We start from the raw sequence: 106,902 nt of genomic DNA, 5'->3' as shown, positions 1-106,902 counted from the left end.
ACCAAATACACACTAAAAATAGCAATGCAATGGTCTTCTGAAGTCTCCAGCGAGCGCCCACACAAATTATCTGATTATCTATTTTAAAGAGCGTTTGACTTACATGTCGACTCACTTAGAGAACCAAGTTGCAAAATCAAATTTGCTTCAGCGACTGTGTCAGTGGGTGGGTATAATACATTCTGTTTTTTTTAGCGCAAGCACTTTTTGAAAGTTTTTCAATATTTTTATCTGTGTATAAAAAAAGGCGCTTATGCGCCTTTTCACTAGATAGACAAACCACTCACTTAAAGAACAAATAAATGGTGTTTTTTCTTACCCAGCTTCACTAAGAAATACTTATTGTAGTAACCATTTTCTGCAGCAAAAATTGCAGCAGCGTCCATGTTGTTATCAATTCCTTGAGCAAGACCATTTACAACAACGGAATTACGTTGCAATGCATCTTTTACTTGTTTACCACTCGCTGCCAATCCCGCTTCTGCCAATAAAGTAGTTAAAGGTGTAGTAGATAAATCCCCCTCTTCTAAAGAGCTACTTGGCAAACCATCCAATTGAATCTGCTCTAAGTCTTGCTCACTCAAGTCATCCGCCTGACCGCTAAACAAGGCTTTCGTAATACGTTCCGCCGCTTGCAACCCTGCCTCACCATGCACTAATTTAGTTGCTTCGCGAGCAAGAATAGATTGCGCTTCTGGTTTGCCTGCACTTTCTTGATCAGCCTTTTCAATAGCATCAATTTTTTCAAGGCTTAAGAAGGTAAAAAATTTCAGGAATTTATACACATCAGCATCTGCTGTATTCATCCAGAACTGATAAAAAGCATACTGACTTGTTTTAGCTGAATCCAACCACACAGCACCAGATTCTGTTTTACCGAATTTTGTACCATCTGACTTCGTCACTAATGGAACTGTCAGACCAAATGTTTGAGCTTGATTCTGACGGCGAGACAAGTCGATACCACCAACAATATTCCCCCATTGATCACTTCCACCAACTTGGATAGTACAATCATAAGTACGATTCAATTCTGCGAAATCCATCCCCTGCAACAAAGCATAAGAAAATTCTGTAAAAGAAATACCTGCACCTTCTCTATTAAGACGCTGTTGTACAGACTCTTTATTAATCATCGCATTAACAGAGAAGTGCTTACCGACTTCCCGCAAGAAATCCAGCATACTCATTTCACCAGCCCAATCTAAGTTATTAACAACTTTTGCTGGATTTGATACATCATCAAATTTCACAAACTGGCTTACTTGACCCCGAATTTTTTCAGCCCAACTAGCCACGACATCTGATGTATTCAATTGACGCTCTGTCGCTTTAAAACTTGGATCACCAATCAATCCTGTTGCACCACCAACTAATGCAATTGGCTTATGCCCAGCATCCTGAAATCGCTTTAATACAAGTAAAGGAACAAGGTGACCAAGGTGCAAACTGTCTGCTGTTGGATCAAAACCGCAATAAAGTGTACGACTTTCATCCTCAAGATGTTTTTTTAGCTCTTCTTCTGCCGTCATTTGGGCAATCAGTCCACGAGCTTGCAAGTCATTTATAAGGTCTTTACTGCTTACCGTCATTATTTTGATCCATTTCCTAGTGAGTTTACATGAGTTAAGCATTCAATTATAAAAGCAATCTTGATAGGATGATAAGGCTTTCTTAAAGAATTTTTGGATACCTATTTTGATCAAGTTAATACCTACAAAACATTTACTCCTTATTGCCGTTGTCAGCACTCTTCTCGCTATACTTTTGATCGCCATTCCAGAAGAGCAACCTTCTCAGAACAAAGTAATTTCTATTGAGACCAATCTCGAACAAGTCCACCAATCCGATCTCGTCTTCAACAACTTACAACAACCAACTTATATAAACATTCAAAAATCAGATCAAAACAACAACACACAATTTTCAATACAAGACAACATCAACACAACATACAGCGCACCAACACCTGAAGCATTAATAAAAAAGAACAGCCCACCAACCTATAAAAAACAAACTGTTACGGTTTCTTCAGGTGATTCTTTGTCGAAGCTTTTATCACGCGAAGGCATTTCAGCTCAGGACATCCACAAAGTTTCTCTTGCAGATAAGAAGCAGAAAACTTTATTGAAAATGCTACCTGGACAAGAGCTCAGCTTTATTACCAACGAAAAGACAGGAGAGCTAACTGAAATTACTCTTGTATTAAACCGTTTGGATAAAGTGACTTTTGAGCGTAGCGAAGACGCTTTTGATAGAACAGAGATTTCTCGAGAGCCAGACATCATAAAGACTTACAAAGAAGCTGAAATTAACAACTCCCTTTTTGTTGATGGTCTAGCATCAGGAATAAAGCAATCTCTACTCATTGAACTTGCCAACATCTTTGGTTGGGATATCGACTTTGCCCTTGACATTCGCAAGGGCGATAGTCTTAGCGTCTTATATGAAGAAAAATTTCTAGATGGTGAAAAAATTGGCCACGGAAATATCATAGCGGCCCAATTCATTAATAATGGACGTACTTTTCAAGCCATTCGTTACACAACATCCAGAGGCTCGAGCTATTACACACCAGACGGTTTAGCTATGCGCAAGGCCTTCATTCGAACCCCTGTGGATTTCACACGCATTTCGTCTAAATTTAACCCAAACCGACTACACCCGATTTTCAAGACAAGCCGACCTCATCGTGGCGTTGATTATGCAGCAGCAAGCGGAACGCCAGTAAAAGCAGCAGGTGACGGAAAAATATCTTTTGCAGGAACACAAAATGGCTACGGCAACGTGGTTATTATTGATCATGGCAAAGGCTATCAAACACTTTATGCACATCTGAGAGGATTCGCAAAAGGAACAAGACGAGGTGCTAGAGTATCTCAAGGAAAAACAATCGCCTATGTAGGGCAAACAGGCTGGGCAACTGGCCCTCACCTACACTATGAATTTCGCATCAATGGCGTTCACAAAAACCCAGTAACAGTAAAGCTACCTAACGATGAACCAATGCCAAAAAGAGATCTACAAGCTTTCTTGCCTTACGCAAAACAGGTTGTAGCAACATTAGAAAGTTCTCACTCACCAGCTTTCGCCCAAAAACTCGCATCAATCAAAAATAGATAAAACAAAAAAAGGCAGCTAATTAGCTGCCTTTTTTGAAAGTTTTTAACACTTCTTAGATAGCGCCATTTACGAAGTCAACCAACTGAGACTTAGATACGGCGCCAACTTTAGTTGCAACAACTTCACCACCCTTAACAACAAGCAATGTAGGAATACCACGAACATTATATTTCGGTGCTGTTTCTTGGTTTTCATCAACGTTAAGTTTAACTACTTTAACTTTACCAGCGTACTCTGCTGCAACGTCTTCCAGAACTGGAGCAATCATTTTACAAGGACCACACCAAGGAGCCCAAAAATCAACAACTACTGGAAGGTCTGAATTCAATACTTCTTCCGCAAATTGTGCGTCGGTGATTTGAATCGTGTTTTCACTCATAATTAAGTTTCCCTTAAAATCTGTTTGTACTAATTAATGGGGTTAGTGTACCACTAAATACTTAGGGTAAGAATCTATATCTTTCAATTGAAATGATAGACAAAGCCTATAGCGTCAAAGAGGAAATAGCCGAAGGCAACTCTAATAACGAGTGTACTTCAGCATTGGATCTGGCTCCCCATTCATCCGCCCATCGTCTTGCACCGTGACGATTAAACCAAATGCTTTTTGCTCCAATATTTGTCGCTCCTAAAACATCATCTATTGGGTGATCTCCAACGTGGATAATTTGAGAGAAGTCTAATCCTGCTTTCTTAGCTGCCATAGAGAAAACATCGGCACTAGGCTTTGCTGCTCCAACTTGATCTGCACGAATAGCAAAGTCAAAATATTGCCCCAACCCGACATAAGGATGAAAAACATCGGCATTTCCATTTGTGATAACTGCCAGATCATAATCCAGATTTAACTCCTCCAGAACATCCACAACATGAGGAAAAAGATCCACCCTTTGGCGCCACTCACAAAAATGCGTCAATGCCGCTTTCGCCATTAAATCTGCCTCTTCTGTTGGCAAGCCAAATTTTCCTAACGAAGTTTTATACACTCTCAAGCGTAATTCAGTCAGGTTGAAAGCAATTTCTGGATTTTTATCAATAATTTGTTGTTTGATGCTTTCCTGAACAGAAAATGGAAATTGCTGACTATACCCTGGAAAGCGCTCTTCAAACCAAAACTCCATTGCATATTCAGCTCTTGTGATAACTGGCGCCACATCCCACAAGGTATTATCTAAATCAAATGTAATCAAAACACTCATTTCAACAACCTTAGTAGAATGGCACTCAATAAATCAGCAAGATATTGAAGGAACAGACTCCCTTTATCTTTGCTAAAAGTCGTAGGCGTTTTATCGCCCAAAACGAGAACACCACATTTTTTCACTTCACCGCCTGAGCGAGAAAGAAGAGGCAATACAGCCACAGAGTGAATTTTGACTGCATCGTCTGAAAATAAATAGTTCATTTCATTCGCAGGCAAGATACCACAGAAGCATTCAGTAAACCCTGAAGTATGAGACAAGTCAGCATCTTCATTAACAAGGCTATGAGTTCTAACGGAACTGTCTATAACATCGTCAAATAAAATAAGGGAATAATAAGGCACCTGAAAATCATCTCTAACCATGTCCCCCACTACCATAGAAAAGTCGTCTAACGATTCGCAGTTCAAGCCAGCCAGTATAAGCCGGCGACTCTTCTGCATGGTCGATTCATTTTCTCGTGCGACATCAACAAGTCGTTCAAATTGACTTCGATAGCCAGCTGTCGACTTCTGTAACACACTCACTTGATACTCAAGCAAAGAAACGACATTACCACTAACAGGATGAGGGAGCGTTAAGCTTTCTAATACATCAGAATTTCGAACAAAGAAATCTGGCGTACTCAACAGATACTGAATTACTTCCTCTTCGCTCATACAACCTCTATAGATAAATTTGGCCTTCAAATACTTTCACAGCAGGTCCTGTCATAAAAATTGACTGCCCTTCGCCCTGCCACTCGATATGTAAATCTCCACCCAAGGCATGAACAGTAACCTTAGGAGACAACCAGCCTTGCTTAATACCTGCAACTACAGCAGCACATGCGCCCGTTCCACAAGCTTGAGTTTCACCAACGCCGCGTTCGTAGACACGTAAATTAATTTCAGTCGGGCTGACAACCTGCATAAAACCAACATTAACGTTTTGAGGAAAACGTTCATGACTTTCAAGCAAAGGCCCCGTTGTCGCGACCTCTTCGTCCATCAGAGCATCTACTTTAATAACAGCATGAGGATTACCAACCGAAACAGGCGTAATTAGGTAATCTTTCTCTCCGGCGTTTATTTCGTACAGTAAATTAGAAGCGTCTGCCGTAAAAGGTAAGTCTTTTGGCTTAAAACTTGGGCTACCCATATCAACCGTAACCAAGTCATCATCTATAACTCGTAGCTGAATCGCACCGCGTTTTGTCTCAACATCAATGACACGCTTGTTTGTTAGTCCTCTATCAAGAACGAACTTAACAAAGCAGCGAGCACCATTGCCACAATGCTCTACTTCACTGCCATCAGAGTTATAAATACGGTAACGAAAGTCCATGTCAGGATTCGATGGTGGCTCAACAACCAAAAGCTGATCAAAACCAATTCCTAGGTTACGATCACTTAAACGTTCGATTTGCTGCTTATTAAAAAAGACTTTTCGCGACACCGCATCGACAACAACAAAGTCATTTCCAAGCCCATGCATTTTTGTAAACTTCAATAACACAAAAAGCTCCTCAGTCTGGTAGAACTTGTTCACCAGCTAACTGGTGTTCGATTGTTTCACGGGCACGAATCAAGTGAGTAGCATCACCATCGACCATCACTTCTGCCGCACGATTGCGGCTGTTGTAGTTTGAAGACATGGTAAAGCCATAAGCACCAGCAGAACGCACAACCAACAAATCGCCGGCCTGAATATCTAATTCGCGATCTTTGCCTAAGAAGTCGCCTGTTTCACAAATAGGGCCAACCAAATCATAACTGCGCTTACCTTCTGGCGTTGCTGCCAAAGACACAGGCACAACATCCATCCAAGCACTGTATAAAGAAGGACGAATCAAATCGTTCATCGCACCGTCTATAATCGCGAAGTTTTTATGAGGCGTGCACTTCAAAAATTCAACTTGAGTCAATAAAACGCCAGCATTAGCGGCAATCGAACGACCAGGCTCAAACGCCAAGGTCACATCTAGACCTTTTACCTTTTCTAGCAACAATTTCGCGTAATCGGCTGGCGATGGCGGCACTTCATCACGATAGCGAACACCTAACCCACCACCTAGATCAAGATGCTTAATCTTAATACCTTCATCAGCCAGCTGATTAACCAAGCCGATCAAACGGTCAAATGTGTCCAAGAAAGGTTTCAACTCAGTGAGCTGCGATCCAATATGGCAATCCACTCCCATCACATTTAAATTTGGTAATTCATTGGCGATTTTATAGATTCGTACGGCATCCTGAATATCAATACCGAACTTATTCTCTTTCAAACCTGTTGATATATAAGGGTGAGTTTTAGCGTCTACGTCAGGATTCACACGTAACGATACAGGTGCTTTTTTACCCATTTCGCCAGCCACTTGGTCAAGACGATATAACTCCGCTTCAGATTCCACATTGAAGCAATGGATGCCAACCTCTAAAGCACGGCGCATTTCACCAGCTTGCTTACCTAAACCTGAAAACATTACTTTGGCTGGATCTCCACCTGCTTTTAGAACACGTTCTAGCTCACCAACAGAAACAATATCAAAACCTGCACCTTGTTTTGCCAGTATATTAAGTATCGCAATATTGGAACAAGCTTTTACCGCATAACAAATTAATGTTGGGTGCGAAGAAAAGGCATCAGCATAAGCATTGTAATGGCTTTCAAAAGCAGCACGTGAATAAACATAACAAGGCGTACCGTATTGGTTCGCAATGTCAGATAAAGAAACATTCTCTGCTTGCAGAGTATGATTAGAATAATTAAAAAAATCCAAAGGGGAATCCTCAGCTATAAAGAAGATGTTTGCTGTTCATTGATAGTGTCACTCGGCAAATAAAGAGCGCCTTTGTTACCGCACGCTACAAGAAAAAAAGCCAATATACATACAGAAAACAACTTAAACATCATCTTTTCTCTCTATTTTTGATTCACAGAGTATACCTTGCGGCCAGTTCGTTTCCCAACCCTAGCCAATCAATTACATCGATAATCTTTACGAAAAATATAAATAAAGAGGCACTTGGATTTGTTAACCTCAATACAAGGCGCACAGCTCCACTTAAGCGCTTACAATGAACCCCGTTAACCGTTTTCTTTTTCCAAAGCGTAAAAGGTCTATAAAATTTAATGAAAAGAAAAATCCTTCCATGGTCGGTGGCTATTTTCTGCGCGATTTTTGTACACATATTATTCTTTCTAATATCACCTCAATTTAATTGGTTCAAATCTCTAGACGTCACATCGAACGACTCTCGCTTTGAGCTACAACTACTACCTGATACAACGGAAGAGCCTCTTTTGAAAAATGAAGAAACTGCGGCAGATACTCCAAGCACAAGTGAAGAATTTAGCGATGAGACGTCACCTCAGATAATAGAAACCACATCAAATGACATAAAAAATTTTAACGGTACAGAATTATTCAACAAAACCTTCTTTGACCTTTCAACAGAAAACAACTTTTTAAGCAGTGAAGGGAGAAGCGGTGAAATAGAAAATGATGATGTGATAATCACGAAACCTAGCTTGCTGGATTTATCTTCAATCAACTTACATTCAAGCAATAGCCACAATGTTGTAGATACAGTCTTTTCGCCAGAATTAAGGAAAAAAATAGCCGCGTCTGAAGTGGCTCAACAAGAGTATTTAAAAGGACAAATCAAAAAAATAGATTACCCAGTCATCACTGGGCCAGATGGCGCACGTTACGTCAATATAGATGGTGTATGCTGGCGCATTCCCGCTGTAGGCAGTGATGAACCGTGGGCAGTGGTTTTTTCAGGGTGCACAGGGAAGAGTAAAACATTTCTATTTGAGCTAAACATTGCACCTAGCATCTTTTTAGGTGCGGACTCGCCTTTTTCGATTGAGCAACTGAAAAGCGGTGACTAAAACTCTTTTCTACTAAGTTGAAACACCTAAGTAGAAAAAGCGTCATCCACCGCTTTTTATGAGCAAAATGCTTATATTTTAAGCAAAACGCCCAGCCAATTCTGCCTTCGCTCGTTCAACTGCTTTCAAGACTTGTGCTGGCGCCGTTCCACCCACATGATCACGCGCGGCAACAGAACCTTCTAAGGTCAATACGTCAAACACATCCGCTTTGATCATATCGCCAAAAGACTGCAATTCTTCCAATGTCATTTCTGACAGATCCTTACCTTCTTTAACGCCATAACCTACAGCCTTACCAACCACTTCATGAGCATCACGGAAAGCGACACCTTGACGAACCAAGTAATCGGCCAAATCTGTTGCCGTAGAAAAACCTCGACGAGCCGCTTCATACATGTGCTCTTTGCGAGATTCAATAGCAGGAATCATATCGGCAAACGCACGTAATGACCCTTTTAAGGTGTCTACCGTATCAAATAAAGGCTCTTTGTCTTCTTGGTTGTCTTTGTTGTAAGCCAAGCACTGAGACTTCATCAGTGTTAATAAGCCTATCAAATGTCCATAAACTCGACCTGTTTTGCCACGCACTAACTCAGGCACATCTGGGTTTTTCTTCTGCGGCATAATAGAAGAACCAGTACAAAAACGATCTGGCAAATAAATAAAGTTAAATTGAGCGGAGGCCCACATCACCATTTCTTCTGCCCAGCGAGACATGTGCATCATGATAATCGATGCTGTTGAGGTAAATTCAATGGCAAAATCACGATCACTAACAGAATCCAGAGAGTTGTAAGTTGGGCGCTCGAAACCAAGTAACTCGGCCGTCATATTACGATCAATTGGGTAAGTTGTCCCCGCAAGCGCAGCGGCGCCAAGAGGAAGAATATTAATACGTTTACGACAATCAACAAGACGCTCATAATCACGCTGCATCATTTCGTACCAAGCCATTAAATGATGACCAAAGGTTACAGGTTGTGCTGTTTGCAAGTGAGTAAACCCCGGCATAATGGTATCCGCTTCTTTTTCTGCCAAGCTCAGGATACCTTGTTGCAAACGAGTTACTTCTTCAAGAAGAAAATCTACTTCATCACGCATGTATAAACGAATATCTGTCGCCACTTGGTCATTACGAGAGCGGCCAGTGTGAAGTTTTTTGCCTGTAATACCAATTTTTTGGGTTAGACGCGCTTCGATGTTCATATGCACGTCTTCTAATTCAATCGACCATTCAAATTCCCCATTGGCAATTTCTTGTTCGATTTCTGTCAAACCTTGAATAATCTGATCGCGCTCTTCTTCTGTTAACACACCTACGCTTGCTAGCATTTTGCCGTGGGCAATAGAGCCTTGGATATCCTGTTTAGCCATACGTTGATCAAACTCAACAGAGGCCGTAAAACGTGCAACAAAAGCATCAACAGGCTCAGAAAAACGACCACCCCATTGCTGGTTTGTGGTTTTATTTGTATCAGTCATTCAATTGGTTCCTACACAATATTCAATCAGCTGCCAAGATTACCTTAAGCGCCTTGACTTATAAAGCACGAAGGATGACGACTTTGTGCTTAACGAGTATCATTGAGAACAAAACACACCAGAAGGATGTCCTGCATTCTTTTGACCATCCGCATTTTGGGAGATACCGTGAAAGACACAATCGTTATTGCCACTCGTGAAAGCCAACTTGCCTTATGGCAAGCAAACAATGTAAAGGCACAACTCGAATCACTGTACCCAGAGCTAAACGTTGAATTACTTGGTATGACCACAAAAGGCGACCAGATTTTAGATTCGCCATTATCAAAAATCGGCGGCAAAGGTTTGTTCGTCAAAGAACTTGAAACAGCATTACTTGACGGTCGAGCTGACATTGCTGTCCATTCAATGAAAGATGTACCTATGGCGTTTCCTGAAGGCTTAGATTTAGCTGTTATTTGTGAACGAGAAGACCCAACAGATGCGTTTGTATCAAACAACTTTTCTTCGATTGATGAATTGCCTGCAGGCAGTGTGGTTGGCACTTCAAGCTTACGCCGCTCTTGTCAGTTACGAATGCATCGTCCAGATCTTGTCATCAAAGACCTCAGAGGCAATGTGAACACTCGCTTACGTAAGCTAGATAATGGCGAATACGACGCTATTATTCTTGCCACAGCCGGTCTTCTTCGTTTGGAAATGCAAGACAGAATTCGTCAACGAATGTCGGCGGAACAAAGCCTACCCGCTGGCGGACAAGGCGCCATGGGCATTGAGTGTCGTAGCGATGATGCGGAAACATTCCAATTGCTCGCCCCATTACAACATGAAGAAACCGCCATTCGAGTCATGGCAGAACGAGCAGTCAACGAACGCTTAAATGGCGGTTGCCAAGCGCCTATCGCGTGTTTCGCCCTGTTGAAAAACGACAACATTTGGCTCCGCGGCTTGGTCGGCAGCCCTGACGGTAAAGTCATGATTCAAGGCGAAATCCGTGGTCACAAAAATTCAGCAAAAGAATTAGGCATTAAGTTGGCTGAAGATTTGCTCGTCCGCGGCGCAGATCAAATTCTCGACGCCCTTTATCAATAAACTGGACAACAATTAAGTGCAAAACTGTCATATCCTCATCACACGACCAGAGCCAGAAAACACATTGAGTTGCGAGCGTCTTACGGCATTAGGTGCCCAACCAATTACTTTACCAATGCTCGAAATCAAAGCGCTAGACAGTCCAGCAGATAAAGCAAAAATACAATCACAAATATTCAACATTGATGAATTTCATTATGTTATTTTCGTCAGCAAAAACGCCGCGAGACTCGCCGCGGATTGGCTAGACACATGCTGGCCAATGCTACCTGAAAAAGTTCATTGGATTGGCATTGGTCAAGGCACCACGCAAACATTGATTAACGAAGGCATTCCTGCGTTATCAAATCCAGGAAACACAAGTGAAGCACTATTAGAATGGATGAAACCTGTCAAAATGACAGATCAGAAAGTTCTCATTGTTCGGGGAATCGGCGGCAGAACCACACTCGGCGACAAACTTGAAGAAAAAGGCGCAAAAGTTAGTTACCTTTCACTGTATGAGCGAAAAAAACCTGAATATAAAGCTCAAACTTTTTTCATGTTGCCCGATATAGATTTAATATGGGTAACCAGTGGCGACAATCTCATAAATTTATCAGAATACACAGAACAGTATAAACCAGACTGGAAAACACTTCCGATACTCACCCCCAGTCTTAGAGTGAATCAGCAAGCAATAAATATGGGTTGGATTAATGCTTTATGCGCCGATGGCGCCGACGACAACAGCTTACTCAAAGCGACGGAATTTTATATAGGAAAATAGAATGACAGAGAACAACAAACAAGAAACTTCGGTCGCTGAAGACAACCACTCCACACAAATAAAAGACACATCTGACAAAGCTGAAACACAGTCAGTAAAAAAAGATGATGCGCAGCAAGAAACGCCTTCTCAAGGGAAAGTAAAATCTTTGGTTGCGACATCGCTTTGCTTATCTGTTGTTGCTTTGGCAGCGAACGGATGGCTTTATTACCAGAGCACGCAAAGCTCACTTTCTCAAGACATTACACTACTGCAAAATCAGCAGAATAATTTAGATAAAAAAATCAGCACAAACACTCTGAATCAAGCTCAACTCAAGACATTCATTGAGCAAATACGAAACACAGACGAAACAACTCAAGCCGAAAAACAACAACTGGCCGACAAACAGAACCGACAAGACGAGCAGATACTTTCTCTTGAAGCCAAACTCAGCCGATTGGATAACACCACAAAGGAAGACTGGAAGTTAGCAGAAGCTGAATATCTTATTCGTTTAGCAAATCAACGTCTGTTATTAGAGTCCGACAGCAATGGCGCAATTACATTATTGAATAATGCTGATGGCATTTTAAACGAACTGGAAGACCCAATCGTTTTTGCAACACGTAAAGCATTAGCGAAAGATATCCAAGCATTAAGCTCTGTCAGCCAATTTGACTTAGAAGGTGCTTATTTAAAATTAAGTGCATTATACGATAATGTGCCAACTCTTCCACAAAGAGAACCTTCTAAAAAGTGGCAATCTTCAACAAATGAAACCAGCTCAATAGATGACAATAATACTGAAGTGAACTCAATTGAAGTCGCATTGGCTAGCTTCTGGCAATCTCTACGCTCTTTAGTAGTGATCAATTACGACCACAAACCTATCAAAACATTATTGCCACCAGCAGAATATCAAGAGCTTATTACTGGCTTACAACTACAATTGGATGTCGCTCAAGTAGCGCTTCTAAAAGGCGAATCTGTCATTTATCAGCAATCACTCAAACGTGCTGGCGATGCAGTTACAGAACATTTTGATACACAATCAAAAGCTGTCATGTCATTTTTATCAAACTTAACATCCATGCAGCAGCTCAATCCTACTCCTAGCTTCCCATTACCTAGAGATTCATTAACAGCAATGAAGTCTTTAATGCAAAATTGGACAAGTAAAATAGACAGTACGCCATCCTCTACAAATTCACCTATTGCAACTACACCAAAAGCAGTGACACCCAAAACAACAACTGAAACACAATCAGGAGATGAGATATGAAAAAACTCCTCTTCTTATTAGTCATTATGATGGCAGTCGGCGGCCTTTTAGGGCTTCTGATGCGTCAAGACAGCGGCTATGTTTTAGTGGCCTATAATGGCGTAACAATTGAAACCAGCTTGTGGGTGTTGCTGGCAGGGATAATTGTCGCCTTATTTGTTATGAGCTGGATAAAACGCATCCTGTTTATTGCATTAAAGCCAAGCAGCTCACTGGCAAAAGTAACAGGCAATTTAGCTCAGAAGAGAGCGTCTCGAAATACAATAAGAGGCATGCTAGAGCTTGTTGGAGGAAACTGGCATAAAGCGGAAAAGCTCTTAACGAACAGTGCTGAAAAGGTACCTTACCCTCTTATAAACTACATCAGTGCAGCATACGCAGCGAGTGAGCAAGACGAGCATGAGCGCTCCAAAGCTTTACTCAGATCCGCCCACAAATCCACTCCAGAAGCCGAGTTTGCCATTGGCTTTGCCCAAAGCCAAATACAAATAAAGCAAGGTCATTACGAAAGCGCCCTCGCTTCCTTACTTCGGCTACAGAAACTCAAACCAAAGCATAAACAAGTTTTGAAAATGCTCGTCACGGTTTACACCAAGCTAAAAGACTGGGACGCACTACTGACTCTGACCCCAACATTAAAAAAAGACGGTATATTTGATGATGACAACATGCTTGAGCTTGAGCGCAATGCTTTTTTAGCCTTGTTGGATAAAATCAAATTTCGCAATAAACTAGGACAAAGCAGCCAAGAGCTAGTGGCTGAACTAGAAACACTCTGGAATAAATTAGACACACTGTCTCAAGATACGGAAATGAGTGTCTTATATGCTCGAACGTTAATTCAATTTGGTGACCACGCCAAAGCGGAAAACTTCATTCGTCATAAGCTGAATCAAAAATGGTCTGAAGAGCTTATTTTCGAGTATGGAAATATTGATCAAGGCACTTATAAAAAGCTGCTCGCAAACTGTGAAAACTGGCTAAAGAAAAAACCAGCCAGCGCAAATTTATATCTAGCTTGCGGACGCTTGAGTCAATCCATGATGTTATGGGGCAAGGCAAAAGATTACTATGAACAAGCTTTAGCCTTAGACAGTCAAAATGAAGCATTAGCTGAGTTGAGTAGACTGCTCAAAGCGATGGGCGAAACAAAAGCCAGCCAAGATTTAATGATGATTAATCTCAATCAGGTAAGTAAGCACTTAAAATCTCTTCCTTTACCTTAAACAAACCCTTCAATTTACAGGTAATAAAAAAACGCTGCTATTTTCATAGCAGCGTTTTTCATTTCAGAAGTCTGTTGTGCCTTTCAAAATACTCTTTACTTAAATCGAACAATTAACTCATGCATACCATAAGACACTTGCTCTAAAGATTTAATGCTATCACTTGATCGGTTAGATTTTTCTAAACTCTCTGTTGCAAGATCAGAAATACGCACCACTTGTCGATTAATATCTTCGGATACGTGAGCCTGCTCTTCTATTGCTGTCGACATCTGCATCGTCATATTAGTGATATTGGAAACAGCCTCAACAATATTGTCAAAAGTCTTTTCCATTTCAACAATTTTTTCCAATCCTTCCCTTGCATCTCGTTTGCCTTTCTCAGCGATGGCAACCGAGCTTGTTACCCCCTCTCTCAAGGTACTGATAATCTTGTGAATATTTTGTGTTGATCCTTGAGTTCTTTGAGCAAGTTGACGCACTTCATCTGCAACAACAGCAAAACCTCGACCATATTCACCTGCTCGCGCTGCTTCAATAGCCGCATTGAGCGCTAATAGATTTGTTTGCTCTGCTATCTGCTCAATCATTTGAGCGACTTGGGCGATTTCTTCAGAATGATTCGCTAGATTCTGAACGGTAAAACCAATCTCATCAACCGTGGTGCTAAGTTGCTGAATTGAGCCTCGCGTATCTTGAACCATTTTTTGGCCAGACTCTGCCGATTCAGAAGAAGATTTTGCGCTATCTTCGGCAGTCTGTACTTGCTGGGCCACATCATCAATCGTAGCCGTCATCTCTTGCATGGCTGTCGCAACACTTTGTGTTTCATGCTGCTGGTTATCCATGGTTTTAGCCATTTCAACCGTCAATGCCAAGCCAAGTTTAGATTGGCTCGATACCTTTAGAGATTCATCTTCAAAGCGCGTCAAAATAGCATCTATCCTAGATTCCATGCTTTTCGCACCTGCATCTAGAATAGCGCTATCTAATGAATTATCAGAGTAAGTAATACCGGCTAATGGATGCAAAAAAGACTTAGACAAACGAGCCGTCAGTATTCTTTGTAGGCGTGAATGGTTTACAATAAAAAGAGCGTTCATCAGCAAACTCGTCAGCAACCAGACAACTAAACCATAAGAAAGCTCAACAAAACCAGCGAACACACCAAGCATACCACCAACAAGAGGCACCAAGAACTTCCAAGACAAAAACTTCAATGGCAATACACGCTGACCGCTGACGACTTTTTTGTATATTCTTTCTGCTCTAGCAACGTCTTTTTTATCTGGTAATGTCCTTACTGATTCATAACCAACAACTTTTCCAGATTCCATAACAGGCGTCACATAAGCATCAACCCAATAAAAATCGCCGTTCTTACAACGATTTTTCACCAACCCCATCCAAGCCTTACCTTGCTTAAGTGTCTCCCACATCACTTTAAAGGCTTCTTGCGGCATATCAGGGTGACGAACAATATTGTGCGGACTACCAATTAACTCTTCTTTCGTAAAACCACTAATATCAATAAAGGCATCATTACAATGAACAATATCGCCATTCAAATCTGTTGTCGTGACCAACTTAACACTTTTATCAAACGTTTTTTCTTGACCTGTCACTGGTGTATTTTTTCTCATAAAACCAACATCCTTTAAGTTCTCAGGAAATGTAAGGAACTGTTATCAGTATAAGCCTTTTTTATAAAAAGGCTAACATAAGATTTAAGTAAGCATCTGATTTTTTAAGCTTTATTTGGTTAATACTTTATTAAGCCAGCGAGTCAAAACAGGCAACAAAGATGTCGGAATTTGCAGAGCACCAACCATTGGTAAAAAAGCCGGCCCCAACAATCCACCAGCAATGGTATAGGTCAATAAAACATTTCGATTTCCAGAGGTGATAGCAGCGGTTAACGCAGTCGTCTTACCCTTTTTTCTGTATACAACAAACGCTAATGCAAAAAACAAAAAGCACAGCCCGGTTGCTATCAAAAAGTATTGGAGCGCCGCCATAGGATCTTGGTCATAAAGCTGCCTAAAACTTCCAACCAGACCAAAGGGAAAAGCAAATACCAACAGAATAGTATAAGGCGAGATTTTTACTAAAAAGCGATTTAATGACTCTTCAGGAACAAAGCGATGCACTAAAAAAGAAAAAAACATAGGACCAAAAATAAAAATAATTAAACGAAGTGAGTAATTCGTCCAATTTAAATCAAGCTCTTCAGTTTGGTAAAACAGCAATGCAATGCAAATCGCAATAGGCAAACACAGTGTCGTCGCAATGGTCATTGCCATGGCTTGAACACTATCAAACCCTAAAGCGCGAACAATCGCTGGCGTTGCAAACAAAGATCCTGTTCCAGCCACAGCGACAACTGCTAATAGAAGATCTCCACCGAAAGATAAGATTCGCCCCAAAACACCAACAAATGCCATAAAGACAATGGAGTGCAACAAGGTGTAACGCCAAACAACAAAACTTGCCAAACGCTTAATCAATTCATTTTGCTTCATTCCCAATAGAGTCAATGTCATTAAGCCAAAAAGCACAATGGATAAGAAAGGAAACAGCGTGAGTGAAAGTGAAGGAAGTAAGAAGCCAAGTATGGCACAAAGAAACATGAAAAGAAGAGAGTGGCGAACAAGGAACAACATAGGACTAACACCTTAAAGAAGCAGCCCGAGATAGAAATAAAAAGTTATTCCATTATTTTTTAGAGCCGCAGTACATTTTATTATTTTCAGGCAATTCAGCCGCTTCCAATTCCCAGCTATTACGAGCCTGATCAAACGCCGCACGAAGTGCCTTTAATTTATCGCTCGAATAACGTATTGCTGCTTTGTGCTCAACACGCTGACGAGACGTCGGAAATGGTATCAGATTATTCTTCATAAATTATCTCTATTAAAGCATTGTCTGGATATCTATCGGCACTCCATGGATAATCTTTAATAAGCAAAATCATTATGCAAATGGAAAAATTATGAAACTTTTAATCTCCCCCGCAAAAACATTAGACTTGACCTCTGAACTTCCCAACAATCATTTCAGTCAACCAGAAATGCTTGATAGTTCTCAAGAACTCATTGACACAATCAAGCCATATACTCCTGCAGAAATAGCCACATTAATGAAGCTAAGTGACAACTTAGCAACCTTAAATGTTTCACGCTACCAAGAATGGCAAAAAGAGCACACAGCATCCAATAGCCGCCCAGCAGTTTATACCTTCATGGGTGATGTTTACACAGGCTTGGGGGCATATTCTCTAAGCGATGAGAATATGGATTATGCACAAAAATCGCTTCGTATCTTAAGTGGATTATACGGTCTTTTAAAGCCTTTGGATTTAATGCAAGCCTATCGATTGGAAATGGGAACAAAACTTACCAATAATCGCGGCAGCAACTTGTATCAATTCTGGGGAGATATCATAGTCGATAAAATAAACGATACGCTTGAAGAGAGTGAGTTGCTCGTCAATCTGGCATCAAACGAATACTTCAAAGCGGTGAATAAGAAGAAGCTTAAATCTACTTTGATTACGCCAAACTTCCTTGACGAGAAAAACGGTCAATTCAAAGTCATCAGCTTTTATGCAAAAAAAGCTCGTGGTTTAATGGCTCGTTACCTCATTGAAAATCGCTGTGAATCGCTTGAAGAATTGAAGGCATTTGATTTGGCGGGGTATCGTTACGACCCAGAACAATCAACAGAAAATACGCCTGTATTTATTCGCCCAGAAGATGCGCAATCTAAGAAGTAAGTAAAGCGCAGTCGCTAAATAAAATCAGGAATATAACCACCGCTTGGTGTTTTATATTCCTGATTTTCCAATGGACGAAATACACTTAATGCCAGCGACCTATGGTCACTCTGTCATTACCACCCAGATCCTGAAAGCTCTCTACAGAATCAAAACCTGCCTGCATGAAAAGGCACCTAACAGCTTCCGCTTGGTCGTAGCCATGCTCAAACACCAAATAAGCATCTCGCGTCATGAATCGAGGAGATTCCTTGATAATGTGCTCTATATCAGCCAAACCATGATGGTCAGCCACTAAAGCGCTTTTAGGCTCAAACCTCACATCACCTTGAGACAGATGTTCGTCATCAGGGTCAATATAAGGAGGATTAGAAACAATCAGATCAAACTGCTCATGATCTTTGAGCGCATCAAACCAACTGCTTTTTTTAAACACCACATTATTCACTTGGTTTTTCTTAGCATTACCTTGAGCAAGCAATACGGCATCCTGTACAAGATCAACACCAAGAACTTGCGACTCAGGTAACTCTAACGCTAACGCCAAGGCAATTGCACCTGTTCCTGTACCAAGATCTAAAATATGCTTGGCCTTTAAACCACCATCAACAAGAGACAAGATAACTTCGACCAACCGCTCTGTATCTGCACGAGGAATCAAAGTGCAAGGCGCTACATCTAAATCTAAACTCCAGAATGCTTGATGCCCAAGTAAATAAGCAACAGGCTCTCCTTTCTCTCGACGAGCCAATAACTGATGAAATGCCGTAATTTGTTTTTCATCCACCTGCTTTTCTGGCCATGTATAAAAATAAGATGTAGAAACAGACAGCACATGAGCCAATAACAGCTGCGCATCTAATTTTGCTGTATCTGAAACAAAAGTAAGGCGCTCTAAAGCGCCTTTTAGTAACTCATCAATTTGCATGCAAGATGACTACCTTGTAGAAAGAAAAGCGCATTATTGATTAATTGTCGCCACTCAAAGTAGCAAGCTGTTCTGCTTGGAACTCATTAACCAACGGATTAATCAAAACATCTAAGTCACCTGTAACGATCTCGTCCAATTTGTACAAGGTTAAATTGATACGGTGATCTGTCACACGGCCTTGTGGGTAATTGTAAGTACGGATACGCTCAGAACGGTCGCCGCTTCCCACCAAGGATTTACGTGTTTCGGATTGTTCACTCGCTGCTTTCTCTTGTTCCGCCGCCTGCAATCGAGAAGCCAGTAAAGACATAGCTTTAGCACGGTTTTTATGTTGAGAACGCTCTTCCTGACATTCAACAACCACTCCAGTCGGAATGTGAGTCAAACGAATCGCGGAATCGGTTTTGTTTACATGCTGACCACCCGCACCAGAGGCACGGAAAGTATCTATTCGTAAATCAGCCTTGTTAATGACAATATCATCCAGCTCATCCATTTCAGGCATCACGGCAACAGTACAAGCAGATGTATGAATACGACCTTGCGACTCAGTTGCTGGCACTCGCTGAACACGATGAGCACCAGACTCAAACTTCAGTTTTGAATAAGCACCATCACCAACAATTCGAGCAATTACTTCTTTATAACCTCCGTGTTCCCCTTCGTTCGCACTGACAATTTCAACCTTCCAACGCTGAGTCTCAGCATATCGAGAATACATACGGAATAAATCGCCTGAGAAAATAGAGGCTTCATCACCACCTGTACCGGCTCGCACTTCTAAGAAAACGTTTTTAGAGTCATTTGGGTCTTTTGGTAAAAGCAATTTCTGTAGAACCAATTGAAGTTCTTCTTTTTGAGCCTGACCTGCTTTGTATTCCTCCACACCCATTTCTTTAATATCTGGGTCTGAGTCTGTCATCATAAGTTCTGCTTCAGCAATGTTTTCATCAATTTGCTGGAACTCATTGAAACACTTTACAACAGGTTCAAGTTCGGCATATTCTTTGGAATAAGCACGAAACAAATCCTGATCCATAATAACTTCAGCCACACCTAGTAACGCAGCCAACTCATCATAACGGTCAGACAAACTTTCTAACTTTAATTTAATCGATTCTTTCATTTTAATTATCTTTTTCTTCGTGAATGCCCAATACATTCGAGGCAATAGTTAATGCGTCTTGATCTGCTTCTGCACCAGCGGCACGCAAATAGCGAGTCGGTGCATGAATGAGCTTATTCATTAAACCATGGGCAAGTTTGTTCATCACTTGCTCTGGCGCCTGGCCCATTTCAAGACCTTTCAGTGCTTTTTCTAATTCTGTATTTTTAATTTCTTCAGCAGATTGTCTAAAAGTCACAATCAAATTCGAAACTTTTCGTGATTCAAGGGTTCGACGATAAGCATCTACGCCTTCATCAATCATCTGCTCAGCTGCTTTCGCAGCATCTTGCCTTGCTCTTACATTTTCTTCAATGACAGAATGTAAATCATCAACTGTATAAAGATAAGCGTCTTTGACATTTTCGACTTCTGGCTCGATGTCTCGCGGAACGGCAATATCAATCAACAACATAGGAGAATGTCGGCGTTTTGCTGCTGCGCGCTCAACCATTCCTTTACCTATGATGGGCAACTGACTCGCCGTAGATGAAATCACGATATCAGCCTGTGACAAATAATCTCCAATGTCACCCAACATAATGGCTTCTGCGTTGAGCTCAGTCGCTAGGTTTTCTGCTCGAGCTAGCGTTCTATTTGCAACTATGATGCGTTTGACGCCACTCTCTTTCAAATGACGTGCGACCAACTCAATCGTTTGGCCAGCACCAATTAATAGCGCCGTGCTGTTTCTAATATCAGCGAAGATACGTTGTGCCAAACTCACCGCAGCAAAGGCAATCGAAACTGGGTTCTCACCAATGGCTGTATCGGTTCGAACACGTTTTGCGACGGAAAAAGTACGCTGAAATAAAGATTCTAACTCAGGACCCAGGCATTCACCTTCTTGCGAAACCGCATAAGCCGATTTAACTTGCCCTAGTATTTGCGGCTCACCTAAAACCAAAGAATCCAAACCGGAAGCAACTCGCATCACATGGCGTACACTGTCATCTTCACAGTAGGTATAACAATACTGCTTGAGGTCAACCGCATCGATATCATGATATTGCCCAAGCCAATTAATCACCTCATCCGCTTTTTGGACATCTTCTACCGAACAATAAAGTTCGGTTCTATTGCAAGTAGAGACAATGACAGCTTCATTGGCTGTTTTCTCATACAATAGAGAAGACAACGCATCGACCATCTTTTCAGGCGCAAAAGCCACACGCTCACGTATCGAAACGGGCGCTGTTTTGTGATTTACACCTACAGTAATTAGCGGCATTCGGGACTCTTCTCAAAAATCGAGATCTTAAGGCATGACAGGAGGAAGCGCAGCTTCAACATGACTCTTTACACAAAGAAGGCACATTATACGAGAAATTCACTTTTTTGCGCACCCTATCTTACCAATAAAAGTAATAGGATTAATTTATAGTTGTAACTGACATACGTCGCCGCTAGCGATAATATAAAAGCTATATGAATTCAGCATCGAGAATAAACATGCCATCTTGTTTCGGTACACTACACAGTTTCCTGAAAGAAAAACACGACAGCAAAACGTGGCTGACGCTGTTTTTGGTCACAAGCCTACCTATTCTTACTGCTTGCCAACAAATGGCTAAAACAACCGACTCGAGCAAACAGAGCACATCCGTAACGCAAAACAAAACATCTACCGCTCAAAAAATAGAAACCTTACTAGAAGCTGAATTTCTTTTGCAGCGAGAAGGTCCAGAAAAAGCTTTTGACGCTTTTTATGATCTCGCTAGCAAAACCGTAGACGATAAATTACTCGAAAGATTAATTCAGGTCGCTATTGCATCCCAGAACGATAATTATGTAGAACGAAGCGCGAACCTATGGCTCGCAGCCGATCCTTTTGCCGAGCAAGCATATTCATTAAAAGCTCAAGTTCTGATTAAAAATCAACGTCCAGAAGAAACGACCACTCTCTTAATCAATGCAATAAGACACAGCGTTTCTCTACAATTCTTGCCTCTGTATTTAGAAGACCATGTACGTGACAACGAAAAAGTCGCTGTGATTAGCGAAGCCATTTCCGAACTACCCGCTAAGTACCAAAAAGACCAATACATTCAACTTAGCCAAGCACATATTTTCTTATTAGCTGGCCAATATGAAGAAGCCATCACTGAATCTCAACAATTACTTGAGCGTCCAGACTTAGAGAAGAATGAAATATTGTTTTTGATTCTAGCCTTTAGCCAAAAGAATATTGGCCAACTTGATGAATCAATCGAGACTTTATTAGAAGCGACAAATCATCACCCAGAAAACACTCGAATTATGGCCTCTCTGATTGACTTCCTAGTCGAGCGAGGTGATGTCTCTCACGCCATGTCGATTTATAACGAGAAAACATTAGACGATTCGGAGCGACTTCAAGTTGGCATTGGCTTTATGCGTACTCTATTGGCAAATAACCAGCCAAAACATGTTTTAGAAGTGTCTGCCAGTCTGCCGGAAGAAAGCTTCGGCTTTAGTGATCAAATCCAATTCCTTGAAGCCATCGCATTAGCAGAATTGAACGAAACGACCAAAGCCATTGAAATAATGCGCAACGTGGGAGGCAACCTACGAACAAAAGCCACACAACAAATTGCGTTATGGTTTTATGAAGAAAACAAAGAGCAAGACATTAATGAGATGGCCTTAACAAGAACCTTGCGAAAAAACATTCCTGAGCAAATCACACGGATCAGTCAATTACACCTACAAAACGACAACGAGCATTTAGCCTACGACATAGTGAGTCGAGCCTCTGACACTTACCCTGAATCCAATGCGCTACGTTACCGAAAAGCATTATTGGCAGAATCATTAGGCGATTGGCAAACTACGGAAACTGAAATTCACATTTTATTATTGAAAGACCCTGAAAATCCTCAGTACCTTAACGCTTTAGGTTACACCTTGCTCACCAGAACCTCTCGCATTGATGAGGCCATGAAATACATAGAATCAGCCTATAAAAAAGCAGAGGATGATCCTGCGGTTATCGACAGTTTAGGCTGGGGGCATTTTTTAAAAGGCGAGCTCGAACAAGCATCTTATTATCTCAAGAAAGCATGGAGTCTTTTTCCTGACGCTGAAATAGCTGCGCATTATGGCGAAATTTTATGGAAACAGCGACATTACAAAGAGGCAATAGAGATATGGGAAACTGCCCTAGACAGCGAACCAAACTCACCATTTTTATTAGAAACGATTAGGCGACTGTCACCGTCTTTAATAGAAGAAAGACCACAGGATATTACGCCATGAATTATCGAGCACTTTGTATTATTTCACTAACAGCTTTTTTAGGTGCCTGCAGCACACAACCTTTTAGCCCTGTAACGCCACCGCCTTCTAGCGTCGATGCCATATCAAAATGGGAAACCTCAGGCCGAGTCGGCATTCGCACTCAAGATGATGCGATTTCAGGAAATTTCAGTTGGCAAAAAGCCACAAACACCTTTTCTTTGTCTATCGTTGGCCCTTTTGGTCAAGGTGCAACTAAACTCAATCAAAACGAAAACGGCTTAGTCACATTAGCCTATGAAGACAAAGTCATTACGGGTGATAACCCTGCAACACTTTTGCGCGACGAGCTAGGTTGGGCCTTTCCGGTTGAACAAGTTACTTATTGGATTCGCGGCTTGGCCTCACCAAATTCGCCAGCCCAAATAACTAAAGAAGCAGACTCCAACGTTGTGGACAGAATAGAACAAGATGGCTGGGTTGTTACCTATAGTAATTTCACTAAAATAGACGACTTATCCTTGCCACAAAAAATGCAAGTTTCAAACTCTCCGTTTCGAGTAAATTTGATCATCAACGAATGGGCCGTTCAGTAACTACAATGCGATTACCTTCTCCAGCAAAGCTAAATCTCTTTTTACACATTACAGGTCGCCGAGAAGACGGTTATCATGAGTTGCAAACCATCTTTCAATTCATTGATTTATGCGACACTTTAGAGTTTTCACTTACCCAAAATAACCGCATCACTATTTCCCCAGAAATAAAAGACCTACTGACTGAAGATAACCTTGTCTATAAAGCCGCTGAGTTGCTCACACCTTTCAAAAAAGACAAAACACTTGGCGTCGATATTCTGCTTGAGAAACAACTACCTATGGGGGGCGGTATCGGTGGCGGAAGTTCAAATGCTGCGACGACTTTGTTGGCGCTCAATACTCTGTGGGAATGTCACTTAACCCTCAAAAAATTAGCCGAAATTGGTGTCACGCTTGGAGCAGATATTCCAGTATTTATCATGGGATTTTCAGCCTTTGCCGAAGGTGTTGGAGAAAGGCTCCAGAAAGTCGAGCCAGACACCCCTTATTTTTTACTCTTAAAGCCCAATTGTCACGTCTCAACAGCTCAAATATTTACCGATAAATATTTGACAAGAGACACCCCTCCCATCAAAATACCGCACGCCTTGAAGCTGGGTGGTCATAATGATTGCCTTGATGTCGTAAAAAAGCACAATCCTGAAGTAAACGAAGCGTATTTATGGCTTAAAAATCATGGAGATGCAAAGTTAACCGGAACAGGGGCTTGCCTATTTCTAGCATTTAATAATTTACTCGACGCTGAGCGAGTAAAACAGCTAACACCAAAGAAATGGCAGAGTTGGGTATGTCGCAGCACAAATACGTCACCAACTCATGATGCATTAAGCCAGTGGATTGAGCAAAATAAAAGTTAGCAAGGCAAGGCTCACTTATACTAAGCCAATCTATTTTCATCGCAGATAATATACAAAGGGTATACACAGTGTCCAAGTTGATGGTTTTTACCGGTAATGCAAACCCGGAACTCGCTCGTAGAGTCGTACGTCGCCTAGGTTTACCTATCGGTAACGCAACAGTCGGTAAGTTCAGCGATGGTGAAATTACCGTTGAGATTAATGAAAACGTTCGCGGTAAAGACGTTTTTATCATCCAGTCAACTTGTGCACCAAGCAATGACAACCTAATGGAACTCATTGTTATGGCAGACGCTTTACGTCGTGCATCCGCCACTCGCGTCACCGCCGTTATCCCTTATTTTGGTTATGCTCGTCAGGATCGTCGCGTACGATCTGCACGCGTACCTATTACGGCAAAAGTGATTGCCGATATGATCTCTGCAGTGGGAATCAACCGTGTATTAACGGTTGACCTTCATGCTGATCAAATTCAAGGGTTCTTCGACATCCCTGTTGATAACGTTTATGCAACACCTTTGCTACTTGACGATCTACAACGCCAAGGCCACAAGAACATTGCTGTTGTTTCTCCTGACGTAGGTGGTGTTGTTCGCGCAAGAGCCTTCGCAAAAATGTTAGATGACGCAGACTTAGCAATCATCGACAAACGTCGCCCTCGTGCAAACGAAGCTCAAATTATGCACTTGATCGGTGATGTAGAAGGCAAAACATGTGTCCTAGTTGATGACATGTGTGACACTGGCGGTACTTTATGTGCTGCTGCTAAAGCATTGAAAGAGCATGGTGCTTCAAAAGTACTTGCTTACTGCACTCACCCTGTTCTTTCTGGCAAAGCAATTGAAAACATTAAAAATTCCGTGCTCGATGAATTGGTTGTGACTGATACCATTCCATTGAGACAAGAGGCGCTTAATTGCCCTCAGATACGTCAATTGTCGATGTCTGACATTATGGCGGAGGCTGTTCGTCGCGTATGCAACGAAGAGTCTATTAGTGCCATGTTTGGGGCTTAAGCCAAACACTCACGCTCGGAACGGGTCGCAGTTTTGGGCACAAACTTTATTATTATTAGGAAAATATCATGTCATTATCTATTAATGCCGTAGCACGTACTGAAGAAGGTAAAGGTGCGAGCCGCCGCCTTCGTAACGCAGGCCTAGTGCCAGCTGTTATTTATGGTGGTAAATCTGCTCCAAAATCCATTTCATTCAAAGATAACGAATTGCTAAAAGCTGTTGCTACTCCAGGCTTCCTAACAAGCCTAGTAGAAGTATCTGTTGACGGTAAAAAAGCTGAGAAACTTCTTGTTAAAGCACTACAACGTCACCCAGCAACAGGTGATGTAATGCACATGGACCTTCAACGTGTTCAAAAAGATCAACCAATTACGACTCGCGTTCCTTTAAGCTTCATCAATGCAGCTCAAAGTGAAGGTGTTAGTAAGCAAGGTGGTCGTTTGACTATCGAATCTAAATTGGCTGAAGTACGTTGCCTACCGGCCAACTTACCTGAAGCATTGATCGTTGATACTATCGATGGCCAACTAGATCAAATTTTCCATCTATCTGACGTAACTCTTCCTGAAGGCGTTGAGTTGGTTTCTTTGTTGAAAGGCGAAGATCACAACCAACCTATCGGTCGTATCAGTAAGTCAAAACGTTAAGATAACTCATTGAAGGCAGCATTGTGGCAAGTTTCAAATTATTAGTCGGCCTAGGTAACCCTGGCAGCGAATACGAGAACACGCGTCACAATGCAGGCGCTCAATGGATTGAAGCATTGGCTCAACAGAGCCAATGCTCTTTACGCATTGAGAAAAAATTTTTTGGTCAATTCGGTAAAGTTTCTATAGCTGGTGAAGAATGCTATTTACTCATCCCCACCACCTATATGAATTTAAGCGGAAAAGCGGTACAAGCCGTTTGTCAGTTTTATAAAATCCTTCCTGAAGAAATTCTTGTTGTTCATGACGAATTAGACATTCCACCCGGCACGGTTAAATTAAAGAGAGGCGGTGGACATGGTGGTCATAACGGTTTAAAAGACATTATTGCTAAATTAGCGAACAACAGAGAATTTGCTCGTCTTAGAATAGGTATTGGCCACCCAGGTCATGCAAGCCAAGTTGCAAATTACGTTTTGAAAAAAGCGGCTCCTGACGAGTACGCAAAAACTGAAACAACAATTAACGAATCATTGCGCTATGTAGATGACATTGTACGGGGCGATTTAAACCCTGTAATGAACCAACTACACAGCTTCAAAGCATAATCATTAAATTATATTTAGGAATTTCATTATGGGTTTTAATTGCGGCATCGTTGGTTTACCTAACGTTGGTAAGTCGACTCTTTTCAATGCATTAACAAAAGCAGGTATTGGAGCAGAAAACTTCCCATTCTGTACGATTGAGCCAAATGCCGGTGTCGTCGCTATGCCAGACCCAAGACTCGACGCGCTCGCAGAAATTGTTAAGCCTGAAAAGGTGCTAGCAACTACTATGGAATTTGTCGACATTGCAGGCCTCGTAGAAGGCGCATCGAAAGGTGAAGGCCTTGGAAATAAATTCTTAGCAAACATTCGTGAAACTGACGCTATTGCCCATGTTGTTCGTTGCTTTGAAGATGAAAACGTCATTCACGTCGCTAACCATGTGAACCCTAAGGCAGACATTGAAGTCATTAACCTCGAGCTAATTTTTGCAGACATCGAATCCATTGATAAGCAAATCTTCCGTACAGCTAAAAATGCGAAAAGTGGTAATAAAGAAGCCATTGCTCACAAAGCCTTTTTAGAAAGCATTAAAGAGCATTTAGAAAATGGCCTACCTGTACGCTCTATGGAAATGTCTGACGACCAGAAAAAAGAAGTCCGAGCACTTCACTTATTAACGACCAAACCAACTATGTACATTGCCAATGTGTCTGAGGATGGTTTTGAAAATAACCCTTATCTAGACCAAGTTAAAGAAATTGCAGATGCTGAAGGTGCAATGGTTGTGCCTATCTGCAACCAGCTTGAAGCTGAAATCTCAGAACTGGATGCTGATGAGATGAAAGAGTTCCTAGATGAAATGGGTATGGAAGAACCAGGACTGGATCGCGTGATTCGTGCAGGATACGAACTCCTAGGCCTTCAGACCTACTTTACAGCAGGTGTAAAGGAAGTTCGTGCATGGACGGTTAAACAAGGCGCAACAGGCCCACAAGCCGCTGGAGTTATCCATACGGACTTTGAAAAAGGCTTTATTCGTGCAGAAGTTGTTAGCTATGATGATTTCATTCAATACCGTGGCGAAAGCGGTGCTAAAGAAGCGGGAAAGTGGCGCTTAGAAGGAAAAGAATACATCGTAAAAGATGGCGATGTGATGCATTTTCGCTTTAATGTTTAATCAATCACAAACATTTTTAGAAAAACACTTGACCCATTAACAGGTTATATGAATAATATCGCGCCACAGAGGCAGTGGTTCAAATTGAATTAGCTACTTTGTGTTGTCTGTTGGGGTATAGCCAAGCGGTAAGGCAACGGGTTTTGATCCCGTCATGCGTTGGTTCGAATCCAGCTACCCCAGCCACAGACAAAGGCTATGTAGCTCAGTTGGTTAGAGCACATCACTCATAATGATGGGGTCACTAGTTCGAATCTAGTCATAGCCACCAATAATTATCGATAGTATTGGGGTATAGCCAAGCGGTAAGGCAACGGGTTTTGATCCCGTCATGCGTTGGTTCGAATCCAGCTACCCCAGCCATCGATATCTGCACTAGGCTATGTAGCTCAGTTGGTTAGAGCACATCACTCATAATGATGGGGTCACTAGTTCGAATCTAGTCATAGCCACCAGCAAGCACAAAATTATTGGGGTATAGCCAAGCGGTAAGGCAACGGGTTTTGATCCCGTCATGCGTTGGTTCGAATCCAGCTACCCCAGCCAATTCTAATTCTTTATATTCAACACTTTTCTATAATTCTTTATTTCTCTGGTTTTTACTCACTGATCATCTATAATTGCCAAATAATTTACGTTAATTAACGATTGTGAGTGCCAATTATGAAATCAATAAAATCCACTTTTGCTTTGTCAACAGTATTGCTAGCAAGTGCTGCTCATGCCGATTTTATCGGTGCTAACGCAGAGGCTGGGCTATTCGTCGGTGATGATGTATCAGGAAGCTATGCTAGCCTCGATATCCAACACCCTATACCTCTTATCCCTAACGTCCGCTTAGATATATTAGACCTTGAAACTGACGATAACTCTTCAATGGAAATTAATCACTTTGACGTAACAGGCTATTATGGTGTGGGTCTATTATGGTTTGGTGTTGAGGGCGGTGTTACTTTGCGTGAACTAGAAATAGGCACTACCGATAAATCTGTCCCTATGCTTTATTTGGCAGCCAATCTTTCCATTCCAGGAACAGGTATCTCTTTAGCAGCTGAATCTAAATCTATATCTTCCTATGATGATACGACTATCTCTGATCAAATATTCAAAATACAGTATCAACCTTTACCAATCGTAGGATTAGAAGTCGGTTATCGTACGCTTGACCAAGAAATTGATAATTCAAACATAGATTACGATGGTTACTTCGTCGGCTTAACCATCGACATCTAATCATTCAAGAGAATTTACTGATAAAAAAACTCTAGCTCTTTTAAGAGACTAGAGTTTTTTTATGCTCTGAATAATCAACTAGCCTTTGTTGAAGACTAATTGTTCATCCACTACTTCTACTTTGATTAGGTCACCTGCCACAAAGTTGCCAGCCAACAACTCATTCGCCAATGGATTCTCGATCCATTTTTGAATTGCTCGTTTCAAAGGACGCGCACCATAAATCGGGTCATAACCCACTTCAACTAATTGCTCAGATGCTTCATCAGTCAATTCTAAAGACATTTCCATCTCAGCCAACCTCTCATTCAAATGTGCTAATTGAATACTCGCTATGCCTTTGATCTGATTCTTCATCAGAGGATGGAAAACCACCGTTTCATCAATACGATTAATAAACTCTGGACGGAAATGCATCGAGACTACATCCATCACTTTTGATTTAATTTCCTCGTACTGATCATCAGACTGATATTCTTGTATAAGATCCGACCCTAAGTTTGACGTCATCACAATCACAGTATTACTGAAGTCTACGGTGCGCCCTTGACCATCAGTCAAACGACCGTCATCCAGCACTTGTAGAAGTATATTAAATACGTCTGAATGTGCTTTTTCGATCTCATCAAGCAACAAGACAGAATAAGGTCGCCTTCTTACGGCTTCCGTCAAATAACCGCCCTCTTCATAACCAACATAACCTGGAGGAGCACCAATCAAACGAGCGACAGAATGCTTCTCCATAAATTCAGACATATCGACTCGAACCATGGCTTGCTCTGTGTCAAACAAGAACTTGGCTAACGACTTACATAACTCTGTCTTACCAACGCCTGTAGGGCCCAAGAAGAGAAAAGAGCCGTTTGGTCGATTAGGGTCAGCCAAACCAGAACGGGAACGCCTAACCGCATTAGAGACTGCTGAGACCGCTTCATTCTGTCCCATAACAGACTCATGCAACACATCTTCCATACGCAGGAGTTTATCGCGCTCTCCTTCTAGCATTTTATCTACTGGAATACCGGTCCAGCGCGAAACAACCGTCGCAACCTCTTCTTCCGTCACTCGCCTTTTGAGTAACTTGGTTTCTGTTTGTTCTTCTTCCTGACCTACCTTTTCAATTTCTGCTTCCAGCATAGGAATTACGCCATATTGAAGCTCAGACATTTTCGCTAAATCGCCATTACGACGAGCTTCTTCCATTTCATGTCGAACCGAATCTAAATCTTCTTTAAGCTTCTGAGCACCTTGAACTGCCGCCTTTTCAGCACTCCATATTTCTTCCAAATCAGAGAACTGCTTTTGCAAGTTATTGATTTCTGAATCAAGGTCGTCGAGACGTAACTTAGACGCTTTGTCTTTTTCTTTTTTCAGAGCTTCTTTTTCAATTTTCAATTGAATTAAGCGACGCTCTAACCGATCCATATCTTCTGGCTTAGAATCCATTTCCATACGAATACGACTAGCGGCTTCGTCAATCAAGTCAATCGCCTTATCCGGCAGTTGCCGATCTGTAATATAACGCTGAGACAACTTAGCCGCTGAAATAATCGCAGAATCGGTAATGTCTACACCGTGGTGAATTTCATAACGTTCTTTTAAACCACGTAAAATAGCGATCGAATCCAACACACTTGGCTCTTCTACTAAGACTTTCTGGAAGCGTCTTTCTAGCGCAGTATCTTTCTCAATAAACTGACGATATTCGTCTAGTGTTGTAGCGCCAACACAATGAAGCTCACCACGGGCAAGCGCAGGCTTCAGCATATTCCCCGCATCCATAGAGCCTTCTGATTTACCAGCACCAACCATGGTATGGATTTCATCAATAAACAGGATAATTTGCCCTTCCTGTTTCGATAATTCATTCAACAAAGCTTTTAAGCGCTCTTCAAACTCGCCACGGTATTTAGCTCCAGCAATCAAAGCGCCCATATCAAGAGACAGGACACGTTTGTTCTTCAGCCCTTCCGGCACTTCACCATTAATAATCCGCTGCGCCAGCCCTTCCACAATCGCTGTTTTACCAACACCTGGCTCACCAATTAACACTGGGTTATTTTTGCGTCGACGCTGTAATACTTGAATTGTGCGACGGATTTCATCATCTCGCCCAATAACTGGATCCAGTTTGCCGTCCGCCGCTCTCGCTGTTAGATCAATAGTGTATTTATCTAAAGCTTGGCGATTTTCTTCTGAATCTGGGTCATTAATTGATTCGCCACCACGAATACTGTCTATCACAGCAGCGATGTCATTCTTTGTAACACCACTAGCCTTAAGGCTTTTAGCCAATTCATCTTTGCCATCAAACATGGCCATCACAACCAGTTCAGATGAAATAAATTGATCTTTGCGCTTTTGAGCTTCTTTATCCGCCAAGTTTAATAAACGCCCCAATTCAGGAGACATTTGAACATTGCCGTCATGGTCTTTCACTTTAGGCAAGTAATTCAATAAACCATTTAAACTTTCACGAAACTTGGCAACTGAGATTCCAGCTTGCTGTAAAATTGGACGAGTGCTGCCACCTTGTTGATCAAGCAGCGCAATCATTAAATGAAGAGATTCTATGTAGGAGTGGTCCTGACCAAGAGCAACAGATTGAGCATCTGAAAGGGCCAACTGCAATTTACTAGTAAGGCGATCTATACGCATAACGAACATCCTGGGTAAAATAAAAGGAATAAGTAATTACAGACTTAATAGTTCCCAAAAATAGCTTTTCAAGATTTGAATGTCATTTTTTTGACACCCGTCAATAAGTACTTAACAATTCGCCCCATCAGTCCATATAACAGACGCCATTCGGCCAGTTTTTCCTTCACGTCGATAAGAATAAAAAAGAGCTTCATCAGTAAAAGTACAAAAGCCGCCACCATACACTTTCGTTACACCAGCGACAGTCAACCTTTGCCTTGCTAACAGATAAAGATCGCCTAACCATTTACCTTCGTTCGGAGCCGCTTTAAATGCCGCCTCAGCTTCGGGAAGCTGTTTCATAAAGGCTTCTTTCACTTCACCGCCCACTTCAAAGGCCGCAGGTCCAATGGCAGGGCCAAGCCACGCCATAATTTTGTCCTGCTCATCAAAGCATGCCAAAGTTGACTCTAAAATACCGTCACAAAGCCCTCGCCAGCCAGCATGTGCTACAGCTACTTTGGATCCAGACTCATTACAAAAAAAGACAGGCAAACAATCTGCCGTCAGAACCGCACAAACTTGATCTTTCGTATCTGTGAACGCGGCATCAGCACTTTCTGAGAATTTGTCACAAGGTAAAGAAACAGCACGCGTGCCGTGAACTTGATTTAACCAAGTCACTGTCTCTGGCATATCAATATAAGACGCAAAGATCTCACGATTTTTTTGCACTGTGCTGGCTTCATCTTGAACATGAGCACCAAGATTTAAACTATCAAAAGGTGAAGAACTCACCCCGCCTAATCGCGTAGAAACATAAGCCTGAACCGACGTTGGCGCAGGCCAATCAGGACAAATAACTGATTTATTATGAGAAGACATATGCCCTCCTATAAATGAAATTTAAGACAAATAAAAAGGCAGCTAAAAGCTGCCTTCCGTTTATCAAAAGTATTCCGAGTCGTTACTTCCAGACTCTACCATATCTTTTTTCAGCGCCCCTAATAAGTACTGCATATCTTCCGGCAAATCTACTTCCCATTCCATCCATTCGCCCGTAATAGGATGAGCAAGCTCTAACCTTTTCGCATGTAAGGCTTGGCGACGGAAGTTGCGTAGCCCTTCCTGTAACTCTACAGAACAAGCTTTTGGCATTTTCAGGCGGCCACCATACTGCGGATCACCAACCAGTGGATATTGAATAAATGCCATGTGTACGCGAATTTGGTGAGTACGGCCAGTTTCCAGTTTCAGGCGAATATGCGTATGGTTTTTGAAACGCTCAACCAGACGATAATGCGTCACCGCATCTTTACCATGCACTGGCTCAACAGCTTGTTTCTGACGATTATGAGGGTGACGTCCAATTGGTTCATCTACCACGCCACCACCAGTCATCACGCCGATAGTAATCGCTTCGTATTCACGCCCCATGCTTCGCTCTTGTAATTGAGATACCAAATCAGTTTGTGCCGCCAATGTCTTCGCAACAACCATCAAACCAGTTGTTTCTTTATCAAGGCGGTGCACAATACCAGCGCGTGGAATATGCGCTGTTTCTGGAGCATGATGCAAAATGGCATTCATCAAGGTGCCATCACGATTACCAACCGCAGGGTGCACAACTAAGCCTGCTGGTTTGTTTACTATGATGATGTGGTCATCTTCATAAACGATATCCAGCGGCATCTCTTGCGCCTCATGGGCTTCTTGATCTTCGATCAGGATATCAAGAGTAATGGTCTCTCCACCGAAAAGCTTTTCCTTCGGTTTGGTTTCTTTCCCATCTACTTTTAAGACGCCTTCTTTGATCCAACTCTGAATTCGCGCGCGAGAATAATCACTAAACAATTCTGTCGCGACTTGATCAAATCGGTTACCACCCAAATCAAACGGAACTTGGGCTTCTTTTACTATTCGCTCTGCCATACAATGTACTTATGTCTGTTGTTTTCAGCTCATTAATTTTATCATTGAGTCTGAAAGTGAAAAAAACGTGTAGCGCTTGCACTTCATCATCTTTCGCAATATAACGCTACAAAATGCCGATTTAGGCTTATCTACCACCATATCAAGGTTTTGATTATACATGGGATTTCATCACTCGTTGCTCAGATTCTCTGGAATAGTAAGTTTTTCTTTATTGATTGTGGCTTGTTCAAGCAAACAGGTACAAGAACCCGACCTACCTGAACGAGTTTATTATGAAAAAGCACAGCAAGCTTTAGAAGACAATTTACCTTCAACCGCTATAAAACACCTCAAAGATTTAGATTCACGCTATCCATTTGGTGAGTTCAGTGTACGCGCTGAATTGGACCTGATATACGCGCAAATAGAAGCGAATGAAAATATCGCAGCTCATGCAACAGCGGATCGTTTCATAAAAAACCACCCTGATCATGACTCTATTGACTACGCCTACTACATGCGTGCGTTATCGACTTACAATGGAGCAGAAAGTTTACTGTCTCGTTTTCTGGATTTAGACCCAAGTGAAAGGGATTCAAAAGAGCTTTCTAAAGCCTTCAGTGAATTAGCTGATTTGACTGCGCGTTTCCCTAACAGCAGCTATGCGCCAGACGCCAAAGCTCGTATGTATCACTTACGAGAAATGGTTTCTCGTCATGAGTTAACCGTTGCACATTATTATCTCAAAAGAAAAGCGCCTCTTTCAGCGCTTCGCCGCAGCCAAGAGGTGGTACAAAACTACCCAAGCACTCGCTCTGTTGAAGGCGCATTGGCAGTGAACGTGCAAGCGTATAATGATTTAGGGAAAACTGAACTGGCTGAAACAAATTTAGCGGTATTAAAACAAAGTTTCCCAGCATCTTCTTATATTGATGAAGAAGGAAACTTTATATCATTAGAATTACCTAGCGATGCTGATCCGAGCTTCTTGTACTGGATCAGCTTTGGGTTATTCGATTAATCACCCTAAAAAATGAAGTATCCATAAAGCCAAGTATTTTAGATGAAAGTACTTGGCTTTTTTTATGATAATTACAATTTCATTGGAAATAGTGAGCTTTCCTCACCTTCCTCCCATTTGGGAAACTTCGTCATAACCATTTGAAACAAATAAGAATCCAAAAAGCCTGTTAGCCACTCTCGTACCTTTCTATATTCGGAAGCCTCAAACCACGCAAAATTTACTCCAGCAAACTGGCGAATAAATGGGAAAATGGCAATATCTGCCAACGTCATCGTTTCCCCAAATAGATAGGTATTCTTAGCTAAACGCTTTTCCAGTCGCTTTAGAAAAACTTCGCCTCTTTGTCGGTAATATTCTTCCGTGTGCTCAAGGTGTCGGTCAGCATATTTGTAACGATCTAACCAATGTTTAAAAAAGCGATCATTGTAAACAATCCAAGCTCGCATTTTATTTTGCTGAATAAGAGAAGAAGGCCAAAGAGAATCCACTCGAGATTGGTCACTGGATTGAGACAACGCCCAATAAATAATATCCAAACTTTCTGGGTATCGAGTTCCATTTTTGTCGATTAACTGAGGCACACTTGATCGCCCACCCAATGCCAACAAAGACTCTGGTTTGGCTTTTAAGACAACCTCTCGCAGAGAAACAGGAACACCCAAAGTGGCAATCGTGTATCGCGCTCTTATTGCATAAGGACATCGTCTGAATGAATAAAGAATAGGTAACAAAAGAGCTCCTCAGTAAAAAACGCAGAGACCGATTAAACCGCCATTATAAAGAATCATCGATTTCCCTTAAACAAGGAAAGCCATTAACATGGCTCGTCACAGTAATGCACGTAAGGTAAAAATCACATGAGGTTCTGGCTATTAACGCACACAGAAGAGCTGAAGAAAACCACAGGGACAGGAAAGCTAATCAAAGAAACATTAGGTGAATATTGTGAGATTATCCCTTGGTCAAGAGTCACACCAAATGATTCGATTTTAACGCTGTCACCAAAAAATACTGTACTCATTTACCCTAATGAAAATGATCAAGCAACAGGCTTTAATAGTGACACATCACAAATAGAAAACATCATTATCATTGATGGAACTTGGCAACAGGCAAAGAAAATCTACAACAGATCCCCCTATTTACACGCCTTTCCACATAAAGAAATACAAGACATGAAATCTATCTACACTAAGCGGCGTAACCAAAAAAGCATCGGCTTATGCACGGCAGAAGTTGCTATCTACTTATTAGACGAGCGAGATCACCCTTCTGCAAAATCATTGCGAGATAGATTTCTTGATTTTAATCAGTAACGCCCACTTTGATTTCGCCAAGGTGCTCCACCCAAGCAAGCATTTCGTCACCGGAAACAACAGCACCAACGTTTTCTGGGGTTCCAGTCATGATTAAGTCACCAGCTCGTAGCTCAAATACTTCAGACAACTTGCAAATAACTTCTTCAATCGACCAAGTTAAGTTAGAAACATGGCTAATTTGCTTCAGTTCGCCATTCACCTTCAAGCCGATTTCGGCTCGTTCAATTTGAGCGATCAAAGAATCACTTTTTAACACAATCGGACTGATAGGTGCTGATTCATCGAAAGACTTGCCGACTTCCCATGGTCGGCCTTTTTTCTTCGCTTGCCCTTGAAGGTCACGACGGGTCATATCCAAGCCTACCGCATAACCTAAAATGGACTTACGAGCTTCTTCTATGGATAAATAGCGTCCGCCCTTTCCGATGGCCACAACAAGCTCAACTTCATAATCAAATTGTGATGTCGCCATAGGATAAGAAATCGAAGCTGTTTCTGAGAAACCAACAGGCACAACACAAGAAGTGTCTTTCGCAAAAAAGAATGGCGGGTCTCTATCTGGATCATCTCCCATTTCTCTAGAATGCTCCGCATAATTACGGCCAACACAATACACTCTTCCTACTGGAAAAATGTCCTGAGAGCCTTCTACAGGTAAAGAAACGCCTTCCTGCTTCGGCACAATAAATCCCATGCAATACTCCAAAACACAAATCAAACAGTTACTATCGAACTACCGAGTAGTTTTTACCTTCAGAGCGAGCCAAATCAATCGTCACAGTTTGGCCACCAAAGCCATGCAGATTGCACTTTGCTCTAACGGTAACCAAGTTATTATCACTTGGAATGTTTACACCACATACACTGCGAGTAAATGGTTGCTCGTTATCATGAGGGTGAAACAATACTCTCTCAGCTAACACATCGCCTTTTGAACTAACAACTTGCCAAGCGTCCGCATAATGCTCCCAGCCTTCATCATTATGGCGGACTTGGGTATTAAAGCACCAAGTGCCGTTCGCACTTTGCGTTGCTTTAACATATTGAACTTGTGCGTAATCTAATGAGTTATGCACAGTGTCAGAAGCAAAGGCAAGCGTCGTCATGAAAAACAACAAACAAGATACGCCAAATATTTTCATTTTAAGCACTTTCTATTTAGAGACAGAAGAGGAAGATAACGCCGATAGAACACCCGATACTTTCTCAATTACTTTACCGCAGCCTTCCATGTTGTGGACACTTTTAAGGTATATAGGATCATAATAAGACAACCACACTTGTTGCCTATCATCTTCCGTCACTAAGACTTTTAAAGGCAAATCCAAGCCCATAGATTGCTCGCACTGCATCAACAATGTGCCAACTTTCGGGTTACCAAAAATGATTAATTGAGTAGGTCTAAGATCCAAATCAACAGCTTCTGCATTTTTCTGGTGATCAATACGGGCAAAAATATTCAGACCTTTAGATTCAGCAATCGCAGTAAATCGATCGGCTGTTTCTTGAACGGAGTGAGTGCTTTGCATTTTCACCATATTTTCAGCGGCATTTAAAGAGAAAGACACCGACAAAACCAAAGCACCGAGTGATGTTAACTTGATCATAAAATATATCCTTTTAAAACAGTTCATATTATTTTTTTAGTTTTCCTGTTACCAGATAACATTAGAGCCTCTTACTTTAAAAGCATCACTGTTATGCATGCACATTAATTCCTTTTTCAAAGAAATTTCTGACGCTTTCACATAGACAACCAATCTTATATTTTTTCAATTAAGTCCTACATCGATAAAACTACAAAACGATTACATATCAATTCTTGTACAAACGAAAGAATATAAACGATAATCATTACTATATAAATAATGGTTTATCTTATGCAAACATCACACGAGCCTACTGACTCGATAAAAACAGTCACAACTAGCAAAACGCTTTTCAACAAACGCATGTTTATTCCTCTTGCGTTAGTCGCTCTTTGGCTTATCCCTGAGTTTCAGGATATTATTTACACTTTATTAGCGGAAGCATTCTTACAAGTATCCGCTTTTGTCGCACTGACATTAGCCTTGTATTACGGTGTGAGTCATAACCTAAATACATCCAAGCTACAAAACTGGATGCAGGAAAAGAGTCATCGTGAAATCATTTTTGCAGGTTTGATGGGCGTTTTACCCGGTTGTGGTGGCGCGATCGTCGTGATCACTCAATACACTCAAGGAAAAATTCGCTTTGGCGCTGTTGTTGCCGTGCTCACCAGCACAATGGGTGACGCCGCATTTCTGTTAATTAGTCAGCGGCCTGAAGACGCTATTATTGTGCTTTCGATTAGCATAGTGATCGGCATTATATCTGGACTTATTGTCGATGCTTTTCTGCCTTCACCTAAGCCAGAGTCCATAAAGAAGGCAACTCAAACGCCAGTCTGCTTACTACAAAATCCAAGTCTTTTTGAAATTTGGATAAGCCGTATGAGTGTGGCGTTCTGGTGTTTACTTATCATACCAGCCGGCATTATTGCTTTATTAGTTGCAGCACAATATGACGTAAATACTTTATTAGCGTTACCAGAAGAATCAATCGAGTCTTTTGGTGCTCTCGCTGGCTTTATCTGCCTTTTGCTTTGGGCCTTATCTGCTAAAAATGACAGTTACTCAGAACTGGCAAAAGAAAACGATAACCTATTACCAAAACACTGGATCCGCAAAGTGGCGCAAGACACCCAATTTGTCACAAGCTGGGTTGTAGTGGCGTTTGTTTTCTTTGAGTTGATTCTGTATTTCGCTGGGGACGATTTATTTAGCTCGCTAGAATATTGGGGGAGCGCAACCATACTCTTCGCGACCGTCATTGGATTACTGCCTGGATGCGGTCCACAAATCATGGTGACCGGTTTATATTTACAGAATGCGATTCCCTTATCCGCACAAATTGCCAATGCAATAAGCAATGATGGCGATGCGCTGTTTCCTGCTATTGCGTTAGCTCCAAAAGCAGCTTTACTTGCCACCGTTTATTCAACCATTCCTGCATTAATCGCAGGTTATGGGTATTACTGGTTAGTAGAACAAGGACTATAAAAAAAGCGTATCTAAGTTTTCATTAGATACGCTTTCATTTTTTGTTGCTACTTTGCTTTAGACTGTTACTTCACAACGAAATAATTAATGTCTCGCTTCAACTTATCAGACAACTGTTCAAGCGACACAGCCTCTTCCGAATTACTCTTCAATGAAAGGCTGCTTTCTTTCGCCATATTGGCAACTTCTTCAACACCTTTTGTAATTTCCTCAACAGTCGCAACCTGCTCTGAAGTGGCTTGTACAACTTCTAACACTTTTTCTAACGAGTCATTTGCCTGAGTTTGAATATCACTCAATAACTGGTTAGCGTCACTCATTAATTGTAAACCGTGTTCAACTTGTGGCACCGTTGCTTCCATAGAGACAACGGAAGCTTGAGTATCTTCTTGAACCTGCTGGATCATCTTCTCAATATCGCCTGTTGCTTCACCTGTGCGTTTAGCAAGCTGTCTAACTTCATCTGCAACAACAGCAAAACCACGACCATATTCTCCCGCTCGCGCCGCCTCAATAGCAGCGTTCAAAGCTAGCAAGTTTGTTTGATCTGAAATACTATAAATAACATTAACAATGTCACCTATTTCACTCGTACGCTCTTGCAAAATATTCACTTGGTTCACAGTTGCTTTTACGGTTGTAGAGATTTTCTCGATCTCTCTGGCAACATCTTGCACTGCCGCTCGCCCTTTCAAAGAAAGCTCTGCTGTTAACTTAGAGTTACTTTCTGTTTGCAGTACGGTGTCTGCAACCGAATTAATACTATTGCTCATTGCAGCCAAACTGTTAACCGCTGAACTGGTATAAGAAACTTGATTTTCCGCTGCAATCAAAGCTTGCTGAGAACCAGAAGCAACAATAGAAGAACGATGAGACAACTCATCTGAAGAACTCATAATGCTATTCACAGTTTTCTCTAGCTGGGTTTGCATGATTTGCACAGAAGACATCATGCTGTCATCACAACAAGAATCAATTTTTCCTGTTAAATCACCTTTCGCTATTTTTGCAATGACGCCAGCAGCTTCTTGTGGCTCACCACCAACAGAGTTGCGAATTCTTACACTAATAAAGTAAGCAAGAGAAGAACCGATGCAAAAAGCAACGGCCGTTAAAGCAATCATCCAGCCAGAAAAGCTACTCGTTACTTCGCGAACTTCCACCGTCGTGGCTTGGTTACTTGCTTCTTCTAAATCGATAAACTGGTTAATCGTCGCAAGCCATTCAATGAAAGCAGGCTTGGCCTCAGTTAATAATAAATGCGCAGCTGCTTCTGTATTATTATCCGCTTGATATTTAATAATCTGCTCAATCAAAGGCACTGTTTTTTGTTCAATGCTCTTAATTTTGTTGTAGATAGCAACTTCTTCAGAAGACATGGTTATTTTGGCAGGCGTAAGTAATTGAGCAGACATTTGATAGAACTTATCAAGTTCCTTAATCTCGCTTACCGTTTCATTTAGCTCTTTTTGATTACGGGAGAAAACCACATCTCGAATGGCGATAGCTCGATCATGCACACTACCACGGAAGTTAATGGCATAGCGTTGTTTAACCGAATTGATGTCGTTTATTTGTGTAATTGATTCATTAATGAAATTAACTCGATGAATCCCAATACTCGTCAAAATCAACATCATTAGTAATACACTAGCAAAGCCTATTGTTAACCTTTGATTAATTGTCAAAATTTATAACCTGTAAATACTTTTAGTTTGAAAAATCATTTTGAACGCTACTTACCGAAATAGCGAATTCCAAAGCGCTTTTAAGTAGTCTTATGTTATCCGTTATTCAAAAACCCGCAGAGCAAATTGTAGTAGCTTTTCAAGCTTTTTTAATATTAGTTGAAAAGAACCTAAGTACCTAATTTATCGAAACTATGTTCTCCATTAAAAAGCAAAGTTCCATCACCTATATAAAATCAAACAGGTCAATTAAGCAGCTTTATATCGAACCTAACAATAGCGTATTAGATTACAAACTTTTCAAAGCGGCCATCAGCGCATCCATTTCTTCATCGGTGCCAATCGTGATTCGAAGGTGATTACCAATTCTTGGTTTTTTACCAAAGTAACGAACCAATATACCCTGCTCTTTTAGTGCCAAATAAATGGCTTCTGCGTCTTTTTCTGGATGAGTCGCAAAGACAAAATTTGTCGCTGACGGAACGATGTCAAAACCCAGCGCTTCAAGCTCTTTTATTGAACGTTCACGTGTTGCAATGGTTTTCTGGCAAATATCCTGTAAGTAAATTTCGTCTTCCACTGCCGCCGTCGCACCAGCCAAGGCGATACGGTCAATCGGATAAGAGTTGAACGAGTTCTTCAAACGCTCTAACCCTTCAATCAGCTCAGGATGTCCTAATGCGTAACCCACTCGAATACCCGCCAAAGCACGGGATTTAGATAAGGTTTGTACCACCAATAAATTTGGATATTGGTTAACTAAAGCCGCTGCACTTTGGGCGCCAAAGTCCACATAAGCTTCGTCCACCAGAACAACAACATCTGGGTTGGCTTTCAAAATGTATTCGATGTCTGCTAATGGTAAAGCTTTACCCGTCGGTGCATTTGGGTTGGTCACAACAACACCCGACACATCCAGATTTTGATAATCCGCAGGCACAATATCAAAGCTCTCATTAAGAGGAATCAACTGAGGCTCAATACCATACAAACCTGCATACACTTTATAAAAGCTGTAAGTAATATCCGCAAACGCCAATGGCTTGCCACCAGCAAAATAGCCCATAAACGCCAAGGCAAGCACTTCGTCCGAGCCATTACCTACAAATACTTGATTAGCCTCTAGCGAGTAACTCTTCGCCAGCGCATTTTTTAATGTTACGCAATTTGGATCAGGATAAAGGCGAAGACTTTCACTCACTTGTACCACCATAGCAGACAAAGCTTTTGGTGATGGCGAGTAAGGACTCTCGTTGGTATTTAATTTTATGTATTTTTTATCTTGTGGTTGCTCACCTGGCACATAAGGGTCAAGAGAAGCAATTTTATCTGTCCAAAAACGGCTCATGGCTACGTCCTATATCGAATAATATTTTCTTATATAAGGCCTAAAACAAGGCTATAAAATAGAAAGTAAAAGCAAAAAAATAAGGCCTCAATAGAGGCCTTAGTAATTCATTAACACACTATGAACTGGCCTAAGATTAATCCTGAGGCTTCATATGTGGGAACAACAACACATCACGAATAGATGGCGCATCCGTGAATAACATTACTAAGCGATCAATACCAATACCTTCACCTGCTGTTGGCGGCAAACCGTATTCTAAGGCATTGATGTAATCTGCATCATAATGCATGGCTTCATCGTCGCCAGCGTCTTTTTCTGCTACTTGGCGCTTAAAGCGTTCCGCTTGGTCTTCTGGATCATTTAACTCCGAGAAACCATTAGCAATTTCACGTCCACCGACGAAGAACTCAAAACGATCGGTAATGAATTCATTATCGTCATTACGACGAGCCAAAGGCGACACTTCTGCTGGGTATTCTGTGATGAAAGTCGGCTGATCCAATTTGTGCTCAGCGGTTTCTTCAAAGATTTCTGTCCAAAGTTTGCCTAAGCCCCAAATCGGTTTCACGTCGATTTTTAATTTTTTCGCGACGGCCGTCGCACTTTCAACGGTTTCCAAATCTTTCGCAGTTAATTCTGGGTTGTAATGCAAAATAGACTCAAGCATGGTCATACGAACAAATGGCGCACCAAAATCGTATTCAGAGCCTTGGTAAGTAACCGTCGTTTTACCTAGTACTTTCTCAGCGACAGTGCGTAGCATGTCTTCTGTTAAGTCCATCAAGTCTTTGTAATCTGCGTACGCTTGGTAGAACTCGATCATGGTGAATTCTGGGTTATGACGCGTTGACGTTCCTTCGTTACGGAAGTTACGGTTAATCTCAAATACACGCTCAAAACCACCCACAACCAAACGCTTCAAGTAAAGCTCTGGTGCGATACGCAAGTACATGCTCATATCCATTGCGTTGTGATGCGTAATAAATGGACGCGCTGTCGCACCACCTGGAATAGTTTGTAGCATAGGCGTTTCTACTTCCATGAAACGACGATCTTCTAAGAAACGACGAATAGTAGAAATGATTTTAGAACGCATTTGGAAAGTATCACGAGACTCTTCATTCACAATCAGATCGACATAACGCTGACGATAACGCATTTCCATATCAGACAAACCATGATGCTTATCTGGCAACGGACGCAAAGACTTAGTAAGTAATTGCGCTTCTTGCATATCAATATACAAATCACCTTTACCAGATTTATGCACAGGACCTGAAACACCAATGATATCGCCTAAATCCCATGTCTTTTGATCAGCAAGCAACTCAGGAGACAAGGCTTTGCGGTTCACATACGCTTGAATTTGACCAGTCATGTCTTGTAGCAACATAAAAGCACCACGATTACGAACGATACGACCCGCAATACTAACAACATGGTTTTTTTCTTCTAAATCTGGCTTTTCAATCTCGCCAAATTCCGCTTGTAAATCCGCTGCGTAAGCGTTTGGGCGAAAGTCATTCGGGTAGGCATTACGCTCTTCTCGAATAGAAGCCAATTTAGCGCGACGTTCCGCCACTAAACGGTTGTCATCAGATTGTGTGGATTCTGTGCTGTTTTCGTTAGCCATGATTTGCTATTACTCTTTAATATTCAATATATGTTAAAAATGGGGTCGGCGTTTTATAAGCCCTGCTTTAAACTTGCAACAATAAACTGATCTAAGTTGCCATCCAGCACAGAACCAGTATTGGAGCTTTCAACTCCTGTACGTAAATCTTTAATGCGTGATGCATCCAATACGTAAGAACGAATCTGACTCCCCCAACCAATATCCGACTTACTGTCTTCTACTGCTTGAGCCGCTTCCGTACGCTTCATCATTTCAAATTCATATAACTTTGCGCGTAATTGTTTCATCGCAAAATCACGGTTAGCGTGCTGAGAACGCTGGTTCTGACATTGCACAACGATGTTCGTTGGTATGTGGGTAATACGCACGGCAGAATCTGTCGTGTTTACGTGCTGACCACCAGCGCCAGACGAACGATACGTATCAGTACGAATGTCCGCTGGATTGATTTCAATCTCAACATTATCGTCAATCTCAGGCGAAACAAACACAGACGCAAAAGATGTGTGTCGACGGTTGCCAGAATCAAAAGGCGATTTACGCACCAAGCGATGCACACCAGTTTCGGTTCTTAACCAACCAAATGCGTATTCGCCTTCAAAGCGAATTGTCGCAGATTTTATACCCGCAACATCACCTTCAGAGACTTCCATCAGCTCAACTTTAAAGCCTTTGTCTTCGCCCCAGCGCAAATACATACGTAATAAGATATTGGCCCAATCTTGGGCTTCTGTACCACCAGAGCCAGATTGAATATCTAAAAAGGCGCAGCTCTCATCCATTTCTTTTGAGAACATACGACGGAATTCTAATTTAGCCAAAGACGCTTCAAGCTCTTCTAATTCGGCTTGAACGGCTTCAACAGAATCTTCGTCATTGTCTTCAACAGCAATGTCTAATAATTCTTTGGCGTCGTTCACACCCGCGTCCATATTGTCTAATGTTTCAACAATGGCTTCTAATGAAGAGCGCTCTTTACCAAGTTTTTGAGCGTAATCTGGATCGTTCCAAACATCTGAATCTTCCAGCTCACGGTTAACTTCTTCTAGTCGTTCTTTCTTTGTATCGTAGTCAAAGATACCCCCGAAGCGTTAAAGCACGTTCAGAAAGGTCTTTTATCTTTGAAAGTATCGGATTTATTTCCATATTGGCGTCAATTTGCTATAAACAGTGTGAATAAAAGTAATTACGAATTGTAACGAATTTACTCCCAGCATAAAATGCTATTCGCTACCCAATAGTGGAAAAACAGACCATTTTTTTGGGCTTTGCAGTCAAATGGAGTCAATATGGATAAGCCAACGGTTTCAGTTACCATACTGGGGCAAAGTTATAAGATAAATTGCCCCAAAGGGCACGAAGAAGATTTGAAAGAAGCGGCTGATTATTTAAATGACCAAATGATTGATATGCAATCAGGCGGGAAAAATATCCCTCTTGAAAAGCTTGCCGTACTCGCTGCGTTGAATATTACTCACGATATGCTTTCAAGCAAAAAATACGCTCGAGCGAATGAACAACTATTACGAGAACTGACATCACAACTTGATAACGCTTTGACGCATCAACAAAATTGATCAATGAGTAATCATCAATCGTTTACTCCTTAATCTACTTTTTTGATTACAAGTTAAATAACACGAATTTTCTTCATACACCCTAGACACCAAACAGGAGCACTAAGTGATTTCCAGTACAAATTGCTCTATACTCCAATCTGTTTCCTGGGTTGTTCGAAGCGGCTTAACGCCCTTGAGCCTATGAGTAATACCTCGGAAAGAACCTGTTGGTTTGGTGTGCATGTCCGTGCGTCGGAAAGCCTAAAGAGTCACAGTTCTTTCCACCTTGAACCACTGGGTTCAAGGCCAATAGCCGAAACGGCAACTTGGGAAACTCCTTTATGCCTTCACATCTAAACCACAGACAAACACTTCGTCGTCAATTGCGCCAAGCTAGAAGAAACCTCTCTTCAGTTGAGCAGTGTCTCGCCGCAGAACACTTACTCGAAAGCTTTAAACAATATTTATCGAATACCGATGCTCCAGAAAGTAAAGTCATCAAAAACGTGGCCTTATACTTAGCAAACGACGGAGAAATTTCCCCTCATGTGTTGTGCCAATACTTCTGGCAACAAGGTATTAACACCTATCTTCCTGTTATTCAAAAGAAGCAGTTAGCATTCGCATCGTATTCTAAAGCAAGTATTTGGCAAGAGAATATCTACGGTATAAAAGAGCCCATGACAAAAGATTATCTAGCCAAAGAAAACTTAGATATTATCCTTTTGCCCTTGGTCGGATTTGATGCTGACGGTGGTCGTTTAGGAATGGGGGGCGGTTTTTACGATAGAACCTTTGAAGGTAAAAAGTCTACAGAAAGACCTTTGCTGATTGGTTTGGCCCACGATTGTCAACAAGTAAAATCTCTACCAATAGAGAGCTGGGACGTTCCACTACAAGCCTTTATCACACCAACGCAGGTCATCAAGATATAAATTTAAAAAACGAAGCTGTAACCCATAGAGAAAAAGGCACCTGAACTCCCAGAGTCATTCTCTGGAGCATAAGCAAAGTCCACATCCAAACGTCTCGACAAAGTCATTCCTGCTGTGTAATAGGTTAGTTCATTTCCTACTAAATTCTGCCTGACTCCTGCTCGAATACCTGGGATCAACAGGTAGTCACTAAAAAATGACAGCGATACGACACTCCACTGATACTCATCTCCCAGTGGATCTTTAATCGGGTTTACGTCGTAAGAGCCACCTAAAGAAAGATGCTGATCTTTACTTTTTATCGCCGCATCAATGGTCATTTGTGCTTCCATCTTATAGGTTTCATTAAGATCAATATCACCTCTCGAAGCAAAATTTACCGCAGCATTGCAATTCGTTAAGTCTACGCCGGTTAAGCCAGAGCAATTCCCTATTTTCTCGTACTTAAACGTTGGCTCATTAACATTAGAAAGTGTCATCCCTAGTTGGAAATTACGCCTTACTAACAAAGCCCCTAAATCCAAAGAAACACCGGTAGAAACTTTATCGCGACTAACGAAAAAATCACCATAAGACACAGAAGGATCGTCCTCTTCAGCCAACACAGTGAGTTTCTGCCCTAATGCCAAACGATGAAAGTTTAAACGCCCGCCTAAAATTACAGTATCAGTAGAACTTCTCGAAAACATAGTGCTATAACCCAAACTTAAACGATAATCTGACGCCCTTTTTATATAAGCAGCAGTGTTAGTTTCAGCAGAAGCACCACTCACATCAGCCATAGATAAAGAAGCCAAATCCGTTACAGCGACAACGCTATCCAAACCAGTTACGGTTAATCCATCAGCTAAAATACTAGCTCGGCCAACAATAGATGCACTAGCATCTAATGAAAATACGTTTCGGCTTCTGGTTTTATATACAATCGGGGTAAATGGGGCTTGAAGTGTAATGGCTGTTTTAGCATAAACAGTATCACTTATATCCGCTATCACTGCATTCACATTAGCGACAGTTACATCTATACCATCTAGTAAATCCTCAGCAATCTCAACCGCTTTTGCATCGGCCTCTGCTTGAGTGAACACACTACTGCCAAGATTATTTTGGATATCTTGTTCAAGCGTGGCGAGGTCATTAGCAAAATCATCTAAAAATTCAAAGTCTAATGCATCAGAAAGATCATCAATCTTATTGTTCAATGTACTAACACCACCGCCTTCTACCGCGATACCAAGCGGACCAAGAAAACCAACTCGAAAGCCTTCGAGGTTGGCCATCAAATAACTTGATGCAGGATTCCCAGAAGCAGTAGATAAAGCATGGCGATTACCGTAGCCACCTAAGGTTATGCTGGACCCAATCGGTTGATATAAATACATAGATGCGAAGCTTGTTGTACAAAAGAAGCCCAAAAAACCAAAGAGCAAGTATTTATTCATACAACCACAACATCCATAGATTTTATTTCTCATATAGGTAAGAAAAAGTATTTTTCTCAACATATTTAATCCAAAAATAGAAACTAACAAACCTAATAATTAGATTTTAACCATAATTAAAAAGAAGCATTGTAACCAAGTGCAATATAGTAACTGCGTGGTGTTTCATCACCGTTGTCATCATCAACTTTATCTAGAGCAACAGCAACATCTAAGTTTAAATGTTGTGAAAAGGTCAAACCTACCGAGGAGTAACTTAATTCAGAACCCGCTAAGTTTTTTCTAAAACCGATACGAATACCTGGAAAAACTTCCGAGCTCCCATAGTAAGACAATGACGCAGTGGCCCATTGATAACGATCCTCAACAGCATCTTCAATTGAATTAAGATCATATGAGCCCCCTAGCATCCACCTCTTACTTAGCGTTGAAATTGCAGCATCAATTGTTGCTTGCATTTCCATTGTATAAGAGGAAGTTTCAGTTATACCATAAGTGTATGATGAGCTATTTTGAATAATAGAGGGCTTTTCGAACACAGGTTCATTCAAGTTAGCAAGAGTCAAACCTGCCTGAAAATGGTGTGACATCCAAATAATCCCAAGGTCAACACCAACGCCTGTACTGCTGATAGAGTCATCTGAAACGGCATTAGAAATGGCATCCGCAGCATCATTATCCTTATCATCTAACTCTACCAGAGCACGCCCTAAAGACATTTGATGTAAATTAGCCTTTATGCCCCCTACCCACATACCGCGAGAACTTTCCGATATAGATTGGCTATACCCTACTCCTACGCTAAAATCAGTCGCTGTTTGAGCATAAAAAGAAGTATCAGTAATTAGCTCACTTCCTATCCGTAAAAAAGTTCCCGATAATAAGCTACCCTTACTAATTACGGACAGGTTTGCATCTAACATGAAAGCGCCACTGTTCCGAGTTTTATAAATAATTGGCATAAAAGGAAGCTGCATACTAAGTGACGTTTTCACATATGCGTTATCACCTATTTCGGCAAGTAATGTATTCGCTTCATCTACTCCATTTTTAGCATCTTCAAGATCCACATAATTTGCATCTACGATTTCTTCCAAATTTTCGACCTGATCCTCTAAGTCACTCACAGCTCCTATTTCAATACCAATACTTAAAGGACCAAGAGTACCCGAGCGAAAACTGCTATCACTAACCATAAAATAAGGAGAGGCAGGATTAGAAAGTGATGTTACAAGTGCCCGTTGATTTGGCATGCTACCTAATGTAAAACTCGCCCCTATTGGCTGATTCACTGACATTGCCGAAATTGTGGCTGAACTTAGCAAGCCAATAGGAATCAATAAAAGCTTTTTCATGATCTAATTCTTCCTTAAGAAATATAAATAAATAAGCTAGCGGCTTCATTCCATATAAATATTTGGCCGCTAAGCAATAAAATTTAGCGAATCTAAGACATACCTTATACAGTTACTCGACCATTGACCTAGCACCTATAAGCTTTATTTTCCAACACCATCGGCTCACACTTTTTAAAAATTCTGTTAAAGGTACCGCGAATTTCTAAAAAATTATCGATCACTTTACAGAGCTTTTGCTTTAATTAGAATGCAGCATTATAACCTAGAGCGATGTAGAAACTACGTGGAACTGTCTCTCCATCTTCACTTTCAACTGTATCCAAGGCAACAGCAAGGTCTAAATTAAAACGCTTAAGTAAAGTCAGACCTGCAGACGCATAGCTTAATTCAGAGCCTGCCGTATTTTGGCGGAAGCCAACTCGAAGACCAGGTAAGAAATGAGAATCGCCATAATAAGACAAAGAAGCAGCTACCCACTGATATTCATCACCAAATGCATCCTCTACAGGGTTCACATCATATGAAAATCCTAAAGTGACTTGCTTCCCTGAGGTCGTAATGGCAGCATCAATCGTCGTTTGCATCTCCATAATGTAAGTCTCATTTGAACTTATACTATACTCATCCGCAACATCATTAGTTGTAATCAATACACCATCAAATTCAGGTTCATTAATATTGGCAAACGTCACACCAGCTTGATAATAGTCAGATAACCAAATAAGCCCAAAATCCAATCCAATCCCCGTACTACTTACAGAGTCATCTGAAAGTCCATCGGAAATTTCATCTCCTGCATCATAATCGTCGTCTCCATTATCATCTAATGATGCCAAAGCACGACCCAAGGAGATTTGATGCAAGCTGGCTTTTACACCACCAACCAACATTCCGTGAGAGTTTTGCCACATTGACTGGCTATAGCCTAGTCCAATATTTAAATCCGTTACTGTTTGAGCATATAGAGACGTATCAGTATTGAAATCTTCTTCTGTACTATCGTATTCAACTTCACTAGCTAACAAACTTGCTTTAAGTGAGCCAGAGATACTCACATCCAGTATAAATGCACCATTATTTTTTGTTTTATAAATAACTGGCATTAGAGGCACTTGCATACTAACTGAAGTTTTTACATAAGCAGAATCACCAATTTCAGCTAGAATTTCGTTAGCGCCATCCGCAGCACCAGCGCCAGCTGTAGTGTCACTACCATAATCTGTATCAAGAATATCCTCTAAACTTTCAACTTGATCTTCAAGGTCACTTACATCGCCAAACTCTACACCTACGCCAAGTGGTCCTAGAATACCAAAACGGAAACTGTCATTATCTTGCTCATTAACCATCAAGAAAGGTGCGGCAGGGTTACCTAAAGCAGTGGAAAGCGCACGCTGGTTTGGTGAGCTACTTAATGTAAAACTTGAGCCTACAGGGTGATTAACTGGCATAGCCGCCATAACAGCTGAACTCAATAAAGTAGTGGACATTAATATAAGCTTTTTCATGATTTGATCCTTCCTATACCTTAGCTACTCAAAAAGTTGGATGATAAAAAAATCATTACATCTTAGTGATTATAGACTTACTCTTTACATAATCTCTACACAAAGAGCGCTTTTATGCATTATTGAGATAGAGGTACATATAAAAAGAGTACTCATCCGTGATAGATACATAAAAAAACCGCAACCTATATTGAATAAGTTGCGGTTTTCATTAAATTTTTAATTCTTATATTAAATGCTTTATCAATCTACTTAACTGTCTAATAAGCTTAACTGATGCCTTAATTTTTCCAAGTCTTCTGGCGTATCTACGCCATGCATAGGTAGCGTATCAGCCAAAGCAACTTGCACTTTAATGCCTTGGTGAAGAAAACGTAGCTGCTCTAATTTCTCCCAGCGCTCCAAAGGTGACATCGGCAAATCGGCATATTTTGCCAGTAAACTCGCTCGATACACATATAGGCCAATATGTCGAAGTGCTGGAAATTCACTAGCAAGTGCTTTTTCTTCCGCGAATCCGTCTCTATCCCACGGCATAGGAGCTCGGCTAAAGTAAAGTGCCCTTTGTTGTGCATCACACACAACTTTAACCACATTAGGGTTAAACAGATCTTCCGCTTTATCGATTTTACAGGCCATGGTGGCCATCTCAGCTACATCATCACTATTTAGCGCTAACACACTTTTATGAATTAACTCAATAGGTAAAAACGGCTCATCACCTTGCACATTGACAATAATCTCATCCCCATGCCACGCCATTTTCTCGGCCACTTCTGCAAGGCGTTCAGTGCCATTTTCATGGTCATCACGAGTCATCACCACGTTCGCTCCGAAAGCTATCGAGGCATCATAAATAACTTGATGATCAGCCGCGACAGTCACTGTTTTGGCTCCGGCTTTTAAAGATAATTCATAAACCCATTGCAGCACAGGTTTACCGCCTAAATCGGCCAGCAGCTTTTTAGGAAAACGTTGAGAGGCATAACGAGCAGGAATGACAATATGAAAATCTGGTAAAAGTTTTGTGCTCTCAAGTGTTGTCATTATTTTTCAAACTCCGGTTTCTGCGCTAATTCATAGGCTTCTTCTAAAGACATGCGTGTAGATAAAATAAGATCCGCAACTTCTCTTGCTACGCCTTCTCCCGCTGATTTGTGTAAAACGATTGGACAATGGCGTTGTAATAAAACGTGAGCATCGCCAGGACACAAAGCAACACCAACTTTAGACATCACTTGCAAATCTATTACATCATCACCAATATAAGCCGCTTCGGTAGGATCAAGATGCAAACGAGCGATTAAATCGTCAAACGCTTCTGCTTTATTATGGCAACCTGGATAAAAATGATCGACTTTTAGGTCCTTCATTCGACGTCTTAACGGTGCGGAATCTTTAGCTGTAATGACAGCCACTTGAATCCCCCATTTAGGCAGCAATTTCATTGCAACGCCATCTTTCACATTAAAGCATTTAATGCTTTCGCCCTGATCGCCATACAACAGACGACCATCGGTCAGCACACCATCCACATCAAACACAACCAGCTTAAGCGACTTAAGCTGGTTCACCAATGAATCATCATTTTGCAATGCGGGGTAGAAGGAAAGAAAAGTCGAATCCATTATTTATGCGCTCGTGTCTAATTCTTCAAACGTTTTCACTAGCTCATCAAGCTGCTTCATCTGCTTCAAGAAAGGCGCCAATTTGCCTAATGGTAAAGCGCAAGGACCATCACATTTCGCACTGTCTGGCGTCGGGTGTGTTTCTAGGAACAAACTTGATAGCCCCAATGACATACCAGCACGAGCAAGCTCTGTTACTTGAGCGCGACGACCATCTGCGGAATCTTCTCGACCGCCAGGACGTTGCAATGAGTGCGTCACGTCAAACATGACTGGGTAGCCCATTTTTTTCATTTCACCAAAACCAAGCATATCAACCACTAAATTGTTGTAGCCCATCATGGTACCGCGCTCACACAACATTAACTGATCATTACCCGCTTCTTGGCATTTTGTCAGTATGTGCTTCATTTCATGAGGCGCTAAGAATTGTGCTTTCTTTATGTTGATTACGGCTCCCGTTTTCGCCATCTCAACCACTAAATCTGTTTGACGAGATAGAAAAGCTGGTAATTGAATCACATCAGCCACTTCAGCCACTGGCGCACATTGATAACCTTCGTGAACATCCGTAATGACAGGCACATCAAAGGTATCTTTGATTTCTTGGAGAATTTTCAAACCTTCTTCCATGCCAGGTCCACGAAAAGAATTAATAGAAGAACGATTGGCCTTATCAAACGAGCCTTTAAATACATAAGGAATATCTAAAGCTTGCGTCACTTTGACATGCTCTTCCGCTACTCGCATCGCTAAGTCACGAGACTCTAGAACATTAACACCGCTGAATAAAACAAACGGTAGATGATTGGCAACTTCAACTTTGTTGCCGATTTTAATAATTTTTGATTCTTGAGACGTTAATTTTTGAGACATAGTCGCTCCATTAAAATTGCAATTTGCACACCCTAAGCAAAACAGAGCAGCAAGATAGATATCATTATTTATCGATCATAAATTTCTAAAATACCAGACACTTTATGAGCATCATCCACAACAATTAACAACGTAATTTTATCCCGTAACATTTGCTCTTCTGCTTGTACTATCATGACATTTTCATTGATGGTTTTCGGGTTTGGTGTCATTAAGCTTGTCATGGTTTTCTGTATCATGCCTTCACTTTCTTTCAACATAGCACGACGCAAATCACCATCGGTAAAAATCCCTAATAACTTTTCTTTCTCTTGAATTAAAACCACACCCATGCGCCCATGTGTCATAACTGAAATTGCTTCTTTCAATGTCGCTGTTGGGGAGCATACAGGTAAGTTTTCCTTATGCATTAGGTCTTTTACTTTGGTTAACAACTTACGACCTAAGCTCCCGCCAGGATGAAAACGTGCAAAATCTTGTGGCTGGAAATCTCGACACTCCATCAAAGCAACGGCCAAAGCATCACCCATTGCCGTTGTCATGGTTGTCGATGTAGTGGGCGCTAGATTATTCGGACAGGTTTCTCTGTCTACCGAAATATCCAACACGCAATCGCAATGCTTGGCTAAAGTGGAATTCATATTGCCGACCAAAGCAATACTTGGATTACCAAAGCTTTTCAATGAAGGTAACAGTCTCATCAGCTCTTCTGTTTCACCTGAGTAACTGATTAATACCAACACATCTTCTGGTTGAATCATGCCTAAATCGCCATGAAACGCTTCTCCAGGATGAAGAAAAAAACTAGGCGTTCCAGTAGAAGCAAAAGTCGCTGCGATTTTTTTACCAATTAAGCCTGATTTTCCCATTCCACAGATAATGGTTCTGCCTTTACTGGCAAGAATCATACGAACAGCTTTGGCAAATTCATCTGTGACTTGATTCGATAGATTAGTAAGAGCTTGAGCTTGAATAGATAATGTGCGCTGAGCACTTTGGATAAGGGCGTCTGAGTGGGTATTATTCGTCGTTAAGTCGCTCATAAAGCCTCTCTGCTCTCCATAATGAACGTAAAGTTCCGTCATTATACAGAGTAGAAAGTAAATCGCCTACCAAAGAGCAAGCTTTCTCAGCTTACTCTAGCGATAGGCGAAACACATTAGCCTAAGCAGCTAAGAAATTGACCGTTCAAGGTACTTAAAAATGTGAAGTAAGCATCTTTGCTAAGAGGAATTTCACTGCCTAGAGGATCTAAAACAGCCGTTTTCACGCTAGTGCCATCTAACAAGGATTTGACAATGCCTGGGCTAAATTGCGGTTCGCTAAATACACATTGAACTTTGTTTTCTTCAATTTGATGGCGAAGCTCTGCAACTTTCTTTGCTCCAGGTTTACGCTCTGGGCTAACTGTTACTTCGCCTGCATTATTCAAACCATAATGCTCTTCGAAGTAAGTATATGCGTCATGAAAAACGATATAAGGTACTTTAGAAACCTTATCGAAAGAGTGACGTATCTCGTCATCTTTTGCAGACAAGTCTTTATCGAATGCTGCTAGGTTAGCTTTGTAATATTCCGCGTTTGCTGAATCTAAGTACACCATACGCATTGTCACAGCTTCCGCCAAGACTCTAGCATTATCAGGCGACAACCAAACATGTGGATCAACACCTTCATGACTGTGTCCTTCATGACCACCATGATCGTGCTCATCATGATCGTGGTCGTCGTGCTCATCATGATCGTGGTCGTCGTGCTCATCATGATCGTGGTCGTCGTGCTTATCATGATCGTGATCGTCGTGCTCATCATGATCGTGGTCGTCGTGCTTATCATGATCATGATCGTCGTGCTCATCATGATCGTGATCGTCATGCTCATCGTGGTCGTGGTCGTGGTCGTGGTCGTGGTCGTGGTCGTCATGACCATCTTCACCAAAGTTATGAAGCTCCACTCCTTTCAGAGTAAGCCACTCAATAGAGGACTCTTCTTTTCCTGCGTTTTTAAGTGGTTTCTCTAGGAAATTTTCTAGTGATTCGCCCACCCAAACAACAGTATCTGCATTCGAAATTTTTCGAAGATCGGATGGTCGCAACGCGAAGTCATGAGGTGATGCTGTGCTTGAGACAATTTGTTGTATTTCCGCTTTATCGCCAGCAATGGCTGCCACAATCATAGAAACAGGGCTAATACTTGTCACAATTGTTGGTTTTGCTAAAGCAAGAGGAGATAAGGCAGAAACGCCTAATGCAAAAAAGAGTTTATTCATTATTGGGTACCGACTAAGATGTTATAACATAACAGTACGATATAAAAAAAAGAGATTCAAGTCATTTAACTAAAATCTCTCATAAATAAACCATGTTTAAAGCATTAAAAAATACAACAATCAAACAAGTTGCGATGCTTCCAGTTTAATTGGTCGAACCATTAAGCCAGCTCTTTGCCCGACAGGTAAATTTGTATTAGGAAAAACAATCGCATCGCCTGTTTTCTCAACCTGATACTGACTCCTTTCTGAACGAGCTAAAACATAATCTTCCTCAAATTGAGTAAAGTTTTTCACATCATCAGCAATGCTTAATTCATAGCTTTCATCATCTTTTATTAAAGCCTCAAGTACTGAAAAAACTTGTAAAGTAGTCAAAGGTTTTTGTGCCAAAACACCTTCTTGTAGTAATAAAACCAAACTGCACTCTAGATCATGAAATCGTGACAAATCATTTTGGCCAAACGGATGAACCTTCCCAAGCTCTACAGTAAAAGCATGAGCGCCATGAGCAGCATGACTATAATAAGAAAAAGTCGTAGTTGGTTGATGAGACAGCAACACTGCCTCTATCCCGCTAGACGCTAAAAAGGCCAATTGCTCTTTGTTATAAACGGCCGTTTCAACAAATGGATGCACAACAAATTTTTCATGCATAGATCCTCGAATAGCAGTGTGTAAATCATAATGCAACCGAACTTGCTCTCCTTGCTGACTTTCTTTTTGATAAAATTCGCTGACGGCCGACTCAAGTTGTTGCGCCCTATCGGCTTCAAAACCTTCGTGGTTTTGCCAAGCTCCACTAAACAATCGGTTTAGGTTCACTTCACAAAAGCGTTTTGAGCTGTTGGCAGCGATAGGATTCCCAATCAACACAAGAAGTCGAATATTTAATGTTAACTGACCTTCAAGAATCAACTTAACAAGATTATTGAGTAACTCTATCGGACCCGTTTCATTACCATGGATTCCGGCAGATAAAACAAGATTTATAGAAGACGCTTCTGTTGGCTCAAGCCTTAAGATTCCAGTATTTTCAACAAAGGCTGTACCACTTGAAAAGGTAAAATGAAAAGGGGGAATTTCTTTTGGATTGGCCAAGGTTAATGCCAAAAAGTCATTATTCAAAATAGTCATTTTTTCCTTAAAGCCACTCTTTTAAAATAAAAAATAGAAGGCTTATCATACTATTTTTTGCAATTTCACACGAAGCATTCAAGACTTTCATGCATAAAACACAATAATAGGTCGCTTTATTTATACTTCACAAAGCCAGAAACGAATAACAAGAAAGCAGAAATCTTTTCTTTCAAGTAAAATGCCGATACCCTCTTTATTTACAGCAATGTTTTCAACAAATCGAGTACTTTATGCCAGTGAATGACGAAGTCATTATATTAGTCGATCAACGCAACAACATCATTGGTGATGTACCACGACGCAAAATGGATTTTAGCACCGACTTTCATCGCGTAACCTACATTTTTGTGTTCAATAAAGCCGGCAACCTACTTGTTCAAAAAAGAGCCGCTAACAAAGCCTTTTGCCCCAACTTTTATGGCATAACAACCGGAGGCGTTGTGGAAAAAGACGAATCCTACATAGACTCAGCGCACCGAGAATTACAAGAAGAGCTTGGCTTTGATGCGCCGTTAGAAAGCCGAGGCATTTTTCTCACCCAAGGAGAAGGTTTTAACATTTGGGGAAAAATCTTCGTCTGCTACTATGATCAAGAAGAACATGGAGAGCTCATACTCCAACAAAAAGAAGTCGCTTCAATCCATGAAATGAGTGTTGATGATATTTTAACCAACTCAAGGAGTTTGCCTTTCACGCCTGACTCTTTAGATGCTCTACGACATTTTACAGGCCAACTAACACAAACCAAATCAGATGACCCGCTTTAACTTTTTATTTTTATTCCTTTTGTTCGCTCTCCCATCCCTTGCTCAAGAGCGTTGGCAAAGCGATCAATATATCCAAGACAGTTTCATTAAAATTGCACTGGAGCGTGAATACAAAGAAACAAAACACCCAAAACTCATACGCTGGAATCGCCCCATAAAACTGTTCTTTGAGAGTGAAAGCGGAGACAGTGAACTGCAAAAAGAGTTACTAAGTGTCCACGCCAAGCACCTTTCGTCCATCACAGGTTTATCGATTGAATTTACAGATAACCTAAAAAAAGCAAACATGTTTGCCATCTTCACTCATTACGAAAACATGGAAAACAAGGTTCAGCAGTATATTGGCGATCCTGAAAAAATTCGTGCAGCTCTGAATGAAGCGATATGTCTCGGAACATTTAGGCGAAACTCACGTTACGAAATAACAAAAGGCACCATTATTATTCCCGTGGATTATGCACGGGAAAAAGCTCGCTTTTTGGATTGTATCGTTGAAGAAATTACTCAGTTACTCGGACTACCCAATGATTCTGGCGATGTTTTTCCCTCGATCTTTAATGACGTTAGCATTGATACTTACTTAAGCCCTCTCGACTATATTTTGCTCAAAGCCCTGTATTCCTCTGAGCTAAAACAAGGAATGGATGAAAAACAAACCAAAGCGGCGTTCCCATCCGTTTTAAAGAATTTACATGCCAATAAAAACATTGAGAATGCAGCACAGCAAGTGCAATTCCACAGTCTAAAAAGGTACCTAGGTGATTGATTATTCTTATAAATAGCCATTAACAAACCCTGCTATAGATCAATATTATTGGCCTTTTCAACGGGCTTCTCATAAATTGTATTTATTCCCTCTGCTTTTCCCTTATAAGTTAGGTAAAATGCGCTCAATAAAATTTACATCGGAGAGTATTAATGTTTCCTGAACTCAAAAATGACCGTTTCTTGCGTGCATTGCTCAAACAGCCAGTCGACACAACTCCTGTATGGATGATGAGACAAGCTGGACGCTATTTACCAGAATATCGAGCAAGTCGAGCAACTGCTGGAGACTTTTTGAGTCTATGTAAAAACGACGAATTTGCCTGTGAAGTGACGCTACAGCCACTTAGACGATATGAATTAGATGCTGCTATTTTATTTTCAGACATTTTAACCATCCCCGATGCAATGGGCTTAGGCTTATATTTCGAAACAGGTGAAGGCCCAAAATTCAAATATAAAATTCGAACCAAAGCCGATGTTGAAGCCTTACCTATAACAACAGCAAACGACCTAGATTATGTGATGAAAGCCGTCAGCACTATTCGTCATGCGCTAAACGGAGATGTACCACTAATAGGTTTTTCTGGCAGTCCATGGACTTTAGCGACTTATATGGTTGAAGGCGGATCAAGCAAAGACTTCCGTCACATTAAAGCCATGATGTACCAATCTCCGGAAACTCTTCATGCCCTATTAAATAAATTGGCTGAATCTGTAACAGCCTACCTAAATGGACAGATTTTAGCTGGCGCACAAGCTCTACAAATATTTGATACTTGGGGCGGTGTTTTGAGTGGCCCAATGTATCAGCAGTTCTCATTACTCTACATGAAACAAATCCTAGATGGCCTTATCCGTGAGCATAACGGACAAAAGATTCCGGTTATCCTGTTCACTAAAAATGGCGGTCAATGGTTAGAAAACATGGCAGCCACTGGTCCAGATGCATTAGGTTTAGATTGGACAACAGACATTTCTGAAGCCCGCGCTCGCGTTGGTGATAAAGTGGCATTACAAGGAAATATCGACCCTAGCGTGCTTTATGCAGATCAGACTGTCATCGAGCGTGAAGTGGAAAACGTACTATCAGGATTTGGTCATGGTACTGGCCATGTATTCAACCTTGGTCATGGCATACATCAATTCGTAAACCCTGATCACCCAAAATATCTAATTGATGCTGTGCATAAATTAGGTGAAAAGTACCATCAGCCTGAGTTTGATGATCTAGACGCGATGAATGGGCTTTAGTAAATAACACTAGAAAGAAGCCTCATAAACATCAAGGGTGTAGCGACTTTAATAAGAGAGTGCTATTTTAAATCCAAAGAATACTTTTTATTCCTATGGAGAACAGAAATGAAATTAGTTACAGCCATTATTAAACCCTTCAAACTAGATGAAGTACGTGAGGCATTATCCGAAATAGGAATTAATGGCATCACAGTAACAGAAGTGAAAGGTTTTGGTCGTCAACGAGGACACACTGAACTTTATCGTGGGGCTGAGTATGTGGTTGATTTTTTACCAAAGGTTAAACTAGAACTTGCTATAGAAAGCGACCAAGTTGAGCACGCGATCGAAGCAATACAAAACAATGCAAATACAGGAAAAATTGGCGACGGTAAAATTTTCGTTACCACTCTTGAGCAAGTTATTCGAATCCGTACAGGCGAAACTGGAAACGAAGCGATTTAATACTTTCGTTCCTGAGCTAAAAGCACGACTAGAATCACAATAAAAAAGAGGCTTATGCCTCTTTTTTATTGATGCGAACCCACTCTCAAAAAAAACAGTCTCACATTAACCCTTATCAGGAACCTTAATAGATAAAGTCCCTAGGTAACGGTTTTGGCGTAACTCGATTTGACGGAAAATCGCAATAACGACAATACTAATCAACAAATATATGCCACCAGCCGCTAGGAAAATTTCCATCGGCGTATAAGTTCTTGCGATGATGGTTCTTGCCATTCCAGTCAAATCTAAAATGGTAATGGTACTTGCCAACGCACTGCCCTTCAGCATCAAGATAATCTCGTTACCGTAAGCTGGTAAGACAATGCCAAATGCACGAGGCAAAAGAATACGACGGTACATTTGTACTTTCGTCATACCGACTACTTTACAAGCCTCAACTTCACCTTGAGGAATGGCTTGAATCGCGCCTCTGAAAATCTCTGCCGTATAAGCAGACGTATTCAAAGTAAAAGCAATAATGGCGCACCAAAAAGGTTCTCTTAGAATAGGCCAAAAGATACTCTCTCGTACTACATCAAATTGCGACGCACCGTAATAAACCAAGAAAATCTGCACCAGCAAAGGTGTACCACGGAAGAAGAAGATATAAGCAAAAGGAAATACTCTTATCCAAGCAACAGGGGAGATTCTCGCTAAAGCAATTGGCAAAGCCAATATTCCACCTAATACAACAGATAAAACCACCAACTGTAAACTAACCCAAGCGCCACTTAACAAACGGGGAAAGTATTCAACAACAACTGAAAAGTCCATTCACTATCCCCTTGTTAAGCCGCGACTGGCTCGTTTTTCCAAGTAAGAAACCAAAACCATAGAAACAATGGTTAAAGCCAAGTACATGAAAGCGGCAACCAAATAAAATAAAAACGCTTCTTTCGTACTGCTAACAGCAATATTGGCTTTACGCATGATGTCATCAAGACCAACTACAGAAACAAGCGCGGTGTCCTTCAGCAAGACTAGAAATAAATTACCGATACCAGGTAAAGCAATACGCCAAACCTGCGGTAAAATAATGCGATAAAACTTACGAACAGGCCCCATGCCTAAAGCAATTGCCGCTTCGTGCTGACCTTTAGGGATTGACTGTAAAGCGCCTCGAAAAACTTCTGTCGCATAAGCACCAAAAGTTAAACCAAGTGCTGTAACACCCGCGGCAAACGCGCCTACCTCAATGTATTCGTCATAGCCAAATACGCTGGCAATAGCCATCAAAACACTGGTGGCGCCAAAATAAATGATAAGAACCGTTAATAGTTCAGGAATACCACGAATAATGGTCGTGTAGCCATGAGCAATCCATCGGAAGAGTTTAATTGAGGACAATTTGGCGGAAGCACCCAACAACCCAAGAATTAAACCGACAAACAGAGAAGATAATGCTAGCTCTAAGGTAACGACAGCACCTTGCAGCAACTGGTCACCGAATCCATGAAGATCAATCATAGTTTTCTCTCAGAGTAAGCGAAAAGAGGTTCCTCGACTTTTAAACATCGAGGAACTTTCTATGGAGATTTAAATTAACAAGTTACCCTTAGTAGATAGAGAATGGGAAGTAACGAGCATTAATTTTCTCGTAAGTGCCATCAGCAATTAGCTCATCAAGCGCTTTGTTCAATTTCTCTTTTAGCTTAGTGTCGCCTTTACGAACAGCAATACCAATTTCGTCATTTTTCATGAAAGAGTTGCCTTTGAACTCAAACTGAGACGCGCCTTCTGCTGTTTTCAACCAGTTGTAAGTTGGTAGTTCATCAGACAAAACGATGTCTAAACGACCAGAAAGAAGATCTAGATAAACGTTATCTTGGTTATCATAGAATTTCAGGTCCGCTTTACCGGTGAAGTTGTCTTCTAGATATTGAGCACCCAAAGTTGCACGCTGTGCACCAATTGTTTTGCCAGATAGATCGCTTAAATCAAATGCCTCACCAACACGCCCCATGAAACGCAACCCTCCAGAGTAGTATTTGTTAGTAAAATCAACGACTTTCAAGCGATCTTCAGTGATAGACATAGATGCAATAATGGCATCAAATTTACGTACTTTTAAACCAGGAATTAGACCATCCCAGTCTTGAGTAAGAATTTCACAATCCGCTTCCATTCTTGAACATAAGGCACGCGCAATATCAACATCAAAACCTTGTGGCATGCCAGCAGAATCAATAAAGTTGAACGGCGCCCAAGCACCTTCGGTCACAAAGCGTACTTTATCTGCTGCTTGAGCAGAAATAGTAGACATTGCTGCAGTTACTAATAAAGCAGAACCTAAGACAATTTTTTTAAGTTTCATAACACTACCTTTTTGATTATTAAATTATTCACGATAACAAGAGTTAAGTTTGTCCTTCTAACCCTGCTACTTCTTAAAATGCACTAGACAAAAATGCTTTGCAACGCTCTGATTTAGGCGAGCCAAACACTTCGTCAGGAGTTCCTTTTTCTTCAACAACGCCTTTATGTAAAAAGACAACATCACTTGACACTTCACGTGCGAAATTCATTTCATGGGTAACAATAAGCATTGTGCGCCCCTCTTCAGCTAGATTACGCATAACACCTAACACTTCCCCAACCAATTCAGGATCAAGTGCAGAAGTTGGCTCATCAAATAAAATAAGCTGAGGGTCCATAGCTAATGTTCTGGCAATCGCAACACGCTGTTGTTGCCCACCAGATAATTGATTCGGGTACATATTTTTCTTTTCTGCTATTCCTACTTTGCGTAACAAATGCTCAGCATATTCAGCAACTTCTTGCTTCGGTCGCTTTAGAACATTCAAAGGGCCTTCCATTACATTCTGCAAAATAGTCATATGAGGCCAAAGATTAAAGCTCTGGAAAACAAACCCGATTTGCTGGCGCATCTTGGTAAGCTGCCTCATATTATTGGCAACAAGGTCTGTCTCACCTTGTACCAAGTCCAATTTACCGCCATTGAAGATTATTTCACCTTGCGTTGGGTTCTCAAGTAAGTTGATACAACGTAAAAACGTGCTTTTACCAGAACCACTAGAGCCAAGAATTGAGATAACATCACCATCATAAGCCTTCAAAGAAATACCTTTAAGTACTTCAACATCGCCAAATGTCTTATGAATATCAATGAGTTCTAACGCTGGGGCTTTCGACATGGTTTTTTACCTTATTTTATTAGCAGCTAACTGTCTCTAACGAGACGTAAAAACACATACGCCTCTTTGTAACTCCATTTATACTGTCGCGAAGAGCATAAAAATCATGCCAAAAACAGTCTTGACCAGTAGTTTAAATTATTTTTTCCAAAGTTGCCTTTTTTTCCGGTCACTCTGTAACGGAATTGAAACATTGTTATGGTTTTTCTTACGCTCTTCTCTTGGCGTCACGCCAAAAAAGCTTTTATACGTCGTACTAAAATGGGACGCTGTAGAAAACCCACACTCATTACCAATATCATTAATAGCTTTATCTGTTTGACTTAACAACTTTTTAGCATGCTGCAAGCGCAATTCTAAATAGTAGCGAGAAGGCACAATGTCTAAATTACTTTTAAACAATCTTTCCAAGTGCCGCCTAGAAACGCCAACGTGGTAAGCAATATCATCAGAAGAAAGCGGCTCTTGGATATTGGCTTCCATTAATTGAACAGCCTCAACCAGTTTTGGTTGTCCGGTGCCTATACGCGCTTGCAAAGGAATCCTTTGCGGGTCATCGTGGGTACGGATTCGTTCACATACAAACTGCTCAGAAATACTGCTAGCCAAACTCATACCATGCTGTTTCCCTATTAAAAACAACATCATATCCATGGCTGCTGTGCCGCCACTACAGGTGTAGCGATCTCTATCCACTTCAAACAAATGATTAGACACAATCGTCTGCGGAAACTCATCACGGAGATTAGCAATACTCCACCAATGAATCGTCGCTCGATAGCCATCTAACAGCCCAGCCTTGGCTAATAAATGACTTCCAGTGCAAACACCACCAAGTCCAATATTTCTTTTTGCTTGTTTTTTTAACCAATTTTCTAAAGTTTGATTTTCGTTTTTTGACACAGGCGAAGACCCGCACACAAAAATAGCATCTAAATCATTCGGTGCATCACAAGTTAAGTAGTCTGAGACCGCTACCCCCCCCGTATTTGAAGACATTTCCCTTTCACCGTAACTAATAGTACAAAAAGAATAGAGCTCTTTTCCTGTTACCCAATTCGCCATATGCAAGGTTTCGATTGCAGAAGAAAAACCCAGCATAGAATAATTTGGCAACAGCAAAAAACCGTATTTCAAGGGCTTTTTGCTTGCCTGCATGATTTCTCTTGATGCGAATTCACTCTTGTACAAAATATTATCCTGCGAACTATAGGCAAAAAAGAAGTTTATTTCGTTTAAAATGGATAACAAAGGTTTTTTACTTCTTTCACAAGATGTAAAAGGCCTTGAAAACCACACTTGGAAACAATATGTCGCTATTAAGAAAGTTACTAACTATTAAAGGTTTGGTTTTTTCATAATAATCTTATGCAGAGTCTAAGCCAAATACTTTCGCAAAATCGCATTTACAACTAGTTTTATTATGAACACCACTCAAAAGGGATGAGTTCTAATGACTGACCACAAAAAAAATGAATTAATCGAACGCGTTGAAGTAGAAATAAACGAAAACTTTAGTGATGCTGAAGCAAGCAACATCATTCAGCTCGCGCACCTTTATTTCCAAGACTCTCTAATAGAAGATTTGGCAGCCGAATCCATTGAAAACCTATATGGCACAATTATTTGCCTATGGGATTTCTTGAAAAATCGCACTCCAGACCAACCTAAAATCCGCGTTTACAACCCGAATTATGAAGAACATAGCTGGCAATCAACACACACTGTCGTTGAAATCTTAACGCAGGATATGCCTTTCTTAGTCTCATCATTCAGCATGACGCTTGTTCGCTTGGGCTACACAATACACATGACAGTACATCCGCTTGTGCCTATCGAGCGAGACAAGAAAGGCGAACTTATCAAAATAGGATCGTCGGCCAACACAAACGACTCATTAATGCGTTTTGAAATTAGTCGCTTATCCGATACCAATGTTTTAGATCAAATCAAAGACGAGCTCACTAAAACATTCAGCGACATCACCAAAGCCGTGAATGATTGGCCTACTATGCAAACCAAGCTTAATGACATCATCACTGAGTCAGAAGGCATTGCGCATCTAAAAGACAACACAGAACACCAAGAAAACTTAGATTTTCTTCGCTGGATTGCCAACAACCATTTCACTTTTGTCGGCTTCCGCTCATACGACTTAGTTGTAGAAAACGCTGAAACGCATCTGAAGCTTGTTGATGGTTCAGGACTAGGCACATTCCGCGACCTGAGTGACAAGAAAGTAAAACGTGACATTGTTTTGCACGATCATCTTGCCAAGCTGGCAGTCGATAATACAAATATGTTGATTTTGACTAAATCAACGGCGATCTCGACCATCCATCGCCCTGTCCATTTGGACTATTTAGGCATCAAACGCTTTGATAAGAAAGGCAACGTGATTGGCGAATGGCGTTTCTTCGGTTTGTATTCATCTACCGCTTACATCGCTCGCCTACAAGATATTCCATTGCTGCGTAAAAAGCTGGAATTGATCATTGAAAAATCGAATGTGGATCCAAACAGCCACAAAGGCAAAAATCTCAAACACATTCTAAATAGCTATCCTCGTGATGAAATGTTGCAAGCACCAGCGGAATATCTTTTCAACGCGATTGAAAGCATTTTGGCAATCCAAGAACGCCGCCAATTACGTGTTTTCTTACGTAAAGACATCTATGGCCGCTTCCTAAATGCATTAGTCTATGTACCAAGAGACCGCTACAACACTGAATTTCGTATTAAAATGCAAGAGATTTTGATGAATGCATGCAACGGAACCAGTTCAGAATTCAATGTACAATTTTCTCAATTAATCTTGGCTCGCGTCAATTTCACAATCCAAATTGCAGATCCGAAGCAAAGCCCAAAAATTGATGCAGAAGAAATCCAAAGCCGTATGCAAGATGCAATGACATCTTGGGAAGATAAGCTTCTCAATGCATTGTACAAAAATCACGGTGAAGAAAGTGGCAACAAGCTATACAACACTTACACGCCTTATTTACCTGTGGCTTACCGAGAAGACTTCTCCCCTAATGCTGCAGTATTAGATATTGAACGTTTAAGCCTACTTGGAGGTGAAGGCGATATATCCACGCACCTTTACCGTCAAGTTGGCCAAGCGCAAAACAATCACTTCTTTAAAGTCTATGGCGCAGGTACAACACTGGTTCTATCTGATGTATTGCCAATTTTAGAATGCATGGGATTGCGCGTTTTGGAAGCTCGCCCTTACGAGCTAGACCAAAACGGCGATGGCAAAGCCGACACATGGGTTGTTGAATTCGCCATCTGTGTTGATGCTGATGTAAACCTTGAGAAGCCAGCACAGCGCGAGGCCTTCCAAGATGCTTTCAACCAAGTATTTAGCCGTCGAGTTGAAAACGATCGCTTCAATGCTTTAGTACTTAACGCTTCTTTAACGTGGCGCCAAATTACTATGCTACGCGCCTTAACCAAATACTTGATGCAACTTCAGGTGCCTTTCTCTGGGCAATACATGCAACAAACGCTAGAGAAAAACACAAGCATTACACGTCTGCTTGTGCAGCTTTTCGAACAACGCTTTGACCCTAATCAAACAACCAAGCGCGCTGAAAAAGTACAAAAGCTACTTGAGAAAATTGATCTTGAATTAGACCAAGTTGCAAATCTCGATGAAGACAGAATCCTGAAACATTACTTGTCCGTTCTTCAAGCAATGCTACGAACTAACTTCTATCAAGCCGATGCAGAAGGCGGAATCAAAGATTATGTATCTTTCAAGTTAGATCCTTCTCTGATTCCAGCAGTTCCTTTACCACGCCCTAAATTTGAAATTTTCGTCTATGCTCCTTGGGTAGAAGGCGTGCACATGCGCGGCGGAAAAGTGGCTCGTGGTGGACTCCGTTGGTCTGACCGCATGGAAGACTTTAGAACCGAGGTTCTTGGTCTTGTTAAAGCACAAATGGTTAAGAATGCCGTCATTGTTCCTGCTGGCGCAAAAGGTGGTTTCGTTGCGAAGCAATTGAAAAAGAACGCTTCCCGCGAAGAAGTTCAAGCGGAAGTGGTTCATTGTTACACCACCTTTATTAGTGGCTTGTTAGACATCACTGACAACCTAGTACAGAACGAAGTCGTTGCTCCACTTTCTGTTGAGCGTTATGACGAAGATGATCCGTACTTAGTCGTCGCAGCAGACAAAGGTACAGCAACTTTCTCTGATTTAGCCAACAGCATTTCAGAAAAATATGGTTTCTGGCTAGGAGATGCATTCGCGTCTGGCGGCTCAAATGGTTACGACCATAAGAAAATGGGCATCACGGCTCGTGGCGCATGGGAATCTGTGAAACGCCAATTTAAAGAAATTGGTATTGATTGCCAAACAACCGATTTTACCGCCGTGGGCGTAGGTGATATGGCCGGTGACGTTTTTGGTAACGGCATGCTGTTATCAAAACATACTCGCTTAGTGGCTGCCTTTAATCACATGCACATTTTTATTGATCCGACGCCAGATGCAGCGTCATCCTTCTCTGAACGTGAACGCATGTTTGAATTGCCTCGTTCATCTTGGGAAGATTACAACAAAGAACTCATTTCAAAAGGCGGCGGCATCTTTAACCGCTCGGCGAAGTCGATTCCGATTAATGCGGACATTCGTAAAGCATTAGGTATCGAAGGTAATGTTAAATCCATGGCGCCGATTGATTTAATCAACGCAATTCTTAAAGCGCCAGTTGATCTACTTTGGAACGGCGGCATCGGTACTTACGTTAAATCTGAAGATGAGTCTCACGCCGATGCTGGCGACAGTGCAAACAATGGGTTGCGTGTAAACGGTAAAGAGTTACGCTGCAAAATTGTTGGCGAAGGCGGCAACTTAGGTCTTACTCAATTAGGTCGTATTGAGTTCGCTCAAAACAACGGCTTGATTAGCACAGATGCTATAGATAACTCAGCCGGTGTGGACAGCTCAGATCACGAAGTAAACATTAAGATCTTGCTGAACCGTGTTGTTGAAAACGGTGATATGACCGAAAAACAACGCAATAGTTTGTTAGCGGAAATGACCGACGAAGTCGGTAATCTGGTTTTACGACATAACCTTGGTCAAAGCCATGTGTTATCGCTTGCTAATACGCAAGCACCAGAACGTTTAGCTGATCATTGGCGTTTGATTCAGTCTCTTGTTCGTGAAGGTCGATTGAACCGTGAGATCGAGTTCTTGCCAAGTGATGCTCAAATTAAACAACGCTTAAACAAAGGCTTAGGACTTACTCGTCCTGAAATATCCGTCTTATTGGCTTACTCGAAAATTAAACTCTCTGAGCAGTTAGTCATCGATGGTATTGGCAAAGATTCGGATTTAACGACTCAAATCAATGAGTACTTCCCGACTCAATTGACGAAGCGTTTTGGTAACCAAATGTCTTCACACCCATTGATTCAGGAAATCATTGCTGGACATGTAACAAACAATCTTGGCAACCGTATGGGGCCGACCTTTACAACATACATGCAGGAAGAAACAGGTGCATCATCGCTGAATGTTGTTCGAGCTTACATGGCGGCAGAAGATATCTTCGGTATTGCAGCACTGTGGGATGCAATCAATGATTTGGACTTTGTTGCTTCCAATGCAGTGTTGAATGATTTATTGATCCAAATTCAAGGACTCATCGAACGCGCAACATTGTGGTTGCTACGCAACACCCGCGAAAGCTTGTCTATCCAGCGTTTAAAAGACACTTACAAGCCTGGTATCGATATTATTCGAGCCAACATGCAAGCGATTTTAACGGAATCAAGCAAAGCGCACTTAGCGGATATTTCTACCGACCTCGTTAGCAAGAATATTCCAGTGGAACTGGCAGATACACTGTCTTCTCTTCAAGCGCTATTCTACGGCTTAGACATCATTCGTGTTGCTGCTAATACAGACACAGAAGTACTTGATGTTGCTCAAACCTATTTCGCTTTAGAAATGGACTTAGAGCTGCATTGGTTACGCCATAAAGCAAGCGAACTGCCTGCTGACGATATGTGGCAACAACGGGCGAAAGCAGGATTGGGCGATGAAGTTGACAGCAGTCTAAGAACATTAACTCAAGCCGTGATTCAATCCAGCATTGATATCAAGAAATTGGAGGAACGCTTAACTCATTGGCGTGAGTCAAATAGCGAAAATATAAACCATTACCGCGCGACTTTCGGTGAGATCAAAGCTGAAAGCGAATTAACGCTTCCAATGGTAACCGTCGCTATTCGAGAGTTAAGAAATCTGATATAAACTTAACGGTGGCCGTTACCTCGGCCACCTATTTTTTAAGAGGAATAAACAAGTGACATTACAAGTAACGAGAGCAACCTTTGATGAAGTAATGGTTCCTAACTACGCACCTTCGGCAATTATTCCAGTGCGCGGCGAAGGCTCTCACGTGTGGGACAAAGAAGGCAAAGAATACATCGATTTTGCAGGCGGTATTGCTGTTACTGCATTAGGTCATTCCCACCCAACTCTAGTCAATGTCATGCGCGAACAAGCTGGACAACTTTGGCACCTAGCCAATGTTATGACCAACGAGCCAGCATTACGATTAGCTAAAAAACTGACTGACAAAACTTTTGCAGATCGCGTCTTTTTTGCAAACAGTGGCGCAGAAGCAAATGAAGCTGCATTTAAGCTAGCACGTCGTTACGCATTTGATCATTTCGGTCCTGAAAAGCACGAAATCATTGCTTTCAACAAGTCTTTCCATGGCCGTACTTTGTTTACTGTTTCTGTTGGTGGGCAAGCAAAATACAAAGAAGGTTTTGAGCCGACTCCTGGTGGCATCAAACATTGTGACTACAATGACATTGAGCAACTAAAGGCCATCATCAGTGACAAAACTTGCGCAGTTGTAATCGAGCCAATCCAAGGTGAAGGCGGTGTGATTCCTGCTGATAAAGAATTCGCTAAACAAGTTCGTGAGCTATGTAACCAACACAACGCTTTGCTTGTCTTTGATGAAGTTCAATCAGGTGTTGGTCGTACTGGCACTTTATATGCCTACGAGCAACTAGGTGTGAAACCAGATGTACTAACGACGGCAAAAGCACTAGGCAATGGCTTCCCTGTTGGCGCTATGCTGGCAACAGAAGAAACAGCGAAGAGCTTAGCCTTCGGTACTCATGGTAGTACTTATGGTGGCAACCCAATGGCCTGCTCCATTGCTGAAGCTGTAATTGATATCGTTGATACTCCTGAAGTTTTAAGTGGCATTCAAGAACGCCATGATATTTTTGTTGCAGGTCTAAAAGCCATCAATGAAAAACTTAATGTGTTTAAAGACATTCGTGGCATGGGTCTTTTGATTGGCGCTGAAGTGGTTGATTCTCTTGCTGGGAAAGCAGGAACTTTCGTAACAGCGGCCGCCGCAGAAGGCCTATTTGTTTTAGTGGCTGGACCAAATGTTTTGCGTTTAGCGCCTTCTTTGGTTATCCCAAAAGAAGATATTGCAGAAGGCCTTTCTCGCTTAGAAAAAGCCATTGAAAAAGCGATCGCTAACGCATAAGACACTTAATAAAAGTGACTTAGACATAAAAAAATCGAGCCTAGGCTCGATTTTTTTATGTCTAAGTCTGAATAAGGCTAAAAACAGGGAAATTTGTTCCTATTGTCGTCTTTTTTGCAGATTCCTTAAAAGCCGGCTGATTGTGCTTATTCATGGACTGGTTTAAGCTCCTATAAAGCGCCATTATACATTTTCGAGTAAATCAATGGCTTACGCATTATTCACCAATATAGAGAAGCTAAACTGTGTTTCAATCTTTCTTTCCCAAACCTAAGCTCTTTTTTATAAGTTTCGCCCTTTGGGCAATTGCATGTGTTCTAGGCTGGTATCTTATTGCTCAAAATCTTGGAGCCAGTTTAAGTTTAGGCTCACTGTTCGGCATTAATTTCCCCGAAGCACTAGCAGAAGGCGCTAATGCCGAAACTCAAGCCGCTTTTGCAAGCACACAAAGAACCGCGCTAGATATCTGGCTATATCAATACATGATTCTTTGTTATGGATTATTTGTCGGTGCTTGGACTATCTACGGCGGGCAAAAGTGGGCGAAATGGTCTGTTTCTGGATCCGCGTTAATTGTTTTCATCACTTGGTTTCAAGTACAAGTGAGCGTCATGCTTAACGAATGGTACGGCAGCTTTTATGACCTTATTCAAAAGGCATTAGGCGAGCCAAATAGCATTCCTTTGGCTGATTATTATGCCGAGCTATCCACTGTAGCAGTAATCATTTTAGTTGCTATCACAGTGTCTGTATTAAGTAACTTCTTCATTAGTCATTACGTTTTCCGCTGGCGTACTGCGATGACAAGCTATTATTCGTCAAAATGGGATAAAGTCCGTCACATCGAAGGTGCATCTCAGCGTATACAAGAAGACACCATGCGCTTTGCCTCTATTGTTGAAGGCTTAGGTGTTAGTTTACTCAGATCCGTTATGACCTTGATTGCCTTTTTGCCTATTTTGTGGGGATTATCTGGCTACGTTAAAGAGTTACCATTGATTGGTGAAGTCCCTCAAGCGTTGGTCTTCACCGCAATTATGTGGTCTGTTTTCGGTACACTTTTACTTGCTCTTGCTGGTATCAAACTGCCAGGACTGGAGTTCAAAAACCAGCGAGTTGAAGCCGCTTACCGAAAAGAGCTAGTTTATGGGGAAGATCATGCTGACCGAGCAGATCCGATCACTTTAAACGAGCTATTCGACAACGTGCGTAAAAACTACTTCCGCCTGTATGCCAATTACCTCTATTTTAATATCGTGCGGTACGGCTACTTAAACGTAGGTCAGTTTGTACCATTAATTGTGCTTGCACCTTCCATCATCGCTGGCGCTTTCACCCTCGGCGTGATGCAGCGAGTCATGAATGCTTTTAACCAGGTAGAAAACTCTTTCCAATATTTGATTAACTCTTGGACAACAATCGTTGAACTACTGTCTATTTATAAACGTTTAAAAGCGTTTGAAATGGCCATAAATGAAAACGAAGCCAAGATAGATTTGGACTCTTCAAGCACACATTAATCATCAAGATTAAAGATACAAAAAATCCCTGCTATGTTTAACCATGGCAGGGATTTTTTAATACATTTTGCATTCTTTACACTTAACTCTTTAGGTGAATAATCAAACGTTGATATTGATATTCTGCCCTAAGTTATCTGTGGTTGTATGTGATCCGCTACTTGCTGCTGGCGTTATCGACTCAACAGCTCGTTCCAACAATTCAAGGTTTTGGCTGCCTTCCTGTTGTTGAGCTCGTTTCGCTAAGCTCGCGCTGTATACTTCGCTCGCATAATCCATTCCTGGGCCACCGCTTACACCGTTTACTTCCATTTTCATCTCCTATTCTCTCGAAGCCATCAGCTTACTTATGTTAGAGAAAAGATTTATATCCGAATTTAACTGTCCAATAAATCACCAATTTAAAACAGTATAGCTTTGTAGCGTATGATTTACGACCATTTTTTGTAACTAAACCGTTTTATTGTCAAGATAGTCAACCGCTCTTTTTAGACTGAATCATCTGTTACAAAGGCCTCCCAATATTGACTCATCAGAGTTTGCCTTTGCACTAAGGTATCATCTTGGATAACTCGCCCTTGTTGTTGGAGGTTTAATCGATGCGCTCTCGCCCTGTAAAGAGTGTAAGTCTCTATCATCTTTTCTACTTTGTCTGAATTCAACAAGCCCACTTGTAAAGCCGCTTCCAATTGACGAACATTATCCGAGAAGCGCATAAGCTCTGGATATTTGTGAGACCAAGCCAACACCAGATACTGAACCATAAATTCAATATCAATAATGCCACCAGCACCTTGTTTCAGATCGAAGCCTTTGTCTTTACCACCAGTGTCTAAATGAGTACGCATTTTTTCGCGCATTTTAATCACTTCAACTTTGAGCTCCTGCCTATCTCTTACCGTAGAAATAACCTCTTTACGACAAGCTTCAAACTGAGCCAGCAAACTAGATTCTCCTGCTAGTCCTCTCGCTCGGGTCACAGCTTGATGCTCCCAAACCCAAGCTTCTTTTTGCTGGTATTCACGAAAAGCGTCCAAAGTTGAAACTAACAAACCAGAATTACCAGAAGGTCGTAAGCGCATATCCACCTCGTATAAGCGACCTGCCGCAGTAAAACTGGTGATCATGTGGATTAATCTCTGCCCTAGTCGTGTATAAAAGGTTAAATTATCCACACTTCGGTCACCATTACTGCTACCCGTTGATTCAGCTCCGTGGATAAATACCAAATCCAAGTCAGAATCATAACCTAGCTCCCACCCGCCAGATTTACCATAACCAATAATTGCCAATTGAGGAGTATGAGACACTTCCCCACGGCTGACAGGATAGCCATATTTTTTTGTCATGCTATACCATGATTGCTGCAATACTTGTTCTAGTAGCACTTCAGCCAACCAAGTTAAGTGATCGCTCACTTTCATAATGGGCAATATATCCGTGATATCGCAAGCGGCAATACGCAAGATAATGGAACGTCTAAACCGACGCATAGCATCCATTTGAGCTTCTTCATCATCTTCCGGTAAACGCAATAAGATCTGCTGTAATTCTTCCACTAGCATTGCTTTATCAGGCGGTGAAAAAAGAGTGTTTGCATCCAGCAATTCATCCAGCAAAGCAGGTGTTGTTGAAATGGCTTCGGTAAACCAAACACTTTCTCGACATAAACGAATCAAGTGCGTCATGGCCGTCTGGCTTTCGCACAACAAAACCAAATAAGCAGTACGACGAAGTACAGCTTCTAAAATTGGAAAAACACGCTCCAGCACCAAATCAGGCTTATCCTCATTTGCCAGCTGAGACATAAAAGACGCCAAAAATACCGCTAACCTTTCATGTCCAATTGGCTGCATAAAAACAACCGTTCGCGACACTAAGAGCTGAGCAATACGTTTAACAGCAACGTTTTTATCTTGCCAAACAATGTGTTCTATCGCGTCTATAATGGCTTCTGAATCTTCAGGGTGTTTTATAAGTAGGCGCCACGTTTCTTGGTGTTTAACTTCTTCTGTGCTGTCCTCACCGTCATCGATGAGATCCACAAAGCAAGCATGAACTTTTTTACGTACTTCCCATAAACGTTCATCTAATGCTTGCCAAGATGAATAACCTACCATCAACGCAATACGCAAACGGGCTTTATCACTGTCTGGTAGTAGCTGAGTTTGTTCGTCATTGACTGCTTGTAAAGCATGTTCTGTTCGCCTTAGTAATAAATACGCCTCTTGGAGCATACTCACTTCTTCAGCAGACAAATAATCTTGCTGAGCAAGATAAGGCAGCACTTTTAACAAAGAAGGGGTTTGTAAACCTTGGTCGCGACCGCCATGCAGAATTTGTAATGCTTGAGCAACAAACTCCACCTCGCGAATGCCCCCCTCACCAAGCTTGATATTGTGCTCAATGCCTTTACGACGAACTTCTTTGGCAATCATTTGCTTTAAGTCTCGCAATGCTCCTATCGCACCAAAATCAAGGTATTTACGGTAAACAAATGGTTTTCGTAAGGCTTCGAACTCGCGCATATCCAATTCATTGCCAGACATCACTCTGGCCTTAATCATGGCGTATCTTTCCCAATCTCGACCTTGATCTTGGTAATAGTTTTCAAGGGAATCCATATTCAACACAAGCGCCCCTGATTGCCCGAACGGACGCAGACGCATATCGACACGGAAGACAAAACCGTCAGCCGTAACTTGATCCAAATGCTGAATCAATTTCTGCCCTAGCTTTGTAAAGTACTCTTGATGAGAAAGGCTTTTCTTACCACCTTGTGTATCACCATGTTCTCGGAAGGCAAAAATGAGGTCGATATCCGAAGACAAGTTCAGCTCATGACCACCTAATTTTCCCATACCAATAACGATTAAAGATTGCGGTAAACCATTGCTGTCTAACGCTCTACCATACAAGGAAAGATAGTTTTGCTCTGCCCATGCCAAGCTGGCGTTCACACAAGCATCTGCCAAACCACTAAGGCGGCGAGTCAATTCTGCTAATGGCAAGCGTTGCTGCATATCCAAGACAATAAGGCGCACCATCCACCAATGTCGATATAGGCGCAAACGCTTTAAGAGCGAGGCTTCATCAAAATGCTCAAATTCACCTTCGGGACATACTTCTGGTTCGAGTGCAAAAGACGCTTCCCCTGCCATTAATGCCGCTTGAGAAGGCAACTCAGGCAAGGTTTTAAGAACCAATAAATCATCAAGCCAATGGGGAAAACGGACGCATTGTTGATGTACATAATTACTCAACAGCCAAAGCGGCTCCAAAACCTTAATTTGCTCTTGGTCTAACGGTGCTAAACGCACTCTTTCTCGCGCATCCTGAATATGTTCCAGCAAGAGCTGGGAATCGCTTTGTTCGTGAAAAAATGCGTAACTTGAATTCAAATCAGGTGATATCAAAAGGCCGCCCTCAGAAAATAGATCTTTCTCAAGTGAATAGTTATTGTTTTATTGATCGACGTTTAGTCTGTATGAACTTGTTTATTTAGCCATTGCCCAACTTCCAACATAGCAACACCAACCGATGTCATGCTCATCAATTTTTTAATCGTAAGCAGTTCTTCTTCCATAAAGCATTCGTCCATTTGTCCATCTAAGCTTATTAATTGCTTTTGAAACTCGACAGGTAGATATTTGCCAAGCTCTTCGATCGAGTGACGTACTGGTTGAAGTAACGCTTCATCTTGCATAAAGTGTATGGCCTCCCAATATACGAGCCAGACTTCATACCAGTAGGAAGCCAACTCCAATGTAGACGCCATATTCAGAGGCTTTTCTGGAAATTCAATCTGTCCATATTTTAAACGTACACCTTTTTGGGCCTTTGAAACTGTACTCACTTGCACAGGGACTTGTTGCGCAAGCTCAAGAGCAAAGTGGTATAAGCCTGCTTCACTTCCATCTTTCAGTTCTAGCTCCAACTCACAAATAGAATCCTCACCATAAGGCGATATCACTAAGCCATGATCGCAAACTACTTCCATTGTTGAGCCTTGGGCTCCTATGTTCCAAACCTGTCGCTCAAAGTCTGTCCGATAAACCTCTACAAGCTTATTCGTCCAAGACATGTCTTTTAGTTCATCAGAAAGCGGCACTTCTGCCAATAATGAAAAATCCAGCTTGTCAGAAGGAACCAGCCATTCCCATTCACCACGAGCATGCATACCAACACGGCTGCTACCGCGTGTTTTTACCGTTTGAATGAATTTGTTATTCACAGCACGAATTCGCATTGCGACCCCTGCTTTCATTAAATCTGCCTCTTCTGTATCAAAATAAGCATTCATTAACGACAAGGTAGGTTGACGACTTTGCTTTTCATTCTCAGAAAATGTACAAATTTCATCAAGAAAATCGCTGGCAGACTTGAGATACTCAGACTGAACCATTAACTTAAGTTCTAGCTCGGTAGCCATAATAGATAAACCTCTAAGCACTTCATTGTTTATTAAACAACAAAGAAAAATATTGTTGTTGTAAGTGTACCAGATGCCTAGCTTCCAGTAGTAATATTAGGGAATCTCTCGGATTCAAGGAAATCCTTATGCCAGCACTTCCATCGCTTATCAGTATGATGTCACAATTGATTGCGTCGCCTTCTATCAGCTGTAGTCAAGCAAGTTGGGATCAGTCGAATAAAGGTGTGATTCAGTTGCTCGAAAGTTGGCTTACTTCGCTGGGGTTTGCATGCGAAATTATGCCTTTGCCAGACCAGCCAAATAAATTTAACTTAATTGCGACGCTTGGCAGTGGTGATGGTGGTTTGGTGCTATCAGGCCACACAGACACAGTACCTTACGATGAAGGTCGCTGGAAATCCGACCCTTTTGCCTTAGAAGAAAGAAACCAAAAATTATACGGTCTGGGTTCTTGCGACATGAAAGGCTTTTTCGCCATTGTGTTGGACACAGTTCAGCAAATGCAGCTTAGCGACTTGAAGCAACCGCTCATCATTCTAGCGACCGCAGACGAAGAAAGCTCCATGTCTGGCGCACGAGTTCTAGCAGAGCAAGGCTCCGTTAAAGCTCGCTACGCCTTGATTGGCGAGCCGACTTCCTTAACGCCAATTCATGCCCACAAAGGCATCATGATGGAACGCATTCAAGTAACAGGGCAAGCTGGCCATTCATCTAATCCAGCATTAGGTAATAATGCGATGGATGCCATGCATTCCGTAATGTCTGAGCTGATGACATTTCGTAAACAGCTTAAAAAACAATACCGTGACGCTAACTTCGTGATTGACTATCCGACCATGAACTTTGGCTGCATTCATGGTGGCGACAATCCAAACCGAATCTGTGGTCGTTGCGAATTAGAATTTGACCTAAGAGCTTTACCTGGCATGAGCAATCAGTCTCTCATGGCAGAAATCGCACAAATATTGCCAAGCATTGAAGAGCAAACAGGTACTACAATTCAGCTAAATAGCCTATTCCCAGATGTGCCCTCTTTTTATACTCCAATTGAATCGGATATCATAAAAGCATGTGAAGCACTCACTAAACGCCAAGCCAGCACCGTTGCCTTTGCAACAGAAGGGCCTTTCTTAAATCAAATGGGAATGGAAACTCTAATACTTGGGCCTGGCTCTATTGACCAAGCCCACCAACCAAACGAATTCATGGCGTTGGATCAAATTCAACCTATGCAACAGGTAATACGTGGTCTAATCGAACGTTTTTGCCTTCAATCACACGAGCAGAAAAAATGAGGAACAGCGTGCCTGACGAACTCAACTATGTAGATTGGTTCCGCCATTCATCCCCCTATATCAACGCCCATAGAGGGAAAACTTTTGTCATCTTGATTCCTGGTGAAGCGGTTGAATGCGCTCACTTCTCAAGCATTATCCATGACCTAGCCTTGCTAGATTCGCTTGGTATTCGCTTGGTTCTAGTACAAGGCGCACGCCCACAAATCAGTCGAGTACTTACTAACCGTCACTTAACAAGCAAAGTAGAAGAAGACTATCGCGTCACACCACAAGATCAGCTCCTTGATGTCATCCAAGCTTCGGCTGCTGTTCGAGTGCAACTTGAAGCTCAACTATCAATGGGACTTTCCAATACACCTATGGACGGCGCTCGCCTCAAAGTGTGCAGTGGTAATTATGTGATTGCGAGGCCTTTGGGCGTGGTTGATGGCATTGATTACGGCCACACAGGAGAAGTTCGTCGAATTGATACCGAAGCGATCTTTCGCCTTCTGGAAGATGACAACATGGTGCTACTGCCACACCTTGGTTTTTCACCAACAGGTGAAGTATTTAACCTAAAAAGTGAAGACGTTGCACTTCAAGCTGCAGTTCAGTTAAAAGCCGATAAATTGGTAATTTTCTCAGAAGAAGAAGGCATATTTAAAGAAGGTGGCGAACTTTACTCAGAGTTACTCACCAAAGATGCTGATCTAATTCTCAAAGAAAGAAAGCTAAACGATGTGACTCACGCTTCTTTAGAAGCTTGTGTTCAAGCCGTTCGCCAAGGCCTGCCAAGAGCACATTTGATTTCATACAATGAAAACGGTGGGTTACTAAGAGAACTTTTCACTCGCGAAGGCTCTGGCACCATGATAGATGAAGACAGTTACGAGCAATTACGTCCCGCCCAAATTAATGATGTTGGCGGCATGATGGCATTACTTGCACCACTCGAAGAAAAAGGTGTATTGGTTAGACGCTCCAGAGAATTGCTTGAAAATGAAGTCGATCGCTTCATTGTCATTGAGCGAGATGGAGCTATTGTCGCTTGCGCAGCGCTTTATCCTTTTGAGCAAGAGTACGCTGGAGAATTGGCATGCTTAGCGGTTTCACCAGATTATAGAGGCTCCAACCGAGGTGAACGCTTACTTAAAGGCATTGAGAAAGCAGCTAAAGCATTGAACTTGTCGACGCTATTCTTATTAACCACAAGAACCGCTCATTGGTTTATCGAACGTGGATTCAGTGAGACGACATTGGCGACTTTGCCGACCAAAAAACAAGCGCTATACAATTATCAGCGTAACTCAAAGATTTTCTCCAAAGCGCTTTAGTTTTTGAGCTTTAATTAAAAAGGAGATCCAATTGGATCTCCTTTTTATTCGCTGGTTTATTGCTTTGTTACTCGATTATTTTAAACGGAATAAACATTGGGTAACCCTGCCTAATAACTCGCATTGGAACAGAGCGACTATTCGGAATGTCTTTCGCTGTAGCAGTAAAGTCAGATACTCCTTCAACGCGTTTACCATTTAACATAGTAATCACATCTCCTTGTTGAAGACCATTTCGAGCCGCTGTTCCACCTATAATCTGTTCGATCACAACACCACCTTCGATATCAAACTCTTTGGCCATATCAGCAGGCACTTCGCCCACTATCATGCCAAGTCGATTTTGATCCTGTTGTGATTGCGCCAATACTTTAGGGTCACTTGGGCGCTCATCTAATGACACGCTAATAGTTTGCTCTTTACCGTCTCGGTAAACTTTCGCATCAACTTTATCGCCAGCTTTTAGCTGCCCAACCACATAAGGCAGTTCACCAGAATGCTCAATGTTTTCTCCATTAAACATCATAATGATATCGCCAGGTTTCAGCCCTGCTTTTTCCGCAGGAGAATCAGGCAATACACGACTAATCAAGGCACCGTTTGATCGATCCAAACCGAAAGATTCTGCTAAGTCATTACTGACGTCTTGAATCAACACACCCAACCAAGCTCTAGACACTTTGCCTTCATTTTTAAGCTGGTCAGCCACGGACATAGCGACTTTAGATGGAATAGCAAAAGACACCCCCATAAAACCGCCAGAGCGAGTGTAGATTTGCGAGTTAATTCCGATCACTTCACCATCTAAGTTGAATAAAGGACCACCAGAGTTACCTGGGTTAATAGCAACGTCTGTTTGGATAAATGGCACGTAGCTATCGGAAGGTAAATTACGACCAGTCGCACTGACAATACCCGCCGTCACTGTGTAATCAAAACCAAATGGCGAACCAATAGCCAAAACCCATTGCCCCGGTTTCAACTTGTCAGAATCACCCATTTTTACAATAGGAAGATCTTCTGCATCTATCTTCAACAAAGCCAAATCGGTTCTAGGGTCAGTACCAACCAACTCAGCCAAGTATTCACGGCGGTCACTTAAACGAACATGAATCACGTCTGCGCCATCGATAACATGGTTATTCGTTAGAACATAACCGTCATGAGAAATAATAAAACCAGAGCCTAAAGAGCTTCTTTGCCCTTGTTGAGGTGCTTGCTGACCAAACGGCTGTTGACCAAAAAAGTGCTTAAAGAACTCGTTGAGTTCTTCACTGTTTGGACCAAACTGCTGACCTTTTTGATTGGCTGTTTTAGTCGTGACTGTTTGCTCTGTGCTGATATTCACAACAGCCGGGGAAGCCTCGTCCACCAACTCTGTGAAGTCAGGTAGTGAAGCCGCGTGGGAAAGCATAGAAACCATCATAAAAGTACTGATGACAACCATACCAAGGTGTTTAAGCAATCTGTTCATTGATTGGTCTCCTTAAGACATACCAAGTTCATTACAGTGCCAGGTGAAGATGATTCATCACTTATGACGTTATAACCAAAGGGATTTGGTGATTTTCTTGTGATGCAATTCTGAGGATCTTTGGGTAGTAATCAAGGTTACTTTCTTCCTGTTTGGACTTACGCCTTGCTAATAACAAACCACCCGCAAAACCAATAACCGATAAAATAACTGCGACACCAGATCCTCCTCCCCATATCGAGGGCAGCACAGCGCCACTAACTAAGCCAAGCAATGGGATCAAATACATCCAGACAGATGCTTGTAATAAGGTGTCTTCAGGAATGCCGACAACAACTTCCTGACCGACTTCTACCATGAACGGATCAACCGCTCGCATTCTCATACGGTTAGCCGACGACACTTGTGCAATTGCATGATGGCCACACCCGTGACGAGCGCGACAAGAAGTACAGCTGCTGGTACGTATGGTTTCTACGTCAGCAAATCCATTCTCTATTGATAGGACTTTCCCAGTTTCTTCAATCATGACCTTGCCTTGGCATAAATACAGACATTAACTTTTCTATGGTTGCTTGTGGAACTTCACCAACCATAGTTAATAGATACAACTGATCTTTTATTGTAAAGCTACGTTCCCCTGCAATAGTTGCACCAGTGCGGAAAATCGACATTTCTTTCTCTTTCGTTGCTGGTTCCACGAAAACAGATACGGTTGCCATTCCATCCGATAAAAGCAGCATACTTGTACCATGATTCAGCGCTCTTGCTTCAGGCCAAACCAAAGAAAATCCTGCTGGCAACCAATCAAAACGCCATAAGTTTTTTACTCGTCTAGGCGCAGCTTTTACAACAGGTTCAGAATAACTCCCTTGTTTTGGGGCAAAGTCTTCCCGTTTCAAGTCAGGAGAAAAGTTCACTGAGGTAAACTGAATTCTTTCCAGCAATTTTCCATCTTCTTTCATCATGTCGTGTTTCAGTAGAAAATGGTTTTCCTCATCTAACCAAAGCTCATGACCATAACGGTATTCATCTTTAGGTATCAATTTCACAACAACAGCGTCACGCCCTGCAATCCGGCTGACATCTTGCCCAACATGCATTTCATAGCCCTTTATTAAACGACCACTTTCCACGTCTTTAAAACGCTTAAAAGGTGGCATTAATGGCTGGTTCATATTCGCTACAAGCGCATTGGGATAAACACAAATGATTGTGTCATCAACTCGAAGAACTTCAACCTTATCGCCATCTAAATCCACTAAACTTTCATATTCGACGCCATCCATAACACCATGACGAACTCGCATACTGTTCATATTCATGGCTTCTAAATGGATAAAGACACCGTCGTATTTCAACCCTGAAAACGACTGAATCATATTGCTTAATAGTTCCAGCGCAGAGGAAGATGAAAGCCCTAGAGCATGGCTGTCTTTCGGCTCGTTATGATTATTTGAAGAAAGATCATTCAAAGGCAAACTGCTAGCGGATACAACGCCAGAAATCAGTATGCATGCCAGAAATAGGATAAAGCTTCGTAATTGCAACACCACCATAGTCACCTATTCTTCCACTGGATAGCTAACAACGCGCGCCATAGGAATCATCCCTTGCCCAACCGCCATCGCCGCTTGCTCTGCATGCTGGCGCAAGTAATGCTGCAGCCTAATATTATCTGCTGGTAAGGCTTCGTTTTTAAGCTCCTCCAAAGATGCTATGGCTGTGCCTGCCACAATCGAAGGCTCCTGAACGTCAGAAACCACCGTGGTTGTACTCGCTTCGGGAGTAAGTAGTAAATTACCACCCAAAATCACCACAAAAGTCACACTCGCCGCGACCGCCACATTAGAAAACATTGTTTTCCACGTAAATGGCATGACTTTCTGAGCAGATTCTTCATTGTCCAATAATTGGTCATTCGCAACGTCTAGGTCTTTCGTGATGCTTTCTGGCACTTTTTCCAAAGAAGTAAAGTGATGGCTGCTTGCATCAGACATATCTTCTTGCAATACCTCTTCAGCATCAATTTCTGCTCGAATGCGAGAAACTAAACTATCTTGCAATCCGATCGATACTTTGGACTCTTTATGCAAGGCCTGCTGGATCAAATGAAAACTCTCTAACTGTCGACTGATCTCAACGTGGCTTTCACTAAGCAAAGACTCAATATCTTGCTCTGTTGCTTCGCCATCAAACATTGCAGACAAACTAGAAGGTGAGGCTAGGGAATGATCGTTTGTCGTTGCCATGATTACTCTCCTGACCCCATCAAGGGGCGTATGTGTTTTTCAACGGCTTCTCGCGCGCGAAAAATACGTGATCGAACCGTCCCAACAGGACAGTCCATAATTAATGAAATATCTTCGTAACTTAGTCCATCAAACTCTCGCAGAGTTAGTGCACTACGCAATTCCTCTGGCAAATTTTTGATGGCTTGATGCACCGCCTTTTCAAGACGGTCAGTGTTTAAATTTGCTTCAGGTGTGTCGATATCCGCCAAGGCTTCATAGGTACAAAAAACTTCTTCATTATCAAGTTCAACATCAGATTCTGGAGGTCGACGGGAACGACTAACCAAATAGTTTTTTGCCGTGTTAACCGCTATTCGATATAACCAAGTATAAAATGCGCTTTCACCACGAAAGTTCCCAATGGCACGATAGGCCTTAATAAAACTTTCCTGAGCGACATCCAATGCTTCACTTCTATCTTGTACATAACGCCCAATCAGGCTTACAACTTTGTACTGATACTTAGCAACTAAAAGGTCAAATGCTCTATTGTCGCCCTGCTGTACTTTCTCAACTAACGCCTGATCGGAAGACGTTTCGTGCTGCATAGGCACCTCATATTAAACTCTTACTTTTCATGTGTGCCTCTTTGTTGAATATACAGACAACAAGGAGGCTTACGAGTTCCCAATGGGAACCGTCAATTCGGTCATTTATAACCAAATGCTTCATTTTTACAAAAACTATTTAGAATAATGAAAATGGAATAGACAGAAAGTATTCACTATTACTTATCAACAATAGTAACATTCATTCCTTAATCACAATATTAGATCAATACCATGAGTCGACATTATCAACACGACATCGTCATTATTGGCGCCGGCGCGGCTGGATTAACACTCGCTTTAGAACTTGCAGATAAACACAGCGTCGCCATTTTAACAAAAACTGACATACGTGAAGGTTCAACTTTATACGCTCAAGGTGGCGTGGCTGCGGTATTATCAGATACAGATACAATTGATTCACACATTAATGACACAATTGATGCCGGTGTTGAATTGGGCGACCCAGAAGCAATTCGCTTTACTGTTGAGCATTCTAAAGAAAGTATCGACTGGTTGGTTGATCAAGGGGTTCCTTTCACTCGCTATGGCGAGGGAGAGGAATACCATCTAACAAAGGAAGGTGGCCACAGCCACAGACGCATTATCCATAGTGCCGATGCGACAGGTCTAGCCATTTCAAAGACCTTAATTAAAAATGCGACGGATCACCCTAATATTGATTTTTATCCTGACCGTGTAGCCGTCGATATCGTCACCACAAAAAAACTAGGGCTTTCAGGTAAAAATCGTGCGGTTGGTGTTTATGCACTCAATCAAGAAGACGATGTCATTGAAGCCTTTCATGGCCAGTTCATATCCTTAGCTTGTGGCGGCAGCAGTAAAGTCTACTTATATACAAGCAACCCAGACACAGCATCTGGCGATGGTATTGCAATGGCTTGGCGAGCAGGCTGTCGGGTGGGCAATATGGAATTCAACCAATTCCACCCTACTTGTTTATATGACGCTAAAGCGAAAACCTTTTTAATCTCTGAAGCGGTTCGAGGAGAAGGCGGCAAGCTCTTACTCCCAGACGGCACCCGTTTTATGTCGAAATTCGACCCACGAGCGGAACTGGCTCCTCGCGACATCGTTGCTAGAGCAATCGACCATGAAATGAAGCGATTAGGCATCAATCACGTTTTATTGGACATTTCCCACAAAGACGAAGACTTCATTAAAGAGCATTTCCCAACCATCTATAAACGCTGCCTGGAATATGGCCACGATATGACAAAAGGCCCGATTCCTGTCGTCCCCGCGGCTCACTACACTTGTGGTGGCGTTGTCGTAGACAAACACAGCGCAACAGATATAGACAACCTCTACGCTATTGGTGAAACTGCTTACACTGGACTGCATGGAGCAAATCGACTAGCCAGTAATTCATTGTTAGAATGTATTGTGTTCGCTCGATCTGCAGCAAACCACATAGCCAAACATGACAACAAACACGAGACAGTAACCATTCCAGATTGGGATGAAAGCAAGGTCACTAACTCAGACGAAGATGTGGTGATCACACACAACTGGCAAGAACTAAGACGTTTCATGTGGGATTATGTGGGCATAGTAAGAACAGACAAGCGCTTATTGAGAGCCAAGCATAGAGTCGATCTATTACTTTCTGAGATTCAAGAATTTTACGCGAATTACAAGGTATCGAACGATTTGCTGGAACTGAGAAATCTTGCGATGGTAGCAGATCTGATTATTCGCTCAGCCATGTCTAGAAAGGAAAGTAGAGGGTTACACTTCACATTGGACTACCCTAACAAGCAAGAGCCTAGTTCTCCAACAATATTGTCACCTAACAAAGCAAGCTAATCCTTCGAGAAGTTTTTCTTTGCTTCTTCACTGCGGCTCAACAAAATTTGTTGCGCCGCAAAGGATTGCAGCATTCTGTACTTTTCTGCGCTCACACTATCACAATAAACCACATAAAATTGTGGCCAAAACCATCCCAATAACTTTGATTTTTGCTCTCGTTTAGCAATGAGCTGGAAACTATTTACTCTGACAAACAGTAACCTTACAACACGCCCCCGCTTACATAAAAAAGCGCCATCAGCATCAATGCCAATTTTCGCTTTGTTTTGTTTGTGTTGATAAAGCAAGAAAACAAAGCCTAACAAAAAAGCACCGAGCAGTAGACATGCCCGCAAGAAAGCAGGCATCCAGAAGAGTTGAAAAAGTGCCGCGTAGGAAAAGAACATGACGCCCCACAAACAGCAGCTGATTTTAGAAAGGTTTAGCTCAGTGGCTTTCAGGCTGTACACGGGTCACAATAATATCAACAATACGGGCCAAATCTGGATCCTGTGGCACGTCAGTTTGCATAAACCATAAGAATAAATCTTGGTCTTCACACTCAATCAGCTTATAAAAGCGCGCCTTATCTTCTTCATCTAGGGTTAAAAAAACCTCATCTAGAAAAGGCTCTAATAAAAGATCCAATTCCAACATGCCACGACGGCAATGCCATTTTAGGCGCTTAAAGCTTAATGAATCTGCAGTTTCCATCATAAAATCACCTTTCGAATACAAACTTTTGCATTATAGTCATTTCTCACACAAAAAAACGCAAACCCTTACTCTAATTAACTGAGACAAATCAGAAAAAACTCTACTATGACAAAAGATAAAATGGTCAAAGCCTCGAAAAACGCATATTAAATTGACTATATTTTGTCAGTAACAATTGAAATGAAACAAAATAATACATATATTGGCAATTTATGTATTAACGCGTCAATTGTGAGATGACCTATATTAGGCTCCACTTGGTGAGTACTCACTAAGAAATTAGGTCAAATTATATAAAAACAAAGAAACTCCAAACTGGGAGAAACCTATGAAAAGCCTTACTAAAAATACCTTAGCTTACGCAGTATCCATCTCTGCAGCCATGACGGCTGCCGGCACTACCTTCGCAGAAACTCAAATCACAGTGGCCACTGTAAACAACGGCCACATGATTGAAATGCAAAAACTTACTCCAGAATTCGAAAAAGCCAACCCAGATATCAAAGTGAAATGGGTGACTTTGGAAGAAAATGTATTGCGCCAAAACGTTACCCAAGACATCGCTAACAAAAGTGGTCTTTACGATGTAATGACAATCGGTATGTATGAAGCGCCTATTTGGGGTGATCGTGGTTGGTTAACTCCTATCGATGTTAGCGGCTCTTATGACGCACAAGATATCCTACCTTCTATCCGTCAAGGTTTATCTCACGAAGGCACTTTATACGGCGCACCATTCTATGGTGAAAGCTCTATGGTTATGTACCGTAAAGACCTAGTGAAGAATGCAGGCATGACAGTAAGTGATCGTGATAGCTGGGAACATATCCGTGATGTTGCAGCCGCTGTACACAACCCAAGCGAAGGCGTTTACGGTATTTGTTTACGTGGTAAAGCTGGTTGGGGTGACAATATGGCACTTATGACAACGATTGCTAACTCGTTTGGTGCTCGTTGGTTCGATGAGAACTGGAAACCACAGTTAGAATCAAAAGAATGGAAACAAGCCGTTTCTTTCTATGTTGATCTTTTGACTAAGTACGGCCCTCCAGGTTCAAGCAGCAACAGCTTCAACGAAAGTTTGGCGTTGTTCAACGAAGGCAAATGCGGTATGTGGATTGACGCAACAATCGCAGCGTCTTTCGTAACTGACCCATCACAAAGTAAAGTAGCTGATCAAGTAGGTTTCGCTCAGTCTCCTATCAGCGCAACAGACAAAGGCGCTAACTGGCTTTGGTCTTGGTCTCTAGCAATCCCAGCAGCGACTAAGAAAGCAGAAGCGGCTCAAACGTTTGTTCGTTGGGCAACATCTAAAGAGTACATCCAGCTAGTTGGTGAAACAAATGGTTGGGCTGCTGTACCTACAGGTACTCGTGCTAGTACTTATGCTAATCCTAAGTTCCAAGAAGCTGCAATTTTTGCAGACGCAGAATTGAAAGCAATCAATTCCGCTGATCCAACTGACAGCACATTGAAACCATCTCCTTACGTTGGTGTTCAATTTGCGGCGATTCCTGAGTTCCAAGCAATTGGTACAATAACAGGTCAAATGATTTCAGGTGCGCTATCTGGCTCTATGTCTGTAGATCAAGCCTTGAAATCTGCAAACACTTCAGCGGATCGCCAAATGCGTCGTGCACGTTACTACTAGTCTAGACTGACTAAGAAATAGGGCTTTTTAGCCCTATTTCTTTCTAATTCCGTCCGCTTTCAGGACGAGCTTTTCTGCTTATAATAAGAGACATATCACATGAAGCGTTCAATCACTCGCTTATTAATGGCGCCGTCTGTCATCTTGCTTTTAGCTTGGATGATCATACCTTTGTCCATGACCATTTACTTTTCGACTATCGAGTTTAGTGCGTATAATCCAGACCAAAATGACTTTGTCGGTTTGCTAAACTTTGAGTTTTTCATTACTGACCCAGCATTTTTACCCGCAGTAACGAACACCTTAATCCTACTGCTATCTGTTTTATTCATTACAGTGGTATTCGGTGTTATTTTATCAGCACTGATTGACAAACCTTTCTTTGGTCAAGGTATTGTCCGAGTCCTATTAATTTCGCCTTTCTTCATCATGCCAACGGTTAATGCCTTAATTTGGAAAAACATGATGATGAATCCTGTTTATGGTATTTTTGCTTGGATATCCACATCCTTAGGCTTAGAACCTATTGATTGGCTATCTACTTACCCACTTATGTCAATCATAATAATGGTTAGCTGGCAGTGGCTACCATTTGCTATTTTAGTTTTTGTTACCGCTCTTCAATCACAAGACACAGAACAAAAAGAAGCAGCACAAATGGATGGCGCAAATGGTTTTCATATATTCCGTTATCTAACCGTTCCTCACTTAGCACGCCCTATTGCGGTTGTTGTTATGATTGAGACTATTTTCTTATTAGCGGTATTCGCGGAAATCCTTGTTTCCACAAATGGTGGACCAGGTTATGACAGCACAAACCTAACCTATTTAATTTACAATCAAGCGCTTCTACAGTTTGATGTTGCAGCAGCTTCTGCTGGTGGCCTGCTAGCGGTTGTACTAGCAAATATCGTCGCCTTCTTCTTAATTCGTGCCGTTGGCAAAAACCTAACGGTGTGAGGTAAATAACGATGACTCTTACTCAACAACGCAAATTAAAAACGATTATAACTGGGCTTTTCGCTTGGACTGTGGCATTGGTTTTATTCTTTCCAATATTCTGGATGTTTATCACTTCTTTTAAAACAGAACTTCAAGCGATCTCCACTCCTCCCTCATTGTTCTTTGAGCCTACTTTGCAAAACTTTGTAGAAGTACAGGAGCGCAGCAACTATTTCCACCACGCTCTTAATTCTGTCGTAACGGCATTTGGCTCAACGATTATCGCTCTGATAATTGCTATTCCAGCGGCGTATTCTATGGCGTTTTTTCCAGGAAAACGCACAAAAGACATTCTTTTATGGATGCTCTCAACCAAAATGCTGCCAGCAGTTGGCGTGTTAGTTCCTATTTACCTTCTTAGTAAAGATTATGGCTTATTAGATTCTCGTACTGGTTTAGTCATCATCTTCACTTTGATGAACCTACCTATTGTTGTTTGGATGTTGTTCTCCTACTTCAAAGATTTACCTAAAGAAATCTTAGAAGCCGCTCGAATGGATGGTGCAACACCTTGGGATGAAATGGTAAAAGTGGTTATGCCTTTATCGGTTGGTGCTATTTCATCCACTGCGCTTTTATCGATCGTTCTGTGCTGGAATGAAGCTTTTTGGTCTATCACCTTAACCGCGTCAGAAGCCGCACCATTAACAGCGATGATCGCATCCTATTCAAGCCCTGAAGGTTTGTTCTGGGCGAAACTATCCGCTGCTTCAACATTAGCATGCGCACCTATCGTGATATTCGGTTGGTTCTGTCAAAAACAATTAGTACAAGGCCTTACTTTCGGCGCCGTAAAATAATTATAAGGAAGCTTTCACATGTCATACTTAACTATTACAGATTTACAAAAACATTATGATAGCTACCATGCTTTGCGCGGTATCAATCTATCCATCACTGAAGGCGAATTTGTTGTCTTTGTTGGCCCATCTGGTTGTGGTAAATCAACACTACTTCGTACCATTGCAGGACTTGAATCAAGCTCTGGCGGCACGATTGAGCTAGATAATCGTGATATTACTGAACTGGCTTCATCTAAACGCGATCTAGCGATGGTATTCCAGTCATACGCTTTGTATCCACATATGACAGTGGCTGATAACTTGTCTTTCGCTTTGCGTCTTGCCAAGGTGTCTGATGAAGAAATTCAAGAAAAAGTACGCTCTGTATCTGCTTCATTGCAGTTAGATGCTTTATTGGATCGTAAACCTAAAGAATTATCTGGTGGTCAGCGCCAACGTGTCGCTATCGGCCGCGCCATTGTCCGTCAGCCAAAAGTATTCTTATTTGATGAACCTCTATCCAATTTGGATGCGGCACTTCGAGTACAAATGCGTCTTGAACTAGCACGACTACATAAAAAGCTTGGAACAACTATGATCTATGTAACGCATGATCAAGTTGAAGCCATGACACTGGCTGATCGTGTGGTTATCTTAAATGCAGGTCAAATTGAACAAGTTGGCACTCCGTTAGAATTATACCGTCAACCAAACAGCCGTTTCGTTGCCGAGTTCATTGGCACACCAAAGATGAACTTGATCCCTATGAATCAAGTAGAGCAACAAGGTGATAATTTAACGCTTGAACTATCAGGACATAAAATAAATTTCCCAACGAATCGTATTAAAGAAGCAATCCCAAGCTCAGTTATTTTAGGTATTCGTCCTGAACACTTAACATTAGTTGAAAAAGATGAAGACGGTGATTTCTCTGGTTTTGTTGAGCTTGTTGAACACCTAGGTTCTGAAGCATACGCCCATATTCAACTTCCAAACAATCAGACAATCATTGCAAAAGCTTCTGCCCGCAGCTCTATTGCAGATGGTCAAGAAGTTCATCTTAAAGTTGACATCGCTGAAGCCATTTTATTCAACAATGAAGATCGTGTAATTTCAGTGATTCCTGAGGAAGCCTAACATGTCAAATTATCTTCAAGCTTCACTTAATCAAGACCAACTTTCTGTTCAAAACTATCAGAAAGATGCTGTTCAGGCTGGAGTCGTACATTTGGGCGTGGGTGCATTTCACCGCGCTCATCAAGCAGTCTATTTTGATCGTCTTCTAGCAAATGAAGGAGAACAAAACTGGGGAATCATTGGCGTTAATATTCGCCCACAAGACAGCCAAGCTTTTTCACGCTTCATTGAACAAGATGGTGAGTATGTTTTAAAAACCATGGCGGCTGATGGCCAAACACAATATGAGCATATTCGCTCTTTGGTTCAACAAATTGATGGAGCGCAAGCTCCAGACGATGTTGACAGTGCGCTTGCAAATGCCAGTATTCAGCTTGTTACATCAACAGTAACAGAAGGCGGCTATTATCTTGATGAAAACCGCAAGTTAATGCTCGACCACCCTGCAATTGAAGGAGACATAGGAGGTGCTAGAAACACTCTTTATGCTTTCCTATATGCTGGTCTGAAGAAACGCAGCGAAACATCCAAAGCAAAAATCACACTATTATGCTGTGACAACCTTCGCCACAACGGTGAATTATTACAAGCTGGATTAATGCAGTTCCTAGACGCCAAGCAAGACATTGAACTGGCTAACTGGATCAAGCAAAACGTATCTTTCCCTTGTTCTATGGTAGACCGTATCACACCAAAACCAAGTCAGCAGCATGTTGATGATGTTCAGTCTCGCTTCGGTGTTGATGACAAAATGACGGTTATGGGTGAAGACTTTATCCAATGGGTAGTTGAAGACAATTTTGCAGGCAAAAAGCCATCTCTTGATGAAGTTGGTGTTCAATTTGTTCAAGACGTTGTGCCATTCGAAGAAGCTAAGATTCGTATTTTAAATGCAGGCCACACTTGTGTCACTTACCAAGCGGCACTAAAAGGTCTGACTTACTTTGATGAAGCAATGCGTGATGAAGAGCTACACCAGTACTTCAAAGACTTCATTTTACAGGATTCAATTCCAGCCATTGGTGACTCTGTCGTGGATTTACCGGCTTACTTAGACATCATTGCAAAACGCTTTAGCAACGCCAATATTGGTGACACTGTTGAACGTATCTGTAGTGATGGTTATGCCAAATTTCCAATTTTTGTTTTCCCGACATTGGAAGGCACGTACCGTAAAGGTAGAACGCCAAGTAAAACAATTCAAGGCATCGCTAGCTGGTTTACATTCATTCAGTTAACGAATGAAGGTAAAATAAAGACTCAATATCATGAACCAAGCAAAGTCGAAGTAGCTGCTTTTACTAACACTGCAGAAGGAATCAACGCTTTTGTCACAGACAGTTTTTTGTGGGGCAATGTACCGACAGAATTCCCTGAGTTTGTAACTCAATTGACTCAAGCTATTCACGCCAATATGGAAAAGTACGCTTAGGTAGCTACTACCTAGCTCAAGAAGCAAAAGCCTATGTTTCATAGGCTTTTGTTTCTTGAGCCTCTTAATTAAAAATAAGAAAAAATGGCAAGGTAAAAATAGAGTCACCACTCTGTATCTTGCTTTGTTAATACGGGAAAGTACTATGACCACTACAGCCAAACGCCTCACACCAGAATATGAGCTTGTCGACGACAACGAAACCATTCGCTATCAAGAACATGGATATCCATGCGATCTGATTCGCTGGCACGCGCATGACGATTACGAGCTTCATTTTATTTTGGCGACATCAGGTAAGGTATTTATTGGTGACTTTATTGGTAACTACTCTCCCGGGCAACTGATCTTAACAGGGCCAAGACTCCCACATAATTGGATCTGCCAAAACGATCAAGAAAGCGTCGAAACCCGCGATATGCTGATTCGTTTTGACCACGAATCTTTTTCAAATGGCATGAAAATTATCCCTGAGCTGGCTGAAATTCTTCCTATGCTCGCCAAGGCAAAATCAGGTATCGAGTTTTTTGACCTAGACCCAGAGTATCTAAAAGATATTTTCAGAAAAGTACGTGATACCAATGGCTTATCTCGATTAATTGTAACGTTACCCTTACTACAAAAACTGGCAAAAACACCAAATTATCGCTTACTTTCTACAGTACAAATTGATTTAAAATCTAATGAAACATTGCAACGTAAAATCAATACTGTTGTGGACTATGTCACACAAAACTACAGCCAAGACATCACGCTATCCAGTGTCGCAAGTTTAATTGGTATGTCAGACAGCCATTTTTCACGCTTCTTCAAGAAAGCGACAGGCAACCGTTTTATTGAATTTGTAAATCGCGTTCGAATCAGCCGTGCATGCAGCCTGCTAACAGAAACAGACCAACAAATTGCGACCATCTGCTTCCAAGTAGGCTTTAATAATGTGGCCAATTTCAATCGACGCTTTCATGAACTGAAAGGTGTCACACCAAGAGACTTCCGCTCTCAAAGCAACATTCGTATCGATGGCTTAGAAAACATTAAGCATTGATTTTAAAACAATTTTTCATAAAATCATTAAAGGAGGCGTTAAACAGAAGATAACGCCATGAGCTCCACATTAAGCATGTGAGTCGATTGATAAAGCTTTTGGAATAAAACGTACTTCTTCTGATAATACTCAGCCATTGTTGCATCAGGTTCGTGAGTTTCTAGAACTTCTGGCATAGTGCAGTATTCTTTAATAAGCCACTCGATATCTTTCCCTTGGCTTTGTTGCTCGCCCAATGATGCCAACCTCGCGGCTCCCAAACCAGGACCAACATCACCACCATCACGGTAAATTAATCGCTTCTCAAGAACATTCGCTATAATTTGACGCCACATAGCAGAACGCGCACCTCCTCCAATGAGTGATAACTCATTCACTTTACTGCCCGCACTCATTAATGCATTTTGGCAATCCAGCAAGGAAAACGCCACACCTTCTAAAATCGCTAACGTCATTTCCTCTCTACTTGAGGAGTTAACAAGTCCAACAAATTGACCGTTTGCCAGAGGATCATTATGAGGCGTACGCTCACCATTTAGATAAGGAAGAAACACAACATTGGTTTTCTGCACATCAGACTCTTCTAAAGAATCTAACAACTCAGGAACAGTTTTATTCACCAGCTTGGCAAACCAAGCCAATGAATTCGCCGCACTTAACGTCACGCCCATTTGGTGCCAACGATTCGGCAAAGCATGGCAAAACGCATGCACTGTGTTTTGAGGGTTGGCTTTATGAGATTCACTTACTGTGAAATAGACGCCAGATGTCCCTAGAGAGATAAAACCTTGCTCTGGGTTCGTTACACCCATACCAACGGCTCCAGCTGCATTATCTCCAGCCCCAGCAACCAGAGGTAACTTAGGCAAACCTAATTCATTGGCGACATTAGTGGATAACTCTCCTACAAGAGCACAACCTTCATAAACCTTTGGCATGTTGCTTTGAGACAAACCTGTTGCTGCTAACAACACATCATCCCATTGACGAGTCTCTGGATTGAGCCATAAGGTACCTGAGGCGTCCGAGCAATCAGAAGACATAAAGCCGGTTAGTCGATACGCAATGTAATCTTTAGGTAACAATACAAACGCAAGCTTTTCAAAAATATCTGGCTCATTCTCTTGCACCCAACGTATCTTAGGTGCTGTAAAGCCGGACATAGCAAGATTTCCAGAGCGTTCAATTAAATCTGGGTATTCTTCCATTAAAGCCTGACATTGTGTCTGGCTTCGACCGTCGTTCCACAAGATACAAGGGCGCAAAACATTGCCACCTTTATCCAATAAAGTGGCACCATGCATTTGTCCAGATAAACCTACTGCTTTCAGCTTAGCCAAATCAAAGCGCTGCTGTAATTGCGCAATAACATCAACACACGCTTGCCACCAAGATAAAGGGTCTTGCTCTGACCAAGTTGGAAAAGGTGAGCTAGTTGATAAAGAAGCAGACTCCTGCGCTAATACATTTCCTTTTTCGTCAATAATGACGCCTTTTAAACCCGAAGTTCCAAGATCAAGACCTAAATACATACCTATACTCATCTCATTAAAGATACCAAGTAAAACTGACGCAACAACTGGGCTGTGGATATTCGACCAGTAAGCGTGCCATCATAATGAAATCATTCTTTCATACCTATTGAAAATACAGAAATAGCCATTACTGATACATTACCGAATTAATCTGCTGCGACTCTACTTTTGGAAATCATGATATGACTTCATTTAACGACACAATGACATCCCTATTACAAAATAAAGAGGTTATTGCTCAACAAAAGATTGGAGTGCTTAAAGCAGCGGGACCAGATACAAAGAAATTCTTACAAGGTCAAATTACCTGCGACATCAATAAGCTCACTCAAACTGATGCACTCTATGGTGCAATATGCAGCATCAAAGGACGAATTATTACCAACTTCTATCTCGTCCAAAACAACGACGATGTGCTGATGCTAATGAGTGCGGATCTAGTAGAAAAGACATTACTACACTTAAAAAAGTACGCTGTTTTCTTTAAAGCTGAGTTGTCAGATGAAAGTGAACATTTTCACCTGTATTCAAAATTAACAAAGACTTCTGTTGAATCCGCACCAGAAACACTTAAAGAGAAACTGCCCGCTATTACAAGTAATAATGGAATCAATCTAACGGTTAGCCAGTATCCAATTACCGTTCAATGGCTACTAACCGACTCAAGCGACAAAATAGAAGAGCAAAACCAAGAACTCGCAGCGCTCGAAATACTGTCTGCCCGTCCAGTGATCAACCTAGAACAAAGTGAAACCATCTTGCCACAATGGTTGAACATGCAAAGAACCGGCGGCATTAGCTTCACAAAGGGTTGTTATACAGGACAAGAAATTGTGGCGAGAATGCAATATAGAGGAAAATCCAAAAAGCAACTCGCACTCTTTCAGTCAGAAACCCCAATGGAAACAAACCAAGACATTCTAGATAAAGAAGGCAAAAACGTTGGGCAAGTCATCAAAGCCGCGGGGTTATCAAATGGGCATTTGGCACAAGCTATCATTAACACTGACCCAAGTGAAATCGATGGTTTCTTAATAGATAACCAAACCATCAATCACCTATCTTTACCTTATTCCATCGACAGCGCCAACTAATCAAAAAGGCAGCTCGACCTGCCCTGTTTCAGCCAATTCAACCGATTTTAAAGACCATTGGATTGGTGCTTTTCCTTGCCCACTTAAATAATGATTCGCCTTAGAAAAGTGCTGACACCCGAAGAAGCCACGATAAGCCGATAAAGGCGAAGGATGAACCGTTTCCAAAACACAATGTTTATCACGATCAATTTCTTTGCCTTTTTTCTGTGCGTAAGCTCCCCACAACATAAACACCACACCTTGATGCTGTTCATTAATCAAAGCAATGATTTTATCCGTAAAGGCTTCCCAACCTTTATTCTGGTGGGAACCCGCTTTGCCCGCTTCGACTGTCAAAACGCTGTTTAACAGCAAAACTCCTTGCTCTGCCCATTGCTCCAAATAACCATGAGTTGCAGGTGAAATACCTAAGTCCGTTTCAAGCTCTTTGTACATATTCATCAAAGAAGGCGGCACCTTAACGCCTGGTTTAACAGAGAAAGATAAACCGTGAGCCTGCCCTTCGCCATGATAAGGATCTTGACCAAGTATCACGACTTTTACTTTGTGAAAAGACGTTGACTTTAACGCAGAGAAGTATTGGTTCTCATCAGGGTAAATCGTGCAAGTGGCTTTCTTTGCTGATAAAAAAGCCAATAAGGATTGCATATAATCCTGATTTAACTCGTCTGCCAAGTCTTCATGCCAGCTTTTTACTATTGCTGTGTTCTCATTCATTTAATCTGCTTCATTTTTCTTAGAGGTGAAAAGTGTTTAGTTCTGGCGACGTCTTAAATTCAAAGTACTGCTTCAATGCTATTTTATCTTCTGAATCAATTAAGTGCTTTAAAAACAGCCAAGCCATTTCTCGTAAAGCGTAACACTGCTTATAGGTATGAATGGCTAATCTTGCTTCTTGCAAGGGCAAACTCGCCTGATACGTCGACAACAGAATTTCCATTTGCTCATCGTTTAAATTATGGGATTTCGCAACAACAGAAAGGTCGAACAAAGGGTCGCCAACTCCAGTATATTCCCAATCAATCAACCACAAGACATCATCATCCATTAAAATATTTTTAGGGTTTAAATCATTATGACAGAGCACAAAAGGCAACAAAGACTGAGGCTGGGTTAATCCCTGAAAACAATCCAAAAGATATTCATATTCACAATTAAGTAACTCGTCATCTAAGACAAAAGCCTGAATTTGCTTCAAGTAATGATCAATCACATCAAACACACTGTATTTATGATCAACAGCAGGCAGCTTATGTGCTTTAGCAAGTGCCAGAGCAATACGTTTCACATCCTCATTTTTATGATTTACCGTCCAACCCATTGTCGATTGTGAGACAAACTCGCAAACAATCCCTCCTTTATCATTTGTCCATACAATTTCTGGTGATAACCCCACAGAAGCAGCTTGTTTAAATGTACTGATTTCAACCTTACGATTCACAAAAAAAGCATCACAGTCGATGCACGGAATGCGTAATACAAAGCGAGGAACCTGCTCCACTCTCAGTAAATACACCTTATTTGAAAAGCCTTCAGTCAATAAAGTGGCTTCGACCTTAGAAAGGTTTGGCAATAGCTTGCCCATTTCCACAAAATATTCAGATAGTACGTTCATTTATAATGATTTTATTGCCAGAATTGTATGCGGCTGTCAGAATGAACAACTGAACCATTCGAGTCAATAGACAAAATTGAAGCAGATAGATGAATAAACACGAAGACATTATTCGTAAGATACAAGAACGCCTAAGCACCTTGAGCAAATCTGAGCGAAAAGTAGCTGAAGCGATTCTTGCCGACCCAAAAACCACTATACATTCTAGTATCGCAAAACTTGCAGCACGCGCTGAAGTCAGTGAACCGACAGTGAATCGATTTTGTCGTAGTTTGATTGGTAGCGGCTTCCCTGATTTCAAAGTATCCCTTGCTCAAAGCTTGGCAACGGGTACGCCTTACGTCAATTTAAACGTAGAGCCAGATGACGCTCCTGGTGCGGTCACCACCAAAATTTTTGAGGCGGCAAAGAATAATCTAACTCGCGCTCAAGAAATTCTACCTGAATCTTTAATTAGTCGCGCTGTCGACGTACTTGCTCAAGCTCGTCGAATTGAGTTTTACGGCTTAGGAGCTTCTGGACCTGTTGCTCAAGATGCTCACCACAAGTTTTTCCGCTTAAACATGCCAGTTGTTGCTTACACAGACATTTTAGTACAACGCATGGCAGCCGCAGGCACTCACCCGGGTGATGCAGTTGTTATTATTTCTTATACAGGCCGGACCTTGCCATTGATTGAAACAGCACGCGTTGCAAGAGAAACTGGCGCATCTGTTATCGGCATTACCAATCCAAATTCTCCTCTTACAGAACACTGCTCTATTGTGTTGCCAATCGAGGAAACAGAAGACACGGATATTTATACACCAATGAGTTCTCGTATTGTCTATCTTACTCTGATAGATGCACTCGCAACTGGTGTTCTATTGAAACGTGGCCCTGAATTTAACGCGCACTTGAAAAAGCTTAAACAAAGTGTTCAAGACACTCGCTCGCCAAAGATAGACAACAAATAACCCTCTCAAATGATGGTCAAACAAAAAGGAAGAGCGCTCTACATTCTTCCTTTTTTTCGTCATGGACAAATATTTTTGGTTGCTTATCTTGTTCGATTTAAAGAACTTTTCGAGCATCACATACAACTCAAAGCAATTCACAGTTTTTACAAGGCAATGATGATTTAAACATTAAAAATCAATGGCTTTTAGAATAAAGATAACGCCATACCACTCTTCCTTGCATTAAATCCTGAAAGCTCAGTTCTTGGCCTTGTTTCTTACACTTAGACTGGCTTTGGTGCGGCATTTGACACTGCTATTTTACTAAGCCTATTCTGGTGCAATATGAACAGAAATGGCGCACTTGCCGGTATTATCATTGGCGGTGTTACTGTTGTTGTACGGAAGTAACTATCTGGCGGTCTTTTCGATTTATACGAAACCCTTCTAGGCTTTGTCTTATCAAGCCTTGCAATAATCATTGTTAGTATTGCTACTGGCGCACCAGAAGAGCCAGTGACAGAAACATTTAAGGCAATGGATTAATCTATTTTCCTAAGACAATGAATCTGCTATTTAGATTCAAAAGCTCGAACCAAAAAATTGGTTCGAGCTTTTTTATAGGCAAAAAAAGGGGGCTTAAATAAGCCCCAAAACACCAGTTTACTAACAAGACGTTAGTAATCAGAGGAAACATTAATCATTAAATAAGCTACACGCACCTTGCTCAGCGCCGCTCACTAAAATACGTTGCGCACTAAATAACTCACGCCCCATACCTTGATGGGAATCAGACAAATCCTGTGTTGCTACAGCACGGGTATGCAATTCCTCATCGGAAATCAAAACAGACAACAAACCTTTATTGGCATCTAAACGAACCAGATCACCATCTTGAATCTTAGCGATCAAACCGCCAGCTAACGCTTCTGGCGTTAAATGAATTGCCGCTGGTACTTTACCGGAAGCGCCTGACATTCGGCCATCAGTCACTAACGCAACTTTGTAGCCTTGGTCTTGTAAATTCCCTAAGAAAGGCGTCAATTTATGCAATTCTGGCATACCCAACGCTTTCGGGCCTTGGAAACGTACAACAGCCACACAATCACGTTTTAGCTGACCACTGCCAATCGCTTCTGCCAATTCGTTTTGACTATGAAAAACAGCCGCTGGCGCTTCAATTACTCGGTTCTCTTCTTTAACCGCAGAAACTTTAATAACTGAGCGACCAAGATTCCCTTTCAATAAAGACAAACCACCTTCTGCACTAAATGGATTTTCAATAGGTCGAATAACGTCTTCATCTAAGCTACTTTCAGGGCCTTCACGCCACACTAGCTCTTCGCCATCTAAGAACGGCTCTTTGGTATAATGAGACAAGCCTTTACCCACAATAGTATTCACATCTTCATGCAACAACCCACCTTTCAAAAGCTGTTTTACTAGATAAGCCATACCACCGGCTGCATGAAAATGGTTAATATCCGCTAAGCCATTAGGATAAATACGCGTCATTAATGGGACGACTTTTGACAATGCAGAGAAATCATCCCAAGTAACAATAATTCCTGCTGCACGAGCATAGGCAACAATATGCATTGTATGATTCGTCGAACCGCCTGTTGCTAGTAAACCAACAATTGAATTCACAATACTGCGCTCATCAATGATTTCATACAAAGGACGGTAATCTCGACCTAATGCCGTAATCTTAGTTGAAAGCTGCGAAGCATATTTTGTCAGAGCAGGACGCAGAGAGTTATCTGGGTTCACAAAAGAAGAACCAGGCAGTTGTAGCCCCATCATTTCAACAAGCAACTGATTCGAGTTCGCTGTACCGTAAAAAGTACAAGTACCTGCACTGTGATAAGAAGAAGACTCGGCTTCTAGTAGCTCATCTCTCGTCGCCTGACCTTGAGCGTATCTTTGACGAACTGCCGCTTTTTCAGCATTGGTAATACCAGATGGCATTGGGCCTGCAGGAACAAATAAAGAAGGAAGATGACCAAAACGCAAAGCGGCAATTAATAAGCCAGGAACAATTTTGTCACAAATACCTAAATACACAGCAGCATCAAACATATTATGAGACAGAGCAATAGCAGCACCCTGGGCAATGTTGTCGCGACTAAAAAGACTCAACTCCATACCATCTTGCCCTTGAGTCACACCATCACACATAGCTGGAACACCACCAGCGAACTGCGCAATTGACCCCATTTCTTGAACGGCAGCTTTAATCTGATTTGGATAAGCTTCATAAGGCTGATGAGCGGACAACATGTCATTATATGAAGAAACAATGCCTATATTAGCCGCTTCCATTAATGTTAATTTCTGCTTTTCCTGAGGCTGACACGCTGCAAAGCCATGAGCCAAATTACCGCATGACAATTTTCCACGATGCGGACCTTGCTCTTCGGCCTTTTTCATGTCTGTAAGATATTGTTTACGCAGTGTTTTACTTCGCTCAATGATGTCGTTCGTTACCTTAGCAACAATCGGATTCATGCCTCTCTCCGTTTTTGAATTCATTTATTTTTGTGATTATTTGCCCTGATCAATTTCGTAATATTACTACATTTATAGCAATATTTATCTATAAATTTATCAAAAAACCAGATTTAAATGAAAAATATGTAATTTTTTTACATAAACAGATCTAATAGTCGTTATTTCAACTAAAATATCTCAGCAATTGCAATGCTTTTGTAATACAATTAAAGGTAATATGGTTAACAAGCCATAGTATGATTAAAATATAGTCAAGCTGAGAAGGATTTGTTACTAATCCTTGCGTAAAAATTTACTTCTGTAGTATTTTTACATCAAAGAACAAGATCAAACACTGAACGCTCAAGTTTGAATATTCAGTAATTTCCGCACTATTTTAGAGGTAAGTATGACAATTAAGGTAGCTATCAACGGTTATGGCCGTATCGGACGCAACACTCTTCGAGCTTTATATGAGTCTGGTAAACGTGATCAAATTGAGATTGTTGCGATCAACGATCTTGGCGATTCAAAAACCAATGCTCACCTGACAAAATACGACACAGTTCATGGCCGTTTTAGCGAAGAAGTTACTTTTGACGACGAAGCTTTGTATGTAAACAAAGATAAAATCCGCACATTCTCTGAGCGTAATCCTGCAGACCTTCCTTGGGCTGAGTTGGGTGTTGATGTTGTATACGAATGTACTGGTTTCTTTACAACGAAAGAAAAAGCAAGCGCTCACATCAGCGCTGGTGCTAAAAAAGTTATCATTTCAGCACCAGGTAAAGAAGTTGACGCTACGGTTGTGTACGGTGTTAACCAAAATGTACTAACATCTGACATGACTGTTATTTCTAACGCTTCTTGTACTACAAATTGTCTAGCACCTGTTGCTAAGCCACTAAGCGACAAACTAGGTATTGAAAGCGGTTTAATGACAACTATTCACGCTTACACAAACGATCAGCGTCTATCTGACGTATATCACGAAGACCTTTACCGTGCTCGTGCTGCTGCAATGAACATGATTCCAAGTAAAACAGGTGCTGCTGCCGCTGTAGGTCTTGTTGTTCCTGAGCTAGTTGGTAAATTCGACGGTATGGCTGTACGCGTTCCAACAATTAACGTATCTCTTGTTGATTTAACTTTCTTGGCACCACGCGAAACGTCTGTAGAAGAAGTAAACGGCATCATTGAAGATGCAATCAAAGCGGATTCAGTTCTTGCTCAAGTATTGCAAGTTAATCACGATCCTCTTGTTTCTTCTGATTTCAACCACAGTACCTTCACTTCAAACTTTGACGCGACACAAACTCGCGTTCAAGGCAAACTAGTGAAAATCATGGCTTGGTATGACAACGAATGGGGTTTCTCAAACCGCATGCTAGACAATACTATTGCATTAATGAATGCAAAATAAGGAAATACCACACAAAGGCTGCATTGCAGCCTTTGTCGTCTTGAATACATCAAACCTCATCTAGCACTTTAATCTTTGGTAACTAAAATGACTCGCAGAACAAAAATTGTTGCAACCTTAGGCCCAGCTTCTACTTCTCCTGAAATGATTGAAAGTTTAATTTTGGCAGGCGCAAATGTTTTCCGTCTTAACTTTTCACATGGTCAACCTGAAGACCACATAGAAAGAGCGAATGTTGTTCGCGCGATGGCGGCAAAACACAATCGTCACATAGCTATTCTTGGTGATTTACAAGGGCCAAAAATACGTATCGCACGCTTCAAAAACACTAAAGTTGAACTGAAAGATGGCGACCAATTTATTCTAGACGTAGGTTTCGATAAAGACGCAGGTGATGAAAAACGTGTTGGTATTGACTACCCACAACTTGCTTCAGACTCTGAGCCTGGCAACGTATTACTTCTTGATGATGGACGAGTTGTACTTGAAGTACTTGAAGTAAAAGGCCAAGAAGTTATCACTAAAGTCCTTGTTGGCGGACCACTGTCAAACAATAAAGGTATTAACCGTCAAGGTGGTGGCCTTTCTGCTGCAGCACTAACACCAAAAGATAAAGAAGACATCAAAACAGCCGCTGCTCTAAAGGCGGATTATCTTGCCGTATCATTCCCTCGCAGCGCTGAGGATCTTAATGAAGCGCGCGCTCTAGCAGAAGCAGCAGGCCTAAAAGCTGGCATCGTATCTAAAGTAGAACGTGCTGAAGCCGTTGCAAACAACGAAACATTGGATGCAATCATTTTAGCGTCTGACGCCGTTATGGTTGCACGTGGGGACTTAGGTGTTGAAATCGGTGATGCTGAACTTATCGGCGTACAAAAACACATGATCAAACGCTGCCGTCAATTGAACCGTCCCGTAATCACAGCAACGCAAATGATGGAAACTATGATTACAAGCGCAATGCCTACACGTGCTGAAGTATTTGACGTAGCCAATGCTGTTCTTGATGGTACTGACGCCGTTATGTTGTCCGCAGAAACTGCAGCTGGCGCATATCCAGTCGAAGTAATACAAACAATGAATCGCGTTTGTTTAGGTGCTGAAAAGCAACCTGAAATCAGCCGCTCTAGCCATCGTCTAGATGTTACTTTTACAAATGTTGATGAAACAATTGCAATGTCTGCTATGTATGCAGCTAATCATTTAGAAGGCGTAAAAGCCATTATCAGCTTAACTGAATCTGGTACAACTCCGCTTCTAATGTCTCGCATTAGTTCTGGCTTGCCTATTTATGCACTTTCTCCAAACCAAGAAACATTAAATAAAGTAAACCTTTATCGTGGTGTAACGCCTGTATCTTTCTCTTCTCAAGAGTTTAACGTAGATACTATCGTTGCAGGTTTGGTTGACCATGTTAAATCGCTGAACTTGATTAAAGACGGAGACCTGGTTATCGTGACAAAAGGCGATCACCTAGTTAGCTACGGTACAACTAATATGATGAAAATCGTGAAAGTTGGTGATGTAAAAGAATAATCAAGTGAAGGGTTAAACAGTGCAATTGCAACAAAAAACCATCACAACACCAGAGTGTAAAAACGTCGCTCTGGTGGCTCATGATAATATGAAATCAGCACTCATTGATTGGGCAGAAAAACATAAAGATAAGCTAATCAAACATAACCTATTAGCGACAGGCACCACCGGAAACTTAATGCAAAAGCAATTAAAGGTTCCTGTTCAATCTCTTATTAGCGGCCCTCTTGGTGGGGATCAGCAATTAGGAGGCTTGATAGCTGAAGGGAAAATTGATGTGTTGATTTTCTTTTGGGATCCTTTCGAACCAATGCCTCATGACCCAGATATTAAAGCCTTACTTCGAGTTGCTGCGGTTTGGAATATTCCAATTGCATGTAGTGTAGCTTCAGCTAACTTTCTTGTATCTTCACCTCTATTCAAAAGTAAGTTTGAACGACAAATTCCTGATTATGATACATATCTTCAAGAGCGGCTTTAAGTCGCTCTTCTTTTTTATACCCTCCTCAATACTCGCGATTTGACTCAAAATCGGCTATATTAGCAGTCATTATTATTTGCTACTCTGCGATGAGATTTTCATCTAAAGACAAATAAATTCACTCATAAATTCAACGTACCTCCCTTCTCAAACACCACGTTGGATACCATCGATAGGAGAAATATTTTGCAAGCTGAAGTTGCCCTTATAATGGGATCAAAAAGTGATTGGGCCACAATGGAAGGCGCCGCTGAGATCATGGACCTTCTAGGCGTTAGTTATCATGTCGAAGTGGTTTCTGCTCACCGAACTCCTGCTAAACTTGCTGAATTTTCAGAAAATGCTATCAACAATGGCTTTAAAATCATCATTGGTGGTGCAGGCGGCGCAGCTCATTTACCTGGCATGGTTGCCGCACACACTAGTCTTCCAGTCTTAGGTGTACCAGTACAAAGCAAAGCTTTAAATGGTATGGACAGTCTACTATCTATAGCCCAAATGCCTAAAGGTGTTGCTGTAGGAACATTAGCAATTGGAAGCGCTGGAGCTTTCAATGCTGGCTTGCTGGCTTGTCAAATTCTCGCTACATCAAACCCTGAGTTATTAGCAAAAATAGAAAAATTCAGGGCAGATCAAACAAATACAGTTTTGGCGAACCCAGATCCAAGAGAGGCTTAATATATGTCAGTTTTATGGGTATTAGGAGCGGGTCAATTAGGTGCTATGTTAAAGCAAGCTGGCACCCCCCTTGGTGTCGATGTTCGCCCTGTAGATATTGAAGCAACAGAAACTCTACCTTTGCAAGCAAGTGATATAGTAACGGCAGAAAGAGAAGAATGGCCTGAAACCGTTGCCACGAAACAACTTGCAACGCATAGCAATTTTATTAACTTAACAACATTCCCTCAATTAGCAGATCGCTTAACACAAAAGCAATGGCTAGACCGTCTCGACCTTGCCACAGCCCCATGGTTTCCCGTGGAAAGCGATTCAACAGCTGAATATGCATATAAAACCCTTGGCGATAGAGTACTAATGAAGCAACGTCGTGGCGGATATGACGGTAAAGGGCAATATTGGTTAAAACAATCTGAGTCAGCGAAAATACCTGAAGATTGGAAAGGTTCTGCTATCGCAGAGCAGGCAATCAATTTTGATGAGGAAGTATCTATTGTTGGTGTAAGAGGAAAAAATGGAGAAAAGCATTTTTACCCTTTAACGCTTAACCTACATATTAATGGTATTTTATACGCTTCTATTTCTCCTCTAGAACGCCTAAAACCACTTCAAGCTAAAGCAGAAGAAATGCTAAGTAAACTAATGGATACATTAGATTATGTAGGCGTAATGGCAATGGAATGTTTTCGTGTTGGAGATAAATTACTCATCAATGAGCTTGCACCTAGAGTTCATAACAGTGGACATTGGACTCAAGCGGGAGCAAGTGTTAACCAGTTTGAAAACCACGTTAGAGCAGTTACAGGCTTGCCTCTGGCCCAAGCAGAAATAAAAAGCCAAAGTATGATGGTTAATTTAATCGGTGTAGACCTTAACTATGACTGGTTAAAAATAAAAAGCTTAGAACTTTACTGGTATAAAAAAGAGGTAAGACCTGGTCGAAAAGTCGGACACTTGAACTTCTGCTCCAATGAACTCGCTGTTTTACGTGGCGCTCTAACAGGGTTAAATCTACCTTCCCCTTACCCTGAAGCAATCTCATGGCTTAAAGATAATCTGCCTAAATAAATATTAGCTGCTGATGCAATCATCGGCGGCTTTTTTATGTTTAATGAAAGGAATTACCCAAAATATTGTAGGTTACAGACGAAAAAGACATAAAAGAGGAAAAAATAATGATTTTAAACTTGTTAAGTTTATAAAAGGCCTTATCCTAAATGTATTAGCTGAAAACAGCATAACAACAATAATACAGTTAAATAAGGCATCATCAATGAATCATATTGAACTCGACAGTTATGATTGGCGATTACTTCAAGCCCTTCAGCAAAATGCTCGACTATCTAATGTCGCATTATCAGAGCAAGTTAACTTATCTCCTTCTCAATGTTCACGACGCCTGCAAAAATTAGAGCAGCACAACATAATCGAATCCTACTTTACTCAATTAAATGCCAATGAACTAGGCTATAAAGTTACCGCCTTTATCTATGTCACCTTAAATAAAAATATAAAAAACAGTGATATAGAATTTAAAAACACTATCACTAACATGTCACAAATACTTGAATGCTACTCAATAAGTGGAGATAGCGATTACTTGCTGAAAGTCATTAGTGAAGACTTACCCTCTTTATCCGTATTCTTAAACGAGTCGATATCCATATTATCAAGTGTCAAAGGTATCACTTCGACTGTAGTACTCGATAAAGTAAAACAAATTCCATCCATTCCTCTTCCTAATTAAATGCCGAAAATCCATAAGAGTATCGTCATAGCTGCTCTCTTTTACCCAAACTTAGAATGTATTTAATGCATAGCAATATATTGGGAGCGACCATTCGCACAACAAGAGGCTCTCGATCAAACTTTCCATTTCTTACAGACAAAAAAGCTCCAACAGCTCAGCTATCAGGGTTTATTAATTAGAAGCTTGACGATGCTTATCCCCTTTGCGGGACGACTCACAATGATCTAAAGCGATACTTTATCCCGCTTCGCAGCGCCATTCGGCGTCCTGAGCTGGTTCCTTCGGAACATCGCTCAGTCACATGGATCCAAAAGTAGTGTAGAGATAGGTGACGTGGTTCCAAAA

The 106,902-nt window shown here is 41.5% G+C and carries 97 protein-coding genes, 5 tRNA genes, 1 other RNA gene and 1 pseudogene; 51 read left to right on the top strand and 53 right to left on the bottom strand.

All coding sequences use genetic code 11. The features are described 5' to 3' along the window. Positions 1 to 287 precede the first annotated feature (287 nt). Positions 288 to 1,592, bottom strand: coding sequence for a tyrosine--tRNA ligase (gene tyrS / locus ABFY09_RS12505; protein WP_347984649.1), 1,305 nt, complete (start codon positions 1,590 to 1,592; stop codon positions 288 to 290). 106 nt (positions 1,593 to 1,698) lie between these two features. On the opposite strand from tyrS, the gene ABFY09_RS12500 reads away from it, so the two are divergent. After that, positions 1,699 to 3,123, top strand: a complete 1,425-nt coding sequence (locus tag ABFY09_RS12500) for a peptidoglycan DD-metalloendopeptidase family protein (RefSeq protein WP_347984648.1) — start codon at positions 1,699 to 1,701, stop codon at positions 3,121 to 3,123. Positions 3,124 to 3,175: 52 nt separating this feature from the next. Here ABFY09_RS12500 and trxA read toward each other — a convergent pair whose 3' ends face one another. The 6 genes from trxA to ABFY09_RS12470 all read right to left on the bottom strand — a co-directional run bounded on the left by trxA (position 3,176) and on the right by ABFY09_RS12470 (position 7,217). Next, positions 3,176 to 3,502, bottom strand: coding sequence for a thioredoxin TrxA (gene trxA, locus ABFY09_RS12495; RefSeq protein ID WP_347984647.1), 327 nt, complete (start codon positions 3,500 to 3,502; stop codon positions 3,176 to 3,178). 106 nt (positions 3,503 to 3,608) lie between these two features. Further along, on the bottom strand, positions 3,609 to 4,322 hold the full coding sequence (locus ABFY09_RS12490; protein WP_347984646.1) for an HAD-IA family hydrolase: 714 nt from the start codon (positions 4,320 to 4,322) through the stop codon (positions 3,609 to 3,611). Next, complete coding sequence (locus ABFY09_RS12485; RefSeq protein WP_347984645.1) at positions 4,319 to 4,984, bottom strand: DUF484 family protein; 666 nt, start codon at positions 4,982 to 4,984, stop codon at positions 4,319 to 4,321. The genes ABFY09_RS12490 and ABFY09_RS12485 overlap by 4 nt, the downstream gene beginning before the upstream one ends. Before the next feature lie 7 nt (positions 4,985 to 4,991). Continuing rightward, the gene (gene dapF, locus ABFY09_RS12480) at positions 4,992 to 5,822 is read right to left on the bottom strand and encodes a diaminopimelate epimerase (RefSeq protein ID WP_347984644.1); all 831 of its coding nucleotides are present in this window, start codon (positions 5,820 to 5,822) and stop codon (positions 4,992 to 4,994) included. 10 nt (positions 5,823 to 5,832) lie between these two features. After that, the gene (gene lysA / locus ABFY09_RS12475; RefSeq protein ID WP_347984643.1) at positions 5,833 to 7,086 is read right to left on the bottom strand and encodes a diaminopimelate decarboxylase; all 1,254 of its coding nucleotides are present in this window, start codon (positions 7,084 to 7,086) and stop codon (positions 5,833 to 5,835) included. 14 nt (positions 7,087 to 7,100) lie between these two features. Next, the gene (locus ABFY09_RS12470) at positions 7,101 to 7,217 is read right to left on the bottom strand and encodes a lipoprotein (RefSeq protein ID WP_347984651.1); all 117 of its coding nucleotides are present in this window, start codon (positions 7,215 to 7,217) and stop codon (positions 7,101 to 7,103) included. A 222-nt stretch (positions 7,218 to 7,439) separates the two neighbouring features. Here ABFY09_RS12470 and ABFY09_RS12465 point away from each other — a divergent pair, with 222 nt between their 5' ends. Next, complete coding sequence (locus tag ABFY09_RS12465) at positions 7,440 to 8,204, top strand: hypothetical protein (RefSeq protein ID WP_347984642.1); 765 nt, start codon at positions 7,440 to 7,442, stop codon at positions 8,202 to 8,204. A gap of 78 nt (positions 8,205 to 8,282) precedes the next feature. Here ABFY09_RS12465 and argH read toward each other — a convergent pair whose 3' ends face one another. Continuing rightward, positions 8,283 to 9,689: an argininosuccinate lyase gene (gene argH / locus ABFY09_RS12460; protein ID WP_347984641.1), complete on the bottom strand. Its 1,407-nt coding sequence runs from the start codon at positions 9,687 to 9,689 to the stop codon at positions 8,283 to 8,285. 168 nt (positions 9,690 to 9,857) lie between these two features. On the opposite strand from argH, the gene hemC reads away from it, so the two are divergent. From hemC to ABFY09_RS12440, 4 genes are read left to right on the top strand one after another with little or no spacing between them, the layout of a single operon-like run. Continuing rightward, the gene (gene hemC / locus ABFY09_RS12455; protein ID WP_347984640.1) at positions 9,858 to 10,781 is read left to right on the top strand and encodes a hydroxymethylbilane synthase; all 924 of its coding nucleotides are present in this window, start codon (positions 9,858 to 9,860) and stop codon (positions 10,779 to 10,781) included. A 16-nt stretch (positions 10,782 to 10,797) separates the two neighbouring features. Then, complete coding sequence (locus ABFY09_RS12450) at positions 10,798 to 11,550, top strand: uroporphyrinogen-III synthase (RefSeq protein ID WP_347984639.1); 753 nt, start codon at positions 10,798 to 10,800, stop codon at positions 11,548 to 11,550. A 1-nt stretch (position 11,551) separates the two neighbouring features. After that, the gene (locus tag ABFY09_RS12445; RefSeq protein WP_347984638.1) at positions 11,552 to 12,814 is read left to right on the top strand and encodes a uroporphyrinogen-III C-methyltransferase; all 1,263 of its coding nucleotides are present in this window, start codon (positions 11,552 to 11,554) and stop codon (positions 12,812 to 12,814) included. Next, positions 12,811 to 14,040, top strand: a complete 1,230-nt coding sequence (locus ABFY09_RS12440) for a heme biosynthesis HemY N-terminal domain-containing protein (protein WP_347984637.1) — start codon at positions 12,811 to 12,813, stop codon at positions 14,038 to 14,040. The genes ABFY09_RS12445 and ABFY09_RS12440 overlap by 4 nt, the downstream gene beginning before the upstream one ends. A 95-nt stretch (positions 14,041 to 14,135) precedes the next feature. On the opposite strand, the gene ABFY09_RS12435 is transcribed toward ABFY09_RS12440, so the two are convergent. The 3 genes from ABFY09_RS12435 to ABFY09_RS12425 all read right to left on the bottom strand — a co-directional run bounded on the left by ABFY09_RS12435 (position 14,136) and on the right by ABFY09_RS12425 (position 16,941). Then, positions 14,136 to 15,683, bottom strand: coding sequence for a PAS domain-containing methyl-accepting chemotaxis protein (locus ABFY09_RS12435; RefSeq protein WP_347984636.1), 1,548 nt, complete (start codon positions 15,681 to 15,683; stop codon positions 14,136 to 14,138). 111 nt (positions 15,684 to 15,794) lie between these two features. After that, on the bottom strand, positions 15,795 to 16,703 hold the full coding sequence (locus tag ABFY09_RS12430) for a hypothetical protein (protein WP_347984635.1): 909 nt from the start codon (positions 16,701 to 16,703) through the stop codon (positions 15,795 to 15,797). A 52-nt stretch (positions 16,704 to 16,755) separates the two neighbouring features. Further along, entirely contained in the window at positions 16,756 to 16,941 is a 186-nt protein-coding gene (locus tag ABFY09_RS12425) for a hypothetical protein (RefSeq protein WP_347984634.1), read from the bottom strand. A 91-nt stretch (positions 16,942 to 17,032) separates the two neighbouring features. Here ABFY09_RS12425 and yaaA point away from each other — a divergent pair, with 91 nt between their 5' ends. Then, a complete protein-coding gene (yaaA, locus tag ABFY09_RS12420) occupies positions 17,033 to 17,815 on the top strand; it encodes a peroxide stress protein YaaA (RefSeq protein ID WP_347984633.1) in 783 nt (260 codons plus the stop codon). Positions 17,816 to 17,900: 85 nt separating this feature from the next. On the opposite strand, the gene prmC is transcribed toward yaaA, so the two are convergent. Genes prmC through hemA form a run of 3 tightly spaced genes read right to left on the bottom strand, consistent with a single transcriptional unit; the run spans position 17,901 to position 21,142 of the window. Further along, entirely contained in the window at positions 17,901 to 18,743 is an 843-nt protein-coding gene (gene prmC / locus ABFY09_RS12415; RefSeq protein WP_347984632.1) for a peptide chain release factor N(5)-glutamine methyltransferase, read from the bottom strand. Positions 18,744 to 18,783: 40 nt separating this feature from the next. After that, positions 18,784 to 19,872, bottom strand: coding sequence for a peptide chain release factor 1 (gene prfA, locus ABFY09_RS12410; protein WP_347984631.1), 1,089 nt, complete (start codon positions 19,870 to 19,872; stop codon positions 18,784 to 18,786). A gap of 1 nt (position 19,873) precedes the next feature. Beyond that, entirely contained in the window at positions 19,874 to 21,142 is a 1,269-nt protein-coding gene (gene hemA / locus ABFY09_RS12405; protein ID WP_347984630.1) for a glutamyl-tRNA reductase, read from the bottom strand. A gap of 221 nt (positions 21,143 to 21,363) precedes the next feature. On the opposite strand from hemA, the gene ABFY09_RS12400 reads away from it, so the two are divergent. From ABFY09_RS12400 to ABFY09_RS12340, 13 genes are all read left to right on the top strand, one after another. Continuing rightward, positions 21,364 to 23,148 (top strand): tetratricopeptide repeat protein, encoded by a 1,785-nt coding sequence (locus ABFY09_RS12400; RefSeq protein ID WP_347984629.1) that lies wholly within the window; start codon positions 21,364 to 21,366, stop codon positions 23,146 to 23,148. Beyond that, positions 23,145 to 23,723, top strand: coding sequence for a lipoprotein insertase outer membrane protein LolB (gene lolB, locus ABFY09_RS12395; RefSeq protein WP_347984628.1), 579 nt, complete (start codon positions 23,145 to 23,147; stop codon positions 23,721 to 23,723). The genes ABFY09_RS12400 and lolB overlap by 4 nt, the downstream gene beginning before the upstream one ends. Then, positions 23,708 to 24,583 carry a 4-(cytidine 5'-diphospho)-2-C-methyl-D-erythritol kinase gene (gene ispE / locus ABFY09_RS12390; protein ID WP_347984627.1) on the top strand — a complete coding sequence of 292 codons (876 nt, stop codon included), beginning with the start codon at positions 23,708 to 23,710 and terminating at the stop codon, positions 24,581 to 24,583. Before lolB ends, ispE begins: the two co-directional genes overlap by 16 nt. Before the next feature lie 68 nt (positions 24,584 to 24,651). Beyond that, the gene (locus tag ABFY09_RS12385) at positions 24,652 to 25,599 is read left to right on the top strand and encodes a ribose-phosphate diphosphokinase (RefSeq protein WP_347984626.1); all 948 of its coding nucleotides are present in this window, start codon (positions 24,652 to 24,654) and stop codon (positions 25,597 to 25,599) included. Positions 25,600 to 25,667: 68 nt separating this feature from the next. Beyond that, a complete protein-coding gene (locus ABFY09_RS12380; RefSeq protein WP_347984625.1) occupies positions 25,668 to 26,249 on the top strand; it encodes a 50S ribosomal protein L25/general stress protein Ctc in 582 nt (193 codons plus the stop codon). A gap of 23 nt (positions 26,250 to 26,272) precedes the next feature. Continuing rightward, entirely contained in the window at positions 26,273 to 26,857 is a 585-nt protein-coding gene (gene pth, locus ABFY09_RS12375) for an aminoacyl-tRNA hydrolase (RefSeq protein ID WP_347984624.1), read from the top strand. 28 nt (positions 26,858 to 26,885) lie between these two features. Beyond that, positions 26,886 to 27,977 (top strand): redox-regulated ATPase YchF, encoded by a 1,092-nt coding sequence (gene ychF / locus ABFY09_RS12370; protein WP_347984623.1) that lies wholly within the window; start codon positions 26,886 to 26,888, stop codon positions 27,975 to 27,977. A gap of 111 nt (positions 27,978 to 28,088) precedes the next feature. Further along, positions 28,089 to 28,163 (top strand) — tRNA-Gln (locus ABFY09_RS12365). A gap of 8 nt (positions 28,164 to 28,171) precedes the next feature. After that, a tRNA-Met gene (locus ABFY09_RS12360) sits at positions 28,172 to 28,248 on the top strand. A 17-nt stretch (positions 28,249 to 28,265) separates the two neighbouring features. Then, a tRNA-Gln gene (locus ABFY09_RS12355) sits at positions 28,266 to 28,340 on the top strand. A gap of 15 nt (positions 28,341 to 28,355) precedes the next feature. Then, positions 28,356 to 28,432 (top strand) — tRNA-Met (locus tag ABFY09_RS12350). A 16-nt stretch (positions 28,433 to 28,448) separates the two neighbouring features. Next, positions 28,449 to 28,523, top strand: a tRNA-Gln gene (locus ABFY09_RS12345). Between the two features lie 117 nt (positions 28,524 to 28,640). Further along, on the top strand, positions 28,641 to 29,210 hold the full coding sequence (locus ABFY09_RS12340) for a hypothetical protein (RefSeq protein WP_347984622.1): 570 nt from the start codon (positions 28,641 to 28,643) through the stop codon (positions 29,208 to 29,210). A 78-nt stretch (positions 29,211 to 29,288) separates the two neighbouring features. Here the strand turns inward: ABFY09_RS12340 and clpB are convergent, their stop codons facing one another. From clpB to rluD, 3 genes are all read right to left on the bottom strand, one after another. Then, entirely contained in the window at positions 29,289 to 31,868 is a 2,580-nt protein-coding gene (gene clpB / locus ABFY09_RS12335) for an ATP-dependent chaperone ClpB (protein ID WP_347984621.1), read from the bottom strand. Positions 31,869 to 31,979: 111 nt separating this feature from the next. Next, positions 31,980 to 32,735 (bottom strand): peptidoglycan editing factor PgeF, encoded by a 756-nt coding sequence (gene pgeF, locus ABFY09_RS12330; protein ID WP_347984620.1) that lies wholly within the window; start codon positions 32,733 to 32,735, stop codon positions 31,980 to 31,982. 63 nt (positions 32,736 to 32,798) lie between these two features. Beyond that, positions 32,799 to 33,782 carry a 23S rRNA pseudouridine(1911/1915/1917) synthase RluD gene (gene rluD / locus ABFY09_RS12325; RefSeq protein ID WP_347984619.1) on the bottom strand — a complete coding sequence of 328 codons (984 nt, stop codon included), beginning with the start codon at positions 33,780 to 33,782 and terminating at the stop codon, positions 32,799 to 32,801. A 160-nt stretch (positions 33,783 to 33,942) separates the two neighbouring features. On the opposite strand from rluD, the gene ABFY09_RS12320 reads away from it, so the two are divergent. Further along, entirely contained in the window at positions 33,943 to 34,785 is an 843-nt protein-coding gene (locus tag ABFY09_RS12320) for an outer membrane protein assembly factor BamD (RefSeq protein WP_347984618.1), read from the top strand. Positions 34,786 to 34,856: 71 nt separating this feature from the next. Here the strand turns inward: ABFY09_RS12320 and ABFY09_RS12315 are convergent, their stop codons facing one another. Beyond that, entirely contained in the window at positions 34,857 to 35,519 is a 663-nt protein-coding gene (locus tag ABFY09_RS12315; protein WP_347984617.1) for a glutathione S-transferase, read from the bottom strand. Positions 35,520 to 35,645: 126 nt separating this feature from the next. On the opposite strand from ABFY09_RS12315, the gene ABFY09_RS12310 reads away from it, so the two are divergent. Then, positions 35,646 to 36,104 (top strand): tRNA-uridine aminocarboxypropyltransferase, encoded by a 459-nt coding sequence (locus tag ABFY09_RS12310; protein WP_347984616.1) that lies wholly within the window; start codon positions 35,646 to 35,648, stop codon positions 36,102 to 36,104. Here ABFY09_RS12310 and ABFY09_RS12305 read toward each other — a convergent pair. The 3 genes from ABFY09_RS12305 to ABFY09_RS12295 are packed head-to-tail and all read right to left on the bottom strand — an operon-like array spanning position 36,094 to position 37,714. Further along, positions 36,094 to 36,801: a fumarylacetoacetate hydrolase family protein gene (locus ABFY09_RS12305; protein ID WP_347984615.1), complete on the bottom strand. Its 708-nt coding sequence runs from the start codon at positions 36,799 to 36,801 to the stop codon at positions 36,094 to 36,096. The genes ABFY09_RS12310 and ABFY09_RS12305 overlap by 11 nt on opposite strands. 31 nt (positions 36,802 to 36,832) lie before the next feature. Beyond that, entirely contained in the window at positions 36,833 to 37,249 is a 417-nt protein-coding gene (locus ABFY09_RS12300; RefSeq protein ID WP_347984614.1) for a hypothetical protein, read from the bottom strand. 12 nt (positions 37,250 to 37,261) lie between these two features. Next, positions 37,262 to 37,714, bottom strand: coding sequence for a DUF302 domain-containing protein (locus ABFY09_RS12295; RefSeq protein ID WP_347984613.1), 453 nt, complete (start codon positions 37,712 to 37,714; stop codon positions 37,262 to 37,264). A gap of 273 nt (positions 37,715 to 37,987) precedes the next feature. Between ABFY09_RS12295 and ABFY09_RS12290 the strand changes: the two genes are divergently transcribed. Beyond that, positions 37,988 to 39,190 (top strand): putative manganese transporter, encoded by a 1,203-nt coding sequence (locus ABFY09_RS12290; RefSeq protein ID WP_347984612.1) that lies wholly within the window; start codon positions 37,988 to 37,990, stop codon positions 39,188 to 39,190. A gap of 65 nt (positions 39,191 to 39,255) precedes the next feature. Here the strand turns inward: ABFY09_RS12290 and ABFY09_RS12285 are convergent, their stop codons facing one another. The 4 genes from ABFY09_RS12285 to prfB all read right to left on the bottom strand — a co-directional run bounded on the left by ABFY09_RS12285 (position 39,256) and on the right by prfB (position 45,011). Further along, positions 39,256 to 40,878 (bottom strand): methyl-accepting chemotaxis protein, encoded by a 1,623-nt coding sequence (locus ABFY09_RS12285; protein ID WP_347984611.1) that lies wholly within the window; start codon positions 40,876 to 40,878, stop codon positions 39,256 to 39,258. Between the two features lie 289 nt (positions 40,879 to 41,167). After that, positions 41,168 to 42,226 carry a histidinol-phosphate transaminase gene (gene hisC / locus ABFY09_RS12280; RefSeq protein ID WP_347984610.1) on the bottom strand — a complete coding sequence of 353 codons (1,059 nt, stop codon included), beginning with the start codon at positions 42,224 to 42,226 and terminating at the stop codon, positions 41,168 to 41,170. 136 nt (positions 42,227 to 42,362) lie between these two features. Continuing rightward, on the bottom strand, positions 42,363 to 43,862 hold the full coding sequence (lysS, locus tag ABFY09_RS12275) for a lysine--tRNA ligase (protein ID WP_347984609.1): 1,500 nt from the start codon (positions 43,860 to 43,862) through the stop codon (positions 42,363 to 42,365). A 53-nt stretch (positions 43,863 to 43,915) separates the two neighbouring features. Further along, positions 43,916 to 45,011, bottom strand: a protein-coding gene (prfB, locus tag ABFY09_RS12270; protein WP_347984608.1) for a peptide chain release factor 2 whose coding sequence is annotated in 2 segments (ribosomal slippage) — positions 43,916 to 44,938 and positions 44,940 to 45,011 — 1,095 coding nt in all. Because the reading frame shifts where the segments join, the coding sequence is not laid out codon by codon here. Positions 45,012 to 45,154: 143 nt separating this feature from the next. On the opposite strand from prfB, the gene ABFY09_RS12265 reads away from it, so the two are divergent. From ABFY09_RS12265 to ABFY09_RS12255, 3 genes are all read left to right on the top strand, one after another. Next, positions 45,155 to 45,442: a cell division protein ZapA gene (locus ABFY09_RS12265; RefSeq protein ID WP_347984607.1), complete on the top strand. Its 288-nt coding sequence runs from the start codon at positions 45,155 to 45,157 to the stop codon at positions 45,440 to 45,442. Positions 45,443 to 45,583: 141 nt separating this feature from the next. Next, a non-coding RNA gene (ssrS, locus tag ABFY09_RS12260) (6S RNA) lies at positions 45,584 to 45,761 on the top strand. A gap of 4 nt (positions 45,762 to 45,765) precedes the next feature. After that, positions 45,766 to 46,359: a 5-formyltetrahydrofolate cyclo-ligase gene (locus tag ABFY09_RS12255; RefSeq protein WP_347984606.1), complete on the top strand. Its 594-nt coding sequence runs from the start codon at positions 45,766 to 45,768 to the stop codon at positions 46,357 to 46,359. A 2-nt stretch (positions 46,360 to 46,361) separates the two neighbouring features. On the opposite strand, the gene traF (ABFY09_RS12250) is transcribed toward ABFY09_RS12255, so the two are convergent. From traF (ABFY09_RS12250) to astE, 9 genes are all read right to left on the bottom strand, one after another. Next, positions 46,362 to 47,801: a conjugal transfer protein TraF gene (traF, locus tag ABFY09_RS12250; protein ID WP_347984605.1), complete on the bottom strand. Its 1,440-nt coding sequence runs from the start codon at positions 47,799 to 47,801 to the stop codon at positions 46,362 to 46,364. Between the two features lie 116 nt (positions 47,802 to 47,917). Next, positions 47,918 to 49,156 carry a conjugal transfer protein TraF gene (gene traF / locus ABFY09_RS12245; RefSeq protein WP_347984604.1) on the bottom strand — a complete coding sequence of 413 codons (1,239 nt, stop codon included), beginning with the start codon at positions 49,154 to 49,156 and terminating at the stop codon, positions 47,918 to 47,920. 245 nt (positions 49,157 to 49,401) lie between these two features. Continuing rightward, complete coding sequence (gene traF, locus ABFY09_RS12240; protein WP_347984603.1) at positions 49,402 to 50,667, bottom strand: conjugal transfer protein TraF; 1,266 nt, start codon at positions 50,665 to 50,667, stop codon at positions 49,402 to 49,404. Positions 50,668 to 50,919: 252 nt separating this feature from the next. Beyond that, positions 50,920 to 51,714, bottom strand: a complete 795-nt coding sequence (gene kdsB / locus ABFY09_RS12235) for a 3-deoxy-manno-octulosonate cytidylyltransferase (protein ID WP_347984602.1) — start codon at positions 51,712 to 51,714, stop codon at positions 50,920 to 50,922. Next, the gene (locus tag ABFY09_RS12230) at positions 51,714 to 52,295 is read right to left on the bottom strand and encodes an HAD-IIIA family hydrolase (RefSeq protein ID WP_347984601.1); all 582 of its coding nucleotides are present in this window, start codon (positions 52,293 to 52,295) and stop codon (positions 51,714 to 51,716) included. Before ABFY09_RS12230 ends, kdsB begins: the two co-directional genes overlap by 1 nt. Before the next feature lie 3 nt (positions 52,296 to 52,298). Next, positions 52,299 to 53,171 (bottom strand): 3-deoxy-8-phosphooctulonate synthase, encoded by an 873-nt coding sequence (gene kdsA, locus ABFY09_RS12225; protein ID WP_347984600.1) that lies wholly within the window; start codon positions 53,169 to 53,171, stop codon positions 52,299 to 52,301. 68 nt (positions 53,172 to 53,239) lie between these two features. Next, positions 53,240 to 54,214: a KpsF/GutQ family sugar-phosphate isomerase gene (locus ABFY09_RS12220; protein ID WP_347984599.1), complete on the bottom strand. Its 975-nt coding sequence runs from the start codon at positions 54,212 to 54,214 to the stop codon at positions 53,240 to 53,242. Positions 54,215 to 54,330: 116 nt separating this feature from the next. Continuing rightward, positions 54,331 to 55,440, bottom strand: coding sequence for a zinc ABC transporter substrate-binding protein (locus ABFY09_RS12215; protein ID WP_347984598.1), 1,110 nt, complete (start codon positions 55,438 to 55,440; stop codon positions 54,331 to 54,333). 120 nt (positions 55,441 to 55,560) lie between these two features. Further along, positions 55,561 to 56,577 carry a succinylglutamate desuccinylase gene (gene astE, locus ABFY09_RS12210; protein WP_347984597.1) on the bottom strand — a complete coding sequence of 339 codons (1,017 nt, stop codon included), beginning with the start codon at positions 56,575 to 56,577 and terminating at the stop codon, positions 55,561 to 55,563. Between the two features lie 233 nt (positions 56,578 to 56,810). On the opposite strand from astE, the gene ABFY09_RS12205 reads away from it, so the two are divergent. The 4 genes from ABFY09_RS12205 (at position 56,811) to glnK (ending at position 59,813) form a co-directional block, all read left to right on the top strand. Continuing rightward, complete coding sequence (locus ABFY09_RS12205; protein WP_347984596.1) at positions 56,811 to 57,347, top strand: NUDIX domain-containing protein; 537 nt, start codon at positions 56,811 to 56,813, stop codon at positions 57,345 to 57,347. Then, positions 57,334 to 58,113, top strand: coding sequence for a DUF2927 domain-containing protein (locus ABFY09_RS12200; protein WP_347984595.1), 780 nt, complete (start codon positions 57,334 to 57,336; stop codon positions 58,111 to 58,113). The genes ABFY09_RS12205 and ABFY09_RS12200 overlap by 14 nt, the downstream gene beginning before the upstream one ends. Before the next feature lie 152 nt (positions 58,114 to 58,265). Further along, positions 58,266 to 59,366 (top strand): uroporphyrinogen decarboxylase, encoded by a 1,101-nt coding sequence (hemE, locus tag ABFY09_RS12195; protein WP_347984594.1) that lies wholly within the window; start codon positions 58,266 to 58,268, stop codon positions 59,364 to 59,366. A gap of 108 nt (positions 59,367 to 59,474) precedes the next feature. Next, positions 59,475 to 59,813 carry a P-II family nitrogen regulator gene (gene glnK / locus ABFY09_RS12190; RefSeq protein WP_347984593.1) on the top strand — a complete coding sequence of 113 codons (339 nt, stop codon included), beginning with the start codon at positions 59,475 to 59,477 and terminating at the stop codon, positions 59,811 to 59,813. A gap of 105 nt (positions 59,814 to 59,918) precedes the next feature. Here the strand turns inward: glnK and ABFY09_RS12185 are convergent, their stop codons facing one another. The 5 genes from ABFY09_RS12185 to ABFY09_RS12165 all read right to left on the bottom strand — a co-directional run bounded on the left by ABFY09_RS12185 (position 59,919) and on the right by ABFY09_RS12165 (position 64,168). Beyond that, complete coding sequence (locus tag ABFY09_RS12185) at positions 59,919 to 60,629, bottom strand: ABC transporter permease (protein ID WP_347984592.1); 711 nt, start codon at positions 60,627 to 60,629, stop codon at positions 59,919 to 59,921. Positions 60,630 to 60,632: 3 nt separating this feature from the next. Continuing rightward, a complete protein-coding gene (locus ABFY09_RS12180; RefSeq protein ID WP_347984591.1) occupies positions 60,633 to 61,322 on the bottom strand; it encodes an ABC transporter permease in 690 nt (229 codons plus the stop codon). 88 nt (positions 61,323 to 61,410) lie between these two features. Next, positions 61,411 to 62,169, bottom strand: a complete 759-nt coding sequence (locus ABFY09_RS12175) for a transporter substrate-binding domain-containing protein (RefSeq protein WP_347984590.1) — start codon at positions 62,167 to 62,169, stop codon at positions 61,411 to 61,413. 73 nt (positions 62,170 to 62,242) lie between these two features. After that, positions 62,243 to 63,010, bottom strand: coding sequence for an ATP-binding cassette domain-containing protein (locus ABFY09_RS12170; RefSeq protein ID WP_317002875.1), 768 nt, complete (start codon positions 63,008 to 63,010; stop codon positions 62,243 to 62,245). A 138-nt stretch (positions 63,011 to 63,148) separates the two neighbouring features. Further along, on the bottom strand, positions 63,149 to 64,168 hold the full coding sequence (locus ABFY09_RS12165) for a GlxA family transcriptional regulator (protein ID WP_347984589.1): 1,020 nt from the start codon (positions 64,166 to 64,168) through the stop codon (positions 63,149 to 63,151). Positions 64,169 to 64,463: 295 nt separating this feature from the next. Here ABFY09_RS12165 and ABFY09_RS12160 point away from each other — a divergent pair, with 295 nt between their 5' ends. The 3 genes from ABFY09_RS12160 (at position 64,464) to sbmA (ending at position 72,068) form a co-directional block, all read left to right on the top strand. After that, positions 64,464 to 69,281 carry an NAD-glutamate dehydrogenase gene (locus ABFY09_RS12160; protein ID WP_347984588.1) on the top strand — a complete coding sequence of 1,606 codons (4,818 nt, stop codon included), beginning with the start codon at positions 64,464 to 64,466 and terminating at the stop codon, positions 69,279 to 69,281. 52 nt (positions 69,282 to 69,333) lie between these two features. Next, complete coding sequence (locus tag ABFY09_RS12155) at positions 69,334 to 70,548, top strand: aspartate aminotransferase family protein (RefSeq protein ID WP_347984587.1); 1,215 nt, start codon at positions 69,334 to 69,336, stop codon at positions 70,546 to 70,548. Positions 70,549 to 70,793: 245 nt separating this feature from the next. Further along, positions 70,794 to 72,068, top strand: a complete 1,275-nt coding sequence (gene sbmA / locus ABFY09_RS12150) for a peptide antibiotic transporter SbmA (RefSeq protein ID WP_347984586.1) — start codon at positions 70,794 to 70,796, stop codon at positions 72,066 to 72,068. A gap of 102 nt (positions 72,069 to 72,170) precedes the next feature. Here sbmA and ABFY09_RS12145 read toward each other — a convergent pair whose 3' ends face one another. The 3 genes from ABFY09_RS12145 to ABFY09_RS12135 all read right to left on the bottom strand — a co-directional run bounded on the left by ABFY09_RS12145 (position 72,171) and on the right by ABFY09_RS12135 (position 76,500). Further along, on the bottom strand, positions 72,171 to 72,380 hold the full coding sequence (locus ABFY09_RS12145) for a hypothetical protein (protein WP_347984585.1): 210 nt from the start codon (positions 72,378 to 72,380) through the stop codon (positions 72,171 to 72,173). A gap of 176 nt (positions 72,381 to 72,556) precedes the next feature. Then, positions 72,557 to 75,484 carry a bifunctional [glutamate--ammonia ligase]-adenylyl-L-tyrosine phosphorylase/[glutamate--ammonia-ligase] adenylyltransferase gene (gene glnE / locus ABFY09_RS12140; RefSeq protein ID WP_347984584.1) on the bottom strand — a complete coding sequence of 976 codons (2,928 nt, stop codon included), beginning with the start codon at positions 75,482 to 75,484 and terminating at the stop codon, positions 72,557 to 72,559. Positions 75,485 to 75,546: 62 nt separating this feature from the next. Continuing rightward, positions 75,547 to 76,500: a CYTH domain-containing protein gene (locus ABFY09_RS12135; RefSeq protein WP_347984583.1), complete on the bottom strand. Its 954-nt coding sequence runs from the start codon at positions 76,498 to 76,500 to the stop codon at positions 75,547 to 75,549. A gap of 128 nt (positions 76,501 to 76,628) precedes the next feature. On the opposite strand from ABFY09_RS12135, the gene argE reads away from it, so the two are divergent. Next, the gene (gene argE, locus ABFY09_RS12130) at positions 76,629 to 77,798 is read left to right on the top strand and encodes an acetylornithine deacetylase (RefSeq protein ID WP_347984582.1); all 1,170 of its coding nucleotides are present in this window, start codon (positions 76,629 to 76,631) and stop codon (positions 77,796 to 77,798) included. Continuing rightward, a complete protein-coding gene (argA, locus tag ABFY09_RS12125) occupies positions 77,795 to 79,117 on the top strand; it encodes an amino-acid N-acetyltransferase (RefSeq protein ID WP_347984581.1) in 1,323 nt (440 codons plus the stop codon). Before argE ends, argA begins: the two co-directional genes overlap by 4 nt. Positions 79,118 to 79,184: 67 nt before the next feature. Here the strand turns inward: argA and ABFY09_RS12120 are convergent, their stop codons facing one another. The 5 genes from ABFY09_RS12120 to rpoE all read right to left on the bottom strand — a co-directional run bounded on the left by ABFY09_RS12120 (position 79,185) and on the right by rpoE (position 83,433). Continuing rightward, entirely contained in the window at positions 79,185 to 80,591 is a 1,407-nt protein-coding gene (locus tag ABFY09_RS12120; RefSeq protein ID WP_347984580.1) for a DegQ family serine endoprotease, read from the bottom strand. A gap of 61 nt (positions 80,592 to 80,652) precedes the next feature. Further along, entirely contained in the window at positions 80,653 to 81,120 is a 468-nt protein-coding gene (locus tag ABFY09_RS12115) for a SoxR reducing system RseC family protein (RefSeq protein ID WP_347984579.1), read from the bottom strand. Continuing rightward, complete coding sequence (locus ABFY09_RS12110; RefSeq protein WP_347984650.1) at positions 81,113 to 82,150, bottom strand: MucB/RseB C-terminal domain-containing protein; 1,038 nt, start codon at positions 82,148 to 82,150, stop codon at positions 81,113 to 81,115. Before ABFY09_RS12110 ends, ABFY09_RS12115 begins: the two co-directional genes overlap by 8 nt. A 6-nt stretch (positions 82,151 to 82,156) precedes the next feature. Then, positions 82,157 to 82,843, bottom strand: a complete 687-nt coding sequence (locus tag ABFY09_RS12105; RefSeq protein WP_347984578.1) for an RseA family anti-sigma factor — start codon at positions 82,841 to 82,843, stop codon at positions 82,157 to 82,159. A gap of 2 nt (positions 82,844 to 82,845) precedes the next feature. Beyond that, positions 82,846 to 83,433 (bottom strand): RNA polymerase sigma factor RpoE, encoded by a 588-nt coding sequence (gene rpoE / locus ABFY09_RS12100; RefSeq protein ID WP_347984577.1) that lies wholly within the window; start codon positions 83,431 to 83,433, stop codon positions 82,846 to 82,848. 234 nt (positions 83,434 to 83,667) lie between these two features. Here rpoE and nadB point away from each other — a divergent pair, with 234 nt between their 5' ends. Beyond that, the gene (gene nadB, locus ABFY09_RS12095) at positions 83,668 to 85,263 is read left to right on the top strand and encodes an L-aspartate oxidase (RefSeq protein ID WP_347984576.1); all 1,596 of its coding nucleotides are present in this window, start codon (positions 83,668 to 83,670) and stop codon (positions 85,261 to 85,263) included. On the opposite strand, the gene ABFY09_RS12090 is transcribed toward nadB, so the two are convergent. Together ABFY09_RS12090 and ABFY09_RS12085 are read right to left on the bottom strand one after the other, a co-directional pair. Next, the gene (locus tag ABFY09_RS12090; RefSeq protein ID WP_347984575.1) at positions 85,260 to 85,652 is read right to left on the bottom strand and encodes a hypothetical protein; all 393 of its coding nucleotides are present in this window, start codon (positions 85,650 to 85,652) and stop codon (positions 85,260 to 85,262) included. The two genes, nadB and ABFY09_RS12090, sit on opposite strands and share 4 nt — an antisense overlap. A gap of 40 nt (positions 85,653 to 85,692) precedes the next feature. Further along, complete coding sequence (locus ABFY09_RS12085) at positions 85,693 to 85,962, bottom strand: succinate dehydrogenase assembly factor 2 (protein ID WP_317004877.1); 270 nt, start codon at positions 85,960 to 85,962, stop codon at positions 85,693 to 85,695. Positions 85,963 to 86,290: 328 nt separating this feature from the next. Here ABFY09_RS12085 and ABFY09_RS12080 point away from each other — a divergent pair, with 328 nt between their 5' ends. The 6 genes from ABFY09_RS12080 (at position 86,291) to ABFY09_RS12055 (ending at position 93,011) form a co-directional block, all read left to right on the top strand. Next, positions 86,291 to 87,613 (top strand): sugar ABC transporter substrate-binding protein, encoded by a 1,323-nt coding sequence (locus tag ABFY09_RS12080; RefSeq protein WP_347984574.1) that lies wholly within the window; start codon positions 86,291 to 86,293, stop codon positions 87,611 to 87,613. 99 nt (positions 87,614 to 87,712) lie between these two features. Next, positions 87,713 to 88,573, top strand: coding sequence for a sugar ABC transporter permease (locus tag ABFY09_RS12075; RefSeq protein ID WP_347984573.1), 861 nt, complete (start codon positions 87,713 to 87,715; stop codon positions 88,571 to 88,573). Between the two features lie 11 nt (positions 88,574 to 88,584). Then, on the top strand, positions 88,585 to 89,415 hold the full coding sequence (locus tag ABFY09_RS12070; RefSeq protein WP_347984572.1) for a carbohydrate ABC transporter permease: 831 nt from the start codon (positions 88,585 to 88,587) through the stop codon (positions 89,413 to 89,415). Positions 89,416 to 89,433: 18 nt separating this feature from the next. After that, entirely contained in the window at positions 89,434 to 90,534 is a 1,101-nt protein-coding gene (ugpC, locus tag ABFY09_RS12065) for a sn-glycerol-3-phosphate ABC transporter ATP-binding protein UgpC (RefSeq protein WP_347984571.1), read from the top strand. Position 90,535: 1 nt separating this feature from the next. Beyond that, the gene (locus ABFY09_RS12060) at positions 90,536 to 91,966 is read left to right on the top strand and encodes a mannitol dehydrogenase family protein (protein WP_347984570.1); all 1,431 of its coding nucleotides are present in this window, start codon (positions 90,536 to 90,538) and stop codon (positions 91,964 to 91,966) included. A 145-nt stretch (positions 91,967 to 92,111) separates the two neighbouring features. After that, positions 92,112 to 93,011: an AraC family transcriptional regulator gene (locus ABFY09_RS12055; protein WP_347984569.1), complete on the top strand. Its 900-nt coding sequence runs from the start codon at positions 92,112 to 92,114 to the stop codon at positions 93,009 to 93,011. 38 nt (positions 93,012 to 93,049) lie between these two features. Here ABFY09_RS12055 and xylB read toward each other — a convergent pair whose 3' ends face one another. Further along, positions 93,050 to 94,543 (bottom strand): xylulokinase, encoded by a 1,494-nt coding sequence (xylB, locus tag ABFY09_RS12050; protein WP_347984568.1) that lies wholly within the window; start codon positions 94,541 to 94,543, stop codon positions 93,050 to 93,052. 185 nt (positions 94,544 to 94,728) lie between these two features. Here xylB and ABFY09_RS12045 point away from each other — a divergent pair, with 185 nt between their 5' ends. Beyond that, on the top strand, positions 94,729 to 95,640 hold the full coding sequence (locus tag ABFY09_RS12045) for a hypothetical protein (protein ID WP_347984567.1): 912 nt from the start codon (positions 94,729 to 94,731) through the stop codon (positions 95,638 to 95,640). Here the strand turns inward: ABFY09_RS12045 and ung are convergent, their stop codons facing one another. Together ung and ABFY09_RS12035 are read right to left on the bottom strand one after the other, a co-directional pair. Next, complete coding sequence (gene ung, locus ABFY09_RS12040) at positions 95,641 to 96,360, bottom strand: uracil-DNA glycosylase (protein ID WP_347984566.1); 720 nt, start codon at positions 96,358 to 96,360, stop codon at positions 95,641 to 95,643. 19 nt (positions 96,361 to 96,379) lie between these two features. Continuing rightward, positions 96,380 to 97,258, bottom strand: coding sequence for a phosphotransferase (locus tag ABFY09_RS12035; RefSeq protein WP_347984565.1), 879 nt, complete (start codon positions 97,256 to 97,258; stop codon positions 96,380 to 96,382). 89 nt (positions 97,259 to 97,347) lie between these two features. On the opposite strand from ABFY09_RS12035, the gene hexR reads away from it, so the two are divergent. Next, positions 97,348 to 98,214, top strand: a complete 867-nt coding sequence (gene hexR / locus ABFY09_RS12030; protein ID WP_347984564.1) for a transcriptional regulator HexR — start codon at positions 97,348 to 97,350, stop codon at positions 98,212 to 98,214. 285 nt (positions 98,215 to 98,499) lie between these two features. Continuing rightward, positions 98,500 to 98,607 (top strand): annotated as a pseudogene (locus tag ABFY09_RS12025) (hypothetical protein); the annotation flags it as partial. 285 nt (positions 98,608 to 98,892) lie between these two features. Here ABFY09_RS12025 and edd read toward each other — a convergent pair. Then, complete coding sequence (gene edd, locus ABFY09_RS12020) at positions 98,893 to 100,707, bottom strand: phosphogluconate dehydratase (RefSeq protein ID WP_347984563.1); 1,815 nt, start codon at positions 100,705 to 100,707, stop codon at positions 98,893 to 98,895. Between the two features lie 391 nt (positions 100,708 to 101,098). On the opposite strand from edd, the gene gap reads away from it, so the two are divergent. The 6 genes from gap (at position 101,099) to ABFY09_RS11990 (ending at position 106,554) form a co-directional block, all read left to right on the top strand. Then, complete coding sequence (gene gap, locus ABFY09_RS12015; RefSeq protein ID WP_347984562.1) at positions 101,099 to 102,112, top strand: type I glyceraldehyde-3-phosphate dehydrogenase; 1,014 nt, start codon at positions 101,099 to 101,101, stop codon at positions 102,110 to 102,112. 87 nt (positions 102,113 to 102,199) lie between these two features. After that, positions 102,200 to 103,648, top strand: a complete 1,449-nt coding sequence (gene pyk / locus ABFY09_RS12010) for a pyruvate kinase (protein ID WP_347984561.1) — start codon at positions 102,200 to 102,202, stop codon at positions 103,646 to 103,648. Between the two features lie 19 nt (positions 103,649 to 103,667). After that, positions 103,668 to 104,129, top strand: coding sequence for a methylglyoxal synthase (locus ABFY09_RS12005; protein ID WP_347984560.1), 462 nt, complete (start codon positions 103,668 to 103,670; stop codon positions 104,127 to 104,129). Positions 104,130 to 104,315: 186 nt separating this feature from the next. Continuing rightward, the gene (purE, locus tag ABFY09_RS12000; RefSeq protein ID WP_347984559.1) at positions 104,316 to 104,807 is read left to right on the top strand and encodes a 5-(carboxyamino)imidazole ribonucleotide mutase; all 492 of its coding nucleotides are present in this window, start codon (positions 104,316 to 104,318) and stop codon (positions 104,805 to 104,807) included. A gap of 3 nt (positions 104,808 to 104,810) precedes the next feature. Continuing rightward, entirely contained in the window at positions 104,811 to 105,875 is a 1,065-nt protein-coding gene (gene purK, locus ABFY09_RS11995; RefSeq protein WP_347984558.1) for a 5-(carboxyamino)imidazole ribonucleotide synthase, read from the top strand. Between the two features lie 43 nt (positions 105,876 to 105,918). Beyond that, positions 105,919 to 106,554 carry an Lrp/AsnC family transcriptional regulator gene (locus ABFY09_RS11990; RefSeq protein ID WP_347984557.1) on the top strand — a complete coding sequence of 212 codons (636 nt, stop codon included), beginning with the start codon at positions 105,919 to 105,921 and terminating at the stop codon, positions 106,552 to 106,554. Positions 106,555 to 106,902: the final 348 nt, after the last annotated feature.

This window comes from Marinomonas sp. 5E14-1, assembly GCF_039939215.1.
Lineage (GTDB): Bacteria > Pseudomonadota > Gammaproteobacteria > Pseudomonadales > Marinomonadaceae > Marinomonas.
The sequence above is the reverse complement of the archived record's forward strand: the minus strand, read 5'-3'. Positions and strand labels throughout refer to the sequence as shown.

Bases quoted from the DNA above. Each gene is read 5' to 3' on its own strand.
- tyrS (WP_347984649.1), bottom strand. From the start codon at position 1,592: ATGACGGTAAGCAGTAAAGACCTTATAAATGACTTGCAAGCTCGTGGA.
- trxA (WP_347984647.1), bottom strand. From the start codon at position 3,502: ATGAGTGAAAACACGATTCAAATCACCGACGCACAATTTGCGGAAGAA.
- ABFY09_RS12490 (WP_347984646.1), bottom strand. From the start codon at position 4,322: ATGAGTGTTTTGATTACATTTGATTTAGATAATACCTTGTGGGATGTG.
- ABFY09_RS12485 (WP_347984645.1), bottom strand. From the start codon at position 4,984: ATGAGCGAAGAGGAAGTAATTCAGTATCTGTTGAGTACGCCAGATTTC.
- ABFY09_RS12470 (WP_347984651.1), bottom strand. From the start codon at position 7,217: ATGTTTAAGTTGTTTTCTGTATGTATATTGGCTTTTTTTCTTGTAGCG.
- ABFY09_RS12465 (WP_347984642.1), top strand. From the start codon at position 7,440: ATGAAAAGAAAAATCCTTCCATGGTCGGTGGCTATTTTCTGCGCGATT.
- argH (WP_347984641.1), bottom strand. From the start codon at position 9,689: ATGACTGATACAAATAAAACCACAAACCAGCAATGGGGTGGTCGTTTT.
- ABFY09_RS12445 (WP_347984638.1), top strand. From the start codon at position 11,552: ATGACAGAGAACAACAAACAAGAAACTTCGGTCGCTGAAGACAACCAC.
- ABFY09_RS12440 (WP_347984637.1), top strand. From the start codon at position 12,811: ATGAAAAAACTCCTCTTCTTATTAGTCATTATGATGGCAGTCGGCGGC.
- ABFY09_RS12435 (WP_347984636.1), bottom strand. From the start codon at position 15,683: ATGAGAAAAAATACACCAGTGACAGGTCAAGAAAAAACGTTTGATAAA.
- ABFY09_RS12430 (WP_347984635.1), bottom strand. From the start codon at position 16,703: ATGTTGTTCCTTGTTCGCCACTCTCTTCTTTTCATGTTTCTTTGTGCC.
- ABFY09_RS12425 (WP_347984634.1), bottom strand. From the start codon at position 16,941: ATGAAGAATAATCTGATACCATTTCCGACGTCTCGTCAGCGTGTTGAG.
- yaaA (WP_347984633.1), top strand. From the start codon at position 17,033: ATGAAACTTTTAATCTCCCCCGCAAAAACATTAGACTTGACCTCTGAA.
- prmC (WP_347984632.1), bottom strand. From the start codon at position 18,743: ATGCAAATTGATGAGTTACTAAAAGGCGCTTTAGAGCGCCTTACTTTT.
- prfA (WP_347984631.1), bottom strand. From the start codon at position 19,872: ATGAAAGAATCGATTAAATTAAAGTTAGAAAGTTTGTCTGACCGTTAT.
- hemA (WP_347984630.1), bottom strand. From the start codon at position 21,142: ATGCCGCTAATTACTGTAGGTGTAAATCACAAAACAGCGCCCGTTTCG.
- ABFY09_RS12400 (WP_347984629.1), top strand. From the start codon at position 21,364: ATGCCATCTTGTTTCGGTACACTACACAGTTTCCTGAAAGAAAAACAC.
- lolB (WP_347984628.1), top strand. From the start codon at position 23,145: ATGAATTATCGAGCACTTTGTATTATTTCACTAACAGCTTTTTTAGGT.
- ispE (WP_347984627.1), top strand. From the start codon at position 23,708: ATGGGCCGTTCAGTAACTACAATGCGATTACCTTCTCCAGCAAAGCTA.
- ABFY09_RS12380 (WP_347984625.1), top strand. From the start codon at position 25,668: ATGTCATTATCTATTAATGCCGTAGCACGTACTGAAGAAGGTAAAGGT.
- ychF (WP_347984623.1), top strand. From the start codon at position 26,886: ATGGGTTTTAATTGCGGCATCGTTGGTTTACCTAACGTTGGTAAGTCG.
- ABFY09_RS12340 (WP_347984622.1), top strand. From the start codon at position 28,641: ATGAAATCAATAAAATCCACTTTTGCTTTGTCAACAGTATTGCTAGCA.
- clpB (WP_347984621.1), bottom strand. From the start codon at position 31,868: ATGCGTATAGATCGCCTTACTAGTAAATTGCAGTTGGCCCTTTCAGAT.
- pgeF (WP_347984620.1), bottom strand. From the start codon at position 32,735: ATGTCTTCTCATAATAAATCAGTTATTTGTCCTGATTGGCCTGCGCCA.
- rluD (WP_347984619.1), bottom strand. From the start codon at position 33,782: ATGGCAGAGCGAATAGTAAAAGAAGCCCAAGTTCCGTTTGATTTGGGT.
- ABFY09_RS12320 (WP_347984618.1), top strand. From the start codon at position 33,943: ATGGGATTTCATCACTCGTTGCTCAGATTCTCTGGAATAGTAAGTTTT.
- ABFY09_RS12310 (WP_347984616.1), top strand. From the start codon at position 35,646: ATGAGGTTCTGGCTATTAACGCACACAGAAGAGCTGAAGAAAACCACA.
- ABFY09_RS12305 (WP_347984615.1), bottom strand. From the start codon at position 36,801: ATGGGATTTATTGTGCCGAAGCAGGAAGGCGTTTCTTTACCTGTAGAA.
- ABFY09_RS12300 (WP_347984614.1), bottom strand. From the start codon at position 37,249: ATGAAAATATTTGGCGTATCTTGTTTGTTGTTTTTCATGACGACGCTT.
- ABFY09_RS12295 (WP_347984613.1), bottom strand. From the start codon at position 37,714: ATGATCAAGTTAACATCACTCGGTGCTTTGGTTTTGTCGGTGTCTTTC.
- ABFY09_RS12290 (WP_347984612.1), top strand. From the start codon at position 37,988: ATGCAAACATCACACGAGCCTACTGACTCGATAAAAACAGTCACAACT.
- hisC (WP_347984610.1), bottom strand. From the start codon at position 42,226: ATGAGCCGTTTTTGGACAGATAAAATTGCTTCTCTTGACCCTTATGTG.
- lysS (WP_347984609.1), bottom strand. From the start codon at position 43,862: ATGGCTAACGAAAACAGCACAGAATCCACACAATCTGATGACAACCGT.
- ABFY09_RS12265 (WP_347984607.1), top strand. From the start codon at position 45,155: ATGGATAAGCCAACGGTTTCAGTTACCATACTGGGGCAAAGTTATAAG.
- ABFY09_RS12255 (WP_347984606.1), top strand. From the start codon at position 45,766: ATGCCTTCACATCTAAACCACAGACAAACACTTCGTCGTCAATTGCGC.
- traF (WP_347984605.1), bottom strand. From the start codon at position 47,801: ATGAATAAATACTTGCTCTTTGGTTTTTTGGGCTTCTTTTGTACAACA.
- traF (WP_347984604.1), bottom strand. From the start codon at position 49,156: ATGAAAAAGCTTTTATTGATTCCTATTGGCTTGCTAAGTTCAGCCACA.
- traF (WP_347984603.1), bottom strand. From the start codon at position 50,667: ATGAAAAAGCTTATATTAATGTCCACTACTTTATTGAGTTCAGCTGTT.
- kdsB (WP_347984602.1), bottom strand. From the start codon at position 51,714: ATGACAACACTTGAGAGCACAAAACTTTTACCAGATTTTCATATTGTC.
- ABFY09_RS12230 (WP_347984601.1), bottom strand. From the start codon at position 52,295: ATGGATTCGACTTTTCTTTCCTTCTACCCCGCATTGCAAAATGATGAT.
- kdsA (WP_347984600.1), bottom strand. From the start codon at position 53,171: ATGTCTCAAAAATTAACGTCTCAAGAATCAAAAATTATTAAAATCGGC.
- ABFY09_RS12220 (WP_347984599.1), bottom strand. From the start codon at position 54,214: ATGAGCGACTTAACGACGAATAATACCCACTCAGACGCCCTTATCCAA.
- ABFY09_RS12215 (WP_347984598.1), bottom strand. From the start codon at position 55,440: ATGAATAAACTCTTTTTTGCATTAGGCGTTTCTGCCTTATCTCCTCTT.
- astE (WP_347984597.1), bottom strand. From the start codon at position 56,577: ATGACTATTTTGAATAATGACTTTTTGGCATTAACCTTGGCCAATCCA.
- ABFY09_RS12205 (WP_347984596.1), top strand. From the start codon at position 56,811: ATGCCAGTGAATGACGAAGTCATTATATTAGTCGATCAACGCAACAAC.
- ABFY09_RS12200 (WP_347984595.1), top strand. From the start codon at position 57,334: ATGACCCGCTTTAACTTTTTATTTTTATTCCTTTTGTTCGCTCTCCCA.
- hemE (WP_347984594.1), top strand. From the start codon at position 58,266: ATGTTTCCTGAACTCAAAAATGACCGTTTCTTGCGTGCATTGCTCAAA.
- glnK (WP_347984593.1), top strand. From the start codon at position 59,475: ATGAAATTAGTTACAGCCATTATTAAACCCTTCAAACTAGATGAAGTA.
- ABFY09_RS12185 (WP_347984592.1), bottom strand. From the start codon at position 60,629: ATGGACTTTTCAGTTGTTGTTGAATACTTTCCCCGTTTGTTAAGTGGC.
- ABFY09_RS12180 (WP_347984591.1), bottom strand. From the start codon at position 61,322: ATGATTGATCTTCATGGATTCGGTGACCAGTTGCTGCAAGGTGCTGTC.
- ABFY09_RS12175 (WP_347984590.1), bottom strand. From the start codon at position 62,169: ATGAAACTTAAAAAAATTGTCTTAGGTTCTGCTTTATTAGTAACTGCA.
- ABFY09_RS12170 (WP_317002875.1), bottom strand. From the start codon at position 63,010: ATGTCGAAAGCCCCAGCGTTAGAACTCATTGATATTCATAAGACATTT.
- ABFY09_RS12165 (WP_347984589.1), bottom strand. From the start codon at position 64,168: ATGCAGGCAAGCAAAAAGCCCTTGAAATACGGTTTTTTGCTGTTGCCA.
- ABFY09_RS12160 (WP_347984588.1), top strand. From the start codon at position 64,464: ATGACTGACCACAAAAAAAATGAATTAATCGAACGCGTTGAAGTAGAA.
- ABFY09_RS12145 (WP_347984585.1), bottom strand. From the start codon at position 72,380: ATGGAAGTAAACGGTGTAAGCGGTGGCCCAGGAATGGATTATGCGAGC.
- ABFY09_RS12135 (WP_347984583.1), bottom strand. From the start codon at position 76,500: ATGGCTACCGAGCTAGAACTTAAGTTAATGGTTCAGTCTGAGTATCTC.
- argE (WP_347984582.1), top strand. From the start codon at position 76,629: ATGCCAGCACTTCCATCGCTTATCAGTATGATGTCACAATTGATTGCG.
- argA (WP_347984581.1), top strand. From the start codon at position 77,795: ATGAGGAACAGCGTGCCTGACGAACTCAACTATGTAGATTGGTTCCGC.
- ABFY09_RS12120 (WP_347984580.1), bottom strand. From the start codon at position 80,591: ATGAACAGATTGCTTAAACACCTTGGTATGGTTGTCATCAGTACTTTT.
- ABFY09_RS12115 (WP_347984579.1), bottom strand. From the start codon at position 81,120: ATGATTGAAGAAACTGGGAAAGTCCTATCAATAGAGAATGGATTTGCT.
- ABFY09_RS12110 (WP_347984650.1), bottom strand. From the start codon at position 82,150: ATGGTGGTGTTGCAATTACGAAGCTTTATCCTATTTCTGGCATGCATA.
- ABFY09_RS12105 (WP_347984578.1), bottom strand. From the start codon at position 82,843: ATGGCAACGACAAACGATCATTCCCTAGCCTCACCTTCTAGTTTGTCT.
- rpoE (WP_347984577.1), bottom strand. From the start codon at position 83,433: ATGCAGCACGAAACGTCTTCCGATCAGGCGTTAGTTGAGAAAGTACAG.
- nadB (WP_347984576.1), top strand. From the start codon at position 83,668: ATGAGTCGACATTATCAACACGACATCGTCATTATTGGCGCCGGCGCG.
- ABFY09_RS12090 (WP_347984575.1), bottom strand. From the start codon at position 85,652: ATGTTCTTTTCCTACGCGGCACTTTTTCAACTCTTCTGGATGCCTGCT.
- ABFY09_RS12085 (WP_317004877.1), bottom strand. From the start codon at position 85,962: ATGATGGAAACTGCAGATTCATTAAGCTTTAAGCGCCTAAAATGGCAT.
- ABFY09_RS12080 (WP_347984574.1), top strand. From the start codon at position 86,291: ATGAAAAGCCTTACTAAAAATACCTTAGCTTACGCAGTATCCATCTCT.
- ABFY09_RS12075 (WP_347984573.1), top strand. From the start codon at position 87,713: ATGAAGCGTTCAATCACTCGCTTATTAATGGCGCCGTCTGTCATCTTG.
- ABFY09_RS12070 (WP_347984572.1), top strand. From the start codon at position 88,585: ATGACTCTTACTCAACAACGCAAATTAAAAACGATTATAACTGGGCTT.
- ugpC (WP_347984571.1), top strand. From the start codon at position 89,434: ATGTCATACTTAACTATTACAGATTTACAAAAACATTATGATAGCTAC.
- ABFY09_RS12060 (WP_347984570.1), top strand. From the start codon at position 90,536: ATGTCAAATTATCTTCAAGCTTCACTTAATCAAGACCAACTTTCTGTT.
- ABFY09_RS12055 (WP_347984569.1), top strand. From the start codon at position 92,112: ATGACCACTACAGCCAAACGCCTCACACCAGAATATGAGCTTGTCGAC.
- xylB (WP_347984568.1), bottom strand. From the start codon at position 94,543: ATGTATTTAGGTCTTGATCTTGGAACTTCGGGTTTAAAAGGCGTCATT.
- ABFY09_RS12045 (WP_347984567.1), top strand. From the start codon at position 94,729: ATGACTTCATTTAACGACACAATGACATCCCTATTACAAAATAAAGAG.
- ung (WP_347984566.1), bottom strand. From the start codon at position 96,360: ATGAATGAGAACACAGCAATAGTAAAAAGCTGGCATGAAGACTTGGCA.
- ABFY09_RS12035 (WP_347984565.1), bottom strand. From the start codon at position 97,258: ATGAACGTACTATCTGAATATTTTGTGGAAATGGGCAAGCTATTGCCA.
- hexR (WP_347984564.1), top strand. From the start codon at position 97,348: ATGAATAAACACGAAGACATTATTCGTAAGATACAAGAACGCCTAAGC.
- edd (WP_347984563.1), bottom strand. From the start codon at position 100,707: ATGAATCCGATTGTTGCTAAGGTAACGAACGACATCATTGAGCGAAGT.
- gap (WP_347984562.1), top strand. From the start codon at position 101,099: ATGACAATTAAGGTAGCTATCAACGGTTATGGCCGTATCGGACGCAAC.
- pyk (WP_347984561.1), top strand. From the start codon at position 102,200: ATGACTCGCAGAACAAAAATTGTTGCAACCTTAGGCCCAGCTTCTACT.
- purK (WP_347984558.1), top strand. From the start codon at position 104,811: ATGTCAGTTTTATGGGTATTAGGAGCGGGTCAATTAGGTGCTATGTTA.
- ABFY09_RS11990 (WP_347984557.1), top strand. From the start codon at position 105,919: ATGAAAGGAATTACCCAAAATATTGTAGGTTACAGACGAAAAAGACAT.